This window comes from Stenotrophomonas sp. 86428_Sma, from assembly GCF_056481585.1.
Genome location: NZ_CM151156.1, coordinates 2924866 through 3038520, shown reverse-complemented (window position 1 = coordinate 3038520; position 113655 = coordinate 2924866). Strand labels below are relative to the sequence as shown.

99 protein-coding genes (2 of these 99 cut by a window edge) are annotated in these 113655 nt (G+C 67.3%); 48 read left to right on the top strand and 51 right to left on the bottom strand.

Annotated elements, in window-relative coordinates; genetic code table 11:
- From ACZK3J_RS13910 to ACZK3J_RS13880, 7 genes are all read left to right on the top strand, one after another.
- Window positions 1-140, top strand: the end of a protein-coding gene (locus tag ACZK3J_RS13910) for a TlpA disulfide reductase family protein (RefSeq protein ID WP_049461604.1). Its footprint begins 664 nt before the window's first position; the window shows 140 of its 804 coding nt (coding positions 665-804); its start codon lies off the left edge, out of view; the stop codon is at window positions 138-140.
- 30 nt (window positions 141-170) lie between these two features.
- Complete coding sequence (dsbG, locus tag ACZK3J_RS13905; protein WP_049422839.1) at window positions 171-1013, top strand: thiol:disulfide interchange protein DsbG; 843 nt, start codon at window positions 171-173, stop codon at window positions 1011-1013.
- 517 nt (window positions 1014-1530) lie between these two features.
- The gene (locus ACZK3J_RS13900) at window positions 1531-2964 is read left to right on the top strand and encodes a DcaP family trimeric outer membrane transporter (RefSeq protein ID WP_277778534.1); all 1434 of its coding nucleotides are present in this window, start codon (window positions 1531-1533) and stop codon (window positions 2962-2964) included.
- A 76-nt stretch (window positions 2965-3040) separates the two neighbouring features.
- A complete protein-coding gene (gene adiC / locus ACZK3J_RS13895; protein ID WP_006461445.1) occupies window positions 3041-4393 on the top strand; it encodes an arginine/agmatine antiporter in 1353 nt (450 codons plus the stop codon).
- Between the two features lie 20 nt (window positions 4394-4413).
- Entirely contained in the window at window positions 4414-6702 is a 2289-nt protein-coding gene (locus ACZK3J_RS13890; protein WP_478475974.1) for an Orn/Lys/Arg family decarboxylase, read from the top strand.
- 28 nt (window positions 6703-6730) lie between these two features.
- Window positions 6731-7633: a cation diffusion facilitator family transporter gene (locus ACZK3J_RS13885; RefSeq protein WP_049398424.1), complete on the top strand. Its 903-nt coding sequence runs from the start codon at window positions 6731-6733 to the stop codon at window positions 7631-7633.
- A gap of 180 nt (window positions 7634-7813) precedes the next feature.
- Complete coding sequence (locus ACZK3J_RS13880) at window positions 7814-8248, top strand: RidA family protein (protein WP_134951330.1); 435 nt, start codon at window positions 7814-7816, stop codon at window positions 8246-8248.
- On the opposite strand, the gene ACZK3J_RS13875 is transcribed toward ACZK3J_RS13880, so the two are convergent.
- From ACZK3J_RS13875 to ACZK3J_RS13835, 9 genes are all read right to left on the bottom strand, one after another.
- Window positions 8245-8958 (bottom strand): energy transducer TonB family protein, encoded by a 714-nt coding sequence (locus tag ACZK3J_RS13875; RefSeq protein ID WP_277778532.1) that lies wholly within the window; start codon window positions 8956-8958, stop codon window positions 8245-8247. The genes ACZK3J_RS13880 and ACZK3J_RS13875 overlap by 4 nt on opposite strands.
- Window positions 8951-9751 carry a ChaN family lipoprotein gene (locus ACZK3J_RS13870; RefSeq protein WP_478475973.1) on the bottom strand — a complete coding sequence of 267 codons (801 nt, stop codon included), beginning with the start codon at window positions 9749-9751 and terminating at the stop codon, window positions 8951-8953. The genes ACZK3J_RS13875 and ACZK3J_RS13870 overlap by 8 nt, the downstream gene beginning before the upstream one ends.
- A complete protein-coding gene (locus ACZK3J_RS13865) occupies window positions 9738-12209 on the bottom strand; it encodes a TonB-dependent receptor (RefSeq protein ID WP_478475972.1) in 2472 nt (823 codons plus the stop codon). The genes ACZK3J_RS13870 and ACZK3J_RS13865 overlap by 14 nt, the downstream gene beginning before the upstream one ends.
- 64 nt (window positions 12210-12273) lie before the next feature.
- Window positions 12274-13200: a FecR family protein gene (locus ACZK3J_RS13860; protein WP_478475971.1), complete on the bottom strand. Its 927-nt coding sequence runs from the start codon at window positions 13198-13200 to the stop codon at window positions 12274-12276.
- Window positions 13197-13706: an RNA polymerase sigma factor gene (locus tag ACZK3J_RS13855; RefSeq protein ID WP_032129371.1), complete on the bottom strand. Its 510-nt coding sequence runs from the start codon at window positions 13704-13706 to the stop codon at window positions 13197-13199. Before ACZK3J_RS13855 ends, ACZK3J_RS13860 begins: the two co-directional genes overlap by 4 nt.
- 127 nt (window positions 13707-13833) lie before the next feature.
- Window positions 13834-14340 carry a hypothetical protein gene (locus ACZK3J_RS13850; protein ID WP_414578038.1) on the bottom strand — a complete coding sequence of 169 codons (507 nt, stop codon included), beginning with the start codon at window positions 14338-14340 and terminating at the stop codon, window positions 13834-13836.
- 98 nt (window positions 14341-14438) lie between these two features.
- Window positions 14439-14663 carry a hypothetical protein gene (locus ACZK3J_RS13845; protein WP_032129370.1) on the bottom strand — a complete coding sequence of 75 codons (225 nt, stop codon included), beginning with the start codon at window positions 14661-14663 and terminating at the stop codon, window positions 14439-14441.
- Complete coding sequence (locus ACZK3J_RS13840) at window positions 14660-15361, bottom strand: glutamine amidotransferase (RefSeq protein WP_478475970.1); 702 nt, start codon at window positions 15359-15361, stop codon at window positions 14660-14662. Before ACZK3J_RS13840 ends, ACZK3J_RS13845 begins: the two co-directional genes overlap by 4 nt.
- Window positions 15358-16131, bottom strand: coding sequence for a YggS family pyridoxal phosphate-dependent enzyme (locus ACZK3J_RS13835; protein ID WP_478475969.1), 774 nt, complete (start codon window positions 16129-16131; stop codon window positions 15358-15360). The genes ACZK3J_RS13840 and ACZK3J_RS13835 overlap by 4 nt, the downstream gene beginning before the upstream one ends.
- Before the next feature lie 76 nt (window positions 16132-16207).
- Between ACZK3J_RS13835 and ptsJ the strand changes: the two genes are divergently transcribed.
- Window positions 16208-17506, top strand: a complete 1299-nt coding sequence (gene ptsJ / locus ACZK3J_RS13830) for a MocR-like B6 salvage transcription factor PtsJ (RefSeq protein ID WP_478475968.1) — start codon at window positions 16208-16210, stop codon at window positions 17504-17506.
- Between the two features lie 121 nt (window positions 17507-17627).
- On the opposite strand, the gene ACZK3J_RS13825 is transcribed toward ptsJ, so the two are convergent.
- The 7 genes from ACZK3J_RS13825 to ACZK3J_RS13795 form a co-directional block, all read right to left on the bottom strand.
- A complete protein-coding gene (locus ACZK3J_RS13825; protein WP_006373615.1) occupies window positions 17628-18134 on the bottom strand; it encodes a hypothetical protein in 507 nt (168 codons plus the stop codon).
- Between the two features lie 81 nt (window positions 18135-18215).
- Window positions 18216-21326: an error-prone DNA polymerase gene (locus ACZK3J_RS13820; protein ID WP_478475967.1), complete on the bottom strand. Its 3111-nt coding sequence runs from the start codon at window positions 21324-21326 to the stop codon at window positions 18216-18218.
- A gap of 6 nt (window positions 21327-21332) precedes the next feature.
- Complete coding sequence (locus tag ACZK3J_RS13815) at window positions 21333-22742, bottom strand: Y-family DNA polymerase (protein ID WP_277778526.1); 1410 nt, start codon at window positions 22740-22742, stop codon at window positions 21333-21335.
- 9 nt (window positions 22743-22751) lie between these two features.
- Window positions 22752-23366, bottom strand: a complete 615-nt coding sequence (imuA, locus tag ACZK3J_RS13810; RefSeq protein ID WP_012511391.1) for a translesion DNA synthesis-associated protein ImuA — start codon at window positions 23364-23366, stop codon at window positions 22752-22754.
- A 296-nt stretch (window positions 23367-23662) separates the two neighbouring features.
- Window positions 23663-24670, bottom strand: a complete 1008-nt coding sequence (locus ACZK3J_RS13805; RefSeq protein WP_110712689.1) for a cyclase family protein — start codon at window positions 24668-24670, stop codon at window positions 23663-23665.
- Between the two features lie 35 nt (window positions 24671-24705).
- Entirely contained in the window at window positions 24706-25356 is a 651-nt protein-coding gene (locus ACZK3J_RS13800) for a DsbA family oxidoreductase (protein WP_277778525.1), read from the bottom strand.
- Window positions 25357-25448: 92 nt separating this feature from the next.
- Window positions 25449-26399, bottom strand: a complete 951-nt coding sequence (locus ACZK3J_RS13795; protein ID WP_478475966.1) for a LysR family transcriptional regulator — start codon at window positions 26397-26399, stop codon at window positions 25449-25451.
- A 131-nt stretch (window positions 26400-26530) separates the two neighbouring features.
- On the opposite strand from ACZK3J_RS13795, the gene ACZK3J_RS13790 reads away from it, so the two are divergent.
- Window positions 26531-27421 (top strand): sterol desaturase family protein, encoded by an 891-nt coding sequence (locus ACZK3J_RS13790; RefSeq protein ID WP_478475965.1) that lies wholly within the window; start codon window positions 26531-26533, stop codon window positions 27419-27421.
- Between the two features lie 9 nt (window positions 27422-27430).
- Here the strand turns inward: ACZK3J_RS13790 and ACZK3J_RS13785 are convergent, their stop codons facing one another.
- Together ACZK3J_RS13785 and ACZK3J_RS13780 are read right to left on the bottom strand one after the other, a co-directional pair.
- Entirely contained in the window at window positions 27431-28135 is a 705-nt protein-coding gene (locus ACZK3J_RS13785) for a helix-turn-helix domain-containing protein (protein WP_478475964.1), read from the bottom strand.
- Window positions 28136-28435: 300 nt separating this feature from the next.
- On the bottom strand, window positions 28436-28870 hold the full coding sequence (locus ACZK3J_RS13780) for a VOC family protein (RefSeq protein ID WP_021204492.1): 435 nt from the start codon (window positions 28868-28870) through the stop codon (window positions 28436-28438).
- A gap of 338 nt (window positions 28871-29208) precedes the next feature.
- Between ACZK3J_RS13780 and ACZK3J_RS13775 the strand changes: the two genes are divergently transcribed.
- Window positions 29209-32004 carry a beta-glucosidase gene (locus ACZK3J_RS13775; RefSeq protein ID WP_478475963.1) on the top strand — a complete coding sequence of 932 codons (2796 nt, stop codon included), beginning with the start codon at window positions 29209-29211 and terminating at the stop codon, window positions 32002-32004.
- 99 nt (window positions 32005-32103) lie between these two features.
- Here ACZK3J_RS13775 and ACZK3J_RS13770 read toward each other — a convergent pair whose 3' ends face one another.
- Window positions 32104-33000, bottom strand: coding sequence for a LysR family transcriptional regulator (locus ACZK3J_RS13770; protein WP_049463100.1), 897 nt, complete (start codon window positions 32998-33000; stop codon window positions 32104-32106).
- A gap of 105 nt (window positions 33001-33105) precedes the next feature.
- Between ACZK3J_RS13770 and ACZK3J_RS13765 the strand changes: the two genes are divergently transcribed.
- The 3 genes from ACZK3J_RS13765 (at window position 33106) to ACZK3J_RS13755 (ending at window position 36980) form a co-directional block, all read left to right on the top strand.
- Complete coding sequence (locus ACZK3J_RS13765) at window positions 33106-34464, top strand: MFS transporter (protein ID WP_049463099.1); 1359 nt, start codon at window positions 33106-33108, stop codon at window positions 34462-34464.
- Entirely contained in the window at window positions 34464-34850 is a 387-nt protein-coding gene (locus ACZK3J_RS13760; RefSeq protein WP_049463098.1) for a DUF4440 domain-containing protein, read from the top strand. The genes ACZK3J_RS13765 and ACZK3J_RS13760 overlap by 1 nt, the downstream gene beginning before the upstream one ends.
- A 219-nt stretch (window positions 34851-35069) precedes the next feature.
- Entirely contained in the window at window positions 35070-36980 is a 1911-nt protein-coding gene (locus tag ACZK3J_RS13755) for a CocE/NonD family hydrolase (RefSeq protein ID WP_049463097.1), read from the top strand.
- A gap of 325 nt (window positions 36981-37305) precedes the next feature.
- Here ACZK3J_RS13755 and ACZK3J_RS13750 read toward each other — a convergent pair whose 3' ends face one another.
- A complete protein-coding gene (locus ACZK3J_RS13750) occupies window positions 37306-38259 on the bottom strand; it encodes a helix-turn-helix transcriptional regulator (RefSeq protein WP_049463096.1) in 954 nt (317 codons plus the stop codon).
- A 57-nt stretch (window positions 38260-38316) separates the two neighbouring features.
- Between ACZK3J_RS13750 and ACZK3J_RS13745 the strand changes: the two genes are divergently transcribed.
- The 9 genes from ACZK3J_RS13745 to ACZK3J_RS13705 all read left to right on the top strand — a co-directional run bounded on the left by ACZK3J_RS13745 (window position 38317) and on the right by ACZK3J_RS13705 (window position 47324).
- Window positions 38317-38610 (top strand): hypothetical protein, encoded by a 294-nt coding sequence (locus tag ACZK3J_RS13745; protein ID WP_125894599.1) that lies wholly within the window; start codon window positions 38317-38319, stop codon window positions 38608-38610.
- A gap of 95 nt (window positions 38611-38705) precedes the next feature.
- The gene (locus tag ACZK3J_RS13740; protein ID WP_049398446.1) at window positions 38706-39464 is read left to right on the top strand and encodes an SDR family NAD(P)-dependent oxidoreductase; all 759 of its coding nucleotides are present in this window, start codon (window positions 38706-38708) and stop codon (window positions 39462-39464) included.
- 159 nt (window positions 39465-39623) lie between these two features.
- The gene (locus ACZK3J_RS13735; protein ID WP_005410036.1) at window positions 39624-40076 is read left to right on the top strand and encodes an MgtC/SapB family protein; all 453 of its coding nucleotides are present in this window, start codon (window positions 39624-39626) and stop codon (window positions 40074-40076) included.
- Between the two features lie 221 nt (window positions 40077-40297).
- Window positions 40298-41956 carry an L-lactate permease gene (lldP, locus tag ACZK3J_RS13730; protein WP_180837660.1) on the top strand — a complete coding sequence of 553 codons (1659 nt, stop codon included), beginning with the start codon at window positions 40298-40300 and terminating at the stop codon, window positions 41954-41956.
- A gap of 53 nt (window positions 41957-42009) precedes the next feature.
- Window positions 42010-42774, top strand: coding sequence for a transcriptional regulator LldR (gene lldR / locus ACZK3J_RS13725; protein ID WP_005410034.1), 765 nt, complete (start codon window positions 42010-42012; stop codon window positions 42772-42774).
- Window positions 42775-42778: 4 nt separating this feature from the next.
- Entirely contained in the window at window positions 42779-43918 is a 1140-nt protein-coding gene (gene lldD, locus ACZK3J_RS13720) for an FMN-dependent L-lactate dehydrogenase LldD (RefSeq protein ID WP_014037557.1), read from the top strand.
- A complete protein-coding gene (dld, locus tag ACZK3J_RS13715) occupies window positions 43915-45621 on the top strand; it encodes a D-lactate dehydrogenase (protein ID WP_049463094.1) in 1707 nt (568 codons plus the stop codon). Before lldD ends, dld begins: the two co-directional genes overlap by 4 nt.
- Before the next feature lie 68 nt (window positions 45622-45689).
- On the top strand, window positions 45690-46322 hold the full coding sequence (locus tag ACZK3J_RS13710; protein ID WP_257471621.1) for an SMI1/KNR4 family protein: 633 nt from the start codon (window positions 45690-45692) through the stop codon (window positions 46320-46322).
- Window positions 46323-46439: 117 nt separating this feature from the next.
- Window positions 46440-47324, top strand: coding sequence for a hypothetical protein (locus ACZK3J_RS13705; RefSeq protein ID WP_478475962.1), 885 nt, complete (start codon window positions 46440-46442; stop codon window positions 47322-47324).
- Window positions 47325-47372: 48 nt separating this feature from the next.
- Here the strand turns inward: ACZK3J_RS13705 and ACZK3J_RS13700 are convergent, their stop codons facing one another.
- Window positions 47373-47669 (bottom strand): hypothetical protein, encoded by a 297-nt coding sequence (locus ACZK3J_RS13700; protein WP_005413768.1) that lies wholly within the window; start codon window positions 47667-47669, stop codon window positions 47373-47375.
- Between the two features lie 171 nt (window positions 47670-47840).
- Between ACZK3J_RS13700 and ACZK3J_RS13695 the strand changes: the two genes are divergently transcribed.
- Window positions 47841-48497 (top strand): decarboxylase, encoded by a 657-nt coding sequence (locus tag ACZK3J_RS13695; protein WP_478475961.1) that lies wholly within the window; start codon window positions 47841-47843, stop codon window positions 48495-48497.
- Window positions 48498-48565: 68 nt separating this feature from the next.
- Window positions 48566-49345 carry a CDP-diacylglycerol diphosphatase gene (locus ACZK3J_RS13690; protein ID WP_478475960.1) on the top strand — a complete coding sequence of 260 codons (780 nt, stop codon included), beginning with the start codon at window positions 48566-48568 and terminating at the stop codon, window positions 49343-49345.
- Here the strand turns inward: ACZK3J_RS13690 and ACZK3J_RS13685 are convergent.
- A complete protein-coding gene (locus tag ACZK3J_RS13685; protein WP_049463091.1) occupies window positions 49342-49941 on the bottom strand; it encodes a GNAT family N-acetyltransferase in 600 nt (199 codons plus the stop codon). The genes ACZK3J_RS13690 and ACZK3J_RS13685 overlap by 4 nt on opposite strands.
- 219 nt (window positions 49942-50160) lie before the next feature.
- Here ACZK3J_RS13685 and ACZK3J_RS13680 point away from each other — a divergent pair, with 219 nt between their 5' ends.
- Both ACZK3J_RS13680 and ACZK3J_RS13675 read left to right on the top strand, forming a co-directional pair.
- A complete protein-coding gene (locus tag ACZK3J_RS13680; RefSeq protein ID WP_478475959.1) occupies window positions 50161-52887 on the top strand; it encodes a TonB-dependent receptor plug domain-containing protein in 2727 nt (908 codons plus the stop codon).
- Between the two features lie 341 nt (window positions 52888-53228).
- A complete protein-coding gene (locus ACZK3J_RS13675; protein WP_478475958.1) occupies window positions 53229-53624 on the top strand; it encodes a hypothetical protein in 396 nt (131 codons plus the stop codon).
- A gap of 29 nt (window positions 53625-53653) precedes the next feature.
- Here the strand turns inward: ACZK3J_RS13675 and ACZK3J_RS13670 are convergent, their stop codons facing one another.
- Window positions 53654-54295: a hypothetical protein gene (locus ACZK3J_RS13670; protein ID WP_049463088.1), complete on the bottom strand. Its 642-nt coding sequence runs from the start codon at window positions 54293-54295 to the stop codon at window positions 53654-53656.
- Between the two features lie 183 nt (window positions 54296-54478).
- On the opposite strand from ACZK3J_RS13670, the gene ACZK3J_RS13665 reads away from it, so the two are divergent.
- Window positions 54479-55639 carry an amidohydrolase family protein gene (locus ACZK3J_RS13665; protein ID WP_478475957.1) on the top strand — a complete coding sequence of 387 codons (1161 nt, stop codon included), beginning with the start codon at window positions 54479-54481 and terminating at the stop codon, window positions 55637-55639.
- A gap of 49 nt (window positions 55640-55688) precedes the next feature.
- Here the strand turns inward: ACZK3J_RS13665 and ACZK3J_RS13660 are convergent, their stop codons facing one another.
- A complete protein-coding gene (locus ACZK3J_RS13660) occupies window positions 55689-56126 on the bottom strand; it encodes a DUF3806 domain-containing protein (protein ID WP_478475956.1) in 438 nt (145 codons plus the stop codon).
- A 131-nt stretch (window positions 56127-56257) separates the two neighbouring features.
- Window positions 56258-57139, bottom strand: coding sequence for a LysR substrate-binding domain-containing protein (locus ACZK3J_RS13655; protein WP_033833894.1), 882 nt, complete (start codon window positions 57137-57139; stop codon window positions 56258-56260).
- 122 nt (window positions 57140-57261) lie between these two features.
- Between ACZK3J_RS13655 and ACZK3J_RS13650 the strand changes: the two genes are divergently transcribed.
- Together ACZK3J_RS13650 and ACZK3J_RS13645 are read left to right on the top strand one after the other, a co-directional pair.
- Entirely contained in the window at window positions 57262-57963 is a 702-nt protein-coding gene (locus ACZK3J_RS13650) for an ankyrin repeat domain-containing protein (protein WP_478475955.1), read from the top strand.
- 51 nt (window positions 57964-58014) lie between these two features.
- The gene (locus ACZK3J_RS13645) at window positions 58015-59472 is read left to right on the top strand and encodes an amidohydrolase family protein (protein ID WP_478475954.1); all 1458 of its coding nucleotides are present in this window, start codon (window positions 58015-58017) and stop codon (window positions 59470-59472) included.
- 89 nt (window positions 59473-59561) lie between these two features.
- On the opposite strand, the gene ACZK3J_RS13640 is transcribed toward ACZK3J_RS13645, so the two are convergent.
- Window positions 59562-60491, bottom strand: a complete 930-nt coding sequence (locus ACZK3J_RS13640) for a LysR family transcriptional regulator (protein WP_049463083.1) — start codon at window positions 60489-60491, stop codon at window positions 59562-59564.
- 93 nt (window positions 60492-60584) lie between these two features.
- On the opposite strand from ACZK3J_RS13640, the gene ACZK3J_RS13635 reads away from it, so the two are divergent.
- Window positions 60585-61778 carry an MFS transporter gene (locus tag ACZK3J_RS13635; protein ID WP_478475953.1) on the top strand — a complete coding sequence of 398 codons (1194 nt, stop codon included), beginning with the start codon at window positions 60585-60587 and terminating at the stop codon, window positions 61776-61778.
- Window positions 61779-62498: 720 nt separating this feature from the next.
- Here ACZK3J_RS13635 and ACZK3J_RS13630 read toward each other — a convergent pair.
- Together ACZK3J_RS13630 and ACZK3J_RS13625 are read right to left on the bottom strand one after the other, a co-directional pair.
- The gene (locus ACZK3J_RS13630; RefSeq protein WP_478475952.1) at window positions 62499-63152 is read right to left on the bottom strand and encodes a response regulator; all 654 of its coding nucleotides are present in this window, start codon (window positions 63150-63152) and stop codon (window positions 62499-62501) included.
- Window positions 63145-66174 (bottom strand): sensor histidine kinase, encoded by a 3030-nt coding sequence (locus ACZK3J_RS13625; RefSeq protein WP_478475951.1) that lies wholly within the window; start codon window positions 66172-66174, stop codon window positions 63145-63147. The genes ACZK3J_RS13630 and ACZK3J_RS13625 overlap by 8 nt, the downstream gene beginning before the upstream one ends.
- 96 nt (window positions 66175-66270) lie before the next feature.
- On the opposite strand from ACZK3J_RS13625, the gene ACZK3J_RS13620 reads away from it, so the two are divergent.
- From ACZK3J_RS13620 to ACZK3J_RS13590, 7 genes are all read left to right on the top strand, one after another.
- The gene (locus tag ACZK3J_RS13620; protein WP_005410012.1) at window positions 66271-66603 is read left to right on the top strand and encodes a hypothetical protein; all 333 of its coding nucleotides are present in this window, start codon (window positions 66271-66273) and stop codon (window positions 66601-66603) included.
- 50 nt (window positions 66604-66653) lie between these two features.
- Window positions 66654-67097 carry a helix-turn-helix transcriptional regulator gene (locus tag ACZK3J_RS13615; protein WP_423167348.1) on the top strand — a complete coding sequence of 148 codons (444 nt, stop codon included), beginning with the start codon at window positions 66654-66656 and terminating at the stop codon, window positions 67095-67097.
- Window positions 67094-67750: a hydrolase gene (locus ACZK3J_RS13610; protein WP_049422794.1), complete on the top strand. Its 657-nt coding sequence runs from the start codon at window positions 67094-67096 to the stop codon at window positions 67748-67750. The genes ACZK3J_RS13615 and ACZK3J_RS13610 overlap by 4 nt, the downstream gene beginning before the upstream one ends.
- Window positions 67751-67752: 2 nt before the next feature.
- Window positions 67753-68178: a DoxX family protein gene (locus ACZK3J_RS13605; protein ID WP_423167349.1), complete on the top strand. Its 426-nt coding sequence runs from the start codon at window positions 67753-67755 to the stop codon at window positions 68176-68178.
- A 119-nt stretch (window positions 68179-68297) separates the two neighbouring features.
- A complete protein-coding gene (locus ACZK3J_RS13600; RefSeq protein WP_478476985.1) occupies window positions 68298-70145 on the top strand; it encodes an amidohydrolase in 1848 nt (615 codons plus the stop codon).
- Entirely contained in the window at window positions 70124-71407 is a 1284-nt protein-coding gene (locus ACZK3J_RS13595; RefSeq protein WP_478475950.1) for an alginate export family protein, read from the top strand. Before ACZK3J_RS13600 ends, ACZK3J_RS13595 begins: the two co-directional genes overlap by 22 nt.
- A complete protein-coding gene (locus tag ACZK3J_RS13590) occupies window positions 71401-73050 on the top strand; it encodes an MFS transporter (protein WP_478475949.1) in 1650 nt (549 codons plus the stop codon). The genes ACZK3J_RS13595 and ACZK3J_RS13590 overlap by 7 nt, the downstream gene beginning before the upstream one ends.
- 123 nt (window positions 73051-73173) lie before the next feature.
- Here ACZK3J_RS13590 and ACZK3J_RS13585 read toward each other — a convergent pair whose 3' ends face one another.
- Window positions 73174-73998, bottom strand: coding sequence for an alpha/beta fold hydrolase (locus ACZK3J_RS13585; RefSeq protein ID WP_049398471.1), 825 nt, complete (start codon window positions 73996-73998; stop codon window positions 73174-73176).
- 186 nt (window positions 73999-74184) lie between these two features.
- Here ACZK3J_RS13585 and ACZK3J_RS13580 point away from each other — a divergent pair, with 186 nt between their 5' ends.
- Complete coding sequence (locus tag ACZK3J_RS13580; RefSeq protein ID WP_107432189.1) at window positions 74185-74571, top strand: hypothetical protein; 387 nt, start codon at window positions 74185-74187, stop codon at window positions 74569-74571.
- A 69-nt stretch (window positions 74572-74640) separates the two neighbouring features.
- Here the strand turns inward: ACZK3J_RS13580 and ACZK3J_RS13575 are convergent, their stop codons facing one another.
- The 13 genes from ACZK3J_RS13575 to ACZK3J_RS13515 form a co-directional block, all read right to left on the bottom strand.
- Complete coding sequence (locus ACZK3J_RS13575) at window positions 74641-75354, bottom strand: DUF2968 domain-containing protein (RefSeq protein ID WP_043402505.1); 714 nt, start codon at window positions 75352-75354, stop codon at window positions 74641-74643.
- Between the two features lie 99 nt (window positions 75355-75453).
- Complete coding sequence (locus ACZK3J_RS13570; protein WP_478475948.1) at window positions 75454-77619, bottom strand: TadG family pilus assembly protein; 2166 nt, start codon at window positions 77617-77619, stop codon at window positions 75454-75456.
- A gap of 8 nt (window positions 77620-77627) precedes the next feature.
- On the bottom strand, window positions 77628-78086 hold the full coding sequence (locus ACZK3J_RS13565; protein ID WP_032128080.1) for a DUF3613 domain-containing protein: 459 nt from the start codon (window positions 78084-78086) through the stop codon (window positions 77628-77630).
- Window positions 78083-78979 (bottom strand): tetratricopeptide repeat protein, encoded by an 897-nt coding sequence (locus ACZK3J_RS13560; RefSeq protein ID WP_049460957.1) that lies wholly within the window; start codon window positions 78977-78979, stop codon window positions 78083-78085. The genes ACZK3J_RS13565 and ACZK3J_RS13560 overlap by 4 nt, the downstream gene beginning before the upstream one ends.
- Window positions 78979-79914 carry a type II secretion system F family protein gene (locus ACZK3J_RS13555; protein WP_032128078.1) on the bottom strand — a complete coding sequence of 312 codons (936 nt, stop codon included), beginning with the start codon at window positions 79912-79914 and terminating at the stop codon, window positions 78979-78981. Before ACZK3J_RS13555 ends, ACZK3J_RS13560 begins: the two co-directional genes overlap by 1 nt.
- Window positions 79915-79942: 28 nt before the next feature.
- A complete protein-coding gene (locus ACZK3J_RS13550) occupies window positions 79943-80899 on the bottom strand; it encodes a type II secretion system F family protein (RefSeq protein ID WP_032128077.1) in 957 nt (318 codons plus the stop codon).
- Between the two features lie 2 nt (window positions 80900-80901).
- Window positions 80902-82251, bottom strand: a complete 1350-nt coding sequence (locus ACZK3J_RS13545) for a TadA family conjugal transfer-associated ATPase (RefSeq protein WP_032128076.1) — start codon at window positions 82249-82251, stop codon at window positions 80902-80904.
- Window positions 82236-83492: a CpaE/TadZ family protein gene (locus tag ACZK3J_RS13540; protein ID WP_478475947.1), complete on the bottom strand. Its 1257-nt coding sequence runs from the start codon at window positions 83490-83492 to the stop codon at window positions 82236-82238. Before ACZK3J_RS13540 ends, ACZK3J_RS13545 begins: the two co-directional genes overlap by 16 nt.
- Window positions 83493-83519: 27 nt before the next feature.
- Complete coding sequence (locus ACZK3J_RS13535; protein WP_049423074.1) at window positions 83520-84878, bottom strand: type II and III secretion system protein family protein; 1359 nt, start codon at window positions 84876-84878, stop codon at window positions 83520-83522.
- Window positions 84879-84896: 18 nt separating this feature from the next.
- Window positions 84897-85934: a Flp pilus assembly protein CpaB gene (gene cpaB, locus ACZK3J_RS13530; RefSeq protein WP_197615422.1), complete on the bottom strand. Its 1038-nt coding sequence runs from the start codon at window positions 85932-85934 to the stop codon at window positions 84897-84899.
- A gap of 23 nt (window positions 85935-85957) precedes the next feature.
- Window positions 85958-86434: a TadE/TadG family type IV pilus assembly protein gene (locus ACZK3J_RS13525; RefSeq protein ID WP_049398481.1), complete on the bottom strand. Its 477-nt coding sequence runs from the start codon at window positions 86432-86434 to the stop codon at window positions 85958-85960.
- Complete coding sequence (locus ACZK3J_RS13520) at window positions 86431-86976, bottom strand: A24 family peptidase (RefSeq protein ID WP_032128071.1); 546 nt, start codon at window positions 86974-86976, stop codon at window positions 86431-86433. Before ACZK3J_RS13520 ends, ACZK3J_RS13525 begins: the two co-directional genes overlap by 4 nt.
- A gap of 66 nt (window positions 86977-87042) precedes the next feature.
- A complete protein-coding gene (locus ACZK3J_RS13515; protein ID WP_019337868.1) occupies window positions 87043-87234 on the bottom strand; it encodes a Flp family type IVb pilin in 192 nt (63 codons plus the stop codon).
- A 686-nt stretch (window positions 87235-87920) separates the two neighbouring features.
- Here ACZK3J_RS13515 and ACZK3J_RS13510 point away from each other — a divergent pair.
- From ACZK3J_RS13510 to ACZK3J_RS13495, 4 genes are all read left to right on the top strand, one after another.
- Entirely contained in the window at window positions 87921-88901 is a 981-nt protein-coding gene (locus ACZK3J_RS13510) for an AraC family transcriptional regulator (RefSeq protein WP_032128070.1), read from the top strand.
- Between the two features lie 235 nt (window positions 88902-89136).
- Window positions 89137-94164 (top strand): YadA-like family protein, encoded by a 5028-nt coding sequence (locus ACZK3J_RS13505; protein WP_478475946.1) that lies wholly within the window; start codon window positions 89137-89139, stop codon window positions 94162-94164.
- 61 nt (window positions 94165-94225) lie between these two features.
- Window positions 94226-95062, top strand: a complete 837-nt coding sequence (locus ACZK3J_RS13500; RefSeq protein WP_012511335.1) for an OmpA family protein — start codon at window positions 94226-94228, stop codon at window positions 95060-95062.
- Window positions 95063-95183: 121 nt separating this feature from the next.
- Window positions 95184-95474, top strand: coding sequence for a DUF6959 family protein (locus ACZK3J_RS13495; RefSeq protein ID WP_019659952.1), 291 nt, complete (start codon window positions 95184-95186; stop codon window positions 95472-95474).
- Between the two features lie 118 nt (window positions 95475-95592).
- On the opposite strand, the gene ACZK3J_RS13490 is transcribed toward ACZK3J_RS13495, so the two are convergent.
- Complete coding sequence (locus ACZK3J_RS13490) at window positions 95593-96420, bottom strand: class I SAM-dependent methyltransferase (RefSeq protein WP_478475945.1); 828 nt, start codon at window positions 96418-96420, stop codon at window positions 95593-95595.
- Window positions 96421-96483: 63 nt separating this feature from the next.
- On the opposite strand from ACZK3J_RS13490, the gene ACZK3J_RS13485 reads away from it, so the two are divergent.
- On the top strand, window positions 96484-96891 hold the full coding sequence (locus ACZK3J_RS13485) for a MerR family transcriptional regulator (protein ID WP_032128067.1): 408 nt from the start codon (window positions 96484-96486) through the stop codon (window positions 96889-96891).
- A gap of 73 nt (window positions 96892-96964) precedes the next feature.
- Here ACZK3J_RS13485 and ACZK3J_RS13480 read toward each other — a convergent pair whose 3' ends face one another.
- From ACZK3J_RS13480 to ACZK3J_RS13470, 3 genes are all read right to left on the bottom strand, one after another.
- Complete coding sequence (locus ACZK3J_RS13480; RefSeq protein ID WP_024957423.1) at window positions 96965-97681, bottom strand: MgtC/SapB family protein; 717 nt, start codon at window positions 97679-97681, stop codon at window positions 96965-96967.
- Window positions 97682-97782: 101 nt separating this feature from the next.
- Entirely contained in the window at window positions 97783-99555 is a 1773-nt protein-coding gene (locus ACZK3J_RS13475) for a chloride channel protein (RefSeq protein WP_478475944.1), read from the bottom strand.
- A 62-nt stretch (window positions 99556-99617) separates the two neighbouring features.
- On the bottom strand, window positions 99618-101699 hold the full coding sequence (locus tag ACZK3J_RS13470) for a TonB-dependent receptor family protein (RefSeq protein ID WP_478475943.1): 2082 nt from the start codon (window positions 101697-101699) through the stop codon (window positions 99618-99620).
- 131 nt (window positions 101700-101830) lie between these two features.
- On the opposite strand from ACZK3J_RS13470, the gene ACZK3J_RS13465 reads away from it, so the two are divergent.
- Window positions 101831-102751, top strand: coding sequence for a M14 family metallopeptidase (locus tag ACZK3J_RS13465; RefSeq protein WP_478475942.1), 921 nt, complete (start codon window positions 101831-101833; stop codon window positions 102749-102751).
- A gap of 101 nt (window positions 102752-102852) precedes the next feature.
- Here the strand turns inward: ACZK3J_RS13465 and ACZK3J_RS13460 are convergent, their stop codons facing one another.
- Window positions 102853-103704 (bottom strand): LysR family transcriptional regulator, encoded by an 852-nt coding sequence (locus ACZK3J_RS13460; protein WP_478475941.1) that lies wholly within the window; start codon window positions 103702-103704, stop codon window positions 102853-102855.
- Window positions 103705-103864: 160 nt separating this feature from the next.
- On the opposite strand from ACZK3J_RS13460, the gene ACZK3J_RS13455 reads away from it, so the two are divergent.
- Both ACZK3J_RS13455 and ACZK3J_RS13450 read left to right on the top strand, forming a co-directional pair.
- Window positions 103865-104218 (top strand): SMR family transporter, encoded by a 354-nt coding sequence (locus ACZK3J_RS13455; RefSeq protein ID WP_010485170.1) that lies wholly within the window; start codon window positions 103865-103867, stop codon window positions 104216-104218.
- On the top strand, window positions 104218-104541 hold the full coding sequence (locus tag ACZK3J_RS13450) for a DMT family transporter (RefSeq protein WP_014037506.1): 324 nt from the start codon (window positions 104218-104220) through the stop codon (window positions 104539-104541). Before ACZK3J_RS13455 ends, ACZK3J_RS13450 begins: the two co-directional genes overlap by 1 nt.
- Before the next feature lie 125 nt (window positions 104542-104666).
- On the opposite strand, the gene ACZK3J_RS13445 is transcribed toward ACZK3J_RS13450, so the two are convergent.
- The 3 genes from ACZK3J_RS13445 to ACZK3J_RS13435 form a co-directional block, all read right to left on the bottom strand.
- Window positions 104667-107612 (bottom strand): TonB-dependent receptor, encoded by a 2946-nt coding sequence (locus ACZK3J_RS13445; RefSeq protein ID WP_478475940.1) that lies wholly within the window; start codon window positions 107610-107612, stop codon window positions 104667-104669.
- 69 nt (window positions 107613-107681) lie between these two features.
- Window positions 107682-108626 carry a FecR family protein gene (locus tag ACZK3J_RS13440; RefSeq protein WP_478475939.1) on the bottom strand — a complete coding sequence of 315 codons (945 nt, stop codon included), beginning with the start codon at window positions 108624-108626 and terminating at the stop codon, window positions 107682-107684.
- The gene (locus tag ACZK3J_RS13435) at window positions 108623-109141 is read right to left on the bottom strand and encodes a sigma-70 family RNA polymerase sigma factor (protein WP_005409975.1); all 519 of its coding nucleotides are present in this window, start codon (window positions 109139-109141) and stop codon (window positions 108623-108625) included. The genes ACZK3J_RS13440 and ACZK3J_RS13435 overlap by 4 nt, the downstream gene beginning before the upstream one ends.
- Before the next feature lie 151 nt (window positions 109142-109292).
- On the opposite strand from ACZK3J_RS13435, the gene ACZK3J_RS13430 reads away from it, so the two are divergent.
- Together ACZK3J_RS13430 and betT are read left to right on the top strand one after the other, a co-directional pair.
- Window positions 109293-109673 carry a VOC family protein gene (locus tag ACZK3J_RS13430; RefSeq protein ID WP_049461510.1) on the top strand — a complete coding sequence of 127 codons (381 nt, stop codon included), beginning with the start codon at window positions 109293-109295 and terminating at the stop codon, window positions 109671-109673.
- A gap of 195 nt (window positions 109674-109868) precedes the next feature.
- Window positions 109869-111848: a choline BCCT transporter BetT gene (gene betT / locus ACZK3J_RS13425; protein ID WP_049400600.1), complete on the top strand. Its 1980-nt coding sequence runs from the start codon at window positions 109869-109871 to the stop codon at window positions 111846-111848.
- A 98-nt stretch (window positions 111849-111946) separates the two neighbouring features.
- Here the strand turns inward: betT and ACZK3J_RS13420 are convergent, their stop codons facing one another.
- Window positions 111947-113655, bottom strand: partial view of a TonB-dependent receptor gene (locus tag ACZK3J_RS13420; RefSeq protein ID WP_478475938.1) — the 3' portion only. It continues 916 nt past the right edge of the window; the window shows 1709 of its 2625 coding nt (coding positions 917-2625); the start codon falls outside the window, past its right edge — the gene reads right to left on this strand; it ends in the stop codon at window positions 111947-111949.

The following is a 113655-nucleotide window of genomic DNA, read 5'->3' as shown; positions in this document are numbered from 1 at the left end:
ACGCTGCGGCATCCACGGTACTGGGCGTGCAGGCCTATCCCTCGACCCTGTTCTTCGACGCCGAAGGGCGCCTGCGTGAACTGCACCTGGGCGAACTGACGGCAGCCGGTCTTGAACACAAACTGCGCCGGCTGCGGTAGCCTGCGCGGGCATCTCACTACGGAGTTCCCATGTTGTCGACTTCCCTGCGCACCGCCCCTGCGGTGCTGTTGCTGCCGGTCCTGCTGGCATTGGCCGCCTGCAGCCAGGCACAGACGCCACCGGGCAAGACCGCCGCGGCACCGGCAGCGAGCGCCACAGCCACGGCCAACAAGGGCGATCGCCCTGCGGTGCTGAAGGGCATCGAGAAGCATGGTTTCGAGGTCGTCGCAGAATTCGATGCCCCCGGTGGCCTGCGGGGCTTCGCCGGCGTGGTCGGCGGCCAGCAGCCGGCAGCGGCCTATGTCACTGCTGACGGCAAGCACGTACTGGTCGGCAGCCTGTTCGATGCGGAGGGCAACGATGTAGCCGCTGAGGCCGTTGAAAAGCTGGTGGCTTCGCCGATGTCGGCCAAGATGTGGACCAAGCTGGAAGCCAGCGCCTGGGTGCGTGATGGCAAGGCCGATGCGCCGCGCGTGGTCTACACCTTCAGCGATGCCAACTGCCCGTACTGCCACAAGTTCTGGGAAGCGGCACGGCCGTGGGTCGATGCCGGCAAGGTGCAGCTGCGTCACATCATGGTCGGCGTGATCCGCGAGGACAGCCCGGCCAAGGCCGCGGCGATCCTTGCCGCGCGTGACCCGAGCGCAGCGCTGCTGCAGAACGAGCACGATTTTGATCGCGGTGGCATCAAGGCGCTGCCGAACATCAGCCGCGAGATCGCTGGCAAGCTCGACGCCAATCAGGTGCTGATGATCGAGATGGGCTTCCAGGGCACACCGGGCATCCTGTTCCAGGACGCACAGGGCCAGGTGCAGCGTCGTGCGGGTCTGCCGCAGGGTGCCGATCTGCAGACGGTGCTTGGCCCGCGCTGAGTGGCGCCAGCCCCATGAAACATTGCGCAGGCCCGCATGGCAGCATGCGGGCCTGTCGCATTCCATGGCGGGCATTGCGGTTGCGGGCCCGCGCAACAGTGGTTCATCGTCACGTCTGAATCGTGACTGACATCAAGCATCCCGCCTTGATTCCAATCAAGGCCAAAAACGACAGGCGGATTAGCCTGTGACGCATGGAATACAGCGTCAATGCGCGATGGATGCCGCGCTCGCCACGCCCTGATCAGGGTCGGCTGGCACAGCCATTCACGACACTCTCACTCCGTGCTTGTTACCCAGACCGTTGCGGTCGCCACCTCTCTGGCAGCGCGGCCTTGATGGCGTCGACATCGGTGCGGGCAGGACAGTGTGATCGTCCTGTTGCCTGCCATGCGCAGGCTGGCCGGTGTCGTCGACGCAGTATCCGCATTTCCAGCAACGGCAGCACGAGGCCGGAGTGGCGCATGCGTGCGTCCCGTCTGCGTGCTGCGAACAGGGGTCGTCCAGGGAGGATGCAATGCGCGTGGCGGTACTGAGCCTGGCCTGTGTGACAGCACTGGCGATCACGCCGGCGTATGCACAGGTGGATGACAAGGAGGACTCGCAGGCGCTGCGTCGTGAGATTGCGGCCATGCGGCAGGCGCTGGAGGGCATGCAGCAGCGTTTGGACCGCCTTGAGCAGCGCGACGCAACCGTTGCGCCTGCTACAGCACAGGCACCCGCCGCCGTGGTCGCGCCTGCCAGCACTGCCAACCTGCTGCACCCCACCCAGGTACCGGGCGTGGCACAGCCGGTGCTGCCGCAGCGCGAATCGGTGGCCGATCCGTCCACCGCCGCGTCGCGACCGGACAGTGCGGCCGGCCCGACCGATCCGGATCTGAAGGGCTTCTTCGCCATTCCGGGTACTGACACGGTGATCCGTATCGGCGGCTACGCCAAGCTCGATGCCATCGCCGATTCGCGTGCAGCGGGGGATGAGGATCAGTTCATTCCCTCGTCGATGCCGGTCGGTGGCAGTCATCGTGATGTCTCGAACTTCAACATCCATGCCAAGCAGACCCGCTTCAGTTTCGAGGCGCGACGTCCGACCACGCACGGCAACCTGCGCTTCTACCTGGAGAACGACTTCTTCGGCAGTAGTGACGGCTACGAATTCCGGCTGCGCCATGCCTATGGCCAGCTCGGCAATACCTATGCCGGTTACGGCTACTCCAGCTTCATGGATCCGGACAGCCTGCCCGATACATTGGACTTCGCAGGTCCCGGCGGTGCCGGCTACCTGCTGGTGGCAGGCATCCACCACAGCTTTGCGATGGGCAAGGGCAACACCCTGACCGTCGCCGCCGAAGATCCGAAGACCGAACTGGCCGGCGCCAGCGATGAGCGAGCGGCAGTGAACCGCCTGCCCGACGTGACGGTGACCGCGCGCATGGAGCGCGACTGGGGCCACCTGCAGCTGGGTGCGGTGGCACGCAGCCTGGCCTATGACGGCGATGGCGAGCGCGACCGGCGTATGGCCGGTGGCCTGCAACTCAGCGGTTCGGCCTCGGTAGGCGAGCGCGACCTGCTGCTGTTCGGTGCCCTCGGCGGGCGCGGCCTCAGCCGTTACACCGCCGACCTGACCGGCTCCGGGCTGGACGCGGTGGTCGGTGCCGATGGCCGCCTTGATGCGCTGGACCTGCACGGTGGGTTCGTTGGCTACACCCACTACTGGTCCGAGCTGTGGCGTTCGAACCTGATCTTCGGCCAGCTGACCCTGGAGCGGAATGCTGCATTGGCAGCCGACGCATTCCGTCAGAGCCGCTACGGCGTGTTCAACCTGATCTGGAGCCCGGCACCGTCGTGGACGATGGGCATGGAGCTGCTGTACGGCCGCCTGGAACAGCAGAGCGGCGCGCGCGGCGACACGGTCCGGGTGCAGGGCAGTCTGCAATACAACTTCATCAAGTAGGCGCCAGCGGTCGTACGCCAGCGTAACCGTCCCCACGCCCGGTTGTACCGGGCTCATGCCAGTACAGGAGATTGTCATGGCAGAAGCAAAGAAAATCGGGGTGGTCGGAGCCACCTTCCTCGTCGCCGGCAACATGATGGGCTCAGGCGTGTTCCTGTTGCCGTCCAGTCTGGCCAAGATCGGCACCGCCTCGATCTGGGGCTGGCTGATCACCACCGCCGGTGCGCTGCTGCTGGCCTTCGTGTTCGCCAAGCTGGGCAAGCTGGCACCCAAGGCGGGCGGCCCCTATGCCTATGCGCGTGACTGGTTCGGGCCGTACATGGGCTTCCAGACCAATACCATCTACTGGTTCGCCAACTGGATCGGCAACGTCGCCATCCCGATCGCGGCGGTGGGCTACTTCAGCTACTTCTTCCCGATCCTGTCCGAGCCGCTGGTGCGCTGCATCGCGGTGTTGGTGCTGGTGTGGGCGCTGAGCTTCGCCAACATGATCGGCCCGGCCTTCGTCAGCCGCGTGCAGACGGTCACCACCAGCTTCGCGCTGGTGCCGATTCTGGGCATCGCCATTTTCGGCTGGTTCTTCTTCGATGCCGACATCTTCAAGGGCGCCTACAACGTGTCCGGTGAATCCAACTTCGGCGCGATCTCCAGTGCCGCGGCACTGACCCTGTGGGCCTTCATCGGCGTCGAATCCGCTTCGGTGACTGCCGGCGTGGTGGAGAATCCGGAAAAGAATGTGGCCCGCGCCACCCTGGCGGGCGTGTTCCTGGCTGCCATCGCCTACATCGCCAGTTCGTCGGTGATCATGGGCATGGTGCCCAATGGCGAGCTGCAGACCTCCGATGCTCCGTTCGCACTGGCTGCCGCCAAGGCCGTCGGTGGCTGGGGCGGCGCGCTGGTGAGCCTGTGTGCCTTCATCGGCGCTGCCGGTTCGCTGGGCGGCTGGATCCTGCTGACCGCACAGAGTGCCAAGGCGGCCTCCGATGATGGCCTGTTCCCGAGCATCTTCAGCAAGACCAACAAGGACGACGTGCCGGTCAAGGGCGTGCTGATCGTGGCGGTGCTGATGACCCTGGCGGTGCTGGTCACCTCCACCTCGGAAACCGCGTCGGCCCAGTTCGACGTGATCACATCGGCGGCGGTGGTGCTGACCCTGCTGCCCTACATCTACTCGTGCGTGGCCTGCTACTTCGTGGTCGAGCGTTCGCACACCCTGGTTCACACCGGTGCGTTCTGGACACTGACCAGCCTGACCGTCGTGTACTGCCTGTGGGCGATCTACGGCTCGTCGGGAACCATCGTGCAGTACGCCTTCCTGTTCGTGCTGTTCATCACCGTGTTCTATCCCTTCTTCAGCGAGGAGCGCCGCCAGCAGCGGCAGCGCGCCCGCGAGGCATCGGCCATCAGCGCCGGCGCCCAGCGTTCCTGAGTTAGTCAAGGAGAATCAACGTGTACTTCAAGTCCCTGGATTACCCGGTCATTGTCATCGACAACGACTACGAGTCGCCGCGCATCGGTGGCATCCTGATCCGCGCCCTGGTGGAAGAGCTGCGCAGCAACGACCAGCGCGTGCTGTGCGGCCTGAACCTGGATGATGCCCGCGCCGGTGCCCGCACCTACGTGGCGGCCTCGGCGGTGCTGATCTCGATCGACGGCAGTGAAGAGGTGGATGGCGAGTTCCAGCGCCTGACCGCCTTCCTGCGCGAGCAGAGCGCACGCCGCGCCAATCTGCCGGTGTTCCTGTACGGCGAGCGCCGCACCATCGAGAAGGTGCCGAGCAAGCTGCTCAAGTACATCCACGGTTTCATCTTCCTGTTCGAAGATACCAAGAGCTTCATCTCGCGGCAGGTGATGCGCGCGGCCGAAGACTACATGAAGAACCTGCTGCCGCCGTTCTTCAAGGCATTGATCCACCATGCGGCCGAGTCGAACTACTCCTGGCACACGCCAGGCCATGCCGGCGGCGTGGCGTTCACCAAGTCGCCGGTCGGTCGTGCATTCCATCAGTTCTACGGCGAGAACACCCTGCGCAGCGATCTGTCGATCTCGGTGCCGGAACTGGGTTCGCTGCTCGATCACACCGGCCCGATCAAGGACGCCGAGAACGAGGCCGCACGCAACTTCGGTGCCGACCATACCTTCTTCGTCACCAATGGCACCTCCACCGCCAACAAGATCGTCTGGCATGGCACGGTGGCGCGCGGTGACGTGGTGTTCGTCGATCGCAACTGCCACAAGTCGCTGCTGCACGCGCTGATCATGACCGGTGCGGTGCCGGTGTACTTCACGCCCAGCCGCAACGCGCACGGCATCATCGGCCCGATCAGCCTGGACCAGTTCACGCCGGAGTCGCTGCAGCAGCGCATCGCTGCCAACCCGCTGGCCAGCCAGGCCTACAAGGCCGGCTCCAAGCCGCGCATCGCGGTGGTCACCAACTCGACCTACGACGGCCTGTGCTACAACGCCGAGAAGATCGCCGACGAGATCGGCAGCGCGGTCGACTTCCTGCATTTCGACGAAGCGTGGTACGCCTATGCTGCGTTCCATCCGTTCTACGAGAACCACTACGGCATGGCCAAGGGCAAGCCGCGCGAGCAGGATGCGATCATCTTCACCACGCATTCCACCCACAAGCTGCTGGCCGCGTTCTCGCAGGCGTCGATGATCCACGTGCGCAACTCGGCGCAGCGCAACCTGGATGCCGAGCGTTTCAACGAGTCGTTCATGATGCACACCTCGACCAGCCCGCACTACGGGGTGATCGCGGCCTGTGACGTGGCCTCGAAGATGATGGAAGGCGACGCGGGCCGCTCGCTTGTACAGGAAATGCATGACGAGGCCATCGCCTTCCGCCGCGCGATGCTGCACGTGCGCGACGACCTCGGTCGCGACGACTGGTGGTTCAGCGTGTGGCAGCCGACCCAGGTCGAGCGCAGCCTGGACAAGGGCGATACGCCGGCACCGATGGTGGCCAAGCGCGAGGAGTGGTACCTGCAGCCGGATGCGCACTGGCACGGCTTCGAGAAGCTGGTCGACGACTATGTGCTGATCGACCCGATCAAGGTGACCCTGCTGACCCCGGGCCTGGCGATGGACGGCAGCATGGGCAAGCTGGGCATTCCGGCGGCGGTGCTGAGCAAGTTCCTGTGGGGCCGCGGCATCACCGTGGAGAAGACCAACCTGTACTCGGTGCTGTTCCTGTTCTCGATGGGCATCACCAAGGGCAAGTGGAGCACCCTGGTCACCGAGCTGATGGCGTTCAAGGAACTCTACGACCGCAACGCACCGCTGAGCCAGGCACTGCCGACGCTGGCTGCCGACTATCCGAATGCCTACGCCGGCTGGGGCCTGCGTGACCTGTGCGACGCGCTGCACGCGTTCAACCAGGAATTCGCCGTGGCCAAGGTGATGCGCGAGATGTACGTGGATCTGCCGACGCCGGTGATGACCCCGGCCGATGCCTACAACCACCTTGTGAAGGGCGAGATCGAACGGGTCGACATCGAGCAGATCAGTGGCCGCATTGCGGCGACCATGCTGGTGCCGTACCCGCCGGGCATCCCGACCATCATGCCGGGTGAGCGTTTTGGTGACAGCGACGAGCCGATCATCCAGTCGCTGCGCATCGCCCGCGAGCAGAATGCGCGTTTCCCGGGCTTCGAGTCGGACGTGCACGGGCTCATCATCGAGCAGGAGGGTGATGCGGTTTCGTACAAGGTGGAGGTGCTGAAGGCCTGACCGGCAACGGTCGGCCCCTCGGCGAACGATGGATACTGCGCGCGAGCAACGCATCCTGAAGTTCTCGATCGGGGTCACCCTGGCGGTCAGCGCGGTCGGCTTCATCGGTGGCCTGCTGGTGGGATCGCAGGCCATCCTGTTCGACGGCGTGTACAGCCTGGTCGACGTCGCCCTGACCCTGGTGTCGTTGTCGGTGCTGCGGCTGGTGGCGCGGGAACAGAGCCCGCGCTTCCAGTACGGCTACTGGCATCTGGAGCCGATGGTCGAGGCGCTGGGCGGGGTGATCCTGTCGCTGGCCTGCGTGTACGCGTTGGCCAACGCCGTGATCGGTTTGACCACGGGCGGGCACGAAGTGAAATTCGGGCCCGCGCTGTGGTGGGCGGCATTGCTGAGTGCCAGCAACCTGGCGATGGCGGCGTTCGTCGCGCAGCGGGCGCGGCATCTGCGCTCCGCGCTGTTGTGGCTGGATGTGCGCGGCTGGCTGCTGGGCGGGTTGATGAGCCTGGCGGTGGTGCTGGCCTTCGTGTTGGCGCTGGTCCTGCACGGTGGTGAGTGGCACCACTGGGTGCCGTACCTGGATTCGATCGTGCTGGCGTTGATCAGCCTGGCGGTGTTGCCGGTGCCGGCGCGGGGTGCCTGGAAGGCCATGCGCGAAGTGCTGCAGGTGGCACCGGATGATCTGGACCGGCGCGTGCAGCGGGTGATGCAGGCGTTCGTCGCCGAGCGTGGCTATGCCGGTTTCACCAGCCATGTGGCGAAGATGGGGCGGATGCGCTTCATCGAGATCCACGTGCTGGCCGACCCGGCCACGCCGCTGGGTTCAGTGGGCGAGGTCGATGCGATGCGTGACGAGATTGCAGTGCGGCTGGATGCACGGGGCAGCACGTTCTGGTTGACCATTGATTTCACCGCAGACCCAGCGTGGACGTGACCACGCTTCTGTAGAGTCGAGCTTGCTCGACTGCTTCTGGTCGGTGGAAGTCGAGCAGGCTCGAGTCCACGGAAACGCGCGATCGTTGCGCATGGCGGACTACTCTGTTGCACAGGACCCATTTGACCTCAACCGGAGTTGAGGTCACAGACTGCCGGCATCCCCCACGAGGCGCGCGGCATGAACCTGCTGACCACACCGGACCTCAGCCATGGCCTGCTGGAACTGTTCAATCCACCGGGCCTCTACGATCCTTCGGCCAACGGCTACTCACACGTGGCGGTGGTGCGCCTGCCGGCGCGGGTGATCCATGTCGCAGGGCAGGGCGGCGAGGATGCCCAGGGCCGCCTCTCGCCCAGCTTCGAAGAACAGGTCGGGCAGGCGCTGGACAACCTGCAGACCGCGCTGCGATCGGCGCAGGCAAGTCTGGCCGATGTGGCGCGGCTGCGCATCCTGGTGGTCGACCACGATGAGGACCGGCTGGGCATCATTGCCCACCAGGTGCGACGGCGCTGGCCGAACCGCGCGGCGCCCACCTGCACGCTGATCCCGGTGCCGCGACTGGCGTTGGACGGCATGCTGTTCGAGATCGAGGCGGAGGCCTACGCCGCCTAGCGCAGGTAGTACTCCACCGGCACCACCAGTTCCTGTGGTGCCTTCAGTTCATCGGGAATGGGCGGCAGCGGCTGCGCGCGACGGAAGGTCTGCAGCGCAGCGTCATCGAGCATCGGCTGGCCACTGGACTGCTCCAGCCGCAGCGCCAGCAGGCGACCTTCGCGGTCGATGCTGGCCCTGACCCAGGCAGTGCCCTGCTGCCGGCGCGAGCGCGCGGCGGCAGGGTAATAGCGGTAACGCTCCAGCCGCGCCATCAGGCGGGCTTCCCACTGGTCGCTGGCGGCGCCGGCCTGGAAGTCCGCCGGTGGCGCGTCTGGAGCGGGCGGCGCGGCCGTGATCGATGCCGGTGCGGGACTGGCATCGGTCGCGGCCGCAGGCGGGGCGACCGGCAGCGGCTTTCGACCCGTCCCGCCCGTTTCGCTGGCGGCCAACTCGCCCTCGCGCGCGGCGGTGGGCTTCGGTGGTGGCGGCGACTTGGTCGGTTGCGATGCACGCGCCTGCTGCGCCTGGCTGGGGGTATCGGCCTGGCGCTCCTCTACGGGCTGTGGCGGCGTGGCCGGTGCCAGCAGGCGCAGGCTGATGCGCATGTCCTGCTCCGGCGGTGGCAGCATCGGCGGCATTGCAACCCAGTGCACCAACAGCAGCAGGGGCAGCAGGTGCAGGACGACGGTGATCACGATCGCCTGCCAGTGTTGGCCGCGCTCACTCATCGTCCAGCACCCACAGCAGATCGGCATCAGCAGCACCGACGGTTTCATCCGGCGAAGCCAATGCGATCACCAGCGCAGGCGTATCCGGTGGCAGGTAGCCCGGCACCCCGGTGCCGCGCAGCACATGCCAGCGACCGGCTACCAGCATCGCGGGTGCGGGTGCTGCGGTCAGCACCTGTGCCATGCGCGTGTCGCGGGCCTGTTGCACGGCCAGCATCCCTTCCAGCATCGGTGCCGCGTCTGCGTGCTGGGCCAGAACCACATCCGACAGGCGTTGGTGGGCGGCGGGCACCGGGAACCGCACTGCATCAGCGGACGCCAGGTGGGCGTTGACCTCGACGCGCGCGAGATTGCCGCCGAACAAGGGGATGCCGGCAACGGTGGCGTCCTGCACCAGCCCGCCGTAGGCGGTCCACGGCCATCGTGTATCCCAGCCCAGCAGCTCCTGCAGGCGTGCACCGTCGGCATGGTTGCCCTTGGCCAGCCAGCGCTGCACCCGCTGCAGGCGCGGCTGGCGTTCGCTGGCAATCATCTCCAGCACCAGCGCGCCTTGTGGACGCTGCTGCTGCAGCGCGTGCAGCAGCCAGCGCTGGGCGGCATGATCACTGTCGAGGTCATGCCGTTCACCCAGCAGCAACCGCTGGGCGGCGGCAGTGCGTTGTACGAACGTAGATTCGTCCAGGATCCGGCCATTGGCGAGGTCGACCACCTTGCCGGGCAGCGGCTGCGCGCTGGCCATCGACGCGAGCGCGAGCAGGCACAGCGGCAGCCAGTGGCGGCTAGAACGCGACATTGACGCCCATCGAGATGGTGCGGCCACGGCCGTTGCCGCGGTCCAGGATCGGGCTGAAGATGCTGTCGATCGAGGCATTGTTGTCATAGGCCTTGTTCTGCAGGTTTTCGATGTTCAGCCACAGCGTGGTGTTCGGCTGGGGCTTGAAGCTGGCGTAGAAGTCCAGCAGCACGCCGGTGCCGCCGGTCTTGCGGGTCTGGAAGAAGTCGTAGCCTTCCTCGGTCGGGCCGGAGTACTCGGCGCGCAGGCCGGCCTGCACGCGCTGCTGCCACCAGCGGCCGCCCACGTCCAGCGTCCAGTAGCGGTCGGGCAGGGCGGTGATGTCTTCCAGGTTGACGAACTCGATGGCCGGCGCGCTGGTGCGCGAGCTGGTCCAGCTCAGCGTGGCGTGGTAGTGCTCGCTGGCGTAATGGGCTTCCAGTTCGATGCCGCGCATGCGCACCACGCCGGGGTGGTTCATCCAGCGCGTGGTGGCGCTGAAGTCGTCGGCGTCCAGCACATCGGTCCAGGCATTGAGCTGCGGATCGCTGTCGATCGGCACCACGAACGGTTCCACTTCCGGCGGATGCACGATCAGCAGGTACTGCGGCTTGATGTAGTCGCGGATGCGGTTGTCGAAGCGGGTGACCCGCAGTTGTGCCAGGTCACCGTCGACCAGCAGCGAGTCGGTGCTGAGGTTGGCGCCGAACTGCAGGTTGCGCGAGCGCTCGCGGCGCAGGAACGGATTGGCGCCGATGCCGTCGGCGACGCTGGCGTCCTCCAGCGGGATCTTCTCGAAGAACATTTCCTGCACGCGCGGCGGCCGCGACGTGCGCGAGACCTCGGCGAACAGCTGCAGCCAGTCGGTGGCCTGCAGTGAAACCGCCAGGCTCGGGCTGAGTGCGCGCTCTGTGCGACGCACGTCGATGTCGCCGCCATTGATCTCCGCGCACTGGCCGGGCACATCCGAGCACACCGGGATGTGACCACGGATGCCGAAGCGGTCCTGGCGCAGTCCTGCGGTCAGGGCATAGATGTCGTACTGCAGCTCCAGCGTGCTGAACACACTGTCCAGCTGGCTGCGACCCTGCGGGTTGGCACCGCGCAGGATGGGCGTATCGGCCACATAGATGTCCGATTGGTGCTTGATGCCGGTGTTCCAGCGCGCCTGCAGTGCACCGATGTCGAAGCGGCTGGTGTTGTCCACGGTCCAGCTGCTAAGGCTGCTGTGGGTGCGGCGGCCGATGTAGCTGGAGTCCTCCACCGGCGGGTAGAACAGCCGGGTCTTGTTGCTGGCGAAGGTCGCACGCAGGTCGATCCACGGCGAATAGGGTGTGTAGTGGTAACTGGCGCGCTGGTTGCGCGCGGAAATCTGCCACGGATAGTTGTGGTAGAAGTCGTTTTCGTAACGCATGTGGCTCAGGTCCAGCCGATGCTGGTCGCTGGGCTGCAGGCGCGCCTTCAACAGCCAGCTGCTGGGCTGCTGGCTGCCCGGATCGGCGTTGTTCTTCTGCCCGCGTGCGGTCGCGTATTCGCTGCTGCGGCTGCTGCTGGCGGCGGCCAGCAGGCCGAACTGGCGGTCGCCACCCTCTTCGCTGTGGCGCCAGGCACCGGCGAAGGTACGGCCACTGCCGTAGCCGTTGTTGCCGTGGCGGTAGCCCGCACGCAGGCCCCAGTCGCGCCCCTCGCCGAGCAGATCGTCGATGTCCAGCGTGCGGAAGTTGGCACTGCCGGCCAGCGTGCCGGCGCCATCACCACCGGCGACCGCACCGCGCTGCACGTCCACACCGGCCAGCAGGAAGGGATCGACATAGGCGAACGGGCCGCCCGAGCCGTGCCCGGCATTGTTGCGGAAGGTCTGGGTGACACCGTCGATCATGGTGTTGACCCGGCCGGCACCGGTCATGCCGCGGATATTGACCTGCAGGCCCGGCTGGCTGCGCGAATGGAAGCTGTGGGTGCCGGGCATCGAGCGCAGCAGGCTGTTGCCTTCCTGGCGTTCGGCCATCGCCACGCGCTCGCTGCCCACCGAGAGCGCAAAGCCATCGCGGGTGGCCGGTACATATTGACTGGCGCCGGCACCCGGTGCCTGACCGTGTGCGGTAGTACCCTGCACCCGCAGCGGGCCAGTGCGACGGCTGCCATCGGCGCGTTCAGCCGGTGCCGGCTCCAGGGCGGCACGACGCGCATCGACGAAGCGCGGGCGCAGGCCGCTGCCTGCCAACAGGCGCGACAGGGCCTGCGCATCGTCGAAGTCACCGCGCAGCGCAGGCGCCGAATGGCCCGCGGGCAGCGCTGCGCCGATCACCAGATCGACTCCGGTCAGCCGGCTGTAGGCGTCCAGCGCGGCCGCCAGCGGTTGTGCGGGCAGATTGTAGGTACGGGTGGCGGTCTGTGCGTGGGCACTGCCGGGCAGCAGCGGAAGGGCACTGGTACAGGCCAGCGACAGGGCGAGGACAAGGGGGCGGGGGCACAGCATCGGGGGCTCCAGGGGTTGACGCAGAGCGTCGTCATCCTGGGTAGACGCAGCCGCAGGCCGGATGTCAGGGTCCATCACGCTGTTCCCTGCGTGGCGGCAGCCACACCTGTATGCCCGCGCCGAGGCGCAGCACGCGCACCTGCAACTGAGTGGCCAACTGGTCGCGGTTGCCGGCCGCACCGTCGGCACTGCCAAGCAGGGTGACCGGCTGCTGGCGCAGCTGCTCGCCGACGACCCACGTGTGCCCGCCATGCCAGCGGTCCAGGCCCTGCGTGACGTCGGCCAGTGGGGCCGAGACCCAATGCAGGCGCCGCTCGCGCCAGGCCAATGCTCCGGGGGCGGTCGTTGTTGCATGGGCTGTTGCCTGCCCATCGAAGCGCAGCTGATCGCCGTGGTCAGCCAGCATGCTGACGTTGCCGCTGTCCACGCGCACGCGATGCTCGGTAACGGTGACCACGCTGCTGTTGCCCTGCACGGCAAGATCGAATGCGGTCCCCAGTGCAGTGACGGTGCCCTGTGGGGTATGCACCTGGAAGGGCCGGTCGGCATCGGCGGCGACCTGGAACCAGGCTTGGCCGCGCTGCAGCTGGAGCTGGCGGCGTTGTGCATCGACGCGCACATGGACTTCGCTTCCCGGCGACAGCAGCACATGCGAACCGTCCGGCAGGGCTTCATCACGGATCTCGCCAGCGGCGGTGCGCAGTACCTGCGCGGCCGGCGGCGAGGCGTGGCGGCTGTACAGCCCGAGCGCGCACAGCAACAGCACGGCAATGCCGGCCTCGCGCAGGCGGCGGCGTTGCCTGCGCTGCTGCTGCCGTTGCAGGCTGGGCAACGTGGCACCGGCCTGCCACAGCTGCTGCAGATGCTGGTACTGCGCAGCATGGCGAGGGTCGGCCTGGTACCACTGCTCGAACGCGTTCTCGTCGCGGCCACCGTCGTGCCCGTCCAGCCACCAGCGTGCAGCTTCGCGCGCGATCGCGTCCAGGCTCATGCGCCGGGCACCTGCTGCAGGGCGACCAGTGCGCGCAGCAGATGGCCATGCGCGGTCTGCCGGCTGATGCCGAGCTGGCGCCCGATCTCGGCCAGCGCCAACTGTTCAACCCGCGCCAGCAGGAACACCTGGCGCGAGCGCGGTGGCAGCGCGGCGATGATCGCGTCGAGGTGGCGCAGCTGTTCGGCGTCGAGCAGTCGCTGCTCGGGCAGCGGCGCAGGATCGGCGATGGCATGCAACTGCGTGTCATCCAGCGCTTCTTCGCGACGGCGCTGGCGTTGCCGGTAATGGTCGGCAATCAGGTTGTGGGCAACACGGTACAGGTACGCGCGGCCATTGCTCAGCAGGCCACTGGCGGCGACCTTGACGACACGCAGCCAGGTTTCCTGGACGACGTCATCGGCGTCGCTGCGTTGCGGGAGTTTGCGGCGGACATGGGCGTGCAGCGGCCGGTAATGGGCCGCGCACAGCTGCGCGACATCCGTCGGTTCGACAGGCGTGGACACGGGGCGGGCGACAACTGGGAAAGGGAACAGCCCGCGGCGGCAAGGGCAGCGGCTGCACCTTACAGCAAAAGAGAATCATTTGCATCAACGAGGCGAGCGGCGGACGATGCGCAGCCAGCCGCGGGGGTCATCGTGGGGGGTAATCGCAGTGGATCTGCAGCGCTTCGGTGGGGTTGTGATGCAGCTCGAAGCCGCAGTGCTGCAGGCTGCGCTTCGCTCGTGCGACCGGCTCGGCATACCGGGCGATGCGGCGGTGCTGCCAGCGCGGCGGGGTGAACACGCCCAGGGGCAGCAGCCGCAGCCGCTTGCCGTGCAGTACCAGTGAGACATCGACATGACGGCCATCGATGTCGTGGCCGTTGGCACCGAAGATGGCGTCGACTTCATCCTGGCGCTGCGGATAACAGGCACGGAAGAGGGTGATGCCGAGCCCACGCACCAGGCGGCGGAAGCCACCGAGACGGCTGTGGCTGGGTTCGAAGCCACGGGTGAGCAGTAGCCGCAGCCCCACAGGCAGCATTGCCTGCGCGTCGAGCAGGCGTTGCAGTACCTCTTCTTCCAGTTGGATGCGGGTGGAGGGCCAGCGCGGGGCGATGAGCAGTCCGTGGTGGTTGCCGCGTTGCAGGGTCAGCATCGGTGAAGCTTCGCACGCGGCCGAACAGCCGGGGTAGTGCCGGCCGCTGGCCGGCAGATTCGAGTACCGGCCAGCGGCCGGCACTACCGTGACGATCATCAGAGGTCGCGGTACTGGATCTGCGAAGCCAGTACGCGCAGGCCGTCGGCATTGCTGGACAGGATGCGCTCTTCGCCAACACCTTTCTGCCGTTTCAGCTGGAAGCCCTGATCCGCAGGCAGTTGTGCGGCGATGGCGTCCATGCGCTGCAGGGCATCAGGGCCGCTGCAGTCGAAGTGGCCCCAATAGACGCCATCGCGGTGGATCTGCAATCGATAGTTCATCGCGGTGTCTCCGGCAGGTCCTGCAGCCAATGGTCGAACATCGCGGTGGCGGCCGCGGCCAGTGGTGCGCCATAGCGACGCGCCTGCGCGCGCAGGTCGTTGGGATCGATGCCGGCCTGGGCCAGCTCCAGCGTGTGGCCGACCAGCCAACGCTCGAACTGGCGGGCGTCCAGTTCCGGATGGCATTGCAGGGCCAGTGCGTGGCTGCCGATGGCGAATGCCTGGTGACGGCAGGCCGGCGTGCTGGCCAGGCGGCGTGCACCGGCCGGAAGCTCGAACGCCTCACCATGCCAATGCAGTACCGGAATGCCCTGCAGGGCCTGCAGCGGTGAACGCTGGCCTTCATCGGTCAGCAGCAGTGGCGCAAAGCCGATTTCCTTGCCGCCGCTGGGAGCGACACTGGCACCGAGTGCACGCGCCATCAGTTGTGCACCCAGGCAGATGCCCAGGGTTGGCCGCTGCTGCCGCAGCCGGCGCTGCAGCAGGGCGATGCTGTCGGTGACGAAGGGATAGGTCGCTGTGTCATTGGCACTGATCGGGCCGCCCAGCACCACCAGCAGGTCGGTCACTTCGGCCGGATCGAGCGCATCGACGCCGGCCTGCAGCACCTGCAACTGCCAGCCTTGTGCCAACAGCAGAGGCTGCAGGGTGCCGAGGTCTTCAAAGGCAACGTGTTGCAGGACAACCGCGTGCTTCATGCCGGGGCTCCGCTGTTCGGCCAGTAGAAGCTGTCCGGGGTGGCGCGGGCGCCGAAGATGGCCTGGCCGACGCGGACCACGGTGGCACCTTCCTCGATGGCCACTTCGAAATCACCGGACATGCCCATCGACAGCTGCGACAGGTCAAGGCCGGGCGGGGCGTTGCGTTGCAGCTGGTCGCGCAGTTCGCGCAGGCGCACGAAGCAGGCGCGCACGCGCTCGACGTCGGGGGTGAAGATGGCCAGGGTCATCAGGCCGCGCACGCGCAGGCGATCGAAGGCCGGCAGCTGCTGCACGAAGGCCTCGACCGCATCGGGTTCCAGTCCGTACTTGCTCGGCTCAGCCGAGGTGTTGACCTGCACGAACACATCCAGCGTGCGGTCTTCCAGTTGCAGGCGCTGCTGCAGGGCCTCGGCCACGCGCAGGCTGTCCAGCGCCTGGAACTCGCTGGCAAAGCGCGCCACGTAGCGCGCCTTGTTGGTCTGCAGATGGCCGATCACCGACCAGTGCACGCCCAGGTCGGCCATCGTTTCGGCTTTGTGCTGCGCCTCCTGCACCTTGTTCTCGCCCAGTTCGTGGCAACCGGCGGCCACCGCCATGCGGATGCGGGCTTCATCGACGGTCTTGCTGACCGGCAGCAGGCGCACGCTGGCCGGGTCCCGGCCGACGCGCGCGCAGGCATCGGTGATGCGTTGGCGCACCGTGACCAGGTTGGCGGCGATCTGTTCAACGGACTGGGCGACGGGCCAGTCGGCAGCGGCAAGGGGCATGCGGGCACCTCCAATGCAGGATGGCCAGGGTGGGATACACTGGCACAGGACAAGATATATTTTGGCATAGGACAAAATGAAAATCACCGGACATAGCGCCGAGTCGATCTTCGACAGCATCCGCGACAGCATCCGCGACGGCATCGGCAAGGGCCGCCTGCCGGCCGGCAGCGTGCTGCCGCCGGTGCGTGAACTGGCCGAGCAACTGGGCGTGAACCGCAACACCGTGGCCGCTGCCTACAAGCGCCTGGATGCGGCGGGCCTGGCCAGCACGGCGGGCCGCCGTGGCACGGTGGTGCGCGGATTGCCGCCGACGCTGGCGCGCGAGGGCAGTACGCCCGGGCTGGCGCTGCAGGACCTGGCCGGTGGCAATCCGGATCCGCGCCTGCTGCCGAACCTGCGCCTGGCCCCGGCCGCGCCGCGTTTGTACGGCGTAGGCACGGTCGACCCGCGGTTGCAGGCGCTGGCAAGGGCCTCGCTGGATGCGGACTGCCCGGAGGGCTATGCGCTGGAGCTGACCCATGGCGCGGTTGATGGCATCGAGCGCCTGCTGGCGGCGTGGTTGCTGCCAGGAGACCGCATCGCGGTGGAGGATCCATGCTTCCTCGGTAGCCTCAATGTGCTCAATGCTGTGGGCCACGCGCCGTTGCCGGTGGCGGTGGACGCGCATGGCATGCAGGTCGATTCGCTGCGGCAGGCGCTGGAGGCCGGCGCACGCGCGGTGCTGCTGACCCCGCGGGCACACAATCCGACCGGGGCCAGCCTGGATGCGAAGCGGGCACGGGCGTTGCGGCAGTTGCTGGCGGCCTACCCGCAGGTGGCGGTGCTGATCGACGATCACTACGCGCTGCTCTCGCAGCAGGCCTATCACTCAGTGCTGCCGCTGGATGGCCGGCGCTGGGCGCTGCTGCGTTCGTTGTCCAAGCCACTGGGTCCGGACCTGCGGCTGGCGTGGCTGGCCTGCGATGAGGAGACCGCATCGCGGTTGCGGCTGCGATTGGCGTCCGGCACCGGCTGGGTCAGCCACCTGCTGCAGGATGCGGCGACTTCGGTGCTGGCGTCGGCAACGCAGCGGGCGAAGATCGCCTCGGCGGGTGAGCGTTACCAGCAGCGCCTGCAGTCGCTACAGGAGCTGCTGCGCGCGCGAGGCATGCCGACGCCGCAGCCGATGGAAGGATTGAACCTGTGGTTGCCGTTGCCGGCCGACAGCCACCCACAGGTGCTGGCACTGGCCTCGCGCGGATGGCATGTGCGCGCCGGCGAAGTGTTCGCGGTGGCGGCACCGGGCCATGGTCTGCGCATTACGTGTGCGGCGCTGGGACCGGCGCAGCTGCGGCAGCTGGCCGATGACCTGGCGGCGGTGTGTGGTCTGTAGAGTCGAGCCATGCTCGACTGCTTTTCGATCAGGCATCGCGGCGTTGGAGCGAAGTGCAGTCGAGCATGGCTCGACTCTACATGACCGGTAGTCGAGCATGGTTCGACGCTACAGAAGCAGATCAAGGCGCGGCGTTGGCACCCGGGCGCACGTAGTAGGACTGGCCGCTGTCATCGACGAACATCAGCTCCGGCTTGCCCTGCCAGGAGGTGAGCATGGCGCCGGTGTTGTTCTGGTGCTTGACCATCAGGCTGGCGCCACGGTCCGGATTGGCGACGACCTTGAACACTTCGGTGGTGCCGGTGGCATCGTCCAGGGTCAGCAGGGCTTCGCCGCCGCGGTCGCTGGTGCCGTAGCCGCCGCGTTCGGAGCCGTCGGGGCCGAGCAGGATCAGGCCGGACAGGGCGGTGGCGCGCGGCCCCTGGGTGCGGCCCTGGCTGAGCGGATCGGGAACCGGTGCGCCGAGGATCACCCGCGGCTGGCCGCTTGCATCGTGGATGATCAGCCCGCGTGCCTCGATGATGCGCTGTGGCGATTGGCTGCGATGCAGGCTCCAGGCGGTCCAGCCGGAAACAAGCAGGGCGAGGGTCGAGACCACCAGGGTGGTCAGCAGCAGCGCACGGGACATCGGGTCGTCCTTCCTTGGATGTGCCGACGATAGCGGATGCGGACCGGCAATGGCCAGTTCGTTGTGTGACGTTGTGTATCGTCAGTGGAAATCGCGACTGTGGCTGCGCAGTCCCTGCAGCAGTTCATCCAGGCAGTGCATGCGCTGCACGATGACGTGCTGCACGCCATCGACGCGTTCCAGGCGGCCATCGATCTGCATCAGCTGGGTATCGACCAGCACCCGGTGCTGGCGATCAGCCAGGTGCCGCCAGACCACGGCGTTGACCATGCCGGTCTCGTCCTCGAGCGTGAGGAAGGTGACGCCGCTGGCGGTCTGCGGGCGCTGGCGCATGCGCACCAGGCCGGCGATGCGCACGCGCCGGCCATGGCCGTGGGCAGCCAGTTGTGCGGCATCCAGGCAGCCACGGCTGCGCAGTTGCGCGCGCAGGAACGAGATCGGATGGCGGCCCAGCGTGGTGCCGGTGCTGCGGTAATCGGCCTGCATGTCTTCCCAGGCGCTGGGCAGGGGCAGTGGCACGCGGGCTTCGGTGGTGGCGCGGGCCTGGTCGAACAGCGGCAACCGGTTTTCCACACCGGAGATATCCCAGCGCGCACGATGGCGATGGCCGCTGAGCCCACGCAGCGCCCCGGCATCGGCCAGCAGGCCCTGCTGGCGGCGGTCCAGAGCGGTACGCTGGCACAGGTCACCCACATCGTCGAACGGGCGCCGCGCACGTTCACGCATGATGGCCTGCACGGCGGGCTCGTTGCAGCCATCGACCAGGCGCAGGCCGAGCCGGATCGCGGCCGGCCCCTTGCTGAAATCCAGCGTGCAGTCCCAGTCGCTGTGGCGCACGTCCACCGGCAGCACGCGGATGCCATGCCGGCGCGCATCCTGCAGCAGCTGGTCGGGGCTGTAGAAACCCAATGGCTGGCTGTTGATCAGGCTGGCGGTGAACGCGGCCGGGTGATGGCACTTCAGCCAGCAACTGTTATAGGTCAGCAGGGCGAAACTGGCGGCGTGACTTTCCGGAAAACCGTAGTCACCGAAGCCCTTGATCTGTTCGAACAGGTGCTCGCCGTACTCGCGGCTGAAGCCGTTCTTGAGCATGCCGGCCAGCAGCTTCTCGCGATGCGGTTCCAGGCCGCCACGGCGCTTCCACGCCGCCATCGAGCGGCGCAGGGCATCGGCCTGGCCCGGCGTGTAGCCGGCTGCTTCCACCGCCAACTGCATGACCTGTTCCTGGAACAGTGGCACGCCGAGGGTGCGCGCGAACACGCGTTCCAGTCGCGCTGGATAGAGTGGATTGTCTGGATCGTTCAACGCGTCAGGACCCTGCTCGCGCAGGATCCTTCGCCGTTCCAGGTAGGGGTGCACCATGTCACCCTGGATCGGGCCAGGGCGCACGATCGCCACTTCGATCACCAGGTCGTAGAAGGTGCGCGGCTGCAGGCGCGGCAGCATCGCCATCTGCGCGCGCGACTCGATCTGGAATACGCCGATGGTGTCGGCGGCGCAGATCATGTCGTAGGTCTTCGTATCCTTGGGAGGAATCGCATCCATGCGTCCTTCGTGCAGGCCATGCTGCTGCAGCATCGCCAGGCATTTGCGGATGGCGGTGAGCATGCCCAGCGCCAGGCAGTCGACCTTCATCAGGCCAGTGGCATCCAGATCGTCCTTGTCCCACTGGATGACGGTGCGGTCGGCCATCGCCGCGTTCTCCACCGGCACCAGGGTTGACAGCGGATGCTCGGAAATCACGAAGCCGCCCGGGTGCTGCGACAGGTGGCGGGGGAAGTCGATCAGTTCGGTGGTCAGCGCCAGCAGTCGCCGCATCAGCGGGGTTTCCGGATCGAAGCCGCGCTCGCGCAGGGTCTCCGGCAGCGGCACATGGCCGCCCCAGTGGTCCATCGCCGCGCCCAGTTCGTTGACCTGGTCCATCGGCAGGCCAAGCGCACGGGCCACGTCGCGGATCGCGCTGCGGCCACGGTAGCTGATCGCCACCGCGGTCAACGCCGCGCGCTCGCGGCCATAGCGCTTGAACACGTACTGCAGCACTTCCTCGCGGCGCTCGTGCTCGAAGTCGATGTCGATATCCGGTGGTTCGTCGCGCTCGGCGGAGATGAAGCGCTCGAACAGCAGGTTGCTGCGTGCCGGGTCGATCTCGGTCACGCCCAGTACGAAGCACACCGCGGAGTTGGCCGCCGAGCCACGACCCTGGCAGAGGATGTCCTGGCTGCGCGCGAAGCGCACGATGTCCTGCACGGTGAGGAAGTAGGAGGCGTAGTTCTTCTGCCTGATCAATGCCAGTTCGTGCTCGATCTGTTTGCGTTGTGCCGGTTCGATGCCGCCTTTCCAGCGCCACGGGATGCCGCGCTCGACCAGCACGCGCAGCCAGCTGTCCGGGTCGTGGCCCTCGGGTACCAGTTCACGTGGATAGGTGTACTGCAGCTGCTCCAGGGTGAAGTGGCAGCGCTCGGCGATGCGCAGGGTCTCGGCCAGCAGTTCGGGCGGATACAGCTGGGCCAGCGCGGTACGCGGGCGCAGGTGGCGCTCGCCGTTGGGAAACAGGCGCCAGCCGGCCTCGGCCACGCTGCAGCGGTGGCGGATGGCGGTCAGTGTGTCCTGCAGGGCGCGGCGGCGGCGCACGTGCATGTGCACATCACCACTGGCCACCAGCGGCAGGTGGTGGCGTTCGCCGAAGGCCTGCAGCTGCTGCAGGCGACGCGCGTCGTCATGCTCATGGTGCAGCTCCACCGCCAGCCACAGCCGATCATCGAAGCCGGCGCGCAACAGTTCCAGATCGATGGCGGCCGGTTGCCGGTCCAGCCACAGGCACAGCAGGCCGTCGGGCAGGCCGAGCAGGTCCTCGCGCAGGCAGCGGTATTCGCCCTTGGCCGCGCGCCGCCGGCAGGTGGTGATCAACTGGCACAAGCCGGCGTAGGCGGCCTGGTCGGTGCACAACAGGGCCAGCTTCGGCCCGTCCTCGATCTGGAATTCGGCGCCGACGATCAGCGCCACGCCATGCGTCTTGGCGGCCTGCCAGGCGCGCACGATGCCGGCCAGCGAGCATTCGTCGGTGATCGCCAACGCGCGGTAGCCCTGGCCGGCGGCGCGCGCGAACAGTTCCTCGGCGATCGAGGCGCCACGCTGGAAACTGAAGGCCGACAGGCAGTGCAGTTCGGCGTAGCCGGGCAGTTCGTTGTGCATGGCGGCTCAGCCGAACCAGCCGTGCAGCATCCACGGCGCATGCGGATCATTGCGCTCACGGAAAGCCCAGCCGCGCTGGCCATGCGCGGTTTCCACCACGTAGTAATCGCGGCGCGCATCGGCCTGGTCCCACCAGCCCGATTCGATCCGCTCCGGCCCGGTGACGATGCGCAGGCGGGGATCACGCAGCGGTTGCGGCGTGTCCAGCAGCCAGCCGGGGCGCAGCGGCCAGTACGACGGAGGCTTGACCGCGGGCTGGGTGCCACTGGCGCGTTCGGGGCGATGGTCGGCCTGCACCGCCAGCGGCTGCACGGCGTCATCGCCCAGCCGCGCACGCAGGCGCTCGCGCAGCTGCGTCCATGGCATCGCCTGTGCCGGTCGGGTATCGAACAGATCCCGCGCAGCGGGCACGAACGGTGGCAGCTGTTCGGCCTGCAGGCGCAGTGCGCGGCTGCCGGCCGGCAGGGCGAACGCTTCCATGCGGTTGCGTGCGATCTCGAACAACAGCGCGGGATCGCGCTCGGGTGCCAGCAGGCCGATGGTCAGCACGCTGGCCGGCAGCAGGTCATGCTCGAAATGCAGGTCGAAGCGCTGCACGCCGCCATCGCGCGAACACAGGAACGCGGCCAGGTCCAGCAGCAGGCGACGCAGCGGGAACAGCAGGGCCTGGCTGGATTCGATCTCGTATTCGAATTCGATGCGCGCATCGAAACGGTCCGGTGGCTGGTAGTAACGCAGTGGCGCGGTGGGCAGGCCGCGCAGCGCATCCAGCTGCTGCAGCACCTCGGGTGAGAAGCGCCGGGCCAGGCTGTCGCGAGGGAGTTCGAGCACCGCACCCAGCGTGCGCAGCCCGGAACGACCGAGCACGGTCACCGCTTCGCTGGGCAGGCCGCAGCGCGGCAACGGCAGCTGCGCCAGTGCCGCTGGCAGCTGCTGCGCATCGATGCCGAGGCCGTCGTGGACGTTGGCCAGCACGCGCGCGGCATGCGCGGTGGGTGCGGCCACCAGGCGGTGGCGGAAACCAAGCTCATGCAGTTCGCCGCGCAGGCGCTTTTCGATCGTCAGCCAGTCACCGAACAGGGCGCGACTGGCGCCGATCTCCATGACCAGCGCGTGCGGAAAATCGAGGCTGACCTGCGAGCTGTAGGCGTAGGCCCAACTGGCCAGCAGCTGCCGGGTGTGCTGTTCGGCGTTCGGGTCGTAGTCGTGCAGGTGCATGTCCTGCACCAGCACCTGTGCGGCCGACAGCAGCATGCCCGGACGCAGTCCCGCTGCGCGTGCCGACGGGCTGACCGCTCGCAGCACGCGACGCTGCGCCGGCCCCTGCAGCAGCACCAGTGGCCGCTGCGGGTCCGGCTGCAGGCGCAGCACGCTGTCCAGTGCCAGCTGCGGCAACAACAGGCAGGCCCAATGCATGACGCGGCCTCAGTGGGCGATGGCCAGTGGCAACGGCTGCGCCGGTGGCAGGCCGCCACGGCACTTCAGCACCCGTACCTGGCCGTGGTCGAGCTGCAGGCGCAGGCTGGCCGGGGAGGGGTTGCGCGCTGCCTGCGCCTCGCGGAACACGAAGCCCAGGCACTGGCCGCTGTCGGCAGCCACCTGCAGCCGGCGCAGTGAGCGGTCGTCGGCCTGGTGTGGCCAACACAGCACCGCCGCGCAGGCCGCAGAGCGCAGGCACTGTTCGGCGGCCCACAGCGCCTGTTTCGGTGCGGCGTGGATGATCTGCAGCTGGGCCAGGTCCAGCCCGGCCGCCGCCCAGGCCGGGGCATGCGGGCGGTAGGGCGGGGCGACCAGCACGATCGGGCGGTCGCGCTGGCTCAGCTTCGCCAGCGCCGGCCAGACCAGGGCCAGCTCGCCGACGCCGGGCGCGGCCTGCAGCACCTCGCACAGCCCGCTGGCCGGCCAGCCACCGCCGGGCAGGCGTGCGTCCAGCGCCGGATGGCCACTGGCCAGGTGGTCGCTGGCCGGCCCCTGGCGGGCTGGGCCGCGCCACAGCTGGCGCCCGTCCAGCAGCCGGTCGAGGGCGACGACAGCACCCATCAGCCGATCCTCCAAGGGAGGCGCCGGGTTGGCTTGAAGCGGCAGGAACGGGCGGAAACGGCAGGCATGGCGCGAGTATCGACGGGCCGGTATCAGGGGCTGAGACCGGACATGCTACTCGCGTTGTGAGTAGAATTACTAATGAAATCGGAGGGTCAGGTTTCAGGTTGCTGAAGGGGGAAAGCATCCACGCATGGCGTGGATCTACTGGACAGAGCCTCGGTAGATCCACGCCATGCGTGGATGGGAAAACGGTGCCGACCAGGGTCGGCACCTACAGGCACGGGCACTCCCGGTTACGGGCGGACCGGCAGCGCGACCGGGCGCAGCGGCGCGGCATCGCCGCCGCGGATCTTCAGCGGGCCGCCGATGAAGGCGAACTCATAGACCTTGTCGCGGGCCAGTTCGTCCAGCGCCACCAGCTCGATGATCGGCGCGCCCTGCTGGGCCAGCAGGTAGGTGTGCAACGGCACGTAGTCGTCGGACACCTCCGAGGGGAAGGTCTCGAAGCTGAGGTTGTCGGCGCCGACGATCATCGCGCCGCTGTCCTCCACCAGGAAGCGCGCCGCGTCCAGGCCCATGCCCGGCGGGTTGGCCATGTACGCCTTCGGCTGTTCGAACAGGCGCATGCGGCCGGTGCGGATCAGCACCACGTCGCCCTGCTGCAGCTTCACCTGCTGGCGTGCCAGCGCATCCTTCAGGTCCTGGCGGGTGACGCGGTAGCTGTCCGGCAGCATGTCCACGCCCTTGGCGCCGGCCACGTCGATCAGCACGCCACGCGCGATCAGCGGCGGGAATTTCTCGATGCCGGTGACGTTCCAGCCACGGTCACCGAGGTGCTTGTCGGCCTCGAAGCCGTTCCAGATCTTTCCGTGGATGCCGAAGTGGTTCAGCGCATCGATGTGGGTGCCGGTGTGGCTGTACATCGAGAACGCGGTGCCGGTGTAGCTGCGGGTGAGGTTCATGGTTTCACCCACGCCCATCGGATCATCCATCACCGTGCCGCGCGGGGTGTGGGTCATCCAGAACTGGTAGTGCGGGTCGCCGGCATCCTGCCAGCTGGGCATGCCGACGTAGTATTCGGTGGCCAGGTCATAGGCCTTGCCGCCGCTCACCCGCGACAGGATCGCCGCACGCGAGGCCTCGGTGATCAGGTTGAGACGGCCGATCTCGTCCTTCGGCCCCCAGGGGCTGGTGCCGACCTGCTGGCCGGAGGGAACGCGTTCGTGCGCGGACACGGTGGTGGAAGCGGCGGTGCCGGCCAGCAGCAGGGCCAGCGCGGTGGCCAGGGTACGTGGGGTCATGGGGAGTCTCCTTGCAGGGTGGGGGATGGTGCGGCTCAGGCCGCGGCCAGGTGCGCCAGGGCTTGGCGCAGTTGCGGCAGCGGCAGGGTCTGCAGGCGCAGGCCGTTGCCGCCGATCACGGTGGGAATGGAGCGGATGCCGAGGGCCGCGGCTTCGGCACGGTCGGCCTGCACACGCCGGGCTGCTGCGTCGCTGCGCATGTGGTCAGCGAAGGCGCCACGCGGGTGGCCCAGTGCTTCGGCGATATCCAGCAGTACTTCGGCGTCGCCGATGTTGCGGTGCTGGTGCAGGTGCGCCCACTGCACGGCATCGAACATCGCGCCATGGGCGTCGTTGCCACCGAGCATGCCGGCGGCCTGGCAGGCCAGTGCGCCGAGCCAGCCGGACGGATACTCGAAGTCCTGTGCACGCATGCCTTCGATATCGATGCGCGCAGTGTCTTCATGCGCGGCGCAGTCGGTCCAGTGGCGCAGGATGATCGCCTTGGCGCGCTCCATCGAGCCGAACACCTCGACCATCTGCGCGCGCGAGTCCTGCAGCACGAAGCTGCGGTGACGCACCTGGATGCCGAGTTCGGCGGAGACCTGCTGCAGGCGCGGGGCCAGCACGAAGCACCAGCCGCAGACCACGTCGTGGAAGAAATCGACCACCGGCGCGGCGGTGGCGGGGGAAGGAACGGAAGACATCTGCCTGCCATCGGTGAGAGGGGAGGCGGCAGAGTAGGCAGCGCGGCGCGTCTGAAACAGCACGCCGCGGGCAGCTCAGTTTTCGCTGGCGGTTACGAATCCAGGCCAGCGCAGCCGGGCAGCTCGGCGTGCAGGAAATCGATGAAGGCACGCACCTTGGGCTGCAGGTGGCGCGAGGTGGGGTAGACCGCATGCACGAAGCGCGGCGGATAGCGATGGTCGGGCAGCACCTGCTGCAGTTCGCCACGGGCCAGCGCCGGTGCCGCCAGGAACGAGGGCAGGGTGCCGATGCCCATGCCGGCCACCAGCAGGTCGCGCAGCAGCAGGCTGTTGTTGACGGTGACGCGCGCCGGCAGGGTGATCGTTACCTGCCCATCAGGGCCGAGCAGCGGCCAGCTGCCGGGGGAGTCGGACAGGCTGTAGGCCAGCACGCTGTGCGCCTGCAGATCGTCCACCGCCTGCGGTGCCGGATGCTGCCGCAGGTAGGACGGGGCCGCGCACAGCACCTGCTGCAGCGAGGCCAGCCGGCGCGCCACCAGCCGCGAGTCGTCCAGCTCGGCACGCAACCGCAGCGACACATCGAAACCTTCGCCTACCGCATCGAGCAGGCGGTCTTCCATCACAAGGTCCAGCGACAGCTGCGGATGCTGCTGCAGGAAGCGTGGCAGCAGCGGCGACAGCGTGCTCAGCGCGAACGACTGCGGCGCATTGACGCGCAGGCGCCCGGCCACCTCGCCGCGCTGTTCGGCGATGCCACGCTCCAATGCATCCAGCTCGTCGAGCAGGCGGCAGCATTCGCGGTAATAGGCGTGGCCGGTCTCAGTCAGGCTCATGCGCCGCGTGGTCCGCTGCAGCAGTACCACGCCCAGATGCGCTTCCAGTGTGCGCAGCTGCTTGCTCAGGCCGGCCGGTGACATGCCCAGGTCTTCGGCGGCGCGGGCCAGCCCGCCGCGTTCGACGATGCGGCGGAAGGCACGCATCAGGTTGAAGGAATCCATGCCGGTCCCGGGCGCGATGAGGGCGCCATTGTAGATCCACGCCATGCATGGATGTGGGAAACGTGGTGCGTCCATGATGGTCATCCACCGGGGAGCGCGCCGGGTTGCGCCGTTTGTTCAAGCCGGCGGCCCATACGCGGCGCCAGCATGCAGGCCCCTTACTTTCCGGATTGCCCATGAAGCACTGGATGCTCCGCCTGTATGCCCCGTTGTTCCTGCTGGGTTTCGTTGCCGCCGCCGTCGCCTGGATCGGCCACCTCCACGGCGACCCACTATGGCTGCTGGCCTTGCTGGCGGTTGCCATCGCGGTCTCGTTCGCTGCCGAACGTGCTTGGCCGTATGACCCCGCGTTCAACCACGATCACGGCGACAGCCTGCGTGACACCCTGCATGCGCTGGTCAACGAGAGCCTGAACCTGCTGTCGATCGCGGCGGTGCCACTGCTGGCAGCCATCATTCCGTGGCAGGCCTGGCCGCTGCAGTGGCCATTCGCGCTGCAGGTGCTGCTGGCCGTCATCTGCGCCGATCTCGGCATCACCCTGGTGCACTACGCCAGCCATCGCATCGGCTGGCTGTGGCGGCTGCATGCGGTGCATCACAGCGTGACCCGCATGTATGGCTTCAACGGTCTGATGAAACACCCGCTGCACCAGGCGGCCGAAGCGGTGGGCGGCGTGCTGCCGCTGCTGCTGTTGGGCCTGCCGATGCCGGTAGCCGCGGTGTTGGCGTTCGCCATTGCCATCCAGCTGCTGCTGCAGCATTCCAACGTGGACATGCGTCCCGGCGTGCTGGGCCGGGTGATGGCCTGGGCGCCGCTGCACCGCTTCCACCACATGCGTTACGGCACCGCCGGCGACGTCAACTTCGGCCTGTTCCTGACTGTCTGGGATCACCTGCTGGGGACCGCCTTCGATGCGCGCGGCTATCGGCTGCAGCAACGCGACCTCGGCATCGGCAGCCAGCCGGACTATCCGCGCGATTATCCCGGACAGCTGCTGGCGCCGTTCCGCGAACTGCCGCATGGCGAGGTGCCGGAGCTGCCGGAAGGCCTGCGCAGGCGCGGATGATGGGGCGTGTCAGGCCGCGCGCAGCTGCAGGCCCTGCAGCTGCGCGGCACCGATGCCGAACATGCGGCGCAGGCTGCGCGACAGATGGGCCAGGTCAGCGAATCCGGCCGCGTGCGCGCTGTCGGTCAGGCTGTGCCCGCGCAGATGATGCATCAGTGCGCTGCGCAGCCGTTGCCACAGCACCCAGCCGCGCAGGGTCACCGCCAGATCGGACTGGAAGCGTCGATGCAGCTGGCTGGTCGACAGATGTGCCGCCTCGGCGATATCGGCGGCTGGCACCGGCCCGGGCAGGTGCTGGGCGATACGGGACAGCGCGGCTTGCACGCGGCGGTCCAGCGGTTGCGGGCGGCTCAGCCGTGGCAGCCAGTCGTGCAGCGCCAGCGCGTTGCCCGGCAGCGCGTGCAGGTGCTGCTGGATCTGTTCGGGATCGGCATGCGCCGGTTCGAGGAACACCGTACAGCCCGCTTCCGGCGCCGACAGGATTGCGTGCGGCTGGAATGACGGCAGCCACAGCCGTTGGCCCTGCTGCCGCACCCCATCAACCTCGACCTGCCAGAGCGCGCCGTCGCTCAGCAACAGTTGATGGGCGTAGTGCGCGTGCGTATCGCTGCCACCGGCGTGGCCCTGCAGCACGGCCACGTGAGCATCCAGCAGCAGCGTGCCATTCCAGGGCAGGGCGGGAGAGGACATGGAGGAATTGTAGATCCACGCCATGCGTGGATGAATCTCCATCGAAATCGATTGATTCGACGATTGATCGAAGAACATCCACGCATGGCGTGGATCTACTGCAGATTGCGGCGAATTGTCCAAGGCGGGGTGGGTCCGGTTGCGGGGGCGTGAGCGCCATGGATGGCGCGATCGAGGCTACATGGACGTACTTGCGCCGTCCCCCGCAACCGGACCCACCCCGCCACCCCACAGGAAGCCCGCTGTTGCTTCGGCTGTTGCTTCTGAGGTTGCCGGCCAGCGGCCGGCACTACCGCGGGTGCCGGGCACAGCCCGGCCGTCACCTCATCGCCCGTGCGGATCCGGCCGGTGATGCACGTACTCGACCACGGTGCCATCGGGATGCACCGCATTGAACGCCGCCCCGGTCGGTACCACCTGCAGCGGGAAGATGATTTCAGCGCCAGCCGCCACCAGCTTGTCGTGATAGGGCCGAACGTCATCGACCAGCAGCGTCCCCGTGGTCGAAGTGAACGGCGCCAGCGCCGCCTCGCTGCCCTCGATCAACAGGAACGCGCCGACCATCGCCAGGCGCAGGCCGGCCTCCGGAAACGGGAACCCGGCATCGGCCACCACGCCCTGCAACTGCTCGTAGAACGCCACGCTGCGCTCCAGCTCACCGGGGGCCACGAACACCCGGATCAGCACGCGCGGCGCGCGCTGGCTGGAGGTATCACAGCGGTCGCGCCAGAGATGATCGAAGTCGCGGTGTACGGTCATGGGCTCGATTCGTGGCCAGGGATCTCCATTATCAGCAGCCTCGCGCGGCGCGCTGATGACCGCCGGTGATGGCCTGATAACCAGTGGCTGGGGTCGGCCTGTGACTTAGGTCCTGTTGACAGGTGTGAACGCCCTCGCACAATCTTCACATGATTGGGTCGCCCTGCGCGGCCCGGACAGGCAGGTTGTCACGCCGGGAGGAGGGTCCCAGGCGCAGACCAGCCCGTCCTTCGGCCTGCGGGGACGTTGCCTGGCAACCCCTGCGCGGCATGAACGCTGCACCCTTCGGCGGCACTTTCCCTGGACCGATTGCCTTGGCAACGGAATTACGCCTGCCGATGAAAACGTTTACAAAGCCGCTTGCACTGTCCCTGGCCCTGTCAGCCGCACTGGCCGCCCCGGCCTGGGCCGATCCTGCGGCGTTCACCGTGTTGACCCTGGAACAGGCGCCGACCGCCGAGGCGATGCCGGCCCTGGCCGCCCAGCTGAAGAGCCTGAAGGTGGACGCGGTGAGCGTGCGCCAGGTGCAGCGCGGCATCGGCCAGGTCGATCCGCTGCAGGTGCTGGCCGACGGCCTGGGCTACGAGTACCGCTTCATTGCTGCGGGCAAGGACGATGGCCAGACCCAGCGCGGCCAGGCTGTGCTGACCCGGTTGCCGATCGCTGCCGAATCCGGTCCGGACCAGCCGGGCCTGAACTACCTGCGCCTGGACGACGGCCGCCACACCGTGGCGGTCTACACCGATGCCGGCGCAGGTGCCGCACAGCTGCCGGCGCTGGTCACGCGCTCGCGGCTGGGCGCACCGGCGGTGCTGCTTGGCGCGGTGGCCGGTGAATCGGCCAAGGCTGCAGCCTTTGATCCGGCGCGTGTGGCGCTGGAAGCGGATGCCAGCTATTTCAGCGACGGCTTCCAGGCCGCCAGCAGTGCACCGTTCAAGGTGGAAGGCAGCACGCTGCGTGCCACGCTGCTGACCCTGGCCTACGCCGCCGACACGCATGGCGACAGGCCGTGGATGGACACCACCCTCAACGCCGATGCGCGCGCTGCGCTGCTGCTGAAGGCGATGACCGAGGATGAGAAGTTCCAGATGCTGCACAGCTACTTCGGGCTGGGCAAGGATGGTGGTCCGCTGCCGGAAGGTGCGGTCGGCTCGGCCGGTTTCGTGCCGGGCGTGGCGCGCCTGGGCATTCCGTCGCAGCAGTCGGCTGATGCCGGCGTCGGCGTGACCAATCCGGGTGGCATCCGTCCGGGCGACTTCGCCACGGCGATGCCGTCGGGCCCGTCCACCGCATCGAGCTGGAACCCGCAGGTTGCCTTTGCCGGTGGCGCGACGATGGGCCGCGAGGCCTGGCAACAGCGCTTCAACATCCTGCTGTCGGGCAGCGTCAACCTGCAGCGCGACCCGCGCAACGGCCGCAATTTCGAATACGCCGGCGAAGACCCGCTGCTGGCCGGTTCGATGGTCGGCGCGCTGATCCAGGGCGTGCAGAGCCAGCACGTGATCTCCTCGATGAAGCACTTCGCGCTGAACGACATGGAGACCCGCCGCAACTTCCACGACGTGCACATCGGCGAACAGGCCATGCACGAGTCCGACCTGCTGGCCTTCGAGATCGCGCTGGACGCCGGCCGCCCGGGCGTGGCGATGTGCTCGTACAACAAGATCAACGGCACCTACGGCTGCGAGAACGGCTACCTGATGAACCAGGTGCTGAAGCAGGAATGGAAGTTCCCCGGTTTCGTGATGTCCGATTGGGGCGGCGTGCACAGTGGCTCGAAGGCGGCGCTGGCCGGCCTGGACCAGCAGTCGGCCGGTGAAGTGTTCGACGCAGCGGTGTTCTTCGATGAGCCGCTGCGCCTGGCCGTGCACGGTGGCGTGGTGCCGATGGAGCGCCTGAACGACATGGTGGCGCGCATCCTGCGCACGATGTTCCTGCACGGCAACTTCGACAACCCGCCGCAGCACCAGAAGGTCGATGCCGAGGCTGGCTTCGCCGTCGCCCAGCGCACGGTGGAAGAAGGCAGCGTGCTGCTGCGCAATGAAGGCAACCTGCTGCCGCTGGCCGACAGCGTGAAGCGCATCGTTATCATCGGTGGCCACGCCGACAAGGGCGTGATCGGTGGTGGTGGTTCGTCGATGGTGGGCGTGACCGCCAAGGGCACCAACGCGGTGCCGGGCGTGCTGCCGACCACCTGGCCGGGCCCGGTGATCTTCCACCCGTCCTCGCCGCTGGAATCGCTGCGTGCGGCACGTCCGGATGCAACTTTCGAGTATGTGGATGGCACCAATGCAGCCGCTGCGGCCAAGGCCGCCGCACAGGCTGACGTGGCCATCGTGTTCGCCACCCAGTGGGCGGCCGAATCGGTGGACCTGCCGGACATGCAGCTGCCGGACAATCAGGACGCGCTGATCTCGGCGGTGGCCAAGGCCAACCCGAAGACCGTGCTGGTGCTGGAAACCAACGGCCCGGTGCGCACGCCGTGGCTGGCGCAGGTGCCGGCGATGCTGCAGGCCTGGTACCCGGGTATCCGCGGTGGCGAAGGCATTGCCGCACTGCTGACCGGCCAGGTCAATCCGTCCGGGCGCCTGCCGGTGACCTGGGTAGTGGATGAATCGCAGCTGCCGCGCCCGCACATCGACGGCCTCGGCTTCAAGCCGGCCAAGCCGTTCGGCGATGTGTTCGATTTCGATATCGAAGGCGCCAACGTCGGCTACAAGTGGATGGCGGCCAAGGGCCTGACCCCGACCTTCGCCTTCGGCCACGGCCTGTCCTACACCTCGTTCGCCTACGAGAATCTGAAGGTGAGCGTGGAAGGATCGCGCCTGGTCGCCAGCGTCGACATCCGCAACACCGGCAAGCGCGCCGGTGCCGACGTGGCCCAGCTGTACCTGAAGTTGCCGGCTGGCAGCACCACGCCGATCCGCCTGATCGGCTACGACAAGGTGACCCTGCAGCCGGGCGAACAGCGCCGCATCCGCATCGAAGCCGAGCCGAAGACGCTGGCTCACTACGATGCGCAGGCCCGCCAGTGGAAGATCGATGGCGGCACCTACCAGGTGCAGCTGTCGCGCAACGCTGCCGAGCCGCTGCAGACGGTGGATGTGCAGCTGGTGGAGCAGGTGCTGCGCTGATGCCTGAAGGCATGGCCCCGCAAGGGGCCATGCAAAAAGGGGACGGAGGGGATTAAGTCGTTTATGCATAAACGACTTAATCCCCTCCGTCCCCTTTTTTCAGGTGACAAACCACCCGCGCAGGAAATCGATCAGCTGCCGCACCTTCGGTGAGGGCTGCGTGCTGTGCGGGTAGACCGCGTATACGCTCTGCTGCGGGAAACGGTGCTGGCGCAGCACCGGGCGCAGGCGGTCCTGGGCCAGGTCGTCCTCGATCAGCCAACGTGGCAGCACGGTGACCCCGGCGCCGGCCACGGCGAAGCCGCGCAGGCTGCTGGCACCATCCACGCGCACCACTGCATTGCCCGGGTTGGTGGCAAACAAGGCGTCGCTGCCGTCGGGCGCGACCACCGGCACGTCGGCCAGGCGCGGGTAGCCGAGGCGGGGCAGGGTGCCCAGCTGGGCCGGGTCATTGGCCGCATCGGCAGAGGGCAGGCGTGCCAGCAGGGACGGAGCCGCCACCGCGCACAGTGGATGGCGTTCCAGCTCGCTGGCATGCAGCCCTGAATCCGGCAGGCGGCCGAGGCGGATCGCCAGGTCGAAGCGCTCGGGAATCAGGTCGGCCGGTGCCGGTGAGGTCGACAGGTGCAGCTGCAGCGCCGGGTGCCGCGCACGGAACGCCTCCAACGCAGGAATCAAGCGTAGCTGGGCGTACTCCGGCGTGGTGGTCAGGCGCAGCACGCCCTGAAGCTGGTGCTGGTCGCGGCGGGCGGCATCGATCGCTGCCTGTGCGGCGTCCAACGCCTGCACGCAGTGCTGCAGGAACTGTTCGCCGGCCTCGGTCAGGGCCAGGTGGCGGGTACTGCGCGACAGCAGGGTCACGCCGAGCTCCTGCTCCAGCCGCTTCAGGTTGAAGCTGACCACCGCGCGGCTGAGGCCGAGCCGATCGGCTGCTGCGGTCAGGCTGCCGGCCTCGACCACGGCGCGGAAGATATCGAAGCGATCGAGGCTGACCATGGCAATTCATTGTCAAAGTAGATTTGACAGTGTTGCAGTTGCTGTCGTGTTTTTCCAACAAGGCCCGCACGGCATGCTGGCCGCTTCCCTGCTGGAGCGCCGCCGATGCCGTCCCCCCGCCTGCGCCATGAGGCGATCTTCCTGCTGGTGTTCGCCCTGGATCTGGTCAACATGTTCATCGCCACGGTGGCCTATCCGGCATTGGCAGCGGAGATGCACGCCGATATCAGCACCCTGGCCTGGGTGGGCACCGCCTACATGCTGGGCCTGAGCGTGGTGATTCCGCTGGCGCCCTGGCTGGCCGCGCGCTGTGGTGAGCGTCGCCTGCTGCTGGTGGCGTTGCTGTTGTTCGCGGCTGCCGCTGCGCTGGCCGGCGCAGCACCGGGTATCGCCTGGCTGTTGGGCTGGCGCCTGCTGCAGGGCCTGGCCGGTGGCCTGCTGATTCCGGTGGCACAGGCGGCAGCGTACCGACAGTGCACGCCGGACCAGCGTGGCGCGCTGACCCGCCGCATCCTGCTGGTGGCGCTGCTGGTGCCGGCACTGGCGCCTGCGCTCGGCGGGCTGCTGGTGCAGTGGTTGTCCTGGCGCGGCGTGCTCTGGGCCAGCCTGCCGCTGGCCGTGGTGGCGATTGGACTGGTGCTGGCGTGGATGCCGGCCGACGGCGCGCGTAGTGCGCCACGCCTGCAGGCCTATGCGCTGTCCACCGCGATGCTGGCGCTGGGCGCGCTGCTGCTGGCTTTGACCTGGCTGGGCGAACCCGGCCATCGGACCGCCGGTGCCGTACTGCTGTTGATTGCACTGCTGCTGGCGGCGGCCCACCTGCGGCATGCACGGCAGCAGGCGCAGCCCCTGCTGCGCTGGTCGCTGCTGTCCCATCGCGGGCTGCGCCTGGCGATGCTGATCTACCTGGCCGTACCCGGTGTGTTCATCGGCAGCCAGCTGGTCAGTACCCTGCAGTTGCACCAGGCCGGCTATAGTGCCGCGCGCATCGGCGCGCTGATGCTGCCGTGGGCGCTGGCCTCGGCCATTGCGATCACGGCCAGCAAGCGCCTGCTGGCTCGCTTCGGACCAGCCTCGGTGCTGCGTGCGGGCATGCTCCTGCAGGCCTGCGGCCTGTTGTTGATGGCGCTGCTGCCACACCCGGTCTTTGTCATTGCCGCATTGCTGTTTGCCTTGATGGGCGCCGGCGGCAGCCTGTGCAGCAGCACGGCGCAGACGCTGGCCTTCCATGGGGTCGAGGGCAAAGCATTGGGCGATGCCAGTGCGCTCTGGAACCTCAATCGCCAGCTCAGCTTCTGCCTGGGCACCGCGGCCATCGCGCTGCTGCTGGCCTTGGCCATGCAGTGGCTGCCGGCCCGCGCCACCGGCGTGGCGCTGGGTCTGGCCGCCGTACTGACACTGTTGCCGATGGCGCTGCTGCGCCGGCCGCAGTTGCTCACCCTTTCACAACCGGAGAACACCTGATGGATACCACCGCAGAACACGAAGTCCACCGCCTGCACGACAAGCTGCAGGCCTGGTTCCGCGCCGACGCCGGCACCGACGCGCTGGAGGACCTGATGGCGCATTTCTGCGCGGACTTCAGCATGGTCGGCATCGCGGGTCGCAGGCTGGACCGGAAGGCCGTGCAGGCACTGTTCGCGGGTGGTCATGGCGCGCGTCCAGGGCTGCAGATTTCCATCGACGCACTGCAGGCGGTGGAAGCACCTTCACCGCTGGCGGTGCTGCGCTATCGCGAAGGGCATGCGATCGATGGCGGCGAGCCCGTATGGCGGGAATCGCTGGCGGTGCTGCGGCAGGAAGAGGGGCGTTGGCGCTGGCTGGCGCTGCATGAGGTAACGGCAGCCTGATCGGTAGTGCCGGCCGCTGGCCGGCAACCGCGTACCGTGCCCGAGGTGGATGAAGTTGCCGGCCAGCGGCCGGCACTACCGGTTGCCGACGAGCGCAGCAGCTGGTCGCACATGTGCCATCAGTCCTGCCTGCATCCACCGCAGAATGCAAAGCACGCACACACTTCACGGCACGAGGCAGGAGTAGGCTTGAGGCTTTCCTGCCGGGAGGGGTTGTCCATGCGTGTGCGTGCCGTCGCTGTAGCCATTGCCCTTTGCCTGTCCAGCACCGTGCTGGCCGCCGAAACCCCGCCGATGACCCCGGATATCAGCGGCAAGCCTTTCGTTGCCCCTGATGTCGGTCGTGACTACGACAAGCGCGTGGTGATGGTGCCGATGCGCGATGGCACCAAGCTGTATACGGTGATCGTGGTGCCCAAGGGTGCGCGCAATGCCCCGATCCTGCTCACCCGCACGCCTTACGATGCTGCCGGTCGCGCCAGCCGCAGTGATTCGCCGCGCATGCGCGACCTGCTGCCGCAGGGCGACGAGGTATTTGTCGATGGCGGTTACATCCGCGTATTCCAGGACATCCGCGGCAAGTACGGCTCCGAGGGCGATTACGTGATGACCCGGCCGCTGCGCGGACCGTTGAACAACACCAAGGTGGACCACTCCACCGACGCCTGGGACACCATCGACTGGCTGGTGAAGAACGTGCCGGAGAGCAACGGCAAGGTCGGTATGCTCGGCTCGTCGTACGAGGGCTTCACCGTGGTGATGGCGCTGACCGACCCGCACCCGGCGCTGAAGGTGGCCGCGCCGCAGAGCCCGATGGTGGATGGCTGGATGGGCGACGACTGGCTCAACTACGGCGCGTTCCGCCAGGTCAATTTCAACTACTTCGCGATGCAGACCGAGAAGCGCGGCAAGGGCACGCCGCTGCCCAGCCTCGGCTACGATGACTACAGCACCTTCCTGCGTATCGGTTCGGCTGGCGACTACGCGCGTTTCACCGGCGTGGATCAGCTGACCTGGTGGAAGAAACTGGTGGAGCACCCGGCCTATGACGGCTTCTGGCAGGGCCAGGCGCTGGACGCGGTGATGGCGAAGACGCCATTGAAGGTGCCGACCATGTGGCTGCAGGGTCTGTGGGATCAGGAGGACATGTGGGGTGCCAACCACGCCTACCAGGCAATGGAAGGGCGCGACAGCGGCAACAATCGCAACTATCTGGTGATGGGGCCGTGGCGGCACAGCCAGGTGAACTACAGTGGCAGCGAGCTGGGCGCGCTGAAGTTCGATGGTGATACCGCGCTGCAGTTCCGCCGTGATGTGCTCAAGCCGTTCTTTGACCAGTACCTGGTGGACGGTGCGCCGAAGGCGGATACGCCGCCGGTGCTGATCTACAACACCGGCGAGAACCACTGGGATCGCCTGAAGGGCTGGCCACGCAGCTGCGACAAGGGTTGTGCTGCCAGCAGCAAGCCGCTGTACCTGCGTGCTGGCGGCAAGCTGGCGTTCCAGGCACCGGCGGCGGGCGAGGGCGACTTCGAGGAATACGTGTCCGACCCGGCCAAGCCGGTGCCGTTCGTGCCGCGCCCGGTCCGTTTCGGTGACCGCGACATGTGGACCACCTGGCTGGTCAAGGATCAGCGTTTCGTTGATGGCCGCCCGGACGTGCTGACCTTCATCACCGAGCCGCTGACCGCGCCGCTGCGCATCGGCGGCGCACCGGTGGTGCACCTGCAGGCGTCGACCAGTGGCACCGACAGCGACTGGGTGGTGAAGCTGATCGACGTGTATCCGGACCAGGAAGCGTCGACGCCGGAGATGGGCGGTTACGAGCTGCCGGTGTCGCTGGCGATCTTCCGTGGTCGCTATCGCGAGAGCTTCAGCGATCCGAAGCCGCTGACCGCCAACGAGGTGCTGCCGTACCGCTTCGACCTGCCCAACGCCAACCACACTTTCCAGAAGGGGCACCGGGTGATGGTGCAGGTGCAGTCCAGTCTGTTCCCGCTGTATGACCGCAACCCGCAGACCTACGTGCCGAACGTCTACCTGGCCAAGCCCGGCGATTACCAGAAGGCCACGCAGCGGGTCTGGCACAGCGCGGCGCAGGCCAGTTACATCGATCTGCCGGTGTATTGAGGTTGATGAGGTGCGCCGGGTGCGCGATACCCGGCGGTGCGCGATCGTGCCGGCCGCTGGCCGGCATCCGTGATGGTGTGAGAGCGTGTCGACCAAGGTCGACACCTACCAGAGCGGAGCCATGGAAGGTCGATTCAGGCGGCCGCGATCGTGCCGGCCGCTTGCCGGCATCTGGGATGGTGTGAGAGCGTGTCGACCAAGGTCGACACCTACCAGAGCGGAGCCATGGCAGGTCGATTCAGGCGGTTGCGGTTGTGCCGGCCGCTGGCCGGCATCCGCGATGGTGCCAAAGCGTGTCGACCAAGGTCGACACCTACCGAGGCCTTCAGCCCACTTTCGATGGGCCGGTGCGCCAGCGGCTGGGTACCAGGCCGAAACGCTTGCGGAACGCAGCCGCGAAGTTGCTGGGGTGACGGTAGCCACTGGCGGCCGCAGCCTGCTCGACAGTCCAGCCGTCTTCGCGCAGGCCCTGCTCGGCGTGGCGCATGCGTTGTTCGTGCAGGTAGTCGAACACCGAGCAGCCGTACTGCTGGGCGAAATGACGGCGAAGCGAGCTTGGGCTCATGCAGGCCAGCTGGGCCAGTTCGATCAGACTATGGGCGTGGCTGGGATCGTCATGCAGGTAGGCACGCACGCGCTCCAGGCGCTCGCGCTGGCCAGCCCGCAGCGTTCGTACATGGTCGGTCTGCAGATCCTCGGCCTTCAGCCCAACGGCCAGCAGCTGCAGTGCGACGCCTTCGCGCCACAACGCGTCGATGCCGTCCTCCCATGGGCTTTCGAACAGCTGGCCCAGCACCGGCAGCAGGGTATGCGGAATGGCCCAGTGGCGGCATTCCAGGTGGGTGTTGAGCGCGGTCTCCAACTGTGGCAGCTGGAACAGGTCCGGATCGATCTGGCCGGGCACCATCACGCTGACGCCGCGCATGCGCGTTTCGCCAGGATGCGTACCGGTCATCTCAACCTGTTCGCGGTGGTGCGCGGTCATCGCCGTACCAGCACGCAGGGTGAAACCACCACGTCGCGGAATGCGCACATCGACCTGGCCCTGCAGCATCACGCGGATGGCCAGGCCGGGACTCTGCTGGGCGGTGGCGACATAAGGGAAGCGATTATGGACGTCGGAGGCAATCAGGCTCATGCCGCCGCGCAGGAACTGCTCGTTGACCTCGCCATGGCCGGCCCACTGGTCGTCACGCAGGTGTTCCGGGTCGGCGCGGTAATCGAAGCCATGGCGGTGGCCGAAGCGGCGGTAATCAGCAAAAGTGAAATATCGGGACATCGCTCGGCACGTGCTTTGGAGGTGGACGCTGGCATTACCTCGCCCACGCGCTCTGCAATGCAGATGCAGATCCCGTCGTTACCCGTGCAGACATGCTGGGAAGCAGGGGCGTGGGCACGCTGGATGGTGGGGGAACACCAGGTTGAATGGAATGTGTCGAAGAAACTGGAAACGTTTCCCATTGTCGCCTTGATTCGCGCGCTTTTGATTTCAATATGGTCAAAACGATTGACGATTACGGCCAAAGTGAAAATGCCGCCGAACATACGCCAGCGTTTTGCATGCATATCCGTACGCAATTCCATACATCAACTTGAGTTGAGGTTTCATGGCTGGAACGATCACCCGTAGACGCGATGTCGGCCGGGCCATCACGAGCGGGCGCGTAGGGTGGGGCGGTTGGCCATTGCAGGTCACATCGATACCCCCACTGATGGAGAACGCAGATGATTGACTACCAGCTCACCGGCAAGACCGCGATCGTGACCGGCGGCGTGTCCGGTATCGGCCTGGCCGTGGCGCAGACGCTGGCCGCATCCGGTGCCCGTATTTCGGTCTGGGACCTGAAGCAGGATGCAGTCGATGCCACCGTGACGCAGCTGCGCAGTGCCGGTGCACAGGCCATCGGCATTGCGCTGGACGTTACAGACGACGCGGCCGTGGAGGCGGCGGTGCAGCGCACGATCAAGGAACTCGACGGCCTGCATGTGGCAGTCAACAACGCCGGTATCGGCGGGCCGGCCGCAAGCAGCGGTGACTATCCGATCGATGGCTGGCAGCGGGTAATCGACGTCAACCTCACCAGTGTGTTCCTGTGCCAGCGTGCGCAGATCCAGGCGATGCGCACGGCCGGAACCGGTGGCAGCATCATCAACATGGCCTCGATCCTGGGCCAGGTGGGCTATGCCGGTTCCACCGCGTACGTGGCGGCCAAGCACGGCGTGGTCGGGCTGACCCAGACCGCCGCCTGGGAGCATGCGGCCGACGGCATCCGTGTCAACGCGGTCGGCCCGGGCTTCATCAGCACACCACTGCTGGAGAAGATGGACCCCAAGGTGCGCGCCACGCTGGAAGGCCGCCACGCGTTGAAGCGGCTGGGCACCGCCGAGGAAGTGGCGGCGCTGGTTGCCTGGCTGGCCAGCGACGACGCCTCGTTCGCGACCGGCACATACTATGCGATCGATGGTGGTTATCTGGCGCAATGATCGAGTGCGTGAAGGTTACGCATGGCGATGGCCAGTAGATCCAGGCCATGCGTGGATGAGCGCATGCGGTGAAGCATGCGGTGAAGAGGGCGTGCCATCGTCTTCACCGCCATCCCACGGCTGCCGAGCAACGCTCCGGGAAACGCCCGGAGCCTGCCCATGGAACTCACCCAGGATGTCTCGATCCTGCTGCGCGTGGCCGCAGCAATGCTGTTCGGCGGCGTGCTCGGTGTCGAGCGCGAGATGGGCAAGCACGCTGCGGGCCTGCGCACCCACATGCTGATTGCCGGCGCTGCTGCGCTGATTGTTGGACTCGGCGATTCAGTGGCAGAGCATTTCCAGCAGGAGCGTTACCGCGACCTGCTGCAGGTCGACCCGGTGCGCCTGATCGAAGCCGTGGTCGCCTGCGTCGGCTTCGTTGCCGCCGGCACCATTCTGCGTGGGTCACGCGAGGATCAGGTCAGCGGCCTGACCACGGCAAGCTCGCTGATCATGGCGGCGGCCATCGGCATCGCCGTGGGCATCGGCAAGTACGTGATTGCCATCGGGGTGAGCGTGCTGTGCGTGCTGGTGCTGGCGGTGATGCGGCGGTTGGAGAAGCGGATTTCGTAGGGAATCTCGAATTGCCGGCCAGCGGTCGGCACTATCACGGGACCTTAATGGTCGGACCAATATGGCATCTAGCCCTATGGTCTAATAGGCGCTTCGTCGGAGCGGCGGTTAAATCCGCTGCAAGTGGTCTGATCGAATCATTATTGGTAATACCAATAATCGACGACCATGGCGACCCACCGCCTGCGGTGGAGCACATCCCGCCCCAGTCGAGAGCCCCCATGCAGCCCTGGCAACACCTGTACGACCCCGCCGGCAACCTGTGGTTGTCCAGCCTGATCGCGCTGCTGCCGATCGCGTTCTTCTTCGTCGCCCTGGCCGTGCTGCGCATGAAGGGCTGGCTGGCCGGCACGATCACCGTGGCCATCGCGCTCGGCGTCGCCCTGCTGTTCTACCGCATGCCGCTGAGCCAGGCGCTGGGCGCGGCCGGTTTCGGCTTCGTCTACGGCCTGTGGCCGATCGCCTGGATCATCATCGGCGCGGTATTCCTCTACAAAGTCTCGGTCAAGACCGGGCAGTTCGACATCATTCGCGCCTCGATCCTGTCGGTCACCGAGGACCAGCGCCTGCAGATGCTGATGGTCGGCTTCGCCTTCGGTGCCTTCCTGGAGGGTGCAGCCGGTTTTGGTGCACCGGTGGCGATCACCGCGGCACTGCTGGTCGGGTTGGGCTTCAAACCGCTGTATGCCGCCGGCCTGTGCCTGATCGTCAACACCGCGCCGGTCGCCTTTGGTGCGATGGGCATTCCGATCATCGTGGCCGGGCAGGTCACCGGTCTGGATGCCTTCGAGATCGGCCAGATGGCTGGGCGCCAGCTGCCGTTCCTTACGATCATCGTGCTGTTCTGGATCATGGCGATCATGGATGGCTGGCGCGGCATCAAGGAAACCTGGCCGGCAGTGCTGGTGGCCGGTGGTTCGTTCGCCATCGCGCAGTATCTGACCTCCAACTTCATCGGCCCGGAGCTGCCGGACATCACCGCGTCGCTGGCCTCGCTGGTCTGCCTGACGCTGTTCCTGCGCCGCTGGAAGCCGGTGCGGATCTTCCGCTTCGACACCGAAACCAGCGCCGAGGCGGCCGCACAGGCACTGGAGGCGCCGCGCTACAGCGTCAGCCAGATCGCCAAGGCTTGGTCGCCGTTCCTGATCCTCACTGCGATGGTCACGCTGTGGAGCATCAAACCGTTCAAATCGCTGTTCGCGGCGGGCGGCCCGCTGGAAAGCTGGGTGCTGAAGATCCCGGTGCCGGGCCTGGACCAGATGGTGCAGAAGATGCCGCCGATCGTGGATGCACCGCTCAGCTACGAGGCGATCTACAAGTTCGACTGGTTCTCGGCCACCGGCACCTCGATCATCCTCGCCGCGGTGATCGCCATCATCGCGCTGCGCATGCCGGCCCGTTCGGCGCTGCAGACCTTCGGTGAGACCGTGCGTGAGCTGCGCATGCCGATCTACTCGATCGGCATGGTGCTGGCCTTCGCCTTCATCGCCAATTACTCGGGCCTTTCGGCGACGCTGGCGCTGGCACTGGCGCACACTGGTGATGCGTTCCCGTTCTTCTCGCCGTTCCTGGGCTGGTTGGGCGTGTTCCTGACCGGCTCGGATACTTCATCCAACGCCTTGTTCTCGGCACTGCAGGCGACCACCGCGCAGCAGATCGGCGTGTCCGACGTGCTGCTGGTGGCGGCCAACACCACTGGTGGCGTGACCGGCAAGATGATCTCGCCGCAGTCGATCGCCATTGCCTGCGCGGCGGTCGGCCTGGCCGGCAAGGAATCGGACCTGTTCCGTTTCACGGTCAAGCACAGCCTGATCTTCACCACGATGGTCGGCCTGATCACCCTGGCCCAGGCCTACTGGCTGACCTGGATGATTCCCTGAGCCATGCACGGTCAGCCGACCACCCGCTGCGCGCTTCGGGCCACAATGACGCCATGAGCACGCAACGTATTTCGGACAAGGTGGCCGCACAGCTGCGCGGCCTGGTGCAGGAACAGCGGCTGCAGCCGGGCGACCGGCTGCCGGCCGAACGCACCCTGGCGGTGCAGCTGGGGGTCTCGCGAACGGCGTTGCGCGAGGCCATCGCGCAGCTGGCCAGCCAGGGCCTGCTGACCGCACGGGTCGGTGGCGGCACCTACGTGGCCGAACCGGCGGCGCGCGCGCGGCAGGCGCTGGATGAACCGCTGGCGCCGTACCTGCCGCTGTTCCAGGGCGACCCGGAATACCGCTTCGACGTGCTGGAGATCCGCCACGCGCTGGAAGGTGCCACCGCCTGGCATGCGGCGCTGCGAGCCACCGACGAGGACCGCACGCGCATCGCGCAGGCCTTCCAGACCATGATGGACGCGCACGGCAAGAACGACCCCACCGGTGAAGCGGAGGCCGACGCGGCCTTCCACCTGTCCATCGCGGAGGCCTCGCACAACCTCGTGCTGCTGCAGGTGATGCGCGGGCTGTTCGAACTGCTGCAGACCAACATCTCGCAGAGCCGCGAAAAGCTCTACACCTCGGCGAGGACCTTCTCGCCGTTGTCTGACCAGCACCGCGAGATGATGGACGCGGTGCTTGCCGGCGACCCCGAACGCGCGCGCGCCGCCGCGCATGCCCACCTCGAGTTCGTGCACACCACGCTGCGCACCCTCGATGACAACGAAGCCCGGCGTGCGCGGGCCTCGCGTCTACCTTCCCCACACGGTTGACCCCATGATCATCTCCGCCTCCACCGATTACCGTGCCGCAGCGCAACGCCGGCTGCCGCCGTTCCTGTTCCACTACATCGATGGCGGCGCGTATGCCGAGCACACGCTGAAGCGCAACGTTTCCGACCTGTCCGACATCGCGCTGCGCCAGCGCATCCTGCGCAACATGTCCGACCTGAGCCTGGAAACCGAGCTGTTCGGCGAAACGCTGGCAATGCCGGTGGCGCTCGCCCCGGTCGGCCTGACCGGCATGTATGCCCGGCGCGGTGAGGTACAGGCGGCGCGCGCGGCCGACAGCCGAGGCATCCCGTTCACCCTGTCCACCGTATCGGTGTGCCCGATCGAGGAAGTGGCACCGGCCATCCAGCGGCCGATGTGGTTCCAGCTGTACGTGCTGCGCGATCGTGGCTTCATGCGCAATGCGCTGGAGCGCGCGCAGGCTGCGGGCGTGACCACCCTGGTGTTCACCGTGGACATGCCGGTGCCGGGTGCGCGCTACCGCGATGCCCACTCCGGCATGAGCGGTCCGAACGCCTCGCTGCGCCGCATCGGCCAGGCCATCACCCACCCGCACTGGGCGTGGGACGTCGGCCTGTTCGGCCGCCCGCATGATCTGGGCAACATCTCCACCTACCGCGGCAACCCGACCGGGCTGGAGGATTACATCGGCTGGCTCGGCAGCAACTTCGATCCTTCCATTTCGTGGAAGGACCTGGAGTGGATCCGCGAGTTCTGGAAGGGCCCAATGGTGATCAAGGGCATCCTCGACCCGGATGACGCACGTGATGCGGTCAAGTTCGGCGCCGATGGCATCGTGGTCTCCAATCACGGTGGCCGCCAGTTGGACGGCGTGCTGTCCACCGCACGCGCACTGCCGGCGATTGCCGATGCGGTACAGGGCGATCTGAAGATCCTCGCCGATTCCGGCATCCGCACTGGCCTGGACGTGGTGCGCATGCTGGCGTTGGGTGCAGATACCGTGCTGCTGGGCCGTGCCTTCGTCTATGCACTTGCAGCGCAGGGTGAGGCGGGCGTGGCCAACCTGCTGGACCTGATCGCGAAGGAAATGCGCGTGGCGATGACACTGACCGGTGCGCGCCGCATCGCCGACATCGGTCGCGATTCGCTGGTCAGCCTGCCATGAGTGGCCACGATGCCGTGCTGGCGCAGTTGCGCGATGCGGTCGGCAACCGCCATGTATTGACCGGCGACAAGGCCACCCGCCGTTTTCGCCGTGGCTACCGTTTCGGCGACGGCCCGGTGCTGGCGGTGGTGCGCCCGGGGACGCTGCTGGAGCTGTGGCGTGTGCTGCAGGCGGCGGTGCAGGGCGGAGCGGCGATCATCCTGCAGGCGGCCAACACCGGCCTGACCGGTGGCTCGACCCCGGATGGCAGCGACTATGGGCGTCCGATCGTGCTGGTCAGCACGCTGCGCCTGACCGGCATCCAGCTGTTGAACGAAGGCCGCCAGGTGCTGTGCCTGCCTGGCGCGACGCTGGACCGCCTGGAGCAGACGCTGGCACCGCTCGGCCGCGAACCGCATTCGGTCATCGGCTCGTCCTGCATCGGTGCGTCGGTACTCGGTGGCATCTGCAACAACTCCGGCGGCGCGCTGGTGCGCCGTGGCCCGGCCTACACCGAACTGGCACTGTACGCGCAGGTCGATGCGCAGGGCCAGCTGCAGCTGGTCAACCATCTGGGCATCGCGCTGGGTGATACGCCCGAGCAGATCCTGCAGCGCCTGCAGGCCGGCGACTATGCTGCTGCCGACGTTGGGGACGGCGATGGCCGCGCCGCCTCCGATCCACGCTACGCCGAGGAAGTGCGCCGGGTCGATGCCGATACGCCGGCACGCTTCAATGCCGACCCCAGCCGCCACTTCGAGGCAGCGGGGTCTGCCGGCAAGCTGGCAGTATTCGCGGTGCGCCTGGATACCTTCGAGAAGGAGGCCGCCGAAGTCTTCTACATCGGCAGCAACCGCACCGACAGCCTCACCGCGATCCGGCGCCAGCTGCTGACCGGCTTCGAACGCTTGCCGATTGCCGGCGAATACATCCACCGCGATGCCTATGACATCGGCGAGCGCTACGGCAAGGACAGTTTTCTGCTGATCGACCGCCTCGGCACCGCCCGCGTGCCGGCCGCCTTCGCACTGAAGAGCCGCGTCGATGGCTGGTTCGAGCGGTTGGGCCTGCGCGGGGTGACCGACCGGGTGATGCAGGTGCTGACCGGCCTGCTGCCCTCGCACCTGCCCAAGCGCATGGGCGAGTTCCGCCAGCGCTATGAGCATCACCTGTTGCTGAAGGTCTCCGCGCAGGACGCCGCGGAAACCGAGGCCTGGCTGCGCGGCTTCTTCGCCGACCATGAGGGCGGCTACTTCCACTGCACGGCCGATGAGGGGCGCAAGGCGTTCCTGCATCGCTTCGCTGTGGCCGGCGCCGCGGTGCGCTACCGCGAGGTGCACCGCGACCAGGTGCAGGACATCGTCGCGCTGGACATCGCCCTGCGCCGCGATGATGCCGACTGGTTCGAGCAGTTGCCGGTCGATATCGATGGCCGCCTGCTGCACAAGCTGTATTACGGGCACTTCCTGTGCCACGTGTTCCACCAGGACTACATCGCGCGCAAAGGCGAAGACCCGATGGCGATCGAGCATGCGATGTGGGCGTTGCTGGACCAGCGTGGCGCCGAGTATCCAGCCGAGCACAACGTCGGCCACCTGTACCCGGCCAAGCCTGCGCTGGCCGGGTTCTACAGGCAGTTGGACCCGAGCAATACCTTCAACCCGGGTATCGGCCAGACGTCGAAGGCGAAAGGGTGGGGTGGCTGCGACTGTAGTGGGCATTAGCGGCGCACTCTCTGAAAATTCGGATCTCTTGCATTCATCACTGATCGGGTTCGCACTAGGCTGAGGTCTTGGCTGAAACGGATACAGAACCAATGCAGAGTGCGGATCAGATATGGGCGTCCATCAAAGCGTCGCTTCACGAGAAGAATTGTCTGGATGAAGTGCAGTTGCGGCCGGGAGCTTCCGAAAGCGAGTTGGTTGAACTGGAAGCTCAGCTTGGAGTCGCTTTGCCAGATCTGCTCAGGCAGCTGCTGATGATTCACGACGGGCAGGATGGGGCCGGGCTTCTGTTCGGCACTCAGATGCTCTCGTCCATGGAGATCAGGCGGCAGTGGCAGGGTTGGCGTGAGATCGAGGCCGACGGCATGAACGAGGACTGCGCGGAGTTCATGAAGTCCAGTCCTGCGGGGGTGGTGAAGCCGATGTATACCAATGCACGTTGGATACCGCTGACGCACGATGGTGGCGGCAATCACATGGGATTGGATTTCGATCCCGATATTGACGGTGCTGAAGGACAGATGATTGCCTTTGGTGCGGATGAAGAAACCAAGTACCTTCTTGCTCCCACTTTCGCTGACTTCGCTGAGAAGGCTGTGGAGTGGATCACTCAGGCAAGCTGGGATGGTGAGAATATCGAGTCGTCAACTGATGACGGCTTCGCTCCCCCGGCCATTCTCCGTACTGCTGGAGGGGCGTAGTTGGGAGCGCCGTTCTGACAGGTAGTGTGCCGCCTGGGTTCCGGTTGACCGGGCTGGTCGCGATCGTTCCGCTATTCCTGCGCTACCATCTTGATTCCACGAGCAGGAATCTCATCCATGCCCCCCGTCCTTGCCCGCACGACCGTGTGCGTTGCACTGCTGGCCACCCCGATGCTGGCGCTGGCGCAGGGCTCGATCCTGCCGCAGCAGCGTGACGCTGCGGGCAACGTGATGGAGCCGTTGGGGCAGGTGCTGATCGCCCATGAGACGGGGCCGGCGGGGCTCTACGAGTGCACGCGGGACGGCAACTGGTGCGTGCGCGTGCAGCCGGTTGCCAACGATGGTGACCGGCCGACTGTGCTGGAAGTGCTTGAGAAGGCACCGGGCCAGGGCACGCCGCACACCTACCACGTCAGCATCGACGTGCCGCAGGAAAGCGAGCTGTCGCTGTGGCCGTGGATCGTGCGGCTGGCACCCGGCGTGGGCAGCGATGAACCGGTGACCGACCCGCAGCAGCGCGCCCGCCAGAATGTGCTGGTGGGTGGCATCGTCACGTTCAGCGCCATGTACTCCGGTGGAGGTGCCGACGCATCCACGCTGCAACTGGCACGCGTGCGCCACCTGCAGGACGACGTCCAGGTGGACGACGACGTACTGACCGTGCCATGGCTGGGCAATGCGATGATCCGCGCCTGTTTCAGCGAGCAGGACATCAAGCAGCGGGCAGGCGCCTGCCACGATGAGTATGGATTCTCGGCAAAGCTGGGGCTGGAGACGGCGGCCGAGGGCATGCCGGTGCTGCGCTACCAGACCGTGGCGACCCGGTTCCCGGCCGGTGTTTCGCGCTTCGAGGATTCGCTGGCCAAGAGGCCGTTGAAGAAGCAGGATCTGCGCACCGAGCAGGACCCGGCGTGCACCTACACGCGGCTGTTCCGCTTCAGCGATGGGGTATTCCACCCCGACCAGGCGCTGCCGGATTGCGCGGGGTATACCGAACCCTGAAATGTAGAGTCGAGCCATGCTCGACTCTACAAAAGTCCGCTGCCGCGCTTACTCGCAGCGCGTGGACGTGATGATGTTGTCCTTGTCCACGAACACGCGCAGGCGGTCCTGGCGGATGTCCTTGGTGGTGATGGTGCTGGGGCCGATCGGGTTGACCAGGCCGGCACCACTCTCGCGGGACAGGCGGCGGATGTTGGGCTCGTTGGCCGGCTGGCCGATCGCCCAGCCCAGCTGGCTGGCGTCGCAGCGGCCGCTGCCTTTGACCTCCGGGCCAGGGGTGCTGACGCAGGCCGACAGCAGCAGGGCGGAGGCCGGCAGCAACAGGGACAGACGGAATGCGGACATGCGAGCGCTCCTGCGCAGGGGAAGATGGCGGGAACGATAGCACCGAGCGTGCGAAAGGCGTCAGCGCCCCGGTCATTGCCGGCACAGCGTGGTCATTGCATAGTGGGAGGAATGGCTGGCAGTACGCCAGCGGGCAGTCCGGGCCTTTCCGGCGCAGGTGTTGGATACGGTATGACGGCAGGCAGTTTCCGCGGCAAGGACAAGACGATGACGGCGCTGGTGTTGTCGTTGCTGGGCGTGGCGTTTGCCGCCTCCGCTGCCGATCCGGAACCCGCGCCGGTCGAAACCCCGGTATTCGGCGCCTGGCGCAACCTGCAGACCGAATCCGGCTACGCGCCGGCCCAGCGGAACCTGGCCTTCGCCATGCTGCCGCAGGCGGCCACCCGCGGTGACCGTTTCGCCATTCTAGACCGTGAGGGCAAGCGGGCGGTGTGCTGCCTGCAGGTGGCCAGCCCCTCGCTGGGCGTGGCCGCGCTGCGCGAGCAGTACCACCTGCCGCAGGCCTGGGTGACCGACCTGAGTAATGGTCGCAGCCCCGCACGTCCCTATGTACCGCACGTCTATGCGATGCAGCGGGTGGACGAGCTGGCCGACTACAGCTTTGCCGATGTTCCTGGCGCGTACAGCGACCTGGGCGGGCTGCTGATTCCGGAAGGCGCCGCGCTGGAGGTCGACGGCAGCGCCGTGCGCCTGGGGGACACCCGCTACCCGCTGCATTTCCAGCGCCAGCCGCACGCCGATGACGATGGCGCGCTGGACCGCTACAGCCTGCAGGCCGGCGAGGGTGCCGCTCCGATCGTGGTTGAAGTGCCGTTCGGCACCTACTGATTGCAGCATTGCACTGGCTAGAATGCAGCGCGGCGCTGTCTGCCGTGCCTGCTCCGTGAGTCGTTGCCGTGTCCTTGCGCCCCTTCCTGCTGTCGTCCCTGCTGCTGTTGTCCGCCTGTGCCAGCGCGCCACCGCCGCCGCCGGCCCATTCCGACGCATTGTGGCGATTGATCGAACGTGACTGCCGGGGCGCCGAAGGTCCACGCGGCGACTGCCTGCGCGTGGAGACGGCAGCATACCGCCGCGATGTGCTGGTCAAGGACGCGCACGGCGACTACCAGTTCCTGCTGATGCCGCTGGACAAGGTCAGCGGCATCGAGAGCCGCAGCCTGTACCAGCGTGGTGCACCCAACTACTTCGGCGCGGCCTGGCTGGCCCGCACCCACACCGAACGGGCGCTGGGCCAACCGCTGCCGCGCAACGTTGCCAGCCTGGCGCTGAATTCACCGCATGGCCGCTCGCAACATCAGCTGCATATTCACGTGGATTGCCTGCGTGCCGACGTGCTGCAGGCGCTGGACACGCATGCTGCCGCTCTGGGCAGCCAGTGGACACCGCTGCCGGGGCTGCTGCGCGGCCATCAGTACCAGGCACGCCTGCTGCCGGGCGCAGAACTGACCGCCAATCCGCTCAATCTGCTGGCCTACGACCTCGCAGGCGTGGACGACGTCGGCCAGTGGAGCCTGGTTGTGGCGGGCCGGGACGCCGTGCAGGGCGTCCCGGGCTTCATCCTGCTGGCCACCCGTGTGGACGCGGGCACCGGCAACGAGGCCAGCGCCGAAGAGCTGCAGGACCACGCCTGCTCGGTGCTGACCGGTGCCGGCAACGCGCTGGAGCGGGTGCGCTAGTCCAGCATCCTGTGCTTGCTCCGCCACATGGGTGCGGTCAGCGCCAGCAGCTGGCGATCCTGCCAGCCATCCAGATCCAGATGATGGTCGCGCAGCAGGCCTTCCTGCTCGAAGCCGAAGGCCCGCAGCGCGGTGGCGAACGGATCACTGCAGTCCGGTGGCAGCATCACGAACAGGCGATGCAGGCCGACGTCCTCGAACAGGAACGGGCACAGCGCCTGCAGCGCCGCGTCGGCATGCGGGTGCCAATGCTGCAGCGACAGCAGTTCGGCGCTGCGCGCCTGTAGTGATTGCAGCCGTACGTGCAGCTGGTCCAGTACGTTGCCGTGCTCGTCATCGAACACCCCCAGCAGCAGCTGGTCGTTGTCCTGTTCCAGGCGTGAGCGATGCATGTGGGCGAGGAAGCGCGCTTCCTCATCGATGACGGACGGATCGCGGCGGCCGCGCCGGCGGCGGTCATCGAACAGGCGCCAGCGCGGCAGGTCGGCACGCTGGAAAGGGCGCAGGGTGACCGGTGCGGCCTGCAGCTGCAGCAGGTGACGGCGCAGCACCGGGCGCAATGGGGGAAGGAGGGAAGTGGGGTACGGGGTCATCATCCCCGGCACGATGGCCGTGCCTGCAGCCCTGCACCATTCAAAACATTGCAAAAGTGTGGTGGATGGCACTGCGGGTCTGATTCGGTTCAGGCATAAGCCCATCAGGCCTGGTCATTTCCGTTGAAACCCCCCATTCAGGACACTTTCGTTACGGGATCGTTATGCGCCGTACAGGCCGCTGCCCCCGTACCACCACCCGCCCAACTCCCCAGGAAGCCCATGTCCGCCTCCCACAAGGCGCTGCGCCCGCGTCCGCTGGTGCTCGCACTGTCGTCCCTGATGCTGGTCTCGATGCCGGCCTTCGCGCAGGAAAGCGCACCCACCACATTGCAGGAAGTGAAGGTCACCGGCTCGCGCATTCCACGCGCCAGTGTCGAGGGCCCGTCGCCGGTGACGGTGATCAGCCGCGAGCAGATCGATGCGCAGGGCTACCGCAATGCCTTCGACGCACTGAGCGCGCTGACCGAGAACACCGGCAACGTACAGGGCGAGGACTTCGGCAACACCTTCACCCCGGCCGCCAACACCATCAACCTGCGCGGGCTGGGCCCGAACCGCACGCTGGTGCTGGTCAACGGCCGCCGCCAGGCCGACTACCCGCTGGCCTACGAAGGGTCGGTGAACGTGGTCAACCTGGCCAACATTCCCAGTGCGCTGATCGAGCGCATCGAGGTCTTGGCGGCAGGTGCGTCTGCGGTATACGGCTCCGATGCGATCGCCGGCGTGGTCAACATCATCCTCAAGGACCGCTTTGAGGGCGTGGATGTGAACGTGCGCGCCGGTGGCACCCAGCAGGGCGGCGGCGACAACCAGCGCGCGCAGGTGGTCGGTGGTAGTTCCGGCGAGCGTTGGGATGCGCTGTTCGGCTTCGAGTTCGATGTGCGCAAGGCGATCCACGCACGCCAGCGCGATTTCATGGATTCGCTGGATGATGATCCGGCCGGCAAGGCGCCGCAGGCGACCGCGATCGCCTATCGCCGCAATGCCGCCACCGGCCGCAACATCGATCCGGGCGTCAGTGGCTGCGACGGAGCGTCTGACATCTATGGCGGCAGCGTGTTCCGCGCCTTCAACCCTCGCCAGGGCTGGTACTGCGGCAGCAACGAGGCCGCCGCCAGCTACTGGACCGTGCAGACCCAGAAGCGCAACCTCAATGGCTATGGCCTGCTGACCTTCCACGTCAACGAGACCACTGACCTGTTTGCCGATGTCGCCGTGGGCAGCGCGCGGATCTACAACAACACGCGTGCGCCGACCTGGACCTCGGCCCGCAACTACTTCTACAACCAGAACACCGGCAACCTGGAAAGCTGGTACCGCCGCTTCGCGCCGGAGGAAATCGGCGGGCTGCCGCGCAATGCCAACCGCTTCCTGGAAAACTCGTGGTCGTTCAACGTCGGTGCACGTGGCCAGATCGGCGACAGCGGCTGGGACTATGAGGCGGTCTACAGCCGCTCGCGATACGAGAACCGCACCCGCCGCCCGGTGCTGCTGGCCGGCATCAACGAATACCTGCTCGGCCCGAAGCTGGGTGTGCGCAACGGCGTTGAGGTCTATGCGCCGGATCCGGCGCGCCTGTTCCAGCCGTTGACCCCGAACGAATACGAGGCGCTGTCCGACTACCAGGAAAGCCGTAACGCGGCATGGCTGCAGACCTTCAGCGCCAGCGTCAACGGCCGCCTGTTCGCGCTGCCTGGGGGCGATGCGGCGTTGGCAGCGGTGGTCGAGGCCGGCAGCCAGGGCTATCGCAACCGACCGGACCCGCGCCTGGGCAGCGGCGAGTTCTGGAACACCAGTGCAGGCGTCGGCGCCGGTGGCGAGCGTGACCGCTACGCTGCAGGTGTGGAGCTGCAATTGCCGCTGCTGCAGTCGCTGACCACCACCCTGGCCGGTCGTTATGACCAGTACCGTGCCGGTGGCGAGCACATCGGCAAGGCCACCTGGAGTTTCGGCGTCGAGTTCCGTCCGATCGAGAGCCTGCTGATCCGTGGTACGGCGGCGACCAGCTTCCGTGCGCCGGACATGAACTACGTGTTTGCCACCGAAACCCGCGGCTACAACCCGGGCATGACCGATTACTGGCGCTGCCGCATTGCGGGCCAGTCGTACGACAACTGCGACTACAACGGCCTGTCGATTGATTACAGCAACCGCGCCAATGCGCAGCTGCAGCCGGAATCGGCCAAGTCGTATGGTTTCGGCGTGGTCTGGTCGCCGCTGTCCGGCCTGGATTTCAGCGCTGACTACTACGACATCCGCATCGACAACGAAGTGACCAGCCTCGATACCAGCCGCATCCTGCGTGATGAGGCCGACTGCCGCCTGGGCCGGACGCTGGGTGGCGAAGCGCGCGATATCGGTTCGCCGCTGTGCCAGGACGCGCTGTCGCGGGTGATCCGCAACCCGTCCAATGCAACCGTGCAGCCAGACCAGGTGACCCGTGTGCTGATCAATCCGATCAACGCGGCCTCCGAATCGGTTCGCGGCCTGGACCTGAAGGGCAACTGGCGTTTCGATGCCGGCCGCTATGGCCGCTTCACCACGCGCCTGGCCTACACCGTGGTGCTGGAGCACAAATACCGACAGTTCTCCGATGATCCGGAGCGTGACATCCGCAATTCGCTGGATGACTACCAGTGGCGCAGCAAGGCCAACGGCAGCATCACCTGGAACCAGGGTGACTGGACCACCACGCTGTACGGCAACCGCTTCGGCTCGCTGCCGAAGACCGATGGCAGTGGCCGCATCGCGCCGTACATGACGTACAACGCCAGCGTGTTCCGCCAGTTCGGCGAGAACCTGTCGGTGGGCGTAATCGTCAACAACCTGCGTGACAGCCGCCCGCCGGCGGACAAGAACGGAGGCGGCTGGCCGTTCTATCCGGTTGGCAACTACGACCCGTATGGCCGCCAGTACTGGGTGCAACTGGACTACCGGTTCCGCTGATTCCGCAGGCGAACGAAAGGCCCAGCATTGCTGGGCTTTTCTTTGTGCAGTGCACCCGTGTTGCCGCTGCGCGCGTGGCATGCTGTGGCGCTACCCGGAGGAGGATGCGCATGGATGTCAGGGTGTGAAGTGTGATTGCAGTGGTGGCCATTGCAGGTTGCAGTGGCAGGCAGGCGGCCAGCGTGGAGGATGCCGCGGAGGTGGCCAATGCCGCGCCTGCGCAGTCTCACGCGCAGCCAGCGGAGCACGCTGGGCCATCGCGCGCGGCAACGGCATCGAGTGCCACGACGGCTGCCGCTGGGCTCGCGCAACCGGAGGGCCACTTCCTCGAGGGCGAGCGCATGCTGCTGAGCGAGGGTGCGGTGTCCGTGCAGAAGAGTGAGGCGCTGCTGGGTTCCGACAAGGCTTTCGCGCAGGCGATCAGCCAGTTCGAGCGCGATGCGGCTGGCCACCCGGAAGTGCAGGACCTGACCCGGCTCTACAGGACGGCCGCGTCCCGGCTCATCGGCAGCGACGGCACGCTGGTGTCTTTCGCCTGTGGCTACAGCCTGTGTGTTGGCGAGATCCGAAGCCGTACCGATGAGGATTTCAGTGCCTGGTCCGAGGCGATCGGCACGGACAAGGCGGCCCCGGTCTACAGCCTGGCCACGGCGCCGATGACATGGGGCAGGGACCAGCATGGTGGGCGCTTCGTGTTCTCGGTGGATCCGGCCGCCAACGGCATCACGGGCCCGTAGCGCCGGCGGATGCCCGGCGCCACGGCGCGTTACGGAAGCGCCTGTTGCAGGTATGACTCGATGACGTAGCTGAAAGGCTGCTGCTGGCGGTCGCGCAGCAGGGCGCGCACTTCAAGGATCACGCCGCGGTCGCCTTCGCCCCGCGGCGGCCAGAACGTCTGGTCAGCCAAGGTCTGGCGCTGGAAACCGAGCGGGCCGACCACGCGACCGAACGGTTCATCGGTGCTGTCCAGCACCTGGTTCATGGCCGGGCTGAGGTGGCCGGGCAGGTACCAGTTGTCGGCCTCGGACAGCACGCGGCTGCCGCAGACCAGCTGCACGCGGCGATAGCGCAGGTCGGTACCCGGCTTCACGCCCAGCGCCTGCAGCACGTCGGCGGGGGCAGGCTTGTCCTGGCCGTGTACGCGCACGGCGCGCACCCGCGCCTGTTCGGCCAGGCCGTGCTCTGCGCACCAGTGTTCCAGCGTGGCGGTGGCGCTCTGCCCGGACAGCACGCGCTGGTGCAGGCGCTCGACCAGTGCAGCCGGGGCGATGCGCTGCTGGCCTGGCGGCGACTGCAGCGGCGCGGCGGCCGCAGCATCAGTGGCGGACAGGCTGGCGATCGGAGCGGCGGCAAGCAGGGACGCGGCCTGCCAGCGGCGGAGACGATCGTGGCGGTCGGACGGGCCCATGCGGCATCACAGCGGAAACAGGCGCCCATGTTACCCGTTCAGGGGTGTGCACGGCGTGGCTGCGACCGGTTGTCGCAGGGGGAATCATCGTTCTGATGAATGTATGGCATCCAGATATTTCGTTGGCCGATGGCGCTATCGAGGCGCAGGATGGCGCCAGTCTTGGCTTTCCGGGAATTCCCGATGACCCTGCAGTTCATCCACGGCGGTGTCGACCGCGACGGTGCACCGCTGCACTTCCACATCCGTGATGGCCGCATCAGCGGGCTCAACGGCCATACCGGCCCGGCTGAAGGGGCGGAAAGCGTCGATCTGCAGGGCTTTGCGGTGCTGCCGGGGTTGGTGGATGGCCACATCCACTTGGACAAGAGCTTCGTCGGCGACCGTTGGCATCCGCATCAGCCGGTGAACAGCCTGCGTGAGCGGTTGGCGGTGGAAAAGGCGGCAGTGGCGGCTGCGGCGCCGATGGTCGATCGCGCCGAGGCGCTGATCCGCCAGTGCAGCGGCTTCGGCACAGTGGCAATGCGCTGCCATGTCGATATCGATGGCAGCACCGGCCTGCGTCACCTGGAAGCGGTACGCGAGGCCGCATTGCGCTGTGCCGACATCATGCGCATCCAGCTGGTGGCGTTCCCACAGGCCGGGGTGATGTCCTGCGCTGGTACCGCAGCGGTGTTTGAGCAGGCCCTTGCTGCGGGCGTGGAGGTGCTCGGCGGCATCGACCCGACCACGCTCGACGGTGATGCCGAAGGCCAGCTGGCGCTGCTGTTCGGCTTGGCCGAGCGTTACGGCGTTCAGCTGGACATCCATCTGCATGAGCCCGGCGAAACCGGCCTGGCGCAGCTGCTGCGTATCGCCGCGCGCACCCGGGCCGCCGGCCTGCAGGGAAGGGTGGCGGTCAGTCATGCTTATTCGCTGGGCGAGGTGCCGCTGGCACGCGCGCTGCAGGTGGGCGAGGCGCTGGCGACGGCGGGCGTGGCGATCATGAGCAACGCGCCGGGCGATCATCCATTCCCGCCGCTGCGCGCGTTGCATGATGCCGGTGTGCGCGTGTTCGCGGGCAACGACAACATCCGTGACTGCTGGTGGCCGTATGGCAACGGCGATCTGTTGCAGCGGGCGATGCTGCTGGGCTACCGCTCCGGCTTCCATACCGATGCCGACCTGATGCTGGCGCTGGACATGGTGACCACCCATGCCGCGCAGGTGATCGGGCTGCCGCAGTACGGTCTTGTGGAAGGGCATCCGGCCACATTCGTGGCGGTGCGTGCCGACCACGGCCCGGCCGCTGTGGCCGCAGTGCCGGTGGAGCGACGCGTGGTAGTTGATGGCCGTTGGCTGTAGATCCACGCCGGGCCAACCCGTGTAGCGCCGAGCCACGCTCGGCGGCTTTTCATACGTAATCGTCGGCGCGGGTAGCGACGAACTCTTCCAGCCACGCAAGCAGGTGGGCGATGTCGATGATCTCGCCCTGCTCGACGCGCTTGAGCAGCAGCGTGCTGGCGCCGATCTGCAGGCTGCTGTTGGCATAACGCAGCACCGCGTCGATGCCCCAGGCATCGGTGACCTGCATCCAGGCCAGGCCCGGCACGCGCTGGGCCAGGGTGTCACCGAACGCCACGCCCAGCGCTTCCCAGCCATCGCAGTCGGCACGGTCGATCAGCTCGGCATCGACCACGCGCTGCAGTGTGCTGGCCGCCAGCGGCCATTGCACCGGCAACGTCGGGAAGCCGGCCGCCACGCGCGCGGCGATCAGCGAGCGCTGGTGCTGCAGATGCGTCTGCAGTGCAGCGGGCAGGGGATCGAAGCGGGTGGGGATTTCATCGGACATGGCGAGGCGCCGTGGGGCACGGAAACAACGGGCACTCTACGAGGCGATGTTGCCCGCCGTGCGGCCGGATTGGCCAAGTTTCGATGCTTGATGCGCGAAAGGCATCCACGCATGGCGTGGATCTACCGTGCTCAGTCCGGTTCGCGCTGCACCTGCCGCCACAGCTCGCTGGCCAGTGCGCGCACGGCATCATCGGCGTCCGCGCGATGCAGCAGGCCGATCTCGTAGTTGTCGATCACCGGCAGCTCGCGCTCTCCATCGATGATGCGGTGCTCGCGGCTGACCGCGCGGCGCGGCAGCAGGCTGATGCCGATGCCATCGGCCACCGCGCCCTGGATGCCGCTCAGCGACGAGCTGGTGAAGGCGATGCGCCAGCGCAGGCCCAGCGCTTCCACGGCATGGATCATCTCGTCGCGGTACAGCCCGCGCGGCGGGAAGGTGACCAGCGGCAGCGGGTCCTGCTGCAGGCAGCTGCTGCGCAGGCTGTCGATCCAGTGCATCGGCTCGCGCCGGCAATGCACCGCCTGGCGGCTGTTGCGGCGTTGCTTGACCAGCACCAGGTCCAGCTCACCGTGGTCGAAGCCCTGCGCCAGGTCGCGGCTGAGGCCGCTGCTGATCTCCAGCTTCACCTGCGGGTGGCGACGGCTGAAGGCGGCCAGCATGCGCGTGGTCTGCGCGTTGACGAAATCCTCGGGCACGCCGATGCGGACCGCGGTCTCCACCGTCGCACCGGCCAGCGCCTGCGCCATTTCCTCGTTCAGGTCGAGCATGCGCCGCGCGTAGCCGAGCAGGGTGTGGCCGGCGTCAGTGGGGTGCACGTCGCGATGGCCGCGTTCGAGCAGGCGATGCCCGGCCAGTTCCTCCAGCCGGCGCACCTTCTGGCTGACCGTGGACTGGGTCGAATGCAGGCGCGTGGCCGCCGTGGTGAAGCTGCCGCAGTCGGCCACCATCACCAGCGCCCGCAGCAGGTCCAGTTCGAACAGGGTTCTATTCGATTTGGCACTGTCTTGCATTTGAACATTTCACTTCTGGATACCCAGGGCGACTTCTACCATGCAGGGCAGGGGCCGGCAATGCCCGGCTGTTGCTACCGTCGCACGGCGTTCCGTGGCGACGGACATGAGGAGACACTGTCATGCGCGTCCATCATTCCGCTGGCTGGCCTGCGCCGTTCACGCGCGTGCTGCTGTTGTGCCTGCTGGCCATGGTCACCCCCGCCTGCACCGCCACGTCCAGGGCCGACGCAGACGCGCGCCTGCGGGATGCTGCCAGCCGCGGCGACGCCGATGCGGTGCGACAGGCGATTGAGGATGGCGCCACGCTGGAGGCGCGCGATGGCCAGGGCCGCACCGCGCTGCTGCTGGCCGCGCATGGCAACAACGTGGATGCCGCGCGTGAGCTGATCGAGGCCGGGGCAGACGTCAACGCCAAGGACGCGTTGCAGGACAGCGCCTACCTGTACGCCGGTGCGCGCGGCCTGGACGAGTTCCTGGCGATGACCCTGGCGCATGGCGCCGATCTGCGCAGCACCAACCGCTATGGCGGCACCGCGCTGATTCCGGCCGCCGAGCGCGGTCACGTCGCCACTGTGCGCACGCTGCTGCGGGCCGGTGTGGCGGTGGACCATGTCAACCGGCTGCACTGGACCGCGCTGCTGGAAGCGATCCTGCTCGGCGATGGCGGTGCGCGCCACGTGCAGATCGTGCAGCTGCTGCTGGAGGCCGGTGCCGACCCGGAGCTTGCCGACGGCGACGGCGTGACGCCGCTGGCGCACGCGCGCCAGCGCGGCTATACCGGAATTGAGACCCTGCTGCGCCAGCACGGCGCGGTGCGTTGAATGCAAACCCCTTCCACCCGCACGCTGGGCGTGCCCATCAGGATGCTGTCCATGTTCCGTTCCCGTCCGTTGCCCCTTGCCATCCTCCTTGCGGTAGCACCGCTGTCGGCGTCTGCCGCCAAGCGCGCCGACCTGCTGATCCGCAATGCCACCGTGGTCGATGTCGAGCACGCCAGCACCCTGGCGGGGCAGAGCGTGGTGATCCGCGGCGAGGACATCGTCGCCGTCGGCCCGGATGCACAGCTGCGCAGCCAGTGGAGTACGGCCCGCCAGATCGACGCCAAGGGCAAGTACCTGATCCCGGGCCTGTGGGACATGCACGTGCACTTCGGCGGCGGCCCGGCGTTGATCGAAGAGAACAAGGCGCTGCTGCCGCTGTACATCGCGCACGGCATCACCACCGTGCGTGACTGCTCCGGCGACCTGCCCGAACAGGTACTGCAGTGGCGCGGCGAGATCGCCAAGGGCACGCTGTTCGGCCCGCGCCTGCTCAGTTCCGGCGCGAAGATCGAAGGCATCAAGCCGGTCTGGAAGGGTACGATCGAAGTGGGAAGCGAGGCCGACGCCGACAAGGCGATCGCCCGCCTGCAGCACGACAAGGTTGATTTCGTGAAGATCACCGACAGCACGCTGAAGCCGGAGCTGTTCCTGTACTCGGCCAGTGCTGCGCGCAAGGCCGGGTTCAAGGCCTCGGGTCACATTCCGATGGCGCTGACCGTGGAACAGGCGGTCGATGCAGGCCTGGCCTCGATCGAGCATCTGGACTACGCATTCAAGGCAGGCAGCAAGAATGAAGCGCAGATCGCCGCCGACTTCGGTGCCGGCCGCATCGACCGCGCCGAAGCCAACCGCCGCCTCGACGCCAGCTTCGACCGTGACACGGCGATGCACGCCTACCGCGATTTCGCCAAGCGCGGCGTGTTCGTGACCCCGACCCTCAACGGTGGCCGCATCCTCGATTTCCTTGACCAGGATGACCACGCCAACGATCCGTACCTGGCCTACATCGGCCCGGGCCTGCGCGCGACCTACCAGTGGCGCGTGGACCGCGCGGCGAAGGCCACGCCGGCACAGATCGAAGCGCGCCACGCGCAGTACCACCAGGTGGCCGCGGTGCTGCCGATGCTGCAGGAAGCCGGTGTGACGATCATTGCGGGCACCGACGCGGGCTTCCTCAACTCGTTCAACTTCCCGGGCATCGCCCTGCACCAGGAATTGCAGCTGTTCGTGAAGGAAGGCCTGAGCGCACCGCAGGCGCTGTCGGCCGCAACCCGTTCCGGCCCGGCCTGGTTCGGCCAGATGGACCGCTACGGTGGTGTCGCACAGGGCAAGGCCGCCGATCTGGTACTGCTGACCGCCAATCCACTGCAGGACATTGCTGCCACCGAAAAGATCGACAGCGTGATCCTGCGCGGCAACGTGTATGACCGCGCCGCGCTGGACAAGATGCTGGCCGACACCAAGGCCAGGGTCGCAGCGTGGAATGCCGAGGCGGCCAAGGCCAACTGATTGCGGGGCGGGGCAGAATCCACGCATGGCGTGGATCTACCCGTACCATCAGTAGATCCACGCCATGCGTGGATGATGCGGCCGATGACCTAACGCGGCGCCGGCCGCATTCCATGCAATTGCGGCAGCGCGGCCTTCATCGCATCGATGAAGGCGCGCAGCCGCGGCGGCTGCTGGCGCGCGGCGGGAAACACCACGTGTACCGGCAGTGCCGGCGCCTGCCAGTCCGGCAGCAGCTGCACCAGCCGCCCTTGTGCGAGATCGTCGGCCACCAGCCAGGCCGAGACCACCGCTGCGCCCAGCCCCGCACATGCGGCCTGCTGCACCACGAACAGGTTGTCGCTGAGCAGGCGCGGGCTGATCGACAGCGTATGCGCGCGGCCCTGTGCGTCATGCAGCAGCAGGCGTTCGCGGTAGTAGGTGACCAGCGAGATCCACGGCAGTGTCTGCGCCTGTTCCGGCGTACTGACTGCTGTGGCGTCCACCAACGAGGGCGCTGCCACGACGATGCGCGGCACTTCGGCGAGCGGCAGTGCGACCATGCGCGGTTCGTCGACCGGACCCACCCGCACCGCGCAGTCGATGCCTTCTGCGATGAAATCCGGGCGACGATCTTCAAGGATCCACTCCAGGCTCAGCTGCGGGTGCTGGGCAAGGAACGCGAGCATGGTCGGCAGCAGCTGCGCCTGGCCGAACGCGTGCGGCACCATCACCCGCAGGCGTCCACGCAGCGTTTCCGGTTCGCCGTGCAGTTCGGCCTGTAGCGACTCCCATTCGTCGACCACGCGTTGCGCATGGCGCTGGCAGCGCAGGCCATCCTCGGTCAGCTGCAGGCCGTGGGTGGAGCGCTGCAGAAGGCGCAGGCCTAACTGCCGCTCCAGGGCCTGAAGGCGGCGGCTGACCGTCGGCTGGGTGGTGCCCAGCTGCACGGCCGCAGCAGACAGGCTGCCGGCATCGACGATGCGCAGGAAGGTGCGAAGCAGATCCAGACGATCGGCGCCGGTGGCGAGGTCATTCATGCGCTTTACGTATGAAGTGTATGTGCGGAAGCCTACTACAGACGCCTCGCGAATACCGGCAGGATACGCCCACTTCCCCCACCGGACTCTCCCATGTCTACCCCCTCGCTGTCCGTCGCTGCGGCACCAACGACCGCGCCTTCCACCCCGTTGGTGCTGGCGATGGCGGCCGGCGCCGGCTTCTCGGTCGCCTCGCTGTACTACAGCCAGCCGATGCTGGGCCTGATCGCCCAGGGCCTCGGCGCAGGTGAGCGCGCCGCCGGCCTGGTGCCGACCCTGACCCAGCTCGGCTATGCGCTGGGTATCCTGCTGCTGGCACCGCTGGGCGACCGCTTCGACCGCCGCAACCTCATTCTGCTGAAGTCCGCATTGCTGGCGCTGGCACTGGGCGCCGCAGCGATGGCCGGGCACCTGTCGGGCCTGCTGATGGCCAGCCTGCTGGTCGGGCTGATGGCCACGCTGGCGCAGGACATCGTGCCGGCTGCAGCGGTGCTGGCGCCGGATGTGCAGCGCGGCCAGATCGTCGGCCGGGTGATGACCGGCCTGCTGCTCGGCATCCTGTTGTCACGGGTGGTCAGTGGCGTAGTGGCCGAAGCGTGGGGTTGGCGCACGCAGTTCGTGCTGGCCGCGGTATCAGTGGCGTCGATGGGCGCGGTGATGGCGCGTGCGCTGCCGCGCTTCGCACCGACCAGCACACTGCGCTATCCGGCGTTGTTGGGTTCGTTGCTGGCGTTGTGGCGGGAGCAGCCACAGCTGCGCCGTGCGGTGGCCAGCCAGTCGCTGCTGGCGGTGGGCTTCAGCGCGTTCTGGTCAACCCTCGCGCTGATGCTGCATGCACGGTTGGGGCTGGGTAGTGCCGCAGCGGGTGCATTCGGCATTGCCGGTGCGGCCGGCGCATTGGCCGCGCCGTTTGCGGGTCGATTCGCCGATCGCTTGGGTTGCCACGCCGTGGCGCGGCTGGCGATCGCGGTGGCGCTGCTGGGCTTTGGCCTGCTGTTGACCGAGTCGTGGCTGCCGGCCGCTGCGCTGCTACCGCTGCTGGTGGTGAGCGCGCTGCTGTTCGACTTCGGCTTCCAGTCGGCGCTGGTGGCGCACCAGACGTTGGTCTACGGACTGGTGCCGCCGGCACGCAGCCGGCTCAATGCGTTGCTGTTCACGGGCATGTTCATCGGCATGGCCGCCGGTGGTGCGCTGGGCAGCCTGGCGCTGGCGCAGTGGGGTTGGAACGGCGTGGCCTGGCTGGCGGTGGTGTGCGCGGGTGGCAGCCTGCTGCTGCGTTTGAGGTAAGGATGGTGTTCGGCAGGGCTTGCAGCCCTGCACCTGCTGGAAGCTGGAGCAACAGCAACAGCAACAGCAACAGCAACGGCGGGTTTCCTGTGGGGTGGTGGGGCGGTGTCGGAGTGCGGGGACGCCGCAAGTACGTCCTTGTAGGCTTGGCAGCCGCATCCATGCGGCTGACACCCCGCACTCCGACACCGCCCCACCTCTGACAGATTCCGGTGGCTGTTGGTAGGTGTCGACCTTGGTCGAAATATCTGTCAGATATCGAATGAGTCATCCACGCATGGCGTGGATCTACTGTGTCGACCAAGGTCGACACCCACCAGGGCAATACGCCGTTCCGACAGATCGCGGCCAACTGTCGAAGGCGGGGTGGGTCCGGTTGCGGGGGCGTGAGCCGCATGGGCCCGAGGCATGCCTTGGGCGGGTTGGGCAGGACGCCCAACCCCGGTCTTGCGGTGTGCGCAGGACTGCGCACACGAGCAAGCGGCGACCGAGCTTACATGGGTGAGGGCGCTTTGCTTGCGAAGCATTGCTTCGCAAGCGCCCGAACGCACAGCCGCCAGCGGCTGGGCCGGGCCCCGGAGGGGGACTTGCAGCGCCCCCCGCAACCGGACCCACCCCGCCATCCCATGGAAACCCCGCTTTTGCTGTTGCTGTAGAGGTTGCCGGCCAGCGGCCGGCACTACCGCGGGTGCAGGGCTGCAAGCCCTGCCGAACAACCCCCTAATCGTGACCGCTGTCGTCCAGGCTGATGATCCCGCGCCGCAGCGCCTGGGTCACCGCATGCGTGCGATCACCCACGCCCAGCTTGTCCATCAGGCTCTTCATGTGCGCCTTCACCGTCTGCTCGGAAATCTGCATGCGCTCGCCGATGCGCTTGTTCGACAGGCCCCCGGCCACATGCCTCAGTACCTCGGTTTCGCGCGGCGACAACCGGTCTTCCACCACATGCGCGGCGATGCTGGCCGCCACCGCCGGGGGAATCGGTGCGCGGCGGCCGCCAGCGACCATGCGGATCGTATCGACCAGCTCATGGCGCAGCATGTCCTTCAGCAGATAGGCGCTGGCGCCGGCCTGCAGTGCCCTTACCGCACGTACGTCACCGCGGTAGGTGGTCAGCACGATGATGCGCGCGCGCGGGTCCATCGCGCGGATCCGCACGATGGCTTCCACACCATCCAGCCGTGGCATCTGCAGGTCCATCAGCACCACGTCGGGCTGCAGCCGCTGGTAGCAGGCGATGGCTTCCTCGCCATCGGCGGCTTCGCCGAGCAGGCGCAGATCGGGTTGTGCGCCCAGCAGAGCGGCCAGGCCGTCGCGCAGCAGCGGGTGGTCGTCGACCACCAGTACGCCGATCGGGGCAGGGGTTTCAGTCATGGCTCGTTCTACTCCAGGGCCAGCGCCAACGTGATGGGCGGCGGTGATACAGGCGCCGGGCGGGAACTGCCAGCGCGACTTCGGTCCCCAGCCCGGGGCGGGTCCACAGCTGCAGTTCTGCGCCAAGGCGCTGCGCGCGCTCGCGCATGCCCTGCAGGCCCCAATGGCCATGGCCGGCATTTTCGTCGGCGATGCCCACGCCATCATCGCGCACGTGTAGAAGGAAGCACCGCGTGCCGTAGGACAGCTCCACTTCGATGGCGCTGGCATTGGCATGGCGCAGCGCATTGCGGATCGCCTCACGCCCGATCAGGAACACTTCTTCGGCCGCGTCGGCCTGCAGCGGTGGCGTTGCACCTTCCACGGTCAGGCGCAGTGGATTGGTGCCATGCCCGGCGTACTCGGCATGCACATCGGCCAATGCCGAAGCGAGGTCGCGGCCAGCGAACGGTCCCTCACGCAGGGCATTGACCCGCTCGCGGCCCTCGGCCAGGTTGCGCTCTGCCAGTTGCATCGCCGATTCCAGCTGGCCGCGTACCGGCTCCGGGGTCTGCGGCGACTGGCTGATCGCGTGCAGGCGCAGGATCAGGCCCTGGCTGCCCTGCAGCAGGGTGTCGTGCAGGTCGCGTGCGATGCGTTCGCGTTCGCCATTGCGTTCCTGCAGGCGCGCGCGGAACAGCGCGGCCAGCTGCCCGCTGCGGATGCGCACCGCCATCACCAGCAGTGCGAGGATCGCGGCCGCACACAGCAGCTTGAACCACACCGTCTGCATGAAAGTGGGGGCGATGCGGAAGCTGCGACTGGCCGGTGCAGTGCTCCAGATGCCGTCTTCGTTGGCGGCTTCCACCTCGAACCGGTAATTGCCCGGGGCGAGGTTGGTGTAGTACGCCCGCGTGCTGCTGCCGGCATCCTGCCAGCCGTCGTCGACGCCGGACAGGCGATAGCGGTAGCGGTTGCGCTCCGGACGTGCCAGCGACAGCGCCACGTAATCGATCTGCAATTGGCTGGTGCCGGCCGGAAGGCGCAGGCCATCGCGCAGTGGCTCGTGCTCACTGCCATACAGCACTTCGCCGATGCGCACGCTGGGCGCCATGGTGTTGACGTGCGAGCGGGTGGTGTCCAGCCAGGCCAGGCCCTGGTTGGTGGCCAGCCACAGCAGTCCGTCATCGGCCAGCGTGGCGGTGGCGATCGGTCCGCTCTGCAGGGCGATGCCCGGCATGCCGTCGACCGCATCGAACAGGCGTGGCGTCACCGGCTGCCCGGTGCGCAGCGCCCGTCGCAACTGATCGCTCCCCAACCGGACCAGGCCACGACTGCCGTTGAGCCACAGGTGACCGTGCGCATCGGCAACCATGCCGGTGATGCCCTCCAGCACGCCGGCCATGTCGGTGTTGACCGGCATGAAGCGGCCATTGCCGAGGCGGGCGGCCAGCCCGGCCTCACCGGCCACCAGCAACAGGTCCTGGTGGTGCAGCAGCGCGGTGACCGGGCCGACCAACAGCCCGTGGTTGGCATCGAAGGTTTCGATGCGGGTCGCGCCCATGCTGCGCAGCCGGCCGTCGGCATAGCCGAGCAGCAGCTGGCCATTGGCATCCAGCGCCAGTGATGAGCAGGCCTGTTCGGGCAGGCGCGTTTCGCGCTGCCACTGGCCGTGCAGATAGTGCAGCACGCCACGTTCACCGGTGCAGACCCAGGCCTGGTCGTCATCGGCGAACAGCAGGGCATGCAGCGGTTGCCCGGTGAAGGGCTCGGGCAGCGGAATCAGCGTGGTGTGGCCGGCCACCGTGCGTGCCAGGTTGACCCAGTCGAACTGCCAGATCGGCGTGGGCGCCCGGCGCGCGGCCGCCTGCAGTTGTGCGGCGCTGCCTTCCAGCAGTGGCCGGCGCAGGTCGTACGGCTTGAGGTCCTCGCCGTAGCCGTACACACGCCCATCGCTGGCCCGCACCAGCGAGCGGTAGGGATCACTCGGGCCGACTGCCAGGGTGTGCACGCTGCGTGCGCGGAAGCGGTTGAGGCCGAGGTTGGTGCCGACCCAGAGATTGCCTTCGCGGTCGGCGATGATCGGCACGGCCGAGGTGGCGGTCAGCCCGTGCGGCGAATCGAAGCGCTCCATGCGCACGGCGCGGCTGCCGTCGAACGTGACCCGGGCCACACCGCCATGCGGGCTCATCGTGGCCCATAACTCGCCGTCGGCAGTGAACTGCAGGCGTGCGGCGACCAGGTCCGGCAGGCGTCGCGCTTCGCGTTCGCTGTCTGGCAGCAGGCCCTGCGCATTGGCCAGCGGCGAGGTGCCGCGCACACGGTCGGCCAGCCAGACTTCGCCCTGCGGGCTCTCGGTCAGCGTCGCCATCTGGGATACAGCAATGCCGGTGTCCTCGAAACGCGGTTGGCCTGCAGGACGCATCCAGATCCTGAGGTTGGCCAGTACCCAGAAGGTGCCACGGCTGTCGTGCAGCACCCATTGCACGCGGTGTTCCGGAACGCCCGTGTCTGCGGGCAGCGGCTGCCAGCGCTGGCCATCGAACTCGCGCAGCCCTCCATTGATGGCTGCCCACATCCGGCCGTCTCGGTCCTGGCTGAAGTGCGGTACCACGCCAACCGGCACGCCCTGGCCGCGGCCGTAGTTGTACAGCTGGCCGCGCGCGAACCGGCTGATGCCTGCCTGGAAGTAGCCGATCCACAGTGCGCCATCGGCGCTGTGTTCCAACGTGACCATGTTGGTGGACGGGTAGCGGGTGCCAGCCGGTGGCGCCTGCCGTTCGAAGCGACGTCCGTCGAATCGGTACAGGCCTGAACCGGTAGCCAACCACAACAGGCCGTCACGGTCCTGGCTGATGTCCCAGATGTCACCGGGTGCACCCTGGCCGACCCGCCAGGCGGTGTGCTCGTAGCCGGGCAACCCGCTGCTCACGGCCGGCCGCTGCACGGCGAGGGCGGGCAGGGCGGTCCACAGCAGCAGGCACGCCAGCAGCGCCGGCAGGCGACGCAGGAACGGGAAGGGGCGGCCATGCATGGCGCGCATTCTGGCAGGTGCGGGGCAGCCGCGGGTGACCCGAACGGGGTAGGTGCCTGGTGCCGTGGTCGGCTATGACGCCGGCATGTCCTGTGGAGTCCGGCCATGCAGCGCCTGTTCGTGATGTTCCCCGACCGCGGGCCGGGCATCGGCCTGCTGTGGCTGCGGCTGTGCGTGGCCGCTGCATTGTGCACGCCGGGCACGCACGCGGGCTGGCTGTCGGCGCTATGCCTGCTGGCGGTAGTGATGCTTGCACTGGGCGTCTTGACGCCGCTGGCGGTAGTGCCGGCAACACTGGGCCTGTATGCACAGGCACTGCCGTGGCCACTGGTGGTGTTGCCGCTGGCCTTGCTGGCGCTGGGCCCTGGCGCCTATTCACTGGATGCGCGGTTGTTCGGTCGTCGCCTGCTCGGCCGTCGGCCTCCCCCATTCGGGTAGGTGCTGGCCTCGACCGACGGGGGTAGGGCATCGTGCGGCGGCCACGCACCATGGGGCACCCCCTCGCGGCGTCCCGCATGGCCACCGTCTTTTCGCCCGATCCGCCCGCCGTGGCGCTGGCACCGCAGCAGGCCGCCGCATTGCAGCGCGCCCTGCGCTATGTCGATGAGCACCTGTCGCAGCCGCTGCGGGTGACCGAGCTGGCCGCAGCCGCCTGCGTCAGCCGCTTCCATCTGGTGCGCCTGTTCCGGACCGGTACCGGCGCCAGCCCGCTGCGCTACGTGCGCCGTCGCCGCATCGAACGTGCGCGCCAGTTGTTGCCGGTCGCGCAGCTGCCGATGTCCTGCCTGGCGCAGCAGCTGGGCTTCTTCGACCAGAGCCATTTCGTCCGCAGCTTCCGCGCCGAGACCGGCTGCAGCCCCGGCCAGTACCTGGCCGGCGATGCGGCCCTGTTGCTTCCCCCTGATCGTGTTTCCAACGGAGTCCACCCATGAGCCTTGCCACCGCCACCCCCGCCCCGGCCCTGTTGTCGCCCACCGACCATGCCCTGGTGCTGATCGACTTCCAGTCGCAGATGGCATTCGCCACCCACACCATCGATATCTCCGCGCTGCGCAACAACGTGTCGTTGATCAGCAAGGGCGCCAAGGGCTTCAACGTGCCGGTGCTGCTGACCACCGTCGCCGAAGCGTCGTTCTCCGGCCCGATGTTCCCGGAACTGCCGGAGATCTTCCCGGGCCAGACGGTATTCGACCGCACCTCGATGAACACCTGGGAAGACCAGCCGGTGATCGATGAGATCAACCGCATCGGCAAGCGTCGCCTGGTCGTTGCCGGCCTGTGGACCAGCGTCTGCATCGTCGGCCCGGCGCTGTCGGCGCTGGCGCAGGGTTTCGAGGTGTATGTGATCACCGATGCCTGCGGCGATGTCAGCGAAGAAGCCCACGAGCGTGCGATCACCCGCATGGTGCAGGCCGGTGCAGTGCCGATGACCAGCGTGCAGTACCTGCTGGAGCTGCAGCGTGACTGGGCGCGTGGCGAGACCTACGAGCTGACCACCGGCATTGCCCGTGACCATGCCGGCGGCTATGGCATCGGCATCCAGTACGCCAAGCGCATGTTCGGCGCGCAGGAAGGCGGGCACTGAGCATGCTGGCTGGCCATGGCCTCGACCTGGCCCTGCTGATGCTGCGCGCGGCAGCCGGGGGATTCCTGCTGCCACACGCGCTGGGCAAGCTGTTCGGTTGGTTCGGCGGTCCTGGGCTGGCCGGCTTCGCCACCGAACTGCGCGGCTTCGGCCTGCCAGCGGTGGCACCGCTGCCGCTGCTGCTGGCCCTGCTGCAGGTGCTGTCCGGGCTGGCCGTGCTGCTGGGCTGGCAGACCCGCGTCGCCGCGCTTGCAGCGGCGGCCTTCATCGGCTTCACCGTCCTGTTGGCCCTGCCCAAGGGCTGGTTCTGGATGCGCGGCGGCAGTGAGTACCCGTTGATGTGGACCACGGTACTGCTGGCCCTCGCGCTGACCGGGCCCGGCGCCTGGGCACTGGACGTCCACCGTCTTCCGGGAGACCTCGCATGAGTCACGATCCCCTCGATCACGGCCGCCGCAACGTGGTGCTGGCCGGCAGCGCCGCGGTGGCGCTGGGCCTGGCCGGCCGTGCCGGTGCCGCACTCGATTCCACTTCCAAGGAGCGTCGCATGAGCACGCTGGTCATCCGCAATGCCCGCATCACCACCCTCGACCCGCAGCAGCCGCATGCACAGGCGCTGGCCGTGCAGGAAGGGCGCATCGTTGCCGTCGGCAGCGACGAGGAGATCATGCGTGGCTGGGGCAATGAAGCGACCCTGATCGACGCCCAGGGCCGGCGCCTGCTGCCCGGCCTCAACGACAGCCATACCCACCTGATACGTGGTGGCCTGAACTACAACCTGGAACTGCGCTGGGACGGCCTGCGTTCGCTGGGCGATGCCTTGGACATGCTGAAGGCGCAGGTCGACCGCACGCCTGCACCGCAGTGGGTGCGCGTGGTCGGTGGCTTCACCGCCACCCAGTTCAACGAGAAGCGCCTGCCCACGCTGCAGGAGCTCAACGACATCGCGCCGGACACGCCGGTGTTCCTGCTGCACCTGTACGACCGGGCGCTGCTCAACCGTGCCGCGTTGCGCGCCTGCGGCTATACCAAGGACACCCCGGATCCGCCGGGCGGGCAGATCGTGCGTGATTCGCTCGGCAACCCGACCGGGCTGCTGCTGGCCAAGCCCAACGCGCTGATCCTGTACGCGACCCTGGCCAAGGGTCCGAAGCTGCCGATCGAGTACCAGGCCAATTCCACCCGTCATTTCATGCGTGAGTTGAACCGGCTCGGCATCACCTCAGTGATCGACGCCGGCGGTGGTTTCCAGAACTACCCCGAGGACTACCAGGTCATCGAGCAGCTGCATCGCGATGACCAGCTGACGGTGCGCATCGCCTACAACCTGTTCACCCAGAACAAGGGCAAGGAAGTGGACGATTTCCGCGGCTGGAGCGAGATGCTGGAGCCGCGACAGGGCGATGACCTGCTGCGCCACAACGGTGCCGGCGAGATGCTGGTGTTCTCCGCGGCCGACTTCGAGCTGTTCAACGAGCCGCGCCCGGAACTGCCGCCGGAGCTGGAGCCGGAACTGCACGATGTGGTGAAGCTGCTGGTCGAGAAGCGTTGGCCGTTCCGCATCCATGCGACGTACGACGAGAGCATCACCCGCATCCTCGATGTGTACGAACAGGTCAACCGCGAGGTGCCGTTCGATGGCCTGCACTGGTTCATCGATCACGCCGAAACCATCACCCCGCGCAACATCGAGCGCATCCGTGCGCTGGGTGGCGGCATCGCCGTGCAGCATCGCATGGCCTATCAGGGCGAAGCCTTCGTCGAGCGCTACGGCGTGCAGGCCGCGCGGCATACGCCGCCGGTCAAGCGCATGCTGGCCGAAGGCGTGCCGGTCGGTGCTGGAACCGATGCCACCCGTGTGGCCAGCTACAACCCGTGGGTTGCGTTGTCCTGGCTGGTGACCGGGCGCACCGTCGGCGGGCTGGCCCTGTATGGCGATGAGAACCTGCTCGAACGCGAGCAGGCGCTGCGCCTGTGGACCCAGGGCAGTGCCTGGTTCTCCGGCGACGAAGCGGTGAAGGGCACGCTGAAGGCCGGCCAGCTCGCCGACTTCATCCTGCTTTCGGCCGACTTCTTCCGCGTGGATGATGCGCAGATCGCCGACATCACCAGCGTGTTGACCGTGGTCGGTGGCCGCATCGTGCATGCCGACGGCGACTACGCAGGGCTTGAGCCGCAGCTGCCGCCGGCGATGCCGGACTGGTCGCCGGTCAACCGGTTCGGTGGCTACCACGTCGGCGGTACCGCCACCGGGTTGGCCGCCGCCCATCGTCACCATCACGGCGTAGCCTGCAGCACTCACGGTGCTCATGGTCATGCTGCACGGCACGCGGCGCCCACCGATGACCTGACCGCGTTCTGGGGTGCGATGGGATGCTCGTGCTTCGCATTCTGAGCCTGGCACTGCTGGCCGTGCCATCGCTGGCGCTTGCCTGCGAGGGGGGCCGCTGCAGCGACGCCGGTGACGGCCAACTGCAATGGGATGCGTCGCTGCGTGTGCGTGGGCTGTACTACGACCCGACCCGGTTCGGCATTGGCGGCAGCGAGGATGCCTATGGCCTGCTGCGAGCCTTGGCATCGGCCACCTATGTGGAAGACACCTGGCAGGCGAAGCTGCAGCTGGGTGTGCATGGTGAGAGTGGCAAGGCCGGCGGCCCGGGTCGCACCGACCGCAGCGCGCTGGATGTGCAGCAGGCGTACTGGCGCTGGCAGCGCGATGGCTTCCATCTGCAACTCGGCCGGCAGGAAGCCGGCTATGGCAGTTCACGGCTGCTGTCGGTGCGCGACGGGCCGAACATTCGCCTGGCGTTCGACGGTGCGCGTGTGGGTTGGAAAGGCCGCCAGGGTACGCTTGATCTGATGGCATTGCGGCCAGTGGAAAACCGACCGGGTGCCTTCGATGATCGCGGCGAACACGGCGCCCATCTCTTTGGCGCGTATGCCACGACGGCGCGCGGGCAGCGGGCGGGCCAGTGGGATCTGTATCTTCTGGACTACCGCCGTGAGGGGGCGCGCTTCGCTGGCGGTGTGGGTACCGAACGTCGGCAGACCGTGGGCGCGCGCTGGTTCGGCCAGGCCGGGGCGCTGGACTGGAACAATGAGCTGGTGGCGCAGGGCGGTGAGCTTCGGACGACCGCCGGCACCCTCGATATCCGCGCCTGGACGCTGGCGACCGATACGGGGTGGCGCTGGACGAACCTGCCGCTGCAGCCGCGGCTGGGGTTGAAGGCCGACATCGCCAGTGGCGATGGCAACCTGCATGACGGCCGCCTGGGAACCTTCAACGCTTTGTTCCCGAAGTCGGCCTATTTCAGCGAGGCCAGCCTGCTGGCCCCGGCCAACCTGATGGACCTCCAGCCGACCCTGACCCTGCGCCTGCACGACGCGGTGACGACGGAACTGGGCGTACAGATGGCCTGGAAGCATCGTCGTGCCGATGCGGTCTACACCACGCCGGCACCGCTGGTGGCGTTGCCAGGCAGCGCCGGTGGCGCGCGCCGCATTGGCAATCAATACAAATCCGAAACACGCTGGCAGGCCAGCGAACACTGGCAATGGCAGCTTCAGCTGGCCTGGGTCGATGCCGGTCCTGCACTGAAGCAGGCCGGAGGCCAGGACACGCTGTTCGCCTCGATCGTTGGAGCATGGCAATGGTGAACGCAACCGCGTCGCAACCTTCCGCACAGGCCGCAGGCGCCTGGTCCCCGCTGAAGATCCGGATGTTCCGCTCGATCTGGCTGGCGATCCTGGCCAGCAACATCGGCACCTGGGTCAACGATGTGGCCGCCGCCTGGGTAATGGCCGAGCGCACCGGCTCACCACTGATGGTGGCGCTGGTGCAATCAGCCACCACGGTGCCGATCGTGCTGCTGGCGCTGGCCGCCGGCACCCTGGCCGACATCGTCGATCGCCGCAGGTACCTGCTGGCCACCCAGGGCTGGATGCTGCTGGTCGCCGCGGTGATGGCGGCCCTGACCGCGATGGACATGCTGACGCCGCAGCTGCTGGTGCTGCTGACCTTCTGCATGGGCTGCGGTGCGGCGATGGCGATGCCGGCACAGGCCGCGATCGTATCCGAACTGGTGCCGCAGCCGATGCTGGCCTCGGCGGTGGCGCTGAACTCGATCGGCATCAACATCGCGCGCTCGATCGGCCCGGCCATCGGTGGTGTGATCGTCGCCCAGCTCGGTGCGGTCTGGGCCTTCGGTTTCAACGCCATCACCTTTGCCGCGATGCTGTTCGTGGTGTGGGGCTGGAAGCGCGACCCGAAACAGTCCAGCCTGCCGCCGGAAGGCTTCGGTGCCGGCCTGAAGGCGGGCCTGCGCTATGCCAGCCGCGCCGGGCGCCTGCAGGCGGTGTTGATCAAGTCGGTCGGCTTCTTCTTCTTTGCTGCAGCAATGAATGCACTGCTGCCGGTGGTGGTACGCGGCCAGATGCAGGGTGGGGCGGGGCAGTACGGCATGCTGCTCGGCTGCATCGGGATCGGTGCCGTGGGTGGTGCGTTGTTGCTGCCGAAGCTGCGCGCGCAGATGGATCGCGACCTGCTGGTGCTGCTGGCCACGCTGTCGCTGGCGCTCAGCCTGGTCGGGCTGGCGCTGACCCGCAGCTGGTACGTGCTGCCATTGGTGATGCTGATCAATGGCTTTGCCTGGATCACCGTGCTGTCGTCGCTGCAGATTGCCGCGCAGACCGCAGTGCCAGCGTGGGTACGGGCGCGTGCACTGGCGCTGTACATCATGGTGTTTTCCGCGGGCATGGCTGCCGGTGGCCTGAGCTGGGGCGCGCTGGCGCAGCGCACCTCGCCGGAGCTGGCGTTGCTGGTGGCGGCTGCCGGCGCGGTGATCGGCGGATTGCTGGTGTGGCGCGTGCGCATCGCTGGCACCGAGGATCTGAACCTGCGTCCGGCCGGGCACTGGCCGGCACCGGAACTGTCGGTGCCGGTATCGAACGATCGCGGCCCGGTGCTGGTGACCATCGAGTACCGCATTGACGATGCTGACCGCGCCGCGTTCCTGGCACAGATGCGTGCGCTGGGCACGATCCGCCGCCGCGATGGAGCGGTGGTCTGGGGTGTGGTGGAGGACGTGGCCAGCCCGGGTATCCACCTGGAGTACTTCGTGACCCCGTCGTGGCTGGAGCATCTGCGCCAGCACGAACGCATCACTGCCGATGACAAGGCGATCCAGGAAGTGCTGCGCGGGCTGCATCGCGGTGAGCGTGCACCGGTGGTACGCCACTTCGTGGGTGGGCATGACCCGCTGCCGAAGACCGGGGTCCCGCACCACCACAGCGATATCTGACGTTCTCGTGGTAGAGCCGGCCGCTGGCCGGCTGCGCTGGATCGCGATGGATGATCGGATTGCCGGCCAGCGGCCGGCACTACCGAAGGGACGGCGGCGCCATTACGGCGCCGCCGCGGGACATCACTTGCGTGCGAACGCCAGCAGGTCGGCGTTGAACCGGTCGGCGTGGGTGACGGTCAGGCCGTGCGGCGCACCTGCGTACACCTTCAACTCGGCGTCCTTGATGATCTGCGAGGACAGCTTGGCCGAGGCATCGAATGGCACGATCTGGTCGTCATCGCCATGCACCACCAGCGCTGGCACATCGATCTTCTTCAGGTCTTCGGTGTAATCCACTTCCGAGAATTCGTGCACGCAGTCGTACTGGCCCTTGACGCCACCGAGCATGCCCTGCAGCCAGAACGAATCACGCATGCCCTGGGTAACGCTGTTGCCGTCGCGGTTGGCGCCGAAGAACGGCGTGGTCAGGTCCTTGAAGAACTGCGAGCGGTCACCGCCGGTGCCCTTGCGGATGCCGTCGAAGACCTCCAGCGGGGTACCGGCCGGATTGGCATCGGTCTTCAGCATCAGCGGCGGCACGGCGCCGACCAGCACCACCTTGGCCACGCGCTTGCTGCCGTGGCGCCCGATGTAATGGGCCACTTCGCCGCCACCGGTGGAGTGGCCGACCAGGATCGCGTCCTTCAGGTCCAGCGCCTCGAGCACGGCGGCCAGGTCGTCGGCGTAGGTGTCCATGTTGTTGCCGTCCCAGGTCTGGCTGGAGCGGCCGTGGCTGCGACGGTCGTGAGCGATCACGCGGAAGCCGTTCTGGCCCATGAACAGCATCTGCGGGTCCCAGGCATCGGACGACAGCGGCCAGCCGTGCGCGAACACGATCGGCTGGCCGGTACCCCAATCCTTGTAGAAGATGCGCGCGCCGTCGGCGACGGTGACGAAGTTGCTCATTGTGGTTTCCTTGACGGAAGGGAGGGAAGGCGCTGGCGTGGATGCCGGTGCCTTCGGCAGTACAGCGCAGCGCCAGACCGACGACTTGCACGGCTGTGCTGGATTACGCCGGATGTGACGTGTATCGCTCTGGCACGAAGCCGTGCCGGCATCGAGGATGGCGGCAGCCCTGACGAGGAGCCTGCAATGTCGAACGCGTGTTGGAGCCCGCTGTTGTACCTGCTGCTGGCCACGGGGGCGCATGCTCAGACCAACGTCTACAAATGTGTGGACGGGCCGCATCCGGTCTACCAGCAGACGCCGTGCCAGGGGCGCGCGGAATGGCGCTGGGAGGTGCCGGCGGAGCCGCCCTCGACAGGTACGAGCGCGGCCAAGGCAGCGAGCCCAGCTTCAATGCGTCCGCGTGTGGTGCAGCAGCGGCGTGCGCGGGCTGCAGTGATACCGATCAGCGCGGATCCCGCCGCCTGTGAGCGCGCGCGGCAGCATCGTGGGAAGGTGCTGGCCAATGGCAAGCGCATGGATTTCGTGCAGCGCCGGCAACTGGACGATGCCGTGCATGAGGCGTGCCGTTGAAATGGAATGGTGCCGGAAACGACAACGGCGCCCGTAGGCGCCGTTGGACGGCACGCCAGGCGCTGGACCTCAGCGACCGTCGCTGGCGGCCGCCGGTGCCGGCGAGGGCACGCTGTCCGGCTTGGGCAGGCTCAGCTCCGGGTTGCCCTGTTCGGCCTGCAGGATCTGGATGCGGCGCTGCAGGGAATCCAGCTGGCTGTTGGTGCTCTGCACGTCGCTGCTCAGGCTGACCGCCTGCTGCTGGGCCTGCTGCAGGGCAGCGCTGACCTGGGCCGACTGTGCCTGCTGCTGTTCCATTTCCTGCTGCAGGGTGCGCAGGCGCTCCTCGTTGTAGGCCACCAGGCGCTCGGTATAGCGCTTGCCGGCTTCCAGTCGGGTGGTGTCGATGTAGACCTGGGCCAGCTGCTCTGACTGCTGCGCGAAGGTGCGGTAGACACGCTCGGCGTTGTCGACGGCATCGGTCTTGATCACCCGCCAGAAGTTCTTCTCCTGGAACAGGGCGACGTAGTAGGTCAGGGTGTTGGCATTGAACAGCAGGCTGGCGCCGTAGTTGCCGTTGTAGGTGGTGCGCAGCTCGGTCAGCTGGCGGGCATCCATCAGCTGCTTGAGCTCGTCAACGGTGTTGCGCACCACCGGTGCGGTACGTGCGGCCGGCTCTGCGGCTGCTTCGCGGTCGCCACGGGCAGCCATCGCCGCCGGTGCCACCAGCATCATGGCCACGGCCAGCAGTGCCGCGCCGCGCGCGTGCCGGGCGAAGACCGCGCCCCCTGAAGTTTCTCGCATGTCTAGACCATCCACGGATGAGTGTGGGTTGAGATGAAGGTGGTTCCCCGCCGGGAGTCTAGCATGTGCGCGGGCGCCGCCAAGGGCGCCCGTCACGGGTCAGTAGACCAGCTGTGCGGGCGTGCACTGGATGGACTGGACATGCACATCCGTACGGCCCAGTTCCAGGCCCAGCACCTGCGCCAGCAGCGAGCGCAGCAGGGAGCCGACGCTGTTGAGCAGCGGCTTCAGGACGTCCAGGGCGGGCTTCAGCAGGAAGCACAGCAGGCCCGAACAACTGACCGGGCCATTGCCGGGGGCGGTGACGCCGTCGCCGGCGAACTGGTCCAGGAAGCCGTCGTGGGCGGTCTGCAGGTAAGACGCGAGGTTCTGCGTCATGCAGTTGTTGTAGGCCTGGTCGCTCAAGGAAATCAGCAGGCTTGCACACCGGTTGACGGTCAGTCCGCCGAGCAGGCTACCCAGCAGTGCCGGCAGCACTCCCAGCCCTTCGCCAGTCACAGCCGTGCGATAGCCTTTCCAGACCGAGCCATCCTCCCAGCATGTGAGCAGGCCCACCAGGCAGGGTTTTGGAACACCCTTGGGTACATCCCACGCGCCCAAAGGCTTCAACCCCCGCGTCTGGTCGCCAAGTTCAAGCAGCTTGATGGACGCATCGACGTCGTAGCGATTGCGACCAACGTTGGCTGCTTTCAGGTAGCGATCGGCCAACTGCGCTGCGGTCGAGCCCTGGCTCATGCCATCGTCGCGCGGATCGAGCACGCCGGACAGTACGCGCAGCAGTTCGCTGACCAGCTCGGACACGGCGGTGCCCACCTCCAGGGAGTTGACCTGGGTTGAACCGGTCGCGCCGGCGGGGAGGGTGAGGCTTTGCGTGTCGGTCAGCGTATTGACCTTGATGCTGTCATTGATCAACGGGGCGCCGAGCAGTGTGAGCATCTGTTCCTTCTGCAGGGTGTCGCCACAGACATTCTGCTTGGAGAACCGCTCGCTGTCGGCCACCTTGCCGACGCAGGCGCGCAGCACGGAAGACTCGACCTTGATCGTCGCCGTGGGAGGCGTGCTGCCACATTGCAGGCTGGTGAGGGTCGCCATTGCGTTGGTCACGTCCGCATGGACCGGCAGCTTCAGGCGGATGCCCAGCAGTGAAAGCACGCCGCCTGCAACGGGAATGTTGTTGGTGTCGATGTCGAGGAAGACACGGATCTGCGCGTTGTAAGCGCGCGAGCCAACGCCACCGATGGCGATGGACGGCGGTTCCACCACAGCGGCTTTGGCATTGACCAGGCCCAGCAGGTTGAGTTCATCGACCGAGACCGCACGGCCGCCATTGGCGATGCTGATGCTGGTGCCGATCAGGTCCAGCACATTGACATCGGCCTGCAGCGCGCTGGAAATCGTTCCATCCGGCGCGACCACGCGTGCGAACAGGCCGCCACCGCTGTCATCGGTACCGAGTTTCACCTCCAGCTGCTTGAGGTCGATGCCCTTCACGACCAGGGCATTCTCCAGTGCACTCAGGTCCACGTGGGCAACGCCCTGCTGGGTGAGCAGGTCAACGGTCGCCTGAAGGATCTTGCCCAGCTTGACCTTGCGGCCGGCCAGCAGATTGTTGAACTCCGCCACGCCCATGTTGACGTCGATCGGAATGCCCAGTGCCTGCAGCAGTCCATTCGGGGTGATATGCGCCTGTGCAAGGCCGTCGTAGCCGAGCAGGGTGGTCTTGTCGAGGTCGGCGCCCACCAGTTTCAGGACATTTCCCAGTGGCGTGTTGCCATTGATGCGCAGCAGTTGCGAGCCGACACTGAAAACCGCCGTCGGTTCTGCACGGCGCGCCACCGCCTGTGCGGTCACGGTCGGCAGGCTGCTGTTCTGCCCGAAGAAGGGAAGCACCGCGCGGCGGGTGATGACACGGACAGCGTTGCGTTGATTCGCTGCATCGACGACCGGGCTGAAGTGCCCTTCGGTGGCGCGGGTCACGTTCCAGTTTCCGCAGCGGATTTCCAGGCTTCCTGCGAAGGTGTTCTGGGTGAGTGCGCTCTGCCGCGCAGCACTGTTGTCGCTGTTGTCCGAGGTGCACAGTTCCAGTCGCTGCGCTCCGGCCAGTGCGGCCAGATCAGCGACTTTCTGTGCATCGCGCTTGGCCCAGAACAGGTAACCGATCTCGATCAGGCCCAGCATCGCCAGCAGTGCCAGCATGACCAGCATCATGGTGATCGACATGCCGCCCCGTGGGCGGCTGAAACTGAACTGGCGTGGGCGTTTCATGGCCTACCTCAGCGTCCGGATGAGGATGATCCCTTGGACTTGGCGACATCGGCTTCAAAGAAGTCCGGGATCTCGTGTTCGAAACTCTTCATGTAGCGGGCGTAGCTCAGCGTCGCCTGGTCGCCGAGGATCGGCAGGTGCTGTCCGGCCTGTTGCCCCGATGCCTGCAGGCGGAACAGATTGCGCGTGGTATCGCCGATCTGGCTGCGGCCGGGCCGCGGGGCTGCAGTGCTGCCGTCGGTGTTGGCCACTGCTGCAGGCGCCGCCTGAGGCACCGGTGCTGGCGGGGCCGCCAGGTCCACGGTGGGCAGTGACTCGGACTGCAGCGGCTGCGAAGCCGACGCAGCCGGCGTGCTGCCGCCAAGCATCTGCCCGGTCAGCGGCTGTTGCTGCGCCTGCACGGCGGCGGCTGGCAGCAGGCAGATCAGAACGGGCAGCAGGCGTCGGGTCAGGGGCGTCGCGGTCATGGTGTGTTCCCGTTCGGGTGGTCGGAGGCGCTGAAGCGTTCCAGCATCGAGGGCGGCAGGCGCTGCGGATCGCGTTCATCGCGGCTGTCGCGGCGCGGTTCCGCCGCCAGTCGCGTGGCGCCGGGCGGGTTGCCGGCGGCATCGCTGGCGAGAGCACGGGCAGTGGCCGGCACGACTGCGGCGGCTGCCGCTGCGGCCTGGCGCTGCTGCAGGCGGGCACGGATCTGCGCCGCCTGTTGCTGGATGCTGAGCCGGGTCTCGTCGTTGAGGTTCGCTTGCTGGGCGAGGCGTTCGGCGGTGGCGGTGTCGCCCCGCAGCACCGCCCAGAGGGCGAGGTTGGCGGTGGCCTTGGCATTGCCCGGCGACAGCTCCAGCGCCTTGGCCAGGGGTTCGCGCGCGCGCTCGAACTGCCCGGCGCGCAGCCGCGCATAGCCCAGGTCGCCGAGATAACTTGTGTTCAATGGCTGCAGTTCGGTCGCCCGCGCCAACGCCTGCTCACTGCCGGTGTCGTCGTCGCGGCGCGCGGCAATCAGGCCCAGGCCATGGGCGGCCGCGGCGGCCTGGGGGCCACTGGAAAGATCGCGGTACAGGGTGACCGCGGCATCGGCCTGGCCGGTCTCGCGCAGCGCGTCGGCCTGCAGCAGGCGCAACGCCGGCGGATCGCCGTAGCGCTGGCGGAACGCGTCGACGTGGGCGAGCGAGGCATACCATGCGCCTTGCTGCTGCATGCGCTCGATCAGCTCCAGGTAGGCATTGCGGCTGTCCTGCGGCGCCGGTTCGGGCGCGGCCAGGCTGGGTGCGCGCAGGTACTTCGGCGTGGTCGATGCACAGCCGCTGGCGCCGGCAACGGCAGCCAGGGCAACAATCAGGCAGGAAGTGCGCAGGGCAGGCATCAGGGGGACCCCATCTTGGACATGGTGGTAGCCAGCGCGACCAGCGCCGGACCCGCAAGGACCAGCATCAACGCTGGCAGCAGGGTCAGCATCATCACCACGGTCATCTTCACCGAGAGCTTGCCGACCTTTTCCTTCAGCGTGTTGCGACGCTGTTCGCGCAGGCGGATGCTGAACTGCCGCAGGGGCTCCTGCACCGCGCCTCCATGGGCGTGCACCTGCAGGATCAGCTGCATCAGGCTGGTCAGGTCATCGTCGGCATAGACCTCGCTCAGCCGGCGCAGGGATTGTGCGCGCGTGCGGCCGTGGGTATAGGCGATGTTGGCCTCCTGCAGCTCGCCGCCGAGGACCGGCAATGCATCGCGCAGCTTGTCGCCGAGCGTCTGCAGGCTCTGGTCCATGCTGAAGCCCACGCCTTGCAGCAGACGCAGCAGGTCGATCAGCAGCGGCAGCTCGTTGTCGACCGCTCGTCGGCGCCGTTTCACCCAGGAGGAGAGAACGAACTTGGGCAGCAGCAGGCCGGCGGCGAGGGCGCCGATGATCACCATGATCCTGGCCAGCCCGGTGACGCTGCTGAATGTCAGCACCAGTACCAGCACCAGCACGGCCAGCAGCAGGCGCAGGCCGAGGTAGATGGCCGTACCGCGGCGGGTGTTCCACCCGGCCAGATCCAACAGCAGCCGGTCTTCATTGGCCAGCAGTGCCGTTTCCAGCCGGCCGCCGCTGAGGGCACGGCCGAAGCGTTCCAGCCAGCCCAGCGAATCGTGCCGCGCAGGCTCGGTGTCACGGGACGCCTCGCGCGGCTGCAGGGCGGTCTTCAAGGTGGCCGTTGTACGTTGCTCACGATGGCTGCGTACCCAGCCGCCGATACCGAGCAGGGCGATACCGGCGGCCAGCACGAGCAGGGAGAGGGCGAACCAGGCGCTGGCGCTCATCGGTTGTCTCCGGCGGGGCGAAGGGGGTTCATAGCGACTTGGCCAGGCGATACAGCAGGAAGCCACCGACAAGTTCCATGCCCAGTGCAAGCAGCAGGATCTTGTGGCCGAGCGGATCGTGCAGCACCGGCTGGAAGAAGTCCGGGCTGGTGATCGCCATCAGTACCGCGCAGGCCGGTGGCAACAGGCCCAGCACCCACGCTGACATCCGCGTCTCCGAGGTGGTCGCTGCAAGCTCCTGCTGGGCCTGTTCCAGATCGCGCATGAAATCGCCCATGCGCTGCAGGATCTGGTCGGAGCGCCCGCCGATGCGCACGCTGACACCGATCACCACCGACAACACCTTCAGCACATCCATGCGATAGGGATGCGAGGCCTGTGCGAGTGCACGGTCCAGCTCCATGCCGCTGCGTGCAAAGCGCACCGTGGTATCCAGCAGCCCGCGCAACGGCGCGCTCGTCTGCATCGACGCAACCTGGAACGCGGCCTGCAGGCTGTTGCCCAGTGCGGTCAGCCGCACCAGGTTGTCGAGGAAGTCCGGCAGCTGATGCAGCAGTTGCGCACGCAGCTTCGTGGTCCGCCGCATCACCCACAGCCAGCAGCCAAGCAGGTACAGCAGCAGGGTCAGCGGAAACATCCATGCGGTGCCCAGCCGCAGCATCGCCACCACCGACAGTACCAGCCCCGGTACCAGCAGCATGATGGGAATTTTCCAGCCGGTCTGCAGCCCTGCGCGCTGCAGCAGGCCATCCAGCGGCAGCACGCGGCGCCCGGCGCTGGCGGGCCGCGCCGGGTCGTTGGCAGCGGTGACGGACGGCCCGGCGGGTGCTCCGCCCGTGGCGCTTCCGCGCGAAAGCTGCTGCTCGGCGTGCCGCATTGAAACCTGGCGTTGCTCACGGCTGCTGGCCGTGCCCCACAGCCAGGCTGCCAGCGCCAGCAGCACCGCGATGATGCTCAGCATGCCCAGCAGCGCGCCGGTTCCCATGCTCAGAAGTCTCCGTAGAGCGATTCGCGCAGCTGCTGGCGGAACGGCTCCAGCTTGTGCGAGTGCGGATGGAAGCCCAGCCCGACCCAGCGATCGATCTCTTTGCCGTTGCCGTCGATCTGCAGCTCGTGGCGGAACATTTCCTGGGTGGTGATCAGGTTGTCGCTGACACCGGTGATCTCGGTGATCGAGACCAGCACGCGGCGGCCGCTGCCCAGGCGCGAGATCTGCACGATGAAGTCGATGGCACTGGCGATCTGCCGGCGCAGGCTGTCCTCGCTGCCCTGGAAGCCGGCAAAACCGGCCAGCATCTCGATCCGGTACAGGCAGTCGCGGGGCGAATTGGCGTGGATGGTGGCCATCGAGCCGTCGTGGCCGGTGTTCATCGCCTGCAGCATTTCCAGCACCTCGGCACCGCGCACTTCGCCGACGACGATGCGGTCGGGGCGCATGCGCAGGCTGTTGCGGACCAGATCGCGGATGCTGACCGCACCGTGCCCTTCGGCGCCGCCGATACGGCTTTCCAGGCGAACTACATGCGGGTGGTTGAGCGAGAGCTCGGCGGTGTCTTCGACGGTGATCACGCGCTCGTTCGCGGGGACGTAGCTGGCCAGGGCGTTCAGCAGCGAGGTCTTGCCCGAGCTGGTGCCGCCGGACACCAGGATGTTGCAGCGACCCAGTACCATCGCCTTCAGCAAGGCCTGCATCGGCGCATCGAAGGTGCCCTTGGCCAGCAGTTCATCGGGGGTGAACGGGTCCTTGCGGAACTTGCGGATGGACACCATCGGTCCATCCACCGCCAGCGGCGAGATGATCGCGTTGAGACGGCCGCCGTTGGGCAGGCGCGCATCGACCATCGGATTGGAGTCATCCAGGCGGCGCCCAAGCGGGGCGAGGATGCGGCGCAGGATGCGCAGCAGATGCGTATCGTCGGTGAAGCGCTGGGTGGCCCGCTTGAGCTGGCCGCCCTGGGACACGTGCACATCCTTGAAACCGTTGATCAGGATGTCTTCGATGGACGGGTCGTGCAGCAGGTCGTCCAGCGGGCCGAAGCCGGTCAGCTCCTTGACCAGGCCGTCGGCAACCACCTGCATCTCCTCTTCGTTGATCGGGATGCGCCATTCCTGGATGAAGCTCACCGTCTGCACCTGCACCCAGCGGGCGATGGTGTCGGGGGCCCAGGAATCGATGTCGATGCGCTCGTCCTCGATGCTGTTGAGCAGGTGCTCATGCGCGGCCGACAGCACCTTCTGGTACTGCTCGGTCTGCGCGAATGGCTGATGGCCCGGCGAGCTTTCGGGCAGCACCGGCCGGGCAACGGCATGCGGGAACGGGGTTACCTTGTCTTCCATTGCGATCCACCCAGGGCAAGGGAGAGTCTTTCCCGCAGGCCCTGCGCCTGGACCGGGCAGGCAGCCGGATCCAGGCGCGAAACCAGCGGGGCGAGGGCACGCAGGTAGGGGTCGCGCGGCGCATCCTGCAGCAGCAGGTGGCCCTGGCTGGCAGCCAGGCGCACGCGCGGTCGTTCGGGAAGCGTGGCCAGCAGGGGAACCTCGAAGCGGCGCGCGATCTGCTCCGGGCTCATGCCGCTGCTGTCATCGCGGCGGTTGATCACCAGCTGCAGGCGCTTCTCGCGTTCGCGCTGGCCGGCAAGATGCTTCAGTGCCTGGTCGAGCGACACCAGCGTGGCAATGGAGGCATCGGTGACCAGCCAGATCTCGTCGGCCTGGTCCAGCAGCAGCGGCGGCAGCTGACGCAGCGGGCAGCCACCGGCATCACACAGCACGCTGGCGAACACGGTGCGCAGGCGCTGCAGCAGCGCACCCGGATCGGACGGCGGTACCGCATCGCTGCCGCTGGCGCGGTCCAGCAGCACCAGTCCGGAATCGTGACGGGCCATGGCCGTACGGGCGAGGGTGGCGTCGATGCGGCTGGCGTTGCGCAGCGCGTCTTCGTAGTGGAAGCGGCTGTCCAGGTTGAGGTACAGGGCGAGGTCGCCCGAAGGCTGGGCCAGCTCCATCAGCAGGCCATCCTGCTGCAGTGCCTCGCCCTGTGCCAGTGCACGGGTCTGCTGTGCCAGCACCGAAAGATGCGCGGCCAGCGTACTGGTGCCGACCCCGGCGCGCACGCCCAGCAGGACGATCAGACGGGCCTTGTGCGCCTGCTGCGCGGCGGCAGCCGGTCGTGGTGACAGGGCGCGACGCAGCGCGGCCTCGATGCCGACGTTGTCGCTGTCCAGGTCCAGCACATCACGCAGGCCCGCCCGCAATGCGATGACAACGCCTTCCACCTGGCCGGCACTGGTGGCACCGACTGCAACCAATGCCAGATCCGGCTCGGTCTGCTGCAGTTGCTGCGCCAGCACGCTGGAGGCGGCCGCATGTTCCGGGCGGAAGTCGAGCAGCACAAGGCTCTGCGGCCCGCGTTGCAGGTCCTGGGCGGAGGTCGGCGTGCTGCTGTCCTGCCAGTGCAGGGTGGTGGTTGGCGGCAGTTTCGCCGCCAGCCGGGGCAGCAGTTCGCGATCCATTCCGTACAGGACCAGGTTCATCGGCGGTCCTTGCGGATGCAGCGGCTGGGCAGTGGCGTAGGGCATGGGCGTGGTATCGCAGGCATCATGGAATCAGCGTGAGAAGCCGGGCACCGGGTCCTGGCTGATAGGACCCAACAGCCAGGCGCCCCATTCGGGCATGTGCGGCTTGGCCTCGCGGTCGCCGGGCAGCGGCAGCTCGGTGTTGCGTGCCAACGGCTTCACCAGGCGTGGCGTGACGATGATCACCAGTTCCTTGTCCTGGCGCTTGTAGTCGAAGTTGCGGAAGAACGAGCCGATGATCGGCAGGTCACCCAGCAGCGGGATCTTGCCGACGCTGGAAACCACGTTGGAACTGACCAGGCCACCGATCACGAAGCTCTCGCCATCGCCCAGTTCGACCGTGGTGTCGGCGCGGCGGGTGGTGATGGAGGGAATCTGCACGCCGTTGAGCGCGATGGCGTTGCTGTAGTCCAGGTCGCTGGCTTCCGGTGCGACTTTCAGGGCGATGCGGTTCGGTGCCAGTACCGTCGGTGTCACGGTCAGGCCGATGCCGAAGGGCTTGTAGGTGATGGTGGTGGTGCCCAGTCCCTGCGGTTCCAGGATCGGCAGCTCGCCGCCGGCCAGGAAACTGGCGCTCTGCCCGGACAGCGCGACCAGTGTCGGTTCGGCCAGCACACGCGCCATGCCATTGCTCTGCAGCAGGTCGACGTCGGCATTCCACAGGCCCTTGGTCGAGCCGAACACCAGGCGGAAGGCCGAAGAAATGGGCGATTCGGCTTCGTTGCCGGAGTTGCCTTCCTTCATGCCGGGCAGGATGCCGGTATTGCCCGGCAGCTGGCCGCCCGGGCGGGCGAAGCCGTAGGCGAAGTTGCCATTGCGGTTCTGGAAGCTGATGCCGATCTGCTTCAGTGCGGTCTTGTTGAACTCGACCACCTTGACCTCGACCTGGACCACGCCGCCGCTGCTCACCGTGGATGCGTCGGCAAGCAGGCCATCCTTGCCCAGGGCCATGGCGGCAGCCTTCTGCTCCTGCATGTGCGACAGCACGCTCTCGGTGCTTCCCTGCAGCAGGCCCTGATTGTCCTGCTGGGTGAATACCAGCCCGTTCGCGCCGGCGTCGGCCGCACCCTGCACCGCACTTTGTACCCGCACCTGCAGGCGCTGTGGTTCGGTCTGCTTGCGGTGCCAGAGCAGGAGCGTGGTGGTGCCCGGCGCCTTGCCGACCAGCAGGGCCTGGCGCTGGCCGCGCAGCATCACGATATCGGCCACGCCCGGATCGGCAATGGCGACCCGCTCCAGATCACCCGGCAGGGTCCAGGGGCGCTGCTCACGCGCCTGCAGCACCAGGTCGTCGGCGGCCACGCTTGTCGCCGGTGCCAGCAGCACCAGCAGCAGGGCCAGCCAGCGCTGGCGGGGGGAAGGGCGTGGACTGCGGCGACGTTCGGTCATGGATGCGCTCGATGCAGGTCAAAGGGAACCACGGGGGGCGGAGCTGTCACCTCGGATGATTTCGATGCCCGATGCGCGTGGGGCGCTGCGCCGTGGTGCGGGTGCGCGTGCCGGGGCATCCTGGGTGCTGCGCGCGGGCGCGTTGCTGCGGCCGGCCAATGCATCGCCGTCGATGCCGGCGAAGGCGTGATTCTCTGGCCGCTGCAGCGCAAGCTGCTGTTCCGCATCCAGGCCACGCAGGGGATCAATCACCCCGCGTGCCTGCGGGAACAGCGCCAGATCGGGCTGGCCGGAATCGGCAGGGTTGCGCAGGGCGAGGAACAGCTTGCCCTGCTGTGCACCCAGCAGCAGCCGGTTGGCATCGGCCACCGGCACCGCCAGTACCGCGCTGCGTGCCGGCTGGGCGGTCCCGCTGCCCGTGCTCTGGGTGCTGCTGCTTCCGGTGATGTCGGCGGCGCGTGGATCGTTGCGGCCATCGGCCTCGTTGCTGGCAACAGCGTCATGGTTGGCCGGGGCGATGTCCTGCTGGCCATAGCTGAGCACGCGCAGGCGCGACAGCAGCAGGCGCGTCTGTGCTGCGTCGGCCGGGCCGCTGGCAGTGGATTGGGCATTGCGCAGGTTGAGGAACACGTCGACGAAATCACCGGGCAGGATGCGGTTGCCGGCCCCCACCAGCTCGTCGACCGGGACCGCCAGTGCGCGTTCCCCGGGGCGCAGCTGCAGCGAGAATCCCTGCGCGAGTGCGTTGCTGCTGATCGCCGTGCCTTCGGCGATGTCCTGCACCGGCACCTTTCCGACCACGGCGGAAATGCTGGTGGCGGCACCGGCAACCGGGGCGCTGCGCTGTGCGAGACGCAGTCCGTTGGCAGAGATCGGTTCGCCGGCCGGCAGTCGCGCCACCGCTTCCACCACGGTGATCGCCTGGGCTTCGCTCTGCGTCATCGGGGCAACCGTTGCCGGTGCGGCCTGCTTGCGCCCGATCATCAAGGCGATCACCGCCAGCAGCACGGCCAGCCCGATCAGGGCGACGGCAGCAATGCGGGTCAACTTGAGCATGGAACCGTCTCCTGTACCGAACGTCAGTTGCCGCTGCCGAGGTCGAGCTGAGCGACCGCGACGCTGCGGATGGGAGCCCGCATCACCCACTTGTAAAGCGTGGCGGTGCCGGGCAGGAAGGGATGGCTTGCGTAGTCGTAGCTGACCGTCACGGTCATGCACTGGGCGCTGGCCAGTCCGGCGCAGGGGGCCTGCGCGGAGACCAGAATGGCGTTGTTTCCGCCATTGCTGCAGTCGACCGGCTGACCCGAGAAGTTCAGCAGCCACTGCATCGAACTACGCGCCGCAACGCAGGCGGCGGTACGACGTTCGTTGGCGCTGCCATAGCGCAGCGATGCACGTGCACCCTCGGCCGAGGCGGTTGCCAACGTCTGCTGGGCCGCCATGATCATTACGCCGGAGAACGTGAACAGCAGCAGCGGCAGCAGGCCCAGCATCAACATCAGCGCGAACTCGATGCTGGCCGCGCCACGTTGCCGGCGTCGGTTGTGGATGTTCATGCCACACCTCCGTACGTGCTGATGAGGACCCAGGCGATGGCGGATACCGCCAGGTAGGCGGCGTAGGGAATGCCTTGGCGTCCCTGGCGGGCGCTCTGCATCCCGCGCAGCGCCGGGTGCGAATGCCATTGCGAACTTGCCCGATGCATATGGGCTTGAAGGCCGATGGGCAGTACTGGACCCAACCGTCGCGATACCAGCACCAGTGCGGCATGTGCGCCCGCTGCCAGGCTGGCCGCGATCCAGATCGGCAGCAGTGCCTGCCAGCCCAGCATCAATCCCAGTACCGAAAAGAATTTGACATCACCGGCGCCCATCCAGCGCACTGCATGGAAAGGCAGCAATGCGACCAGGCCGAGCGCCGCGCCGGCAACGTGGGAAGCCCACGGCAGGCGCGGCGCGTTGAACTGTCCGGCGATGAGCACGACAACGGTGATCGCGCATGCGGACAGCAGCCAGGCGTTGGGCACCCGACGGGCGTACAGATCGCTGATCGCGATCCGCAGGCACACACCGATGGCCAGCAATCCCAGCAGTGTCATCGCACCCTCCATTGTCCGTCAGTGGACGCTCAGCAGTTGCTGTCCCTGATCAGCCTGGGACGCGGCTCAGGCCGGCGTGTTGCCCGATGCCTTGTCGGCAAGCTTGGTGAGATTCTCAAAGAGCGTTTCGAAGAAATCCTTGATCTGCGTGCTGCCCAGTGCGATCAGGACACCCGCAATCACAGCCGCCAGCAGGCCGTACTCGAGTGCGGTAACGCCATCTTCTTCCTTCAGGAACTTGCGGATCGATGCGTTCATGACGTTTGTCTCCCTCTACCTGTCTGCTACAGGACACCTGTTGGGCGGTGGCCCGGCTCCGCCGGGATCGTCCGTGGACCTCCGCACGTCCTGGCGGAGGAGGCACGGCGGGATGGACCCGCTGTGCTCAAGCAGGGTGATCGTTTCCAGGCGGGACGCCGTTCGCGCAACCGCGACCGCGCGGCGCGGGGCCGGTGGTCGACGTGTCGAGCGATACGTGCATGGTCATGCTGTCCCCCTGGGTGCGGTCATTATCAAAGACCGGATCACCGTGTTATCGACTTTGCCTGAATGGCGGCCGGCTGCAACCGGAACTTATATGCAAATTCGGCAGAATCCCATTGCTCCTTAATTTTCAAGCCGGGTTCTGTGACGGAAATCCGTTCGCCCGCACAACGATTCATCGACGTGCAGATAATGTGAGGCAGGCTTCAGGTCGCATGCGAAAACTGTGCCAAACACGACAATCTGATTTTCACCTCTGTATCCATCTTATTCAACGCGGTGCAGATGTTTACCCCGTTGAATTATCGGGCATACTCGCATTCAAGTACTCGCGTTTCTTTTGGGGTGCGCACCTTGGCGGCGCGCATCCCGGTGATGGAAGAGATTCCATGAGAGGTGCGCGCCCTGTCAGGCAGTGGGGGCCGTACCGCACGGCGGATAATCGGGGGGACGACACTGTCATGGTCGATGGTGGGGTAGGAGACAGCGACGACAGCGGCCTGCGGTCGATCGACCTGGCGACGCTGAGCGGCGTGCTTCGTGTATGTGATGTCGAACTGCTTCTGCTCGATGGCAATGGGCCGCGGGCGGCCTTCGCGTCACGCGTGCACGAGGAGGCGTTGTTCTGCAGCATCAGCTGTGGATTCCATTGCCGTGGACGTTTCATGCTGCCGCCGGACTGGGCGATGCTGGGGTATCTGCATGCGACCGATGAAACCCTGAGCTGGTGCCATGGCGTACCGCTTGCCCCTGGGATGGCGCTGACCGTGATGCCCGAGGGCATCAGCGAGTTCACCCTGAGCCCGGGCACGCACATGACCCTGATGCTGGTGCCGGTGGCACGGGTGCAACGCAAGCTGACCGAACTGAGCCTGCGCAGCACGCCGCCGGCCGGACAGGCGCTTTCACTGTTCAATCTCGCCAGCGAGGCCGCCCCGCTGGCACAGCATTACCAGCAGCTGCACCTGCAGCTGGGCCAGGGCACGGGCCTGCAGCCGGAAGAAACCGAGCGGCTGCTGCACGAACACGTGCAGGCACTGCTGGGTGCGGGTTCCGCCGAACGCCCGGGTTGCAGCCGTGCGCGGCGCACGCATTATCTGATCGCACAGCGGGCGGAAAACTTCATGCGCCTCAACCTGCGCCGCAATATCTACATGAATGAGATCTGCGACGCTGCCGGTGTCAGTGAGCGTGGGCTGCGCTACGCGTTCGAGGACCTGTTCGGTACGTCGCCCAATCGTTACCTGTCGATGCTGCGCCTGTGCGCAGCCTGCCGCAGCCTGTCGATGGCCGATTCCAGCCGCCGTTCGGTCAAGGCCATCGCCCTCAGTTGTGGCCTGTGGGACCTGTCGCGTTTCGCCGACAACTACCGCAAGGTCTTCGGTGAACTGCCGCGTGACACGCTGATGCGCGCACCCGCGCAGATCGGCCAGCCCGCCTGATCCAGACCCCATAAGGGTTTCCCGGCGGTTCCTGCCGGAATTGCATATCCGCTTGCCGATATGGTTGCCGCTTCTGCATAACCGGCTGCCGATTCCGACCGTGGATTTGCCGGAATGCGCGATTGCCGTGCCGGAATGAAGTGCGCAGCCGCCGTTGCAAACGCTGAAATGTCAGTCACCTGCCTAACGGCAAGTCCACTGACATTCCAGTTGTTCGCCTACGGGGGAAATGCTCATGAACCGCATCTACCGGCGTGTATGGAACCGCCAGCTCAATGCTCTGGTTGTGGCCTCGGAACTGGCCACCGGCGATAGCGGCGGCAGCGCTGCCCGCGATCCGCGCAGTGTCCTGCTGATGCCGACCGCACTGGCCCTGGCCCTGCTGTGTGCGCTGGCCAGCGGGCATGCAGGAGCATCCGAATCCAATCAGTCGCTGCGTGATCTGCAGGCACTGGCCGCGAAGTACGCGCAGCCGATGCCGGTCAAGGTCGACGCAGAAGTCGCGCTGGCCGCGGCATCGCGCCAGGCGCAGAGCAGTCCGGCGATCAGCGCAGACGCGCGTGTGGGCCTGCAGCTGAGTACGACCTCGCTGCCGATCGTGCGCGACGTGCTGCCGGCTACCGTACAGGTGAAGCTGGCGGCGAACGCCGCGCCGAAGCAGGTCGCGGTTCCTGCACTGGCCGCCGATGTTCGCGCCAATGTCGGGCTGGGGCACGCAGCGTCCAATGTGGCGAAGATGGATGCCTCGCTGGCGGCCAACGTTGCGCCGTCCGCGCATGCGCCGCTCGGTGTGGCTGCGGATGCGCAGGCGAAGGCCAGGGTTGGCATCGCCGGTGCCCAGGTGGCCTCGATCGATACCGGTGCCAAGGCGGCCGCCGCTGTTGCTGGCGCATCCGCTGGCTCGCTGTCCGGCCTCAAGGCGTCCGTTGACGGCAAGGTGGATTCGCAGCTGAAGCTGGCGGGCCACCAGATCGATGGTCAGGGGCAGGTCAAGGCGACGGCGGCGGTCACGTTGCCGGCAAAGGAGGAGCTGCCGGGCGAGACCCATGATCGTGCGATCACCGCAGCTTTCGATACCGGTGTTGCCGGCAAAGTGCGCGTGCAGGCGCCCGATGGCCAGGAAGTCGTGGCCGACCGCAATCTGAAGCTGGCCGGCCAAGCGACTGTGGCAGCGCAGAACAGCGCACTGGGCGTGGGTGGCCTGGTGGGCGGCGTTGTCGGCGCGGCAGGTGGCGCCGTGGGTGGCGTGCTTGATGGCACCGTAGGCAACACGGTTGGTGCGGTGGGCGGAGCAGTGGACAGCACGCTCAATGGCGCCGTTGGCACGGTTGGTGCAGTCGGCGGCACTGTGGGTGGTGCACTCAACGGCACGGTCGGTTCGGTCGGCAGCACCGTCGGCGGCGCACTCAACGGAGCGGTTGGCACGGTGGGTGCAGTCGGCGGCACTGTGGGTGGTGCACTCAACGGCACGGTCGGCTCGGTCGGCAGCGCCGTCGGCGGGGCACTCAACGGTGCAGTTGGCACGGTGGGTGCAGTCGGCGGCACCGTGGGCGGCACGCTCAACAATACAGTGGGTGCGGTGGGCAGCACCGTCGGCGGTGTACTCAATGGCGCTACAGGTGGCAGTACCGGCGGCCTGGGGGGCCTGCTGGGCGATACGCTTGGCAATGTCGGCGGCGCCGTCGGCAACCTGCTCAATGGCAACCTCAACGGCACCATCGGCAATCTCGGCAGTGCCGTGGGTGGCCTGGTCGGTGGCACGCTGAGCGGCCTCGGCCTGACCAAGCCCTCGGCGATTCCGCCGACCAGCCCGAAGGCGCCGGCTCCGGCCGATCCGAACGCGGGCCTGATCATCGGCACCGGTGGCCTGGTCGGCAATGTCGGGCAGCTGATCGGCCCGACCACCACCAGCCTGTTCGGCGGCAACGGCTACCTGAGCAACGGCAACCTCAAGCTCAGCAACGCCAACGTGATGCAGACCTACTCGACGGTCAATGTGCTGGGCCTGCCGGTGGTCAACCTGTCGCCGGTCGGCAGCACCCTCAATGGCCTGGGCGGCGCCGTCACCGGCGGCAGCTCGCACCTGACCCTGATCGGCGGTGTCACCTCCGACAGCTACATCTACAACATCAACAACGGCAATCCGGGCGGCCTGCTCGGGCTGCTGCTGCCGAAGGATTCGCCGGCATGGGCGGCCAAGTGCCTGGATATTGTCCTCGCCGACATCTCCTGCTGGGCAGTCAATGCGGCGCAGGACTACCAGGTGCTGATGGGTGACGGCGCCTTTGCCAACGGTTCGAAGGAAGTGGTGATCGGTGCCAATGCCCGCCACGAGCTGCCGAAGGTCGATGCCAACGTCGCCTTCCCGGGCGCCGGCACCAATGATCCGAGCAACCCGACCGGCGTGCCGACCGCGGACTACGCCGCACGTATGGGCCATTCGGTGATCGTCGGCGACAGTGCGGTGGGCACGGCCAACGGGCAGACCCTGCTCGGTGCCGAGGCGACCTCTAACCAGGCCAATTCGGTCGCACTGGGCTACCGTTCGGCCGCGCTGCGCGGTGCCCAGGCCAGCTACAGCGCCTATGGCCTCACCGCGCCGCAGGTCTCGGCCGGTGAAGTGTCGGTGGGTACCGCCGGTGGCGGCGAGCGCCAGATCACCAACGTGGCCGCCGGTAGTGTCAATACCGATGCGGTCAACGTGGCCCAGCTGAAGGGCGCCATCAGCCTGATCGATGATGTGGCGGCCGCTGCGGTGACCTACGATCTGGACGGTGCCGGCAATCCGAACTATCGCCGCGTCACGCTCGGTGCGGGAACCGGCACTACCACCATCGGCAACCTGGCCGGCGGTGCGGTCACCGCCGGCAGCCTGGAAGCGGTCAATGGCGGCCAGTTGGCGGCGACCAATGCGGCCATCGCCAGCTTCTTCGGCGGTCGCGCAGCCTTCGATCCGGCCAGTGGTGCCTTCACTGCACCACTGTTCGAGATCAGCACCATCTCCACCGGCGGTGCGATCGCCAAGGGTCTGTATGAGAACGCCACCGATGCCTTCGCCGCGGTCGATGGTTCGCTGGTCAATCTCAACACGCAGATCACCGACATCCGCAACGGTGGCACCAAGTATCTGCGGGTGAACTCGACCGGTACCGAGGCACTGGCCAGCGGCGCCGACTCGATCGCGGTCGGTACCAACGCCCGCGCCACCGCCGCCAACAGCATCGCGGTGGGTGCCGGCAGCCTGGCTGACCGTGCCAACAGCGTGTCCATCGGTGCCGCCGGTGCCGAGCGTCAGGTCACCAACCTGGCTGCGGGTACCGCCGCCACCGATGCGGTCAATGTCGGCCAGCTGCAGGCGTCGGAACAGGGGGCACTGCGCTATGACCTCAATGGCGATGGCAGCGTCAACTACGCCAGTGCCACGCTCGGCCAGACCGGCACGGCCACCACGCTGCGTAATCTCGGCCCGGGTCAGGTCAGTGCCACCAGCAGCGAGGCCATCAACGGTGCCCAGCTGTTTGCGGCCAACCAGGCCGTGGCCACCCACCTCGGTGGTGGCGCGGCGGTCAACGCCAGCGGCGTGCTGACCGCACCGACCTACTCGATCAACAACGTCGCCGCCAACGGCACCGTGACCAAGGGCAGCTACAACGACGTCGGTACCGCCTTCGATGCGGTCAGCAACTCGCTGGCCAACGTTGCCGACCAGACCGATGAGATCGACAAGCTGGCCGTGAAGTACGACGTCGATGGCAGTGGCAACGTGCTCAACAGCGTGACGCTGACGGGTACCGGCACCGGCGCGGTGAAGATCACCAACGTCGCCGCCGGCAGCATCCTGGCCGGCAGCAGTGATGCCATCACCGGCGACCAGCTGTTCAGCACGAACAGCACCATCGCCAACTACTTCGGTGGCACCACCGCGTACAACGGCACCACCAACGTGTGGACCGCGCCGAAGTTCAGCATCTCCAGCATCGCCACCGACGGCACCTTCACCAGCGGCGACTACAACAATGTCACCGCCGCCTTCACTGCGGTGGACGGCTCGCTGAAGGTCCTCAACCAACGCATCACCAACAACAGCGGTGGCAGTGCCTACCTGGCAGTGAACTCGACCGCAGCGCCTGCAACGGCTGCCGGTGCGGAAGCGGTGGCGGTCGGCCCGCAGGCCAGTGCGGCCGGTGCCAACAGCGTGGCGGTCGGCAACGGCGCCAGCGCCAGTGCCGGCAACAGCGTCGCCCTGGGTGCCGGGTCGGTGGCCAGCGTCGGTGCGCAGAGCGGCTACACCGGCGCCTATGGCCAGACCGGCGCCAGCAACTCGGCCGGTGAGGTTTCGGTCGGCAGCACCGGCAGCGAGCGCAAGATCACCCATGTCGCCGACGGTTCCGATACGTACGACGCAACCAACGTCGGCCAGCTGAAGAACGGCGTGAACTACGCCATCGACGAATCGAAGAAGTACACCGACCAGAAGATCCAGAACATCACCAACGTGGCCGGCAGCTTCCGCGCCAACAACACCAACAACCTGGCCGATCCGTCCGCCAGCGGTGCCAATTCGGCCGCAGGTGGCGCTGGCTCCACCGCCGCCGGTGCCAACTCGACCGCGCTGGGCAATGGCTCGCAGGCGCAGGCCGACAACTCGGTGGCGCTGGGTGCGGGTTCGGTGGCGAACCGGGCCAACACGGTCTCAGTGGGTGCCGCCGGTGCCGAACGCCAGGTGGTCAACGTGGCCGACGGTTCGCAGGCTACCGACGCGGTCAACGTACGCCAGCTGCAGGCCTCGCAGCAGGGCACGATCCGTTACGACACCACGGTGAACGGCGCGACCAACTACAACAGTGTCACGCTGGGCAGCACCAACAGCGGCCCGACCACGGTGCGTAACGTCGCCGCCGGCACCGCCGGTACCGACGCAGTCAACGTCGACCAGCTGAAGTCGGGCATGGCGCAGACCCTGGACTGGTCGAAGGCCTACACCGACGAGCGCATGGGTGGCTTCGAGCGCGACCTGCGCAAGACCGACAACCGCGCCTCGGCCGGTATCGCCTCGGCAATGGCTACCGCGGCGCTGCCGCAGCCCAGCGAGGCCGGCCGCAGCATGGCCTCAATCGCGGCCGGCAGCTACAACGGCGAGTCGGGCGTGGCGGTGGGCATCTCCGGCGTCTCCGAGGGAGGCCGCTGGATCTACAAGTTCAGCGGGTCGACCAACAGCCGTGGCGAGGCCGGTGTGGCCGTCGGTGCCGGCATCCAGTGGTGATCGCTGTTGCCGGGCCGCACGCGCGGCCCGGCATCGCGGAAACGTCCAAAGGGGGAATGACATGAAACAGCATCGCATCGCCCGCACCGGCCAGATGGCCGCAGTGCTGGGCCTGGTCCTGGGAATGGGCCTGCTGGCCGCCTGCCGCAGCCATGCGCCGGCCGCCGAGGGTCCTGCCGAAACCACCGCCGTGCAGTTCCCGGAGGCCTCGAAGGCCTCGTTGAAGGAAGGCATCTATCCCGACGTCGCCGACCTGCGCCGTTTCGCGCCGGGCATGAGCAAGCGCCAGCTGTACACGCTGCTGGGCACGCCGCATTTCAATGAAGGCATGTGGGGCGTGCGCGAGTGGAACTACCTGTTCAACTTCCGCACCGCACAGGGGGCCGAATACTTCACCTGCCAGTTCCAGGTCCGCTTCGACAGCAAGGGCATTGCCCAGGGCGGCTACTGGAAGCCTGAATCATGTGCGGCGGTGCTGGACCCGCCGCGGCCGCCGGCCCCGCCTGCACCGGCGCCGTTGCCGGAGCAGCCGTTGCGCCTGTCCGCCGATGCGCTGTTCGGTTTCGACAGCGCGGTGCTCAGTGCCGAAGGCCAGCAGGCCGTGCAGGGCGTACTGGCGCAGGTGCGCGAGGCCAGTCAGGTGCAGTCAATCCGGGTGACCGGGTATACCGACCGTATCGGCAGTGCCAGCTACAACCAGGCACTGTCGCAGCGACGTGCCGAGGCCGTGCGCAGCGCGCTTGTGCAGGGCGGCGTGCCTGCAGCCAGCATCAGTGCCGAAGGACGCGGCGCGGCCGAGCCGATCGTGCAGTGCGAGCAGCGCAACCGTCGCGAGCTGATCGCCTGCCTGGCGCCGAACCGGCGCGTGCAGATCGCGGGTGTGGCGCAGCCACGCTGAGAATCCTGCGCCGGGACAAGTCCCCGGCATCCCGAGTCCCCCCTGACCGCCGGCAGGACGTGGCCACGTCTCCCCCGTTGTCCACGCCTGCCGGCGGCTCAGGTTTTCCATGGTGCACGCGATGAACGCCCAATTCCTGCCTCTTTCCATGAAGACGGAAACCACACTGAGTGTGTACGGCCAGCTCGGCAATCATGCGGTGGTGCGCATTCCCGGGCGGCGCCTGCCGGGGTTGATCCTGCAGGCAGACACCGTGGCCGGCTTCCTGGCCCAGCTGCAGGAAGCCCAGGCCTGCCTGCGCAGTGGGCGCGCGCAGCGCACCGACGCCGAGCTGGACATGCTGATCGACGTGCTGCAGCAGTGGTATGCGCTGATTGAATCGCGCCTGGCCGACGCTGGCGAGGCGCTGTAGAAGAAAAAGGGGACGGAGGGGATTAAGTCGTTCTGAAAAAGGGGACGGAGGGGATTAAGTCGTTCTTGCCCCGGCAGTGCCGGAAACGACTTAATCCCCTCCGTCCCCTTTTTTTGTATCAGGCGCGGGCGCGGACCAGCCAGCACGCCGCATCCACGCGTACCCGGTTGCCCTCGATGAACGGGGTGAATGCCGCCACAGCCTTGTTCCGGAGCGAGGTGGCGCGGTCTTCGGGCAGATTGCGCAGCGCCAGTCCCAGCGGGCCAAGTTGGCCGACATAGGTTGGCAGCTCGTCGCGGGCGATCGAACAGGGCAGGTCGACCGCAACCACTTCGACGTCCTTCCAGCCGGCGGCCTGCAACAGGCGCTGCACGCGCTTGCCATCGGCAAAGGCGAACTGGCCCGGTGCGCCAGGCGCACGGGGTGGTAGCTCGAGTTCATCACCAATGGCGCGTTCGGCCGTGGTCATGAACGGGTTCTCGTCGGCACTGCGCCAGGCGATGAAACGCAGCCCAGCGCCTGGCGTTGCAGCACGATGCAGGTTGGCGAAGGCGGCCTCGGTATCTTCGAAGAACATCACACCCAGCCGCGACTGGATCCAGTCGAAGTGCGCGGAGGGCAGCGGATGCTGCTGCGCATCGGCCACGATGAAGTCCGCGTCTAGTCCTGCCGCCTCGGCGCGCTGGCGGGCCAGTGCCAGCATCGGCGCGGAGATGTCCAGGCCGGTGCTGTGTGTCGCCGGGCGAGCGGCGGCTGATGCCAGCAGGCTGGCGCCGGTGCCACAGCCGATATCGAGCAGTTGCGTGACGGTTTGCGGAAGCTCGGCCACCAGCAGGTCGGCCATCGGCTGGAACAGACCATCGAGGATGGCCTGCTGGGCGACCCAGATCTGGCCGCCAGGGCCATTCCAGAGCGCATTCTGATCAACGGGGGATGTACTGGCCATGGCCTTGTCCTGCCGGGAAGTTGCCCATAGGTTGATGCTTGAAGGCGACTTGAGGTCAAGCCCATGCGTGAACTGGATATCGGCGAGGTGGTGAAGCGCAGCGGCGTGCCGGCCTCGACCCTGCGTTACTACGAGCAGCTCGGGTTGTTGCAGTCGCTGGGCCGTCGCGGCCTGCGCCGGCAGTACGACGATCAGGTGCTGGAGCGCCTGGCGTTGATCGGCCTTGGCCAGTCGGCCGGGTTGTCGCTGCAGCAGATCGGGTTGTCGCTGCCGCCTCAGCACGGATGCATTACGCTGGATCGCGAAGCCCTGCTGGCACAGGCCGATGTGCTGCAGCAGCAGATCTCCCAGCTGCAGCGGGTGCGCCGTCATCTACAGCGCGCGGCGGCCTGCCCGGAAGCACAGGACGCGCGCCAGTGCGGTTCGTTCCGCAAGTTGTTGAGGGCCCAGCAGCGCCTGGCGGGTGGGTGAGAGAAGCGCATACACGCATGGCGTGGATCTACTGCACCACAACCTCGGTAGATCCACGCCATGCGTGGATGAATCAATCGCGGGTACTGACTTCCCAGGTGGCATGCAGCACGCCCGGCACGTGCTCCATCCGCGCCAGCACAACGTCCAGCTCATCGGCACTGACGGCGGTACTGACCAGCACCGCGATCACATCGGTGGGCGCGTCGGCATGCTCGACCACCTGCACATCACCGACCGGATACTGCGCCGCTTCCAGCGCATCGACCAGGCGTTCGCGTACACGTGGCACCGCTTCGGCATCCACACTCAGGCGCACCTCGTAGGTGGCCTCGGTGGCCGTCTCGTTGATCGGGATGCGGTTGATCGCATTCACCAGCGGCCGCAGCAGGGTGTTGCCGGCGATGATCAAGACCGTCAGCAGCACGCCTTCGGCCAGCATGTCCGCGCCGGTGCAGCTGCCGACCGCCGCCGAGCACCACAACGTGGCGGCGGTGTTCAGCCCGCGCACGTTCATGCCTTCCTTCATGATCACGCCGGCGCCGAGGAAGCCGACGCCGGAGACCACGTAGGAGATCACCCGCACCGCCTCGGCGCTGCCGGCGATGCGCATGCCCAGGTCGACGAAGGCAGCGGCGCCGACCGCCACCAGCACGTTGGTGCGCAGGCCGGCGGTGCGTTGCCGGTACTGGCGCTCGGCGCCGATCAGCGTGCCCAGCACGAAAGCGGCCAGCAGGCTGACCACGGTGTCGGCGAAGGGGCCGGCCTGGAAGGTTTCAATGAAGCGCATGGCCGGAGTCTACCCGGTCGAGGTGACAGTAGATCCACGCCATGCGTGGATTTCGAGGCGGCCAGAAACGACTTAATCCCCTCCGTCCCCTTTTTGCGGGGTCAGTCGGTGTCCTCGACGCGCTCGCCCATCAGTTCGCGCTGGCGCTTGTCCAGTTCCTCGGCGTAGCGCTTGCGTACGAAGGCTTCGGAGACCACGCCCAGCACCTGGCCGTCGGCAGCGACCACGGCCAGTTCGTCGGCCTGGGTGTGGTCGAAGCGCTGCATCACGGTGACCACGTCCGCGCTCGGCAACAGTGACACGTCGCGGTTTTCCGCCAGTTCGCCGATCATGGTTTCGGGCTTCACGCCGTCGCCGTACACGCGCGGAATCTGCACGATCCCGGCGTAATGGCCTTCGCTGTCGATCAGGATCACGCGGCTGCCCGAGCCCAGCGGGAAGCGCTGGCGGAAGGCGGCGGCATCGAGGTCGGCCGGGGCGGTGGCCACGCCCTTGCGCATCAACCGGCCGGCGTTGAGGTTCTGCACCCAGCCGACGTCGCGGGCGCTCTTGATGGTCTCGCCGCGCAGGTGCATGCGCCAGGTCGAGAACGAGTAGCCGAACCACTGCCGCACGAGCGTGCTGGAGACCAGCACCGCGCTCATCACCACGCTGGTCAGCAGGAAGTCGTGCGTGCCTTCCAGCACCAGCATGGCCATGGTCATCGGTGCGCCGACCACGGCGGCGGCCAGTGCGGCCATGCCGGCCAGTGCGGCCGAAGTTGCATCAATCACCGGCACGCCGGTGGCCATCGCCAGCAGGCCGGCGAACAACGCGCCGACCAGGGTGCCCATGAACAGCGAGGCGAAGAACAGGCCGCCACGGAAGCCGAAGCCCAGCGAGATGCCGGAGGCCAGGCACTTCAGGGTCAGCAGGCCGCCGATCCAGATCAGTGGCAGATGCGTGGTCAGGTCCAGGTGCAGCGCGCCATGGCCGGACGACAGCACCTGTGGGCTGGCCAGGGCCAGCGGAATCAGCAGCAGGCCGCCCACCACCGGCCGTCCCCACAGCGGCAACGGACTGCGCTTGACCGTGCCTTCGATCGAGGCAATCAGCCGCATCACCGCGATGCCGACCATCGCGCAGCAGCAGCCGAGCAGACCGTAGATGGCGTAGTCGGCGGCGCGGACATCAATCGTCGAGGCCGCCGGCAGCAGGTAGGCCTCGATGCCGGCCTGGTCGGCCACGAACGCGCCGGCCAGCGCGGCGACCGCGACCGGGGCGAGTGCGGCCGGGGTATAGGCGCCGATGACGATCTCGAAGGCGTAGAACGCACCGGCCAAGGGTGCACCGAAGGCGGCGGCGATGGCACCGGCGGCACCGGCGCCGACCAGGATGCGCACATCGTTGCGACGCAGGCGCATCACCCGGCCCAGCTGCGAGCCGCTGCCGGCGCCCATCTGGGTATAGGAGGCCTCCAGGCCGACCGAAGCGCCGCAGCCATTGGAAACCAGGGTCTGGGTCAGCACGATCAGGTTGTCGCGCATCGACGTGCGGCCGCCATGCAGGGCGTTGGCTTCCACCGCATCCAGCAGGGGCCGCTTGAGCCGGGTCGCGGCCAGGCTGACCAGCCCGACCAGCAGGCCACCGAGCGGCAGTACCAGCAGCGCAGTCCAGGTCAGCGAGGGCAGGGAGCTCAGGCGCATGCCTTCGTCCAGCCCGTACAGGGTGCCCTGCAGCCAGCGTGCGATGCCGGATTGCAGCAGGGTCAGGTAGCCGGCGATCAGGCCGACCAGCAGGGCAAGCGCAATGAACCACAAGTCACTGCCACGCAGGCGCAGGCGCAGGCCCTGGAAGGCAGCATGCAGGCGCGATGGCGAAACAGGCAGTGACATGGTGGCGGCATGATACGCCGCCACCGTGATCGCCGCCGTCACTGCATCGGGTGGTTACCGGCTTAGAAGCGGTAGCGGCCCTGCACGTAGAAGGTGCGCGGCGCAGCCACCATGCGGCCGGCGTTGCCATCGACGTTGCGGGTGTACCAGCGCTTGTCGGCCAGGTTGTTGACGCCCAGCGCGATCTCGCTGTCACCCAGTCCCGGCACCTGCCAGGCCACCTGGGCATTCCACAGGCGCACGCCGGGCACGCGGCCCACGCGCGCATCGGCGCTCTCGGCCCAGGTGTTGGCCGCATCGGAGAACTGGCCGCTCTGGTGGGTGCTGGAGACATTGAAGGTCCAGCCGGCCAGTGCATAGCGTGCGCCGACGCTGTCGGTGTCGCGCGAGTAGAACGGCACGTCCAGGCCACGGTTGTCGCCGGACTGCTGGATCGCCTTGGTCCAGGTGTAGTTGGCGTACAGCTCCAGACCGGCCAGTGCGCTGTCTTCGGCGAAGCGGTACTCCAGCGCGCTTTCCACGCCCTTGTGGTCGGTGGCGCCGATGTTCTGGAAGGTTGGCGGGGTGATGCCCGGCACCTGCAGGATCTGGTTGTCGAAGCGCATCTTGAACACGGTCACTTCCGCGCGCAGTGCACCGTCCTGCCAGCGCGCACCGAGTTCGGTGGTCTTGGCGATTTCCGGATTCAGCGGGTTGCTGGCGGTCTGTGAGTTCAGCTGGATGTTCTGCACCGGCCCGAACGAGGTGGTGTAGTTGCCGAACACGGTCAGCTGCGGAGTCAGCAGGTAGGCGACGTTGATCGAGGGCAGCGCCTTGTCGTTGCGGCTGCTGAAGGTCGCCGCGCCACCCGCCTGGCGGCGGTCCATGTCGATCCACTCCATGCGCACGCCCGGGGTGATGCGCCACTGGCCGATCGCGATGCGGTCGTCGATGTAGAAGGAGTGGGCATCGGTGGCGTTGTCGAAGCGGGTGGTTGCACTGGCCGCGCCGGTGCGGCGGGTGACGGTGTAGCTGCGGTCGTTGCCACGCTCGCGCAGGAAGCGGTAGCCGGCGGTGATGTCGTGCACGCTGGCGCCCCAGTGCAGGCGCTGGGTGTAGCGCGGCTCGATGCCGAGCACGCGGTAGTCGCGCGGCTGCACGGTCAGCTGGGTATTGGCGGCGTTGATCAGCGAGCTGGCACGGCTGCTTTCGTTGTAATAGGCCAGCACCTCGAACTCGCTGTTGGCCGACAGGGTGTTGGTGTAGCCCAGGTCGATGCCGGTGCGGTGGCCCTTCCAGAAGTCGGTGGGGCGGGTGTTCAGGAACGGGTCGGCCTCGTACTGGGCGCGGGTCAGGCCGCCCGGGGTCAGCGAGCGCACATCGTAGTAGGACAACTTGGCACGCAGTTCCTGCTGTTCGTCGATGGCATAGGCAAACTTCAGCGCCAGGTCGTTGAAGCGGTCATCGCTGCCCTGGCGCCAGCCGCGGCCGTCCTGGCCGGAGTACAGCAGGGCCGCGCCCAGGCCGTTGTCGCCGGTGCCGCCGAGGAAGGCGCTGTACTGGGTGCTGTCGCCGCCGCCGTGGTCGTAGGCGGTGTAGCGCACACCGGCTTCGCCGTGCAGGCCGGCCTCGGTGGGAATGGCGCGGGTGCTGAAGTTGATGATGCCGCCCACGTTCTGCGGGCCGTAGCGCACCGCGCCGCCACCGCGCACCACGTCGATCGATTCGATGTTGGACAGGCTGGTCGGCGCGAACGACAGCTGCGGCTGGCCATACGGCGCCACTGCCAGCGGCACGCCATCGAGCAGCACGGTCGAGCGCGGCGAGTAGCGCCCGGTCAGGCCGCGCACGCCGATGTTCAGCGAGACCGAACTGCCGGCGGTGCCGGAGTTGTCGGTGACCTGCACGCCGGGGATGCGGCGCATGGCATCGCCGATGCTGGCCGCGCCGCTGGCTTCGATGCGCTGACGGTCCACCACGGTGCGCGCGCCAGCGAAGCGCTTCACGCTGTCGTGCAGGCCGGTGCCCAGCCAGCTGCCGGAGACCTGGATGCTGTCCAGCGTGGTGGCGCCGTCCTGGGCGAAGGCGCTGACAGCCGGGAGCAGGCACAGGGCGAGGGCGGCGGCCAGTGGCAGGCGGGCCGTTTGCGGGGCGCGGATGGGCATCGATGCAGGTCGTGGAAGGGCGTAAATGAGAATTATTGCTGATTCCATTCGCCAATGGAATGCGTCTCCGGTTCATGCTGATGGGCCGGTGGTAAAGTGGGTGATTGCTTCCTGACTCGCTGAGATCTGCCATGTCCCAAGCCGCTTTCTACCCCGTCGGAACCCCTGGCCAGCCGTGGGGAGCGGCGGAACGGGAGGCGTGGCGTGGCCGCCAGCAGCGCCTGCGTCGCTATGACGAGGAAGTGCTGCCGCGCATCGAGGCACTGGCTTCGCGCTTCGACAAGGTGGCCTATGGCCAGCTCGACTACGCTGGCGAGACCTACACCCTGTACGCCCTGCGCAGCCGCGACTGGAACCCGGCGCTGCCGGCCGCGCTGGTCACCGGTGGCGTGCATGGCTACGAGACCAGCGGCGTGATGGGCGCGCTGGAGTTTCTCGAAAAGCACGCCGCCGATTACGCCGGCAAGGCCAACCTGTTCGTGGCACCGTGCGTGAATCCTTGGGGCTTCGAGCGCATCAACCGCTGGAATTTCGATGCGATCGACCCGAACCGCAACTTCCGCGCCGACGGCCCGGCCCGCGAGTCGACCGCGCTGATCGAACTGATCGCACCGATCAAGGGCCAGTTCGTGCTGCACATCGACCTGCACGAAACCACCGACAGCGACGAGAGCGAGTTCCGCCCGGCGCTGGCCGCGCGTGACGGCAAGCCGTTCGAGCCGGGCCTGATTCCAGATGGTTTCTACCTGGTGGACGACAGCGAGGCCCCGCAGGCGGCCTTCCAGCAGGCGGTGATCGCCGCGGTGGAGAAGGTCACCCACATCGCGCCGGCCGACGAGAAGGGCGAGATCATCGGTTCGCCGGTGGTGGCGCATGGCGTGATCGAGTACCCGCTGGTGAAGCTGGGCCTGTGCGCCGGCATTAGCGGGGCGAAGTACACCACCACCACCGAGGTCTACCCGGACAGCCCGCGTGCGACCCCACAGCAGTGCAACGACGCACAGGTGGCGGCGGTGTGCTCGGCGCTGGATTACGCGCTGGCCCATCGCTGATCGGTAGTGCCGGCCGCTGGCCGGCAACTGAAAAAGGGGACGGAGGGGATTAAGTCGTTTGTGCCACAAACGACTTAATCCCCTCCGTCCCCTTTTTCGGTTCACCCCAACGCGTCGGCCCACCAGAGTGCGGCTGGGCCTGGCGGCGCGTCGCGGCGCCACAGCAGGTCGCTGTGGATGCGCCGTGGCCAGCCGGGCAGCAGCAGTTCCACCAGCCGCCCGCGGTCGTAGCGCTGTACCAGTGCGCGCGGTAGCTCGGCCCAGCCGAGGCCGTCCTCGGCCATCTCCATCACCATCAGGTAATCGGTTGCGGTCCAGGCCAGGCCGGTGACCACGCGGGATTGATCGACTTCCGCGCTCAGGCGCACCTGTCTATGCCGCGCCAGCTGTGCGGCGGCGCGACGGCCAGCGCTGGCCAGCGGATGCTCGCGCGCCACATACACCGACAGCTCGCTGTGGTGCGCCAGCGGACGTGCCACCAGTCCGTCCGGATAGTGCTCCTGCCGTGGCAGCAGACCCAGCGCGGCGCGTCCGTTGCTCACCAGTTCCAGCACGTCCTCGCCCTCGGCATCCAGCCATTCCAGCTCGATCTCCGGGAATGCCTCGGCGAAGCGTTGCAACACCCGTTGTTCCGGGGCCAGTTGGTAGACGTCGGAGAATGCCACGGTCAAGCGCGGCTCGACCGGTGCGGCCAGGCGTACGCTCAACTGCTGCAGGCGGGCATCGGCAGCCAGGATTTCCTGCGCGTGCCCAAGTACCTGGCGCCCGGCTTCGGTCAGCTGCGGGTAGCGCCCGCTGCGGTCGAACAGGCTCACGCCCAGGTCGGCTTCCAGGTGGGCGATGGCGGTGCTGACCGTCGATTGGGTCTTGCGCAGGCGTCGCGCCGCCGCCGAGAACGAGCCCAGCGCCGCGGCTTCCACGAAGGCCTGCAGGGATTCAGGGGAGTAGGGCATTGATCCATCGCTCCTGTCGATGGAATCCATTTTGATACCACCGTAAAAGGCGATGATACTGGCTTCCGTCGCCCCCGTCTGCGGGGCGTTCCGGACCCTCCACGCTCGGCGTGGATCCATTGATGAGGCGGCGTGGTCCCCGCCCTGCAAGGAGCTTCACATGTCCCGTACTGTTCCCGCCCGTGGCGCGCTGGTCGCCTGGGCCTGCCTGACCGTGGCGATCGTCGCCGAAGTGGTCGGCACCTCGTTCATGGCCCATGCCGCTCGCGATGGCGGCTGGACCGGCTACCTGATCATGGCCGGCGCGCTGGCGCTGTCCTACTTCTTCCTGGCGCAGTCGGTGCGCCGCATCGCCGTGGGCGTGGCCTACGCAGTGTGGGAAGGCCTCGGCCTGACCCTGCTCACTGTGGTCGGCCTCACCGTCTTTGGTGAAAGCCTGTCGCTGCAGCAGCTGGCTGGCCTGGTGCTGGCAGTGGTCGGCATCGTCTGCGTCACCCTCGGGGAGGCGCACTGATGAATACCCTGGCCCTGTTTTTCGTCATCTGTTCTGCGCTGATCGACGTCGCCGCCAACATGATGGTGGCCAAGTCGGAAGGCTTCCGCCGCTGGCGCTGGGGCGTCGCTGCGATCGTCATGGTCTGGATCGCCTTCGCCCTGCTGGGCCAGGCCGTGCGTTACATGGATCTGGCCACCGCCTATGCGATGTGGGGTGCGATCGGCGTGATCGGTACCGCTACCTGCGGCCGCCTGTTGTTCGGCAACCGCCTGCGTCCGATCGGCTGGGTCGGCATTGGTCTGGTTACTGTTGCAGTGCTGCTGCTGAGTACTGCGAAGTGATGCATCGTTGCGCCAACCAAGGTTGGCGCCTACCAGAACCACGGTTGGCACCTTCCAGAGCGTGAGCCGCCGCAAGCAAGCGCCCCGGGGAGGATATCTCCGGGGCGTTGCTGTTTCTGAAGCACTCAGAAGCGTGCGGTGAAGTTCAGCCGCGTGGTGCGCCCCGGGCCCGGCATCAGGCTCATCGCCAGCGTGTCCATGTAGTAGGTGTTGCGCAGGTTGCTGACCACCAGCTCCACTTCGCTGCGCGGCGTGAACTGCCAGCGTGCGTAGAAGTCATAGATCGCGGTCGGCAGGTAGATGTTCTGCAGGCCGGTCGAGCCGGTGGTGTTCCAGGGCTTGTCCAGTTCGTGGGTGGGGCCGCTGTTGTAGATGCGGCGGATGCCGGTATCCAGCCGTTTGTCGAACAGGCGGAAGCCCAGCGTGCTGTGGATCGAGTACTTCGGCGGGTTCTGTGCGTTGACGAACGAGGTGCCGAAGCCGCCGTCCACGCAGTCCGGGGTAGTGTCCAGTTTGCTCCACTTCGCATACGGGTCTTCGCGCAGGCGCTTGGCGGTGGCCGCATCGCAGGTGCGCGCGCGCTGGTAGTAGCTGGCCGACAGGTCGAGGTAGGCGATGCCGGCGTCATAACCGGACTGCAGCTCGTAACCGGACACGGTGTAGTTGTCGACGTTGTCGACGTAGAACGCCCAGTTGCTGGAATCGAAGCGGCGGGTAATGGCATTGTCGATATCGTTCTTGAACCACGCCACCTTGAACGCCAGGCGGTCACCGTTGCGCCACAGGTCCTGCTTGAGCAGGCTGAAGCCGATGTCCCACGAGCGGTTCTTCTCCGGCTTCAGGTCGGCCACCGGTGCCGAGGTGCTGTTGCCCAGCGTCGACTCGAACAGGCTGGGCATCTTCCAGCCCTGCGCGTACTTCACGTAGAAGAACATGTCCTCGTCGAGGTTGAAGCGTGCTTCGGCATAGGGCGCGAAGCCGTGGCCGGAGCGCCGGATCGCCGGCTTGTAGCCCCAGGCAGTGGGAATCTGCTTGGTATAGAAGCCGTTGGCGCCGCGCGGATCGGGAATGAAGCCGTCGAAATCGTAGGCCTGGCCCAGCGTGCTGTCGCCATAGGGCGTGGCGCGCAGCGAGTCGTAGGTGTAGTTGCCCTGTGCATCCGGGTACCACTCCTTGTACCAGCCCGGCAGCAGCTGGCCGCCCTTGCTCAGGCGCGCGAAGGTGTAGCGCAGGCCGCGCGATTCACTGACGAAGGCCACGCGGTTGCGGTCGCGGGTGCGGTAGTCGGTGAAGCGGCCGCCCGCGGTCAGCGACAGCCAGTCCCACGGCTGCCATTGCAGCGAGGCAACGACGCTGGCCTCGCGGCGCGTGCCCGAGCGCAGGTAGCGGTTGTTGTTGAAATCCACCGGCAGCACCGGTGAGTTGGGCGCGGTGTCCTCGTGCTGGAAGGACGCGCCATAGCGCAGCGTCCAGTCGCCCAGATCATTGCTGAAGCGCGTGGTGTTGCTGCTGTCCACGCCCCAGCGCTGGGTCTTCACGTCCGACTGCAGTCCCGGGCCGTAGGTTTCGCCCAGCGTGTCCGGCATCTGGTCGTTGGGCACGTCCTTGAACAGCGGCGTGTTGGCGATGTTGCTGTTGAACATGCGGCTGGTGGCGGTGGTGAACCACAGCGTGCTGCTCAGGTCCAGCCACGGATGTGCCTCGGGCCGGTAGCGGTGGCGCAGCGAGGTGGCGTTGACCCGCATCTTCCCGGGCTCGAACTGGAACATGGTGTTGGCCTTGTCCACGTAGGTCACCCATTCATTGGACTCACCCACGCGTCCGATCGCCGACGGCATGATCTCGCCGAAGCTGGAGTTGAAGTAGCGGTGGCTCAGCTCCAACCGCTGGTCCGGGTTGGGCGTCCAGGTGAATTTCAGCAATGCCGATTCGTTGTCGGTATGCGTGTTGAGCACCTCATCGCCCGGATGGAAGAGCTTGGATACGGCCTGGCTGGACATGCCGGTACCGCCGCTGGACAGGTGCTGGTTGTCGTAGCGATGCGCGCCGTTGCTGCCGGCGAAGAAGTTGCCCTGGCGGCGCCGCGCATAGGCCGCGACCAGCTGCCAGTCTTCGCCACGCTGGGCGAAGGCCACGCTGCCATTCCAGTCGCGCGGGTCGCGCAGGCTGTTGCGGTTGTCGCTGCCGCGCGCGATCTGCTTGAAGGTGCGGGTGCGGTCGATGCTGTTGTCGGCCACACCGCCGCGCACGCGCAGGCCCCAGGTCTGGCCATCGTCGAGGATGTCATCGACCTTCAGCGTCTCCATGTAGACCACGCCGCCGATCGCGCTGGCGGCGTTGGCGGCCAGGCTCGGCCCCTTCTCGATGCTGATCGCGCTGATCAGGTCCGGGTCGAGATAACTGCGCTGCTGCACGCCGGCATAGCCGCGGTACACGTCGATGGCCTGCTGGCCGCCGTCGATGATCACCGGCACCCGGTTCTGGCCCTGCAGGCCGCGGATGTTGACGTCCAGCGCACCGCCGTTGCGAACGTCAGCGGTGTGCACGCCCACCGCACCGGCCAGCACGTCGCCGATCGACTGGCCGCGGAAGCGTTCCAGTTGCTGATGGTCCAGGTGCACGCGGGAGCCGCTGTCACGGTAGACCGCGTCCGCATCGGCCAGCCCCCACGGTGAAGCGCCTTCGCCGGCCTGGCCAGCCACGCGCAGGGTGCCGATCTGGCGTACCCCGGCTTCAGCGGTGGGTGCCGCCTGCAGCACCACACCGCTGGCATCACGCTGGAAGGCCAGGCCGGTGCCGGCCAGCAGCTGCGCCAATGCGGCGTCAGTACCGAGCGTGGCCTGCACGCCGCTGCTGTGGCGGCCGCGGGTCAGGCGTGCGTCGGCGGCGATGGACAGGCCCGATTGCTGGCCGAACGCGGTCAGGGCCTGGTCGAGCGGGCGGGGCGCAATCTGCCAGCGGACCGCGGCGGTCTCCTGTGCATGGACCGAGGCCGGCAGCAGGCACGGGGAGGCCATGACCAGGCACAGCGCGATGGCCAGGGGGCGAGGGGAGGGGCAGGGCAGTTTCATGGGGGCGGCAACATCCGCAATGGGTTCCCTTGTAGTGCCCGGTGAGCGCGCAGAAAGGGAACCGCGATTTCAAAGCGGACGCACGACGGTCCACCACGGCCAGCGCTGCTCGACACGGATCGGCAGGGCGCGGGCCAGCAGATGCAGCGCCTGGGTGCTGTCCAGGCGTGGCAGTACTGCCGTGACTTTCAATGCGGCGAGCGCCGGATCACAGCCAAGATAGCCCTGATGGTGGCGGGCCAGCTCATCGATGACGCGGATCAAAGGCGTGTCCTGTACCTGCAGTCGTCCGTCCTGCCAGTCACCGCGCAGAGGATCGGCAGCGACCGTTGTGAGCCCGCCCATCGGGCCGATCCGCACCGCGCCTCCGGCAGCCACATCCAGCGCCGCACCGAACATCGGCAGGCAGCGCACCACGCCCTCGAACACATCCAGCCGGCTGCCCTGCGCCTCACGACCGACCGCGAAGCGGGTGCCGATCGGCTGCAGGCGTGCGCCCGGCACATGCACGGTCAACGGCTGGCCGGCGAACGCAGGGTGATGGCCGGTCTGCAGCAGCAGCTCGCCACGCAGCAGATGCAGGGCGCGGCGGCCGCTGCCGATGTCGATGGTGACTTCGCTGTCCGCGTTGAGCCACAACTGGCTGCCATCAATCAGCCTCCAGTGCCCGGTGCGCCCGGCAACGGTGCGCTGCGTCTGCAGGCCGCGTTGCGCCTGCAGGCCATGCAGGCCCAGCAGTGAAACCGCGCCGATGCCAAGTGCACCACCGAGGCTGCGCAGAGCCTGCCGGCGACGACGGCCTGCGGTATCCAGCGCGGTGGCGGCGGCCGGCGCCGACAGGGGCGCAAAGGACTGCCAGACCGACTCGACCCGACGCCACGCATCGGCGTGGCCGGCATCAGCCTGCAGCCATGCGCGCCAGCGGTACTGCTCGTCATCAGTCCAGCCCTGCTCGCGCAGCGCGAACCACTCTGCCGCCTGCTCCAGGGCCGGGCCAGCCAATGCCGCACTCATGCCGCCGCGTCGCCGGACAGGCGCAGGCAATGCAGCATCGCCTGCGCCATGTACTTCTTGACCATGCGCTCGGACACGCCCAGTTGTTGGCCGATCTCCGCATAGCCCAGGCCAGATAGTCGTGCCAGCAGGAACGCACGGCGTGGCCGCTCGGCCAGGCCGGACAGCATGTCGGCGATGGCATGCAGCAGCTGCAACGCCTGCGTGCGTTCTTCCGCCGATGGATGCACCGGCTCCGGCTGCGCGGCCAAGGCCGTCAGGTAGGCGCGCTCCAGATCCGCGCGCTGCCAGTGGTTGACCAGCAGGGCGTGCGCGATGGTGCTGAGGTAAGCGCGCGGCAGGCGCAGTTCGGACGGATCGACGCGACGGCTGAGCAGGCGCAGGAAGGTGTCCTGGGTCAGGTCGGCAGCGCAGTCGGCGTTGTGGGTGCGGCGGCGCAGCCAGCCCAGCAGCCAGCCATGGTGTTCGCGGTAGAACCCCGCCAGCGCGGTGCTGGAGGCGGCGGGCACGGCCATCGGCATCGATCATTAATGAGAATGATTCCCATTATAGGGTGATCGAGCGGTGTACGACAAACCCTGCGCACTTGGCAGCAGGCCGGAGGCGTGCATTTGCGATGCCCGCCGCGCTCGCCGACACTGCGGTCTTTCCACAAGGAGTGCCCGCATGTTCAGTCACATCACCGTCGGAACGAACGATATGGACGTCGCGCATCGCTTCTACGATGCCGTGTTCACCGCATTGGGCGCCCGTCCGGGTGTCTTCGATGACAAGGGGCGGCTGGTGTACTTCAAGGACGGCCGCATGTTCATCGTCACCGCACCGATCGATGGGCAGCCGGCGTGCCATGCCAACGGCGGCACGATTGGTTTCACCCTCGACAGCGCCGAGGCGGTGCGTGGCTGGCAGGATGCGGGCGTAAGCCACGGTGGCACCGCCATCGAAGACCCGGCCGGCATCCGCAACATGGCCGGGCGGCAGCTGTTCCTGGCCTACCTGCGCGACCCGGATGGCAACAAGCTGTGCGCGGTGCATGTGATGTCGTGATTGGACAGTACGCGCGTGGCCGCGATGCACGCGGTCCGCGCGCGGCTGCGCTCGCAGGCACGCTTCGGCGCGCGCGTGATAGCACGGAATGGTGGGCCGGGCCTGTGACCGCAGGCCGCAACTTCATGCTCTGTCCACTGCGGTTCAGCCAGAATCGGTCGGCTAACCCTTTGATCTACCGGAGAACGCCGCCCCATGGAAGTACTGGAGCCGCAACAATCCCCGGTGCGCACCCTCCGACCTGTGTTCGCCTTCGCGGCGATCGTTGTCGTGGCGTTCGCGCTGTTTGTCAGCCTGTTCCCGCTCGGTGCGGGCCGCCTTCTGGTCAAGGCGCAGGACTGGGCCGCACTCAATGTCGGCTGGTACTACCTGCTGGCGATGACCCTGTACCTGGTGTTCGTGGTCGGCGTGGCGCTGTCCAAGTACGGTGGCATCAAGCTCGGCGCCGACCATGACGAGCCGGAGTTCAGCTACCTTTCCTGGGCCGGCATGCTGTTCGCCGCCGGCATCAGCATCACCCTGTTCTTCTTCTGCGTTTCCGAACCGCTGACCCACTACCTGCAGCCGCCGCAGGGCGATCCGGCGGCCGGCGAGGCCGGCGCGCGCCAGGCCATGCAGCTGCTGTTCCTGCACTGGGGCCTGCATGGCTGGGGCGTGTTCGCACTCGCGGCGATGGCGATGGCCTACTTCGCCTACCGCCACAACCTGCCGCTGGCCCTGCGTTCGGCGCTGTACCCGCTGATCGGCAAGCGCATCAATGGCCCGATCGGCTATACCGTGGATGCGCTGGGCATTGTCGCCACCGTGTTCGGCATCGGCGCCGACATGGGCTTCGGCGTGCTGCACCTCAACGCTGGCCTGTCGCACCTGTTCAACATCCCGCACTCCAACCTGGTGCAGATCATCCTGGTGGTCAGCATGATGGGCGCGGCGGTGGCCGTGGCCGTTTCAGGCGTGGAGAAGGGCGTGCGCTGGATGGCCAACATCAACATGCTGCTGGCGATCGCGCTGGTGCTGTTCATGCTGTGCGCCGGCCCTACCCAGTATCTGCTCAGCACGCTGATGCAGAACCTGGGCGACTACCTCGGCAGCGTGGTCGGCAAGAGTTTCGACGTGTACGCCTATGGCGGCCGACCGGAATGGCTGGGCGGCTGGACGGTGTTCTACTGGGCCTGGTGGATCGGCTGGGCGCCGTTCGTCGGCCTGTTCATCGCCCGCATCTCGCGTGGCCGCACCATCCGCGAATTCGTGTTCGGCGTGCTGCTGATCCCGCTCGGCTTCACCTTGGCGTGGCTGTCGATCTTCGGCAACAGTGCACTGGACCAGGTGCTGCACCATGGCCAGCAGCAACTGGCGCAACTGGCGGTGGATGATCCACCCACCGTGCTGTATGCCCTGCTGGATGGGTATCCGTGGAGCAAGGCGGTGATCGCGGTGACGGTGTTCGTCAGTTTCATTTTCTTCGTGACATCGGCTGACTCCGGCGCGGTGGTGCTGTCCACGTTGTCCTCGCATGGCGGGGCGCCGGAGGATGATGGCCCGCGTTGGCTGCGTGTGTTCTGGGGCACGGTGATCGCGGTGCTGACCGCCGGGTTGCTGCTGGCCGGCAGCATCGATGCGCTGAAATCGGCGGTGGTGCTGGCGTCGCTGCCGTTTTCGGCGGTGTTGTTGCTGATGATGTGGGGCCTGACCCGCGCCTTCAGTGACGAATCGCACCGCAAGCGCGCGCTGCAGTACCGTCCCTCGCCGCTGATCGGTGACGACCGCCACCACCAGGGCTGGCGCCAGCGCCTGAGCCAGGCCATGCACTTCCCGGTGCGCGACCAGGTCTACCGCTTCATGGACGACACCGTGAAGCCAGCGATGGAGGCGGTGGCCGAGCAGCTGCGCGGGCAGGGCTGGGATGTGGCGACGCGGTTCGAGGCCGGCGACATGGAGTTGACGGTGAATCACGGCGAGCAGCAGGACTTCCTGTACCGGGTGATCCTGAGTGGCTACCTGACGCCGTCGTTCGCCGCGCAGCAGCTGCGCAACCAGCGCTACTACCGCGCTGAAGTGCACCTGTTCGAAGGCAGCCAGGACTACGACCTGGTCGGCTACAGCCGCAAGCAGATCATCAACGACATCATCAGCCAGTACGAACGGCACCTGCAGTTCCTGCACCTGAGCCGCTGATGCACGACCGCCGGGCTTGCCCCGGCGGTCAGTGGTAGTGCCGGCCGCTGGCCGGCAGCACAATTGGGGCGGCGCATCACCGCCGCCCCGATATCGCATCAGAACCGGTAGCGCGCCCCCAGCGAGACGAACTGCCCGCGCAGGTTGTACTGGCTGATGTCGAAGCCATTGGAGCCACCGGCCGGGTCGAACGGCGGGTCCTTGTCGGTCAGGTTCAGCACCGACAGCGACAGCGTGGTGTTGGGAATACCTTCGTAGGCGACGTAAAGATCCAGCTGGTGATACGGCTTGATGCGGTCACGCAGCCCCGGGTTGCTGGTGACCGTCGCCACACGCTGGTCGTAGCCACTCACGTACTGCAGGCTCAGCGTGCTGCTCCAGTCGCCCACCGCCCAGTTCAGCGAGGTGGTGCCGCGGGTGCGCGGCAGTGCGCCGTGGCGGTTGTTGCCTGCACCGTCATAGGGCGCCTGGCCGGCCACCAGCGGCTGCTTGAAGCTGAGCAGGTGGGTCCAGCTGCCGGCGACGGTGAAGTTGCCCCAACCGTCGGTGCGGAAGGTACGGCTGGCGTCCAGGTCCAGCCCCGAGGTGGTCAGTTCGCCCTGGTTGGCGTACTGGTTGGTGATGAACTGGATGCGTCCGTTCTCGCGTTGTACGCGGCCCGGGAACAGGGTCGGGTTGTCGACGATGAACTGCGCACTGTCAGGCTTGACCAGGTTGTCCTGTTCGATGCGGTACCAGTCCAGGCCGATGCTGGTATCGCCATCCGGCGACCACACCGCACCCACGTTGAAGTTACGCGAGCGCTCGGCCTTCAGGTCCGGGTTGCCGGTGCGGATGTTGGTCACGCCGCGGCTGCCACCCGGTTGCAGTGGGTCGAACGGATCGATCACCGAGCCGTAGCTGACGGTCTGGCCCGGCGCGATCTCCGGCAGCGACGGCGCACGGAAGCCACGCGAGAACGAGCCGCGCAGCAGCAGGCTGTCCAGCGGCTGCCAGCGCAATGCCACCTTCGGCGAGAACGCCTTGCCGAAGTCGTCGTAGCGGTCGCCGCGACCGGCCAGCTGCAGTTCCAGCGTGCGGTGCAGCGGCACGCTCAGTTCGGCGTAGGCGGCACTGACCTGGCGCTCGCCGTTGACCACGTTGATGGCCGGGCGCAGCTCGGTACCCGACAGCACCTGTGCGCTGGTGCGCGCATCCAATGATTCCTTGCGGAACTCGGCGCCCCAGGCGAAGCCGACTGCACCGGCCGGCAGCTCCCACAGCGTGGTCGACGCCTTTACGTTCAACGAGTGCAGCTTGTACCAGCCCGGACGCTTGGTCTGCAGGCGCAGTGCATCCAGCGCCCCCGGCGTGCTGGACGGGTTGAGGAAGTTGTAGCTGCCATCGCGCAGGATCTGCTCGAAGGCGTAGCGGTTGACGAAGTTGTCGACGTACTCGCGCTGTGCACTCTGCGAGGTCAGCGCTGCCACTTCCCAGTCCCAGCGCTCGCCACTGCCACGCACCCCGGCCAGGGCACGGTAGAACACCTGGGTGTTGTCCTTCAGGCGCGGGCCGAGATCGAAGAAGGTGTACTCGAACGGCAGCGGCGTGCTGCCCGGGTTGTTCGGGTGGCCGACCGGCAGCACCGCCGGCACATCGATCAGGGTGCCGCTGGCCGGGTTGTAGGCACGCAGGCCCGGCCCGACGGTCAGTGGCGCGCTGAAGATCTGGTCGGCCTTGTTGTGGCTGTACAGCACATCGGCGAAGGCCTCGACGCTGTCATTGAATCGGTAGGTCGCACTCAGCGACGCCTGCAGGCGCTCGGCGC

Bases quoted from the DNA above. Each gene is read 5' to 3' on its own strand.
- dsbG (WP_049422839.1), top strand. From the start codon at position 171: ATGTTGTCGACTTCCCTGCGCACCGCCCCTGCGGTGCTGTTGCTGCCG.
- ACZK3J_RS13900 (WP_277778534.1), top strand. From the start codon at position 1,531: ATGCGCGTGGCGGTACTGAGCCTGGCCTGTGTGACAGCACTGGCGATC.
- adiC (WP_006461445.1), top strand. From the start codon at position 3,041: ATGGCAGAAGCAAAGAAAATCGGGGTGGTCGGAGCCACCTTCCTCGTC.
- ACZK3J_RS13885 (WP_049398424.1), top strand. From the start codon at position 6,731: ATGGATACTGCGCGCGAGCAACGCATCCTGAAGTTCTCGATCGGGGTC.
- ACZK3J_RS13880 (WP_134951330.1), top strand. From the start codon at position 7,814: ATGAACCTGCTGACCACACCGGACCTCAGCCATGGCCTGCTGGAACTG.
- ACZK3J_RS13875 (WP_277778532.1), bottom strand. From the start codon at position 8,958: ATGAGTGAGCGCGGCCAACACTGGCAGGCGATCGTGATCACCGTCGTC.
- ACZK3J_RS13870 (WP_478475973.1), bottom strand. From the start codon at position 9,751: ATGTCGCGTTCTAGCCGCCACTGGCTGCCGCTGTGCCTGCTCGCGCTC.
- ACZK3J_RS13865 (WP_478475972.1), bottom strand. From the start codon at position 12,209: ATGCTGTGCCCCCGCCCCCTTGTCCTCGCCCTGTCGCTGGCCTGTACC.
- ACZK3J_RS13860 (WP_478475971.1), bottom strand. From the start codon at position 13,200: ATGAGCCTGGACGCGATCGCGCGCGAAGCTGCACGCTGGTGGCTGGAC.
- ACZK3J_RS13850 (WP_414578038.1), bottom strand. From the start codon at position 14,340: ATGCTGACCCTGCAACGCGGCAACCACCACGGACTGCTCATCGCCCCG.
- ACZK3J_RS13845 (WP_032129370.1), bottom strand. From the start codon at position 14,663: ATGAACTATCGATTGCAGATCCACCGCGATGGCGTCTATTGGGGCCAC.
- ACZK3J_RS13840 (WP_478475970.1), bottom strand. From the start codon at position 15,361: ATGAAGCACGCGGTTGTCCTGCAACACGTTGCCTTTGAAGACCTCGGC.
- ACZK3J_RS13835 (WP_478475969.1), bottom strand. From the start codon at position 16,131: ATGCCCCTTGCCGCTGCCGACTGGCCCGTCGCCCAGTCCGTTGAACAG.
- ptsJ (WP_478475968.1), top strand. From the start codon at position 16,208: ATGAAAATCACCGGACATAGCGCCGAGTCGATCTTCGACAGCATCCGC.
- ACZK3J_RS13825 (WP_006373615.1), bottom strand. From the start codon at position 18,134: ATGTCCCGTGCGCTGCTGCTGACCACCCTGGTGGTCTCGACCCTCGCC.
- ACZK3J_RS13820 (WP_478475967.1), bottom strand. From the start codon at position 21,326: ATGCACAACGAACTGCCCGGCTACGCCGAACTGCACTGCCTGTCGGCC.
- ACZK3J_RS13815 (WP_277778526.1), bottom strand. From the start codon at position 22,742: ATGCATTGGGCCTGCCTGTTGTTGCCGCAGCTGGCACTGGACAGCGTG.
- imuA (WP_012511391.1), bottom strand. From the start codon at position 23,366: ATGGGTGCTGTCGTCGCCCTCGACCGGCTGCTGGACGGGCGCCAGCTG.
- ACZK3J_RS13805 (WP_110712689.1), bottom strand. From the start codon at position 24,670: ATGACCCCACGTACCCTGGCCACCGCGCTGGCCCTGCTGCTGGCCGGC.
- ACZK3J_RS13800 (WP_277778525.1), bottom strand. From the start codon at position 25,356: ATGTCTTCCGTTCCTTCCCCCGCCACCGCCGCGCCGGTGGTCGATTTC.
- ACZK3J_RS13795 (WP_478475966.1), bottom strand. From the start codon at position 26,399: ATGGCGTGGATCTACAATGGCGCCCTCATCGCGCCCGGGACCGGCATG.
- ACZK3J_RS13790 (WP_478475965.1), top strand. From the start codon at position 26,531: ATGAAGCACTGGATGCTCCGCCTGTATGCCCCGTTGTTCCTGCTGGGT.
- ACZK3J_RS13785 (WP_478475964.1), bottom strand. From the start codon at position 28,135: ATGGCGTGGATCTACAATTCCTCCATGTCCTCTCCCGCCCTGCCCTGG.
- ACZK3J_RS13780 (WP_021204492.1), bottom strand. From the start codon at position 28,870: ATGACCGTACACCGCGACTTCGATCATCTCTGGCGCGACCGCTGTGAT.
- ACZK3J_RS13775 (WP_478475963.1), top strand. From the start codon at position 29,209: ATGAAAACGTTTACAAAGCCGCTTGCACTGTCCCTGGCCCTGTCAGCC.
- ACZK3J_RS13770 (WP_049463100.1), bottom strand. From the start codon at position 33,000: ATGGTCAGCCTCGATCGCTTCGATATCTTCCGCGCCGTGGTCGAGGCC.
- ACZK3J_RS13765 (WP_049463099.1), top strand. From the start codon at position 33,106: ATGCCGTCCCCCCGCCTGCGCCATGAGGCGATCTTCCTGCTGGTGTTC.
- ACZK3J_RS13760 (WP_049463098.1), top strand. From the start codon at position 34,464: ATGGATACCACCGCAGAACACGAAGTCCACCGCCTGCACGACAAGCTG.
- ACZK3J_RS13755 (WP_049463097.1), top strand. From the start codon at position 35,070: ATGCGTGTGCGTGCCGTCGCTGTAGCCATTGCCCTTTGCCTGTCCAGC.
- ACZK3J_RS13750 (WP_049463096.1), bottom strand. From the start codon at position 38,259: ATGTCCCGATATTTCACTTTTGCTGATTACCGCCGCTTCGGCCACCGC.
- ACZK3J_RS13745 (WP_125894599.1), top strand. From the start codon at position 38,317: ATGCAGATGCAGATCCCGTCGTTACCCGTGCAGACATGCTGGGAAGCA.
- ACZK3J_RS13740 (WP_049398446.1), top strand. From the start codon at position 38,706: ATGATTGACTACCAGCTCACCGGCAAGACCGCGATCGTGACCGGCGGC.
- ACZK3J_RS13735 (WP_005410036.1), top strand. From the start codon at position 39,624: ATGGAACTCACCCAGGATGTCTCGATCCTGCTGCGCGTGGCCGCAGCA.
- lldP (WP_180837660.1), top strand. From the start codon at position 40,298: ATGCAGCCCTGGCAACACCTGTACGACCCCGCCGGCAACCTGTGGTTG.
- lldR (WP_005410034.1), top strand. From the start codon at position 42,010: ATGAGCACGCAACGTATTTCGGACAAGGTGGCCGCACAGCTGCGCGGC.
- lldD (WP_014037557.1), top strand. From the start codon at position 42,779: ATGATCATCTCCGCCTCCACCGATTACCGTGCCGCAGCGCAACGCCGG.
- dld (WP_049463094.1), top strand. From the start codon at position 43,915: ATGAGTGGCCACGATGCCGTGCTGGCGCAGTTGCGCGATGCGGTCGGC.
- ACZK3J_RS13705 (WP_478475962.1), top strand. From the start codon at position 46,440: ATGCCCCCCGTCCTTGCCCGCACGACCGTGTGCGTTGCACTGCTGGCC.
- ACZK3J_RS13700 (WP_005413768.1), bottom strand. From the start codon at position 47,669: ATGTCCGCATTCCGTCTGTCCCTGTTGCTGCCGGCCTCCGCCCTGCTG.
- ACZK3J_RS13695 (WP_478475961.1), top strand. From the start codon at position 47,841: ATGACGGCAGGCAGTTTCCGCGGCAAGGACAAGACGATGACGGCGCTG.
- ACZK3J_RS13685 (WP_049463091.1), bottom strand. From the start codon at position 49,941: ATGATGACCCCGTACCCCACTTCCCTCCTTCCCCCATTGCGCCCGGTG.
- ACZK3J_RS13680 (WP_478475959.1), top strand. From the start codon at position 50,161: ATGTCCGCCTCCCACAAGGCGCTGCGCCCGCGTCCGCTGGTGCTCGCA.
- ACZK3J_RS13675 (WP_478475958.1), top strand. From the start codon at position 53,229: ATGCTGCTGAGCGAGGGTGCGGTGTCCGTGCAGAAGAGTGAGGCGCTG.
- ACZK3J_RS13670 (WP_049463088.1), bottom strand. From the start codon at position 54,295: ATGGGCCCGTCCGACCGCCACGATCGTCTCCGCCGCTGGCAGGCCGCG.
- ACZK3J_RS13665 (WP_478475957.1), top strand. From the start codon at position 54,479: ATGACCCTGCAGTTCATCCACGGCGGTGTCGACCGCGACGGTGCACCG.
- ACZK3J_RS13660 (WP_478475956.1), bottom strand. From the start codon at position 56,126: ATGTCCGATGAAATCCCCACCCGCTTCGATCCCCTGCCCGCTGCACTG.
- ACZK3J_RS13655 (WP_033833894.1), bottom strand. From the start codon at position 57,139: ATGCAAGACAGTGCCAAATCGAATAGAACCCTGTTCGAACTGGACCTG.
- ACZK3J_RS13650 (WP_478475955.1), top strand. From the start codon at position 57,262: ATGCGCGTCCATCATTCCGCTGGCTGGCCTGCGCCGTTCACGCGCGTG.
- ACZK3J_RS13645 (WP_478475954.1), top strand. From the start codon at position 58,015: ATGTTCCGTTCCCGTCCGTTGCCCCTTGCCATCCTCCTTGCGGTAGCA.
- ACZK3J_RS13640 (WP_049463083.1), bottom strand. From the start codon at position 60,491: ATGAATGACCTCGCCACCGGCGCCGATCGTCTGGATCTGCTTCGCACC.
- ACZK3J_RS13635 (WP_478475953.1), top strand. From the start codon at position 60,585: ATGTCTACCCCCTCGCTGTCCGTCGCTGCGGCACCAACGACCGCGCCT.
- ACZK3J_RS13630 (WP_478475952.1), bottom strand. From the start codon at position 63,152: ATGACTGAAACCCCTGCCCCGATCGGCGTACTGGTGGTCGACGACCAC.
- ACZK3J_RS13625 (WP_478475951.1), bottom strand. From the start codon at position 66,174: ATGCGCGCCATGCATGGCCGCCCCTTCCCGTTCCTGCGTCGCCTGCCG.
- ACZK3J_RS13620 (WP_005410012.1), top strand. From the start codon at position 66,271: ATGCAGCGCCTGTTCGTGATGTTCCCCGACCGCGGGCCGGGCATCGGC.
- ACZK3J_RS13615 (WP_423167348.1), top strand. From the start codon at position 66,654: ATGGGGCACCCCCTCGCGGCGTCCCGCATGGCCACCGTCTTTTCGCCC.
- ACZK3J_RS13610 (WP_049422794.1), top strand. From the start codon at position 67,094: ATGAGCCTTGCCACCGCCACCCCCGCCCCGGCCCTGTTGTCGCCCACC.
- ACZK3J_RS13605 (WP_423167349.1), top strand. From the start codon at position 67,753: ATGCTGGCTGGCCATGGCCTCGACCTGGCCCTGCTGATGCTGCGCGCG.
- ACZK3J_RS13600 (WP_478476985.1), top strand. From the start codon at position 68,298: ATGAGCACGCTGGTCATCCGCAATGCCCGCATCACCACCCTCGACCCG.
- ACZK3J_RS13595 (WP_478475950.1), top strand. From the start codon at position 70,124: ATGCTCGTGCTTCGCATTCTGAGCCTGGCACTGCTGGCCGTGCCATCG.
- ACZK3J_RS13590 (WP_478475949.1), top strand. From the start codon at position 71,401: ATGGTGAACGCAACCGCGTCGCAACCTTCCGCACAGGCCGCAGGCGCC.
- ACZK3J_RS13585 (WP_049398471.1), bottom strand. From the start codon at position 73,998: ATGAGCAACTTCGTCACCGTCGCCGACGGCGCGCGCATCTTCTACAAG.
- ACZK3J_RS13580 (WP_107432189.1), top strand. From the start codon at position 74,185: ATGTCGAACGCGTGTTGGAGCCCGCTGTTGTACCTGCTGCTGGCCACG.
- ACZK3J_RS13575 (WP_043402505.1), bottom strand. From the start codon at position 75,354: ATGCGAGAAACTTCAGGGGGCGCGGTCTTCGCCCGGCACGCGCGCGGC.
- ACZK3J_RS13570 (WP_478475948.1), bottom strand. From the start codon at position 77,619: ATGAAACGCCCACGCCAGTTCAGTTTCAGCCGCCCACGGGGCGGCATG.
- ACZK3J_RS13565 (WP_032128080.1), bottom strand. From the start codon at position 78,086: ATGACCGCGACGCCCCTGACCCGACGCCTGCTGCCCGTTCTGATCTGC.
- ACZK3J_RS13560 (WP_049460957.1), bottom strand. From the start codon at position 78,979: ATGCCTGCCCTGCGCACTTCCTGCCTGATTGTTGCCCTGGCTGCCGTT.
- ACZK3J_RS13555 (WP_032128078.1), bottom strand. From the start codon at position 79,914: ATGAGCGCCAGCGCCTGGTTCGCCCTCTCCCTGCTCGTGCTGGCCGCC.
- ACZK3J_RS13550 (WP_032128077.1), bottom strand. From the start codon at position 80,899: ATGGGAACCGGCGCGCTGCTGGGCATGCTGAGCATCATCGCGGTGCTG.
- ACZK3J_RS13545 (WP_032128076.1), bottom strand. From the start codon at position 82,251: ATGGAAGACAAGGTAACCCCGTTCCCGCATGCCGTTGCCCGGCCGGTG.
- ACZK3J_RS13540 (WP_478475947.1), bottom strand. From the start codon at position 83,492: ATGCCCTACGCCACTGCCCAGCCGCTGCATCCGCAAGGACCGCCGATG.
- ACZK3J_RS13535 (WP_049423074.1), bottom strand. From the start codon at position 84,878: ATGACCGAACGTCGCCGCAGTCCACGCCCTTCCCCCCGCCAGCGCTGG.
- cpaB (WP_197615422.1), bottom strand. From the start codon at position 85,934: ATGCTCAAGTTGACCCGCATTGCTGCCGTCGCCCTGATCGGGCTGGCC.
- ACZK3J_RS13525 (WP_049398481.1), bottom strand. From the start codon at position 86,434: ATGAACATCCACAACCGACGCCGGCAACGTGGCGCGGCCAGCATCGAG.
- ACZK3J_RS13520 (WP_032128071.1), bottom strand. From the start codon at position 86,976: ATGACACTGCTGGGATTGCTGGCCATCGGTGTGTGCCTGCGGATCGCG.
- ACZK3J_RS13515 (WP_019337868.1), bottom strand. From the start codon at position 87,234: ATGAACGCATCGATCCGCAAGTTCCTGAAGGAAGAAGATGGCGTTACC.
- ACZK3J_RS13510 (WP_032128070.1), top strand. From the start codon at position 87,921: ATGGTCGATGGTGGGGTAGGAGACAGCGACGACAGCGGCCTGCGGTCG.
- ACZK3J_RS13505 (WP_478475946.1), top strand. From the start codon at position 89,137: ATGAACCGCATCTACCGGCGTGTATGGAACCGCCAGCTCAATGCTCTG.
- ACZK3J_RS13500 (WP_012511335.1), top strand. From the start codon at position 94,226: ATGAAACAGCATCGCATCGCCCGCACCGGCCAGATGGCCGCAGTGCTG.
- ACZK3J_RS13495 (WP_019659952.1), top strand. From the start codon at position 95,184: ATGAACGCCCAATTCCTGCCTCTTTCCATGAAGACGGAAACCACACTG.
- ACZK3J_RS13490 (WP_478475945.1), bottom strand. From the start codon at position 96,420: ATGGCCAGTACATCCCCCGTTGATCAGAATGCGCTCTGGAATGGCCCT.
- ACZK3J_RS13485 (WP_032128067.1), top strand. From the start codon at position 96,484: ATGCGTGAACTGGATATCGGCGAGGTGGTGAAGCGCAGCGGCGTGCCG.
- ACZK3J_RS13480 (WP_024957423.1), bottom strand. From the start codon at position 97,681: ATGCGCTTCATTGAAACCTTCCAGGCCGGCCCCTTCGCCGACACCGTG.
- ACZK3J_RS13475 (WP_478475944.1), bottom strand. From the start codon at position 99,555: ATGTCACTGCCTGTTTCGCCATCGCGCCTGCATGCTGCCTTCCAGGGC.
- ACZK3J_RS13470 (WP_478475943.1), bottom strand. From the start codon at position 101,699: ATGCCCATCCGCGCCCCGCAAACGGCCCGCCTGCCACTGGCCGCCGCC.
- ACZK3J_RS13465 (WP_478475942.1), top strand. From the start codon at position 101,831: ATGTCCCAAGCCGCTTTCTACCCCGTCGGAACCCCTGGCCAGCCGTGG.
- ACZK3J_RS13460 (WP_478475941.1), bottom strand. From the start codon at position 103,704: ATGCCCTACTCCCCTGAATCCCTGCAGGCCTTCGTGGAAGCCGCGGCG.
- ACZK3J_RS13455 (WP_010485170.1), top strand. From the start codon at position 103,865: ATGTCCCGTACTGTTCCCGCCCGTGGCGCGCTGGTCGCCTGGGCCTGC.
- ACZK3J_RS13450 (WP_014037506.1), top strand. From the start codon at position 104,218: ATGAATACCCTGGCCCTGTTTTTCGTCATCTGTTCTGCGCTGATCGAC.
- ACZK3J_RS13445 (WP_478475940.1), bottom strand. From the start codon at position 107,612: ATGAAACTGCCCTGCCCCTCCCCTCGCCCCCTGGCCATCGCGCTGTGC.
- ACZK3J_RS13440 (WP_478475939.1), bottom strand. From the start codon at position 108,626: ATGAGTGCGGCATTGGCTGGCCCGGCCCTGGAGCAGGCGGCAGAGTGG.
- ACZK3J_RS13435 (WP_005409975.1), bottom strand. From the start codon at position 109,141: ATGGCCGTGCCCGCCGCCTCCAGCACCGCGCTGGCGGGGTTCTACCGC.
- ACZK3J_RS13430 (WP_049461510.1), top strand. From the start codon at position 109,293: ATGTTCAGTCACATCACCGTCGGAACGAACGATATGGACGTCGCGCAT.
- betT (WP_049400600.1), top strand. From the start codon at position 109,869: ATGGAAGTACTGGAGCCGCAACAATCCCCGGTGCGCACCCTCCGACCT.